Source organism: Marichromatium bheemlicum (assembly GCF_012276755.1).
GTDB classification, from domain to species: Bacteria; Pseudomonadota; Gammaproteobacteria; order Chromatiales; family Chromatiaceae; genus Marichromatium; species Marichromatium bheemlicum.
In genome coordinates this window covers 1-114496 of record NZ_JAAXKX010000008.1, presented here as the reverse complement: position 1 = coordinate 114496, position 114496 = coordinate 1, and the positions used below count along the sequence as shown (strand labels likewise).

Below are 114496 nucleotides of genomic sequence, written 5' to 3'. Positions count from 1 at the left end.
CAGCGGCGAACTCTATCTGCTCACCGCTGCGTTGGTGCTGACGGTAGCGGCGGTGACCGCCGTGGGCTTCTTCGCCAGTCGCATCGAGGCGGGGATGGCGCGTCAGGGCGGCGAGCTACTGGCCGCTGATCTGGTCCTCGAGGGGACGCGAGCACCGGTGCCGCAATGGCGTGATCATGCCGGATCCTTGGGGTTGGTCAGTGCCGCGACGGTCGAGTTCCGCTCGGTGGTGCTGGGGCCGGAGGGGCCGCAGCTGGTGCAGGCCAAGGCGGTCGAGCCGGGTTATCCGCTGCGCGGCCAGTTGCGGGTGCGCGCCGATTTCGCCGCCGCCGAGCAGCCGCGCGAGCAGGGACCGCCAGCCGGCGAGCTGTGGGTCGAGTCGCGCCTGCTGCGCCTGCTCGAGCTGCAGGTCGGCGACCCTCTCACGCTTGGCGAGACGGACCTGCGCATCGGCGCCATCCTCGCCTATGAGCCGGATGCCGGCGGTCGGCTGTTCAATCTCGCCCCGCGGGTGCTGCTCAACGCCGCCGACCTGCCCGCCACCGGGCTGCTCGGCCCGGCCAGTCGCGCCACCCATCGGCTGTTGCTCGCTGGCCCCGAGGACGCGGTCGCCGACTATGCCGCCTGGGTCGGGGCACGGGCCGAGGCCGACGGCTTCGAGCTGCTCACCGCGAGTGCGGCGCGACCCGAGTTCGCCAATGCCGTCGAGCGTGCCTCGCGCTTCCTCCATCTCGCCAGCCTCAGCACCCTGTTGGTGGCCGGGGCGGCGATCGCCCTGGCCAGTCACCGCCTGGTCGGGCGCCAGATCGATGCGGTGGCGGTGATGCGCTGTCTCGGCGCGCGCCGACACCTGCTGATGCGGGTATTCGTGTTGCGGTTGGTGATGTTCGGGCTGGCCGCGAGCCTGCTCGGCAGCGCACTCGGCTGGATCGCCCAGGCCGGGCTGCTGGCGGTGTTCAGCGACTGGTTCGGCACCGCGCTGCCGGCCGCCTCCTGGTCGCCGCTGCTGGTGGGCCTGGGCACCGGGCTGGTGACCCTGCTCGGCTTCGCGCTGCCGCCGCTGCTGCAGCTCGCCCAGGTCTCGCCGCTGCGCGCGCTGCGCCGCGATCTCGGCGCGCCGCGCGGCTCGGTGGCGCTGGCCGTGGTGCTGGCGGCGCTGGCGCTGTCGGCCCTGGTGCTGTGGCAGGCCGGCGAGTTCGCGCTCGCCTGGAAGTTGCTCGCCGGGCTGGCCGCGGCGCTGGTCTGTCTGGTGGTCGCGGTGCTCGCGCTGGTGCGGCTGGCGGCGCTGCTCGCCGGGCGCAGCCGCGGGCTGTGGCGGCTCGGGCTGGCGGCGCTGACCCGCCGCCCCGGCGGTGCGGTGTTGCAGATCACCGGGTTCGGGGTCGGTATCCTCGCGCTGCTACTGCTCGCGGTGGTGCGGGTCGATCTGTTGCAGGGCTGGCGCGAGAGTCTGCCGCCGGGGGCACCGAACCAGTTCGCGATCAACATCCAGCCGCAGCAGGTCGAGCCGATGCGGGCGTTGCTCGCCGCGCAGGGCATCGAGGACGTCGCCTTCGACCCGATGATTCGGGGCCGGCTGGTGCGGATCAACGATCGCGCGGTGGCACCCTCGGACTATGCCGATCCGCGCGCCGAGCGGCTCGCCACGCGCGAGTTCAACCTCAGCTACGGTACCCGGCTGGGCGCGGACAATCGTATCGTCGCCGGTGCCTGGTGGCAGGGCGCGGAGGTGCCGCCGCAATTCTCGGTCGAGCGCGATCTGGCCGAGACCCTGGGCATTTCGCTCGGTGATGAGATCGCCTTCATGGTCGCGGGGCGCGAGGTCGCGGCCCCGGTGACCAGCCTGCGCGAGGTGCAGTGGGACAGCTTCAACGTCAACTTCTTCGTCATCGCCTCGCCGGCGTTGCTCGGTGACGAGCCGGCAAGCCATATCACCAGCTTCCACGTCCCGGCGAGCGACGAGTCGCTGCTCGTCGAGCTGGTGCGCCGCTTCCCCAACCTCACCCTGCTCGATGTCGACGCGCTGCTCCAACAGGTGCGTCAGGTGGTCGATCGCGGGGTGCTGGCGGTGGAGTACGTGTTCCTCTTCACCCTCGCCGCGGGGCTGCTGGTGATGTATGCGGGGATCCAGGCGAGCCTGGAGGACCGTCGTGTCGAGCACGCCATCCTGCGTACCCTTGGGGTGGGGCGGGCGCGGCTGCTCGGTGCGCTGGCGGTGGAGTTCGTCGGCGCCGGTCTGCTCGCCGGTCTGCTCGCCTCGGTGTTCGCCGAGGGCATCGGTTGGCTGCTCGCCGAGCAGCTCTTCGGCATCGCGTTCGTCTTCAACCCCTGGTTGTGGACGATCGGGGTGCTGGGCTCGGGGCTGCTGATCGGCGGGGCCGGGGTGGTGGCGACCTATCCGCTGCTGGTGCGCCCGCCACTGCACACCCTGCGTCATCACTGAGAGGTCCGGGGCGCGCTGGCGCCCCGGACCGGGGTCACTCCCTGACCCAGTTGGCGAAGTTCTCGGCGTTCTTCTCCTCGCCGTCGTCGTAGCCCGCGGCATAGGCCTCGGTCAGGCGCTGCTCCTCGCGCTTGGGGTTCTGCAGGAAGCCGCACTGCCAGCCCTGGATGTATTCGTCATCGACGCCGAGCTGTTCCATCTTGGTGACCGCGTCGTAGTAGAACTGATTCATGTCCGGGTCTCTCCGCGCTAGTTCGTGATGGCATCCGCTCGCGGGTCTGTACCCGAGCGGACGTGGTGCTGGCCGCCGCCGGTGAGCCCAGGTACGGCCTCGTCCTCTCTGTCAGAGACGTTGATCTCCGTGTCGTGGGGCAGGCCGATCGGATGGCGTCGCCTGCCTGCCTCCAGGGCGCCAGCGGTGCGCCGGGGTTCACGCTGCGTTGGCGTCTGGGTGGGTGGTTAAGAATACAGCGGTTTTCTAATAGTTGACAACGAGGTTGGGTCGGGCGTGAGGATGACGATCGATCGAGGCGTCGACATCCTCGTCGATGTCGGCGAGGATGTGGTGGCCACCTTACTGTCACCATCCAGGCCCGAATCGCTGGCGAGGTCATGATCCGATCCATGTGCCGACTGCAGGCCCTTCACCGCGCACTGCTCCCCCTCGTGCTGATCCCGGCGCTGTGCTGCCCGGGGGCGCCGCGCGCACAGTACTTCGAGCTGCCCGATCTCGCCAGCTCGGCTGACACGGTGATGACCCAGGGCGCAGAGGCCCGTCTGGGCAAGGCCTTCATGCAACAGGTGCGTGAGCGCCTGCCGGTACTCGATGACCCGCTGCTGACCGGCTATATCGAGTCGCTCGGGCGCTCACTGGTGGCCGCTGCCCCGGATGCCACCGGGCGGCGTTTCCGTTTTTTTCTGATCGACGAGCCGGTGGTCAACGCCTTCGCCGGGCCGGGCGGTTATATCGGTGTCTATGCCGGGTTGGTGCTCGCCGCTCAGACCGAGAGCGAGTTGGCGGCGGTGATCGCTCATGAGATCGCCCATGTCACTCAGCGTCACCTGATGCGTGGGTTCGAGGATCAGAGCCGGCTCAGTGTGCCGGCGACCGCGCTGTTGGTGGCAGCGGCCATCCTCGGCGCTCAGGTCTCGGGCGATGCGGGGATGGCCGCGATCGCCGGGATCCAGGCGGCGGCCATCCAACACCGTATCAATTTCACCCGTGAGAACGAGAAGGAGGCCGATCGCATTGGCATCTCCACCCTGGTGCGTGCCGAGCACGACCCCTTCGCCATGGCCGGCTTCTTCGAGCGGCTCTCGCGTGCCGGTCAGATCCACGACAGCGCCGCCCCCGAGTTTCTTCGCACCCACCCGGTGACGGCCAACCGCATCGCTGAGGCGCTCGAACGCGCCGAGAGCTATGGCGCCCGCCAGCGCCCCGACAGCCTGCGTTTCCACCTCACCCGCGCGCGTTTGCGCGAGCGTGGCTATGATCGCGCCGAGCAGGCGGTGGCGCACTTTCGTGCCACCTTGCGCGAGGGGCGCCATCGCAATGCCATCGCCGAGCGTTATGGCTATGCCCTGGCGCTCACCCGGGCGCGTGACTATCGTCGTGCCGAGGCCGAGCTGGGGGCGCTGCTCGCCGCCCGCCCCAGTCAGCCCGAGTTCATCGTCCTCGAGGCGGAGCTGGCGCAACGCCTGGGGCGCTCGGACGAGGCGCTGGGCGTGCTCAGCCAGACCCTCTCGCTCTCGCCCAATGACTGGGTGATCGGGACGGTGCGGGCTCGCCTGTTGCTCGAGCAGGGGCGGGCGGCGCAGGCGCTCGAGGCGCTCGAGGACCTGGTACGGTTGCGCCCCGATAGCGTGATGCTCTATGACCTACTGGAGCGGGCGGCGATCAAGTCTGGGGATCGTGCCGCGACCCATCGCTATCGTGCCGAGCGCTTGTATCTGCTCGGCGACCTGGAGCCGGCGATCCGCCAGCTTGAGATCGCCCTGCGACAACGCGATATCCCCTATCACGATGCCGCCCAGATCCAGGCACGGCTCGATATGCTGCGCGAGGAGGAACGCGAGCAGCGCGAGCGCGACGACCCGCTGGGCTGAGTGCGCCGCCGCGCCCGTCGGGGGCGGGCGCGAACGGCTGGGCCGGGGTGCGGCGCCTCGTACACGATCATGATGTGCCGTGGTGCCAGGTATGCTGGCGCCGTGCGGCGTCGGCGCGATCGCGGAGGCGGTCCGCGGCGGTCGCAGATCGGCAGACCATCCACCCATGCTCGACAGGAGAGAGTTGATGATCGATGCAAAACGCAGAATCCTGCTCAAGGGCTCGCTGAGCGCAGGTTCGATCGGGGTCGCGGTGAGCGCCGGGCTGTTGTCGCCACGGCTGGTGCTCGCCGACTGGAACGAGGCGGCCTTCAAGGCCAAGGAGATGCCCGAGGCGCTCTCGGCGCTGGTCGGCAGCGAGAGCGCCGAGCGTGACGGGCGCATCCACATCAAGGCCCCGGACATCGCCGAGAACGGTGCGGTGGTGCCGGTGACGGTCGAGGCCGAGATCGATGGGGTGACCTCGATCGCGATCTTCGCCGAGAAGAACCAGACCCCGCTGATCGCTGCCTTCGAGCTTGGTCCCAATGCCATGCCCTTTGCCTCCACGCGTATCAAGATGGCCGAGACGGCCGACGTGACCGCCGTGGTCAAGGCGGGTGATCAGGTCTTCAGGAACAGCCGGACGGTGAAGGTCACCATCGGTGGGTGCGGCGGGTGATGCGGGTCGGTGCCGCGAGCGCAACGGATAACGCGAGGTAGAAACCAATGTCTGACATCAAGATCCGCGCCAAGTCCAAGAACGGGGTGACGACGGTCAAGTGCCTGATGAGCCACCCGATGGAGACCGGGCTGCGTAAGGACAGCAAGAGCGGTGAACTGATCCCAGCGCACTTCATCCAGGAGGTGGTGTGCAAGGCCAAGGGGGAGGTGGTGATGACCGCCTCCTGGAGCGGGGGGGTGTCGAAGAACCCCTACCTGTCGTTCAAGTTCGCCGGGGGCGCCGAGGGCGACCCGGTCGAGATCACCTGGACCGACAACCGCGGCCAGACCCAGAGCGCGACCACCACCATCTCGTCGTGATCAGGCGCGCCCGGCGCTCGCCGCCGGGCGCAGTCTGCTTCAGTCCGTGTCGTTCGCTGCCTGCAGTGCCGCATGTTGCTGACGGAGTCGTGCCACCTGCTGCAGTGCCTCCTCGTCGGCGAGACCTCCGCTATAGATCTTCGGCCAACCCTCGGGGCGGCGTCTGAACCGCTTGTAGGGCCAGACGTACTGACTCGGGCAGAGGCGTATGCATTGCTCGATGCCCTGGTTGAGGGCGCGTGCGGCGACCCTGTCATCGGCGCTGTCGATGCCCTCCGGGGCGCGGATACAGTGGATGCGGAACCCGTCCTCACCGCTCAGGCGTTCGGCGAACATGAAGATCACCGGGACCCCGGTGCGCCTGGCCAGGCGGTTGACCAGTAGCATGGTGAAGGCGGGGATGCCGAACAGTGGCGCGAACACCGCCCCCTTGTCGGCCTTGGGCTCTTGGTCGGGGAGGATACCGACATAGTCGCCGCGTTCGAGCGCCTGGATCAGCACCCGAATACCCTTGCCGGTGATCGGGGCGAGGGTGGCGCCGCTGCGCGCACGGGCGCGGCGGATGAGGTCGTCGAGATACTTCTGTGGCTTGTAGAAGATCGCCGTCGGCCCCTGTTCGGCGAGATAGAGCCCGGCCAGCTCCCAGGCACCGATGTGTGGCGAGAGCACGATCAGCCCCTTGCCGTCGCGACGCTCGAGCAGCTCGGCACCGCGGACCTCGCGGATCAGGCCGAGCGCCTCTTCGGCCGGGCGCAGCCACAGCTGAGCGATCTCACAATAAGTCTTGCTGATCTCACGCAGGGTGTCGTTGCGCTGTGCCAGCAGCTGTTCGCGGTCGTGCTCGGGGAAACTGAGCGCGAGGTTGATCAGGGCGTTGCGACGCTGGCGGTTGGGCCAGTGCGCCAATAGCCAGCCGAGTCCGTTGCCGAGGCGGTGACTCTCGCGCAGTGGCAGTCGCGCCAGCAGCCGCATCAGTGCCTGTGCCAGGGCGTCCTTGAAACGAAGCTGCAATGGACGTTGCTGCGGATCTCGATGTGTTGCCAATACCGTCTCCCGATGCTTGCTTGCGCTGTGCGGTGATGCCCGAGGGCGCTAGGATAGCCGCACGCGTGTTCACGCGCGGCACGATAACGAGATCGATACCACCACAAGAGGAATCCCCGATGCATGACGATGTCCCGCAGAGTCTGACGCCGCAGGAAGCACAGGCGATGCTCGAGTCCCATCCCCAGGCGGTGCTGGTCGATATCCGTTCGTCGATGGAGTTTCTGTTCGTGGGTCATCCCAAGGGTGCGGTGCACGTGCCCTGGATCGACGAGCCCGACTGGACCGTCAACCCCAACTTCGAGACCGAGATCCGCAAGCTCCTGCTCGGTGGCGCGAGTTGCGACTCCGATACCGAGCGTTGTCCGCCGGTCATCCTCATCTGCCGTAGTGGCAAACGCTCGCACGAGGCCGGCAAGACCTTGATCCAGGCCGGGTTGCAGCGTGTCTATCATGTCGGCGAGGGGTTCGAGGGCGATCTCGACGAGCACCATCACCGCAGCAGCCTCGGTGGCTGGCGTTTCCACGGGTTGCCTTGGGAGCAATGTTGAGCCCGCGTCGCGGACTCAGTCCCAGCCCTGTCGTAGGCTGCGATGCTGCTCGGCGTCGCGGCGGCACAGGGCGATGAACTCGAGCTGGTGCACCAGGTCGTGCGCCAGCTCGAGGTTGTCGGCCGACGGGTCCTCGAACAGCGTGCGCAGCTCCTTGGCGAGCACCGCGCTCTGCTCGGCCAGCTCGGTGAGCACGCTGGAGACGGCGAGGGCGGTGCGGGTCGGGTTGCTGACCTGCTTGAGCTGTTCGCGTAGCTCGATCTGTTCGACCAACAGTGCGGCGTTACCACGCCCACGTCCCAGCTCGCGGCCATAGAGACGCAGCAGATAGCGCGCCCGCGTCAGTGGATCGAGCAGTGTGCGATAGGCCTCGTCGAGTTGTGGCGGCGAGGGGATGGCGAGGGCGGTGTCGGCGCGGGCCTGGGCACTCAGCGCGCGATAGCGCTCCGCCAGGCGGTTGGTGTCGACCGCGAAGCTCGTCGGTAACCCGAAGAGCTCGAAGTGGTTCTTGGCAGCGTCCAACACGGCGAAGACAGTTGGTGAATTCGGGCGCGTGTCGCTGCCCGGCATGTCCGGACAGCTGTTCACACCCTCGATCCTAGGCCCTTGAGGTAGGCGCTGGCAAGACGTTTGCCACCGCGCTCAGGTGTTGGCCGCGACGCGCGAGACGTCGAGCTTGACGTCGACGGTGGTACAGGTGGTCGGCGGATGTGGTTGGGTGGCCTCGCGCTTGTCGACGAGCTGCTGCAGCGTAATGGCGTTGAGATACTCGAAGATGTGGTCGCTGAGGTCGTTCCACAGGTCGTGGGTCAGGCAGGGGCCGTTGTTCTGACAGTTGTGGGCGCCACCACAGCGGGTGGTGTCGACGTTCTCGTCGACCGCAGAGATCACCTCGGCGACACGGATCTCGGCGGCGGTGCGGGCGAGGTTGTAACCGCCACCAGGACCACGCACGCTGGTCACCAGCGCGCACTTGCGCAGCTTGGCGAAGAGCTGTTCCAGGTAGGAGAGCGAGATGCCCTGGCGCTGGGCGATGTCGGCCAACGCGATCGGGCCCCGGCCTTGATGGATGGCCAGGTCGAGCATCGCGGTGACCGCGTAGCGGCCTTTGGTAGTCAGTCTCACGTTGCACCCAAGGAAAATACATCGAACAAGTGTAGGGTTATACTACGTTACCCGACCGTTACGATCAATTAATCCATCCCCGCCACGCCAGGGGCCCGCGCTCAGCGTTGGTCGTGCTCCTCGGGCAGCGGTTGGCGCGTGGTGGCCCCATCCTGCTGCTGTGGTTCGTCATCGTGTTGGCCGTCGGTGGCCGGGGGGATGCTCACCGTGTCGAGATCACACTCGTGCTCGAAGTGACGCATGATCCCGTGACTCTCGAGTGCCTGTGACATCAGCTCCATGCGGCCGTCCATCTGGTGGATGTGGTCGAGCATGCGGTTGATGGCGTTGGCCACCGGGTCGGGCACGTCACGGGTGGCGCCATAGGCATCGAAGCCGATGCGCCGCGCGGTGTCGACACGGCGCTTGGTCGCCGCATCGCGTGCCGGCTCGATGATCCGCCCCGGCACCCCGACAGCGGTCGCCTCGGCCGGTACCGACTTCACCACCACGGCGTTGGAGCCGATGCGCGCACCGTCGCCGATATGGATCGGGCCGAGGACCTTGGCCCCGGCGCCGACCACCACGTCGTGCCCTAGGGTGGGATGACGCTTGCCCTTCTCCCAGGTCGTGCCGCCGAGCGTCACCCCGTGATAGAGGGTGCAGTCGTCGCCGATCACCGCCGTCTCGCCGATCACCACGCCCATGCCGTGGTCGATGAAGAAGCGCCGGCCGATCACCGCGCCGGGGTGGATCTCGATCCCGGTGAACAGGCGTGCGATGTTCGAGAGCAGGCGCGCGGCCCACTTGAACTCGCGTCGCCACAGCGCGTGGGCGAGGCGATGGATGATCACCGCGTGGATGCCGGGGTAGGTGGTGAGGACCTCGAAGGTGGTGCGCGCTGCGGGGTCGCGATCGAAGACGCAGGCGATGTCCTCTCTCAGTCGTTTGAACATGTCGTGTCCTTGGCGGTGGATGCGGCCGCTGCCGGGGAGGCATCGTTGTCGCCCCCTGGGCGTTTGCGGCCCTGGGCGGCACTGAGCAGACCGCGCAGGATGTTGATCTCGGTGCGGTCGGGACGGGCGCGGTTGAACAGCCGGCGCAGCCGGATCTGCAGGCTGCGTGATTGCTCGATGTCACCGAAGCCGACCGCGCGCATGGTCGCGGCGAGATGACCGTGGAGGCCCTCGAGATCATTGGCGTCGGCCAGGTCGGGGCGCTCGTCGATGTGTTCGCTGACGCTGCCGGCGAGGGCGTGCCGGCGCAGCTCGTAGGCGAGCACCTGGACTGCGGCGGCGAGGTTGAGCGAACTGAACTCGGGGTTGGTGGGGATGTGCACCAGATAGTGACAGCGCGAGAGTTCGGCGTTGGTCAGTCCCGAGCTCTCGCGCCCGAACAACATCGCCACCTCGCCGTGAGCGGCCTCGGCAAGCAGTCGGCCGGTGGCCTCGGCGGGGTCGAGCACCGGCCACTCGATGCTGCGCAACCGGGCGCTGGCGCCGATCACCAGACGACAGCCGGCGAGCGCGCTGTCGAGGTCATCGTGGATCCCGGCGCGCTCGATCAGGTCGTCGGCACCGGCGGCGCGCGCCAGGCTCTCGGCGTCGGGGCGGCGGCGTGGTGCGACTAGCTCCAGGCGTGACAGGCCCATGGTCTTGAGCGCACGCGCGGCGGCGCCGATGTTGCCGGGGTGGCTGGTCTCGATCAGCACGGCGCGGATGCGCCCGAGGTTTTCTTCGCTGGTTTGGGTCATGGATGGGGCGTTCTCTCAAGACGCTGATAGGGTTCTCAATCTATGATACGCGGACCACATCCGTTATCTTTCATCCTTATGCACCCAAGCCTCAATATTGCCATCCGTGCCGCGCGCAGTGCCGGCAAGATCCTGCTGCGTTATCTCGACCATGTCGATCACCTCAAGGCCGAGACCAAGGGCCGCAACGATTTCGTCAGCGACGTCGATCGTCTCGCCGAGGCGACCATCATCAAGGAGCTGCAGGCGCGCTTCCCGGGTCACTCGATCCTCGCCGAGGAGAGCGGTCTCCACGGTCAGGGCGACTATCAGTGGATCATCGATCCGCTCGACGGCACCACCAACTATCTCCACGGCTTCCCGCAGTTCTCGGTGTCGATCGCGCTCAAGCACAAGGGCCAGCTCGAGTGCGGCGTGGTCTACGATCCCCTGCGTGAGGAGATGTTCACTGCCGCGCGCGGTGAGGGCGCCCAGCTCAATGATCGCAAGATCCGGGTCGCCAAGCGCCCTTCGCTCAACGGTGCGCTGATCGGTACCGGTTTCCCGTACCGCGATCAGCGCCATATCGATGCCTACATGGGCATGTTCAAGGCCATGACCCTGGCCACCGCCGGGGTGCGGCGCCCGGGCTCGGCCGCGCTCGATCTCGCCTATGTCGCCGCCGGGCGTACCGATGGCTTCTGGGAGCTCGGCCTGTCCGAGTGGGACTGCGCCGCCGGTGCCCTGCTGGTGCAGGAGGCGGGCGGTACGATCAGCGATCTCGGTGGCGGCAACCGCTTCCTCGAGACCGGGAACCTGGTCGCCGGTAACATCAAGATCCACAAGGCGATGCTCGAGACCCTCTCGCCCTTCCGCAGCGAGCAGCTCCAGGCCTGACTCCGACCGGCCCGCGTGGCGGGTCCGGTCGCCCTCCACTACGAACGCCCCTCGCCTGTGCCAGATTAACCGGGACGCCCGGCGTCGCGGCTATGATCGGCGCACGGGGGGGTGCCGTGGTGCCCCGACCCCGCGTCGCCTCCGAGTGCGGCGTCCCGGCCTGGGAGGGGTCCGCGATGGCGTGTGATCGCGATCCCCTCGCCCCCAAGGGCATGCTGACACACCCGGCGCAGGTGGTCGTGGCGCCCTCACCACCGTCCAGATCCTGCTCGCCGCGCTCGGTCGCGCCGGTGCTACTGGCTGCTGCCGTGCGCCGTCGGTGCGCAGCGGCGAGTCGGTCGCCACCCTCCGTTTCTCCCCGGCCCCGGTCGCCTGTATGACCGACCGGTTCGACCTGCTGTTCGGGCTCGACTGGGCCAATGTCGAGCGCCTTGTCGATGCACTCTCACTCGATGCCGGTCCAGGACACCGCCAGCGCGCTTGGCGACATCGAATCGGTGCTGCGGGTACGCGCGCGAGTCCGACCGCCTCTCTCGCGGTGCTGCTCGACCACACGCTCGAGCGCGAGCACGCCAGCCGCGAGCGCGATACCGAACGAGCTTGCCGCCGGTATGGCGTTGCATCACAACCAGCCGGCGGACACGGCGTTCCACCGTTTGGTCGAGTCGAGTGGTCGTGGTCTGGTGTGGGTGGAGATGTGATTGCGAGGCGTGAATCTGCCACGCCTCGTCCCTGGGGCGTTGGCCTGGTGTGCCGGGGGTGGAGCGGCGCCTGATGGCGGAGTAGAGGGTATCGATTATCTGAAGGGGGCGGCCGAGGTGCTGGACCTGGGAGTGGGCGATGCCCGTTGCCGTCTCGCCTTCTACTCCAGGTCGATCGAGCGGGCCTCGGTGCCGGTGGTACGCGAACTCGCCATGGCGCTTGTCGCCGCGAGCTGCTCGCAACTCGAGCCGCTCGCGGCGTGGTAGGCGGTGGGCGCCTCGGGCAGTCGTCCCGACGACTGGGAACCGGCCAATCTGCCCGAGTCGGCCTCAGTCATCCCCGCTCGTGCGCTGGGGTGCGAAGGCGTCGAGCAGTCGGCTCATGTGCGAGCGCAAGTCGTCCTGCTGCTGCTTCTCGGCGCTGACGAAACGCTCGTCCTGCTCGACCAGGCCCTGCATCAGCTCGGCGCCGCTGGCGCGGGCGTCCTCGAGGAAGCCGAGCGCCGGCTGCGAGAAGCGCTCCTGCATCTGATCCATCAGCTGGCCGATGCGGCGACCGGGTCGCTCGCTCTGCGACTCGTTGCCGAGCTGCTGGGTCTCCTGATAGCGCTGGGCCTGGGCGGCCGAGTAGCTGGTGCTCGAACTCATGTTCAGCTCCATGCGCGAGAGCTGACTGGCATCGAACGAGAGACTGCCGGCCTGGGAGAAGGCCGCCTGCACATCGCCCTGGAAGAAGCTGTTGGCCAGCTCGCTGGTGTCTTGTACCAGGTTGCGGATGGCGTCGAGTTCGTCGGCGTCGAGATCGCCCTTGACGCTGAAGCTGTAGTTGCTGGAGGCGGTGCGCGAGACGTCGAATTGCGCCACCTGGTTGCCCTCGCTGTCGCGGGCGAGCGCGGCGCTGGCGCTGTAGTCGAGCTGCTGGCCGAAGTCGATACGCACGCTGTCGCCGTCGCGGGTGCGCACCTCGAGCGAGAAGGACTCGGCGTGCTGGAAGCGCTCGGCGACGCCGATGGCGGTGGTGGCGCTGCTCGCCGTGCCCTGGCCTCCGGGGGCCAGGCCGTCGAGCGCGGCGAAGGTCAGTTGCTCGGTCTCGTCGAGTTGATCGGCGACCTTGCCCTGGAGCGCGTCGAGGTTGGAGAGGATCTCGCGCGCCTCCTTGAAGCCCTGACGTGCCCCCTCGACGGCCTGCTGATAGAGCTGTTCGATCTCGGCCTCGGAGCGGCCACGGGCGCGGGCGCTCTCGAGCCCGGTGGCCACCGCGTCGGCGATACGGTTGGCGACCTTGTCTGGGGTGAATTCTTCGGCATCGAGCTTGCGCACGGCATTGGCGTCCATGCCCGGGATGTGCGCGGCGAGTCGCTCGAGCACCTGCTGCTGCGGTGCTGCTGCGGTGGCGTCACGGGTCGCTGTCGTCGGCGAGCCGGATGCGCCAGCACCCGAGCGCAGGGTCGAGAGGGACTGGAGCTGCGAGACGGATGAATGAAGCGAGATCATCGCTGGGCCTCCGAGGCGAGTCTGTTCCGTCCCTGAGTAACGGCCGCAGCGGGTGGTTCTTGAATCCGGATACCTGGATTTTGAACCGCCAAGATACCGTCTTGCCCGTCAATCGCCGATCATGCACACCAGCCTCGCCGACTGGAGGCTGGAAGCTGGTTTGAACCGCGAAGACACGAAGCGCGCAAAGGAGAGAAGTGCCCCCAGCGGTCAGCCGCCAGCCACCAGTGGTGGCCTCCCCTCAAACACAGCCGCCAGACACCTGCGCAACGGCGGACGGCTGGAGAGGCTGGAGGCTGAGCGCTGATCTCGTAGGTTGGGTTAACCGTCCGCCCACCATGCCATCGACGAAGCTGCGGCGTTCGTCGACGGTTAACCCAACACCGGGACGCGAGCGCCGAGCTTCGAGGCATGAACCGCCAAGATACCGTCTTGCCCGTCAATCGCCGATCCTGCACACCAGCCTCGCCGACTGGAGGCTGGAAGCTGATCGCTGGAAGCTGATTCGAACCGCAAAGACACCAAGGGCGCAAAGGAGAGAAGTGCCCCCAGCGGTCAGCCGCCAGCCACCAGTGGTGGCCTCCCCTCAAACACAGCCGCCAGACACCTGCGCAACGGCGGACGGCTGGAGGCTGAGCGCTGATCTCGTAGGTTGGGTTAACCGTCCGCCCACCATGCCATCGACGAAGCTGCGGCGTTCGTCGACGGTTAACCCAACACCGGGACGCGAGCGCCGAGCTTCGAGGCATGAACCGCAAAGATACCGTCTTGTCCGTCAATCGCCGATCATGCACACCAGCCTCGCCGACTGGAGGCTGGATGCTGATCGCTGGAAGCTGATTCGAACCGCCAAGACACCAAGGACACAAAGGGGACTAAGCCGCCAGGCCAGCCGCCAGTGGGTGCGGACCCGCGCCGTCTGTAGCCTCGCGCCGACAGCACACATCATTCACTTCGCGTGCTTCGCGGCTTTGCGGTTCAATCTGGGCGGCTGGCGGCTGGCGGCTGGCGGCTGGCGGCTGGCGGCTGGCGGCTGGCGGCTTAGATACGGAAACGCCCGAGCAGGGTCTGGAGTTCGAGGGCGAGCGCGGCCAGGGCCTCGCTGGCATGGGCGATCTGGCCGGAGGTGGTGGCGGCGTGCGCGGTGCCGTCGTTGATGTTGGTGACGCTGCGGTTGACCTCCTCGGCGACCGCAGACTGCTCCTCGGCGGCGCTGGCGATCTGGGCGTTCATGTCGGTGATGGTGCCGATCGACTGGGTGATGGTCTGGAAGGACTCGGCGGCGTGCGTGGTCTGGGTCACGCCCTCGCCGGCCTTGGCACGACCCCGCTCCATCGCCTCGACCGCGCCGAGGGCGCCGCCCTGCAGCCGCTCGATCATCTCCTGTACCTCGGTGGTCGAGGCCTGGGTGCGACTGGCCAGGTTGCGCACCTCGTCGGCGACCACCGCGAAGCCGCGGCCATGTTCACCGGCGCGGGCTGCCTCGATCGCGGCGTTGAGCGCGAGCAGGTTGGTCTGGTCGGCGATGGCGCGGATCACGTCGAGCACCTTGCCGATCTCCTCGCTGTCGGCGGCCAGTCGCGAGATTGCCTTGGCCGCGTCCTCGACCTCGAGGGCCAGCGCATCGATGGTGGTGTTGGCCTCGCCGACCACGGTGCTGCCGGCCTCGGCCTCGTTGTCGGTGTTCTGAGCCGCCTGCGCGGCCTCGGCGGCGTTGCGTGCGACCTCGGCCACGGTCGAGGCCATCTCGTGCATCGCGGTGGCGACCTGCTCGACCTCGCGCTGTTGCTGGGCGACGTGCTCACGACTCTCGGCGCTGGTCCCGGAGAGCTGTTCGGCGGCGGCCGAGAGTTGCGAGGCGGCACCGGCGACCTGACTGACCAGCCCGTGGATTCGCTCGATGAAGGCGTTGAAGGCGCGCGAGAGTTCGGTGATCTCGTCGTTACCCTGGACCTCAAGGCGTTGGGTCAGGTCGCCTTCGCCCTCGGCGATGTCACGCAGTCGCTCGGTGGTGGCACGCACCGGTTTGACCACCAGGCGGGTGAGCAGTACCCCGAGCAGGGTGGCCAGTGCCAGGGCGATGGCGCCGGCGATGAGCATGCTCCAGCGTGCCAGTTGGCTGGTCTCGGTGGAGATGGCGATGCTCTGCTGCTGCTGGGCCTGGAGCGATTCCTCGAGTACCCCGAACAGGTGACGCAGGGTCTGCAGGTAGGCGAGCGTTTCGTTGCGATAGATGCGCAGTGCCTGGTCGTGATCGCCGCGCTGTAGTGCGGCGTTGATCCGCTTGGCCGACTCGTGGACGGCGCGATGCGGGACTGCGATGGTGTCGAAGGCGGCGCGGAACTCCTCGGGGTAGTGCGCATAACTCGGGTCGTTGCGCAGGCTGTCGTACCACTCGCCGAAGTCACATCGGTGCGGGTCGAGTTCGCCGGTGAAGGGCTGTTCGAGCAGCAGGCTGAGACCGAGGTCGTTGACCCAGACGAGGTGGTCGATCTCCTTGGCGAGCTGGAAGTTCGACTGCTCGAAGCTGTGGATGAGGTCGTCCTGGACCTTGCCCATGCGTTGTAGTCCGTTCCAGCCGATCACGGCGATCAGCAGCATGAAGACGAGAATAACGGCGAAGGCCAGGCCGATCTTGCGGCCGAGGCTGAGGTGGATGCGGGGCATGTTGGCTCGGATGCTCTTGGCTGTGCGTGCGGACCTGGGTGGTCCGGGGTCATGGTCTTGCCGAGCTGCTTGCGTGCGGGGCCTGACGTGGGGCCGTTGGAGGTGTTGTTGTCGGGGCCACGTCACGGCCGGGCGTGGTCCATGCGCTCGGGCGATCGGATCCTTGGCGAGCGATCCTTGCTGCGCGAGCGGGGCCGGTACCGTACCGGCCCAACATTCATAAAATTGTAACCTTTCCGCCTCGGAGGTGTCCGTGGCTTGGATCACGGAACCCCGTTGTCAGGGGCGGTGAACACGCCCCTCCGACGCTCGGTGGCTTGCTGATCCGGGGCCGGGGCGAGAGGTCAGGGACGGGCGTGTGCGATCCCGCTCGATTCCGGATCGGGTTCGCCGATCAGTGCCCAGAACAGCACCCCGGCCCAGCCGACGAGGGTCCAGCCGAAGAACACATTGATGACGGTGATGCGCAGGCGTTTGGTCAGGCCGCGGTCATAGGCGATCAGCCCGGGCAGCACATAGAGGGTGAGGAAGACGGCGGACAGAAAGAGACCGCTGACGTCGATCGGGTAGAGCGCGTTGATCCCGACCAGCAGTACCAGCCAGCCGAGCAGCAGTGCGGTGACGCTGAGACGCAGTCCGAGCGTCTGGGCGAGCCGCATCGGCGCGGACGAGACGACGCGGTCGATGGGCGCGCGCCAGCCGGTGCGGGTCTCCGGGGTCGGGTGTTCCTTGGCCATGGTCGATGTCTCCGAAGTGCGAGAAGGGGGCAGCATAGTCCAGAACCCGTGTGGGCCGGAAGCGGCGAGCCGGCTCAACCCGGCGGAGGTGGCGTGGTGTGCGCCCGGTAGCGGCTGGGGGCGACCCCATAGCGTGCCTGGAAGCGGCGCGAGAAGTGGCTCGGGCTCTGGAAGCCGACCTCGTAGGCGACGCGGGTGACGGCCATGCCCCGGTCGAGCAGCGCGGCGGCGCGGCGCAGCCGACGCTCGAGCAGATAGGCGTTGGGGGTGCAGCCGAGCAGGGCGGCGAAGCGGGCATAGAATCGGGTGCGCGACATGCAGCTCAGTCGGCACAGCCGCTCGATGTCGAGCGGCTGTGCGAGATGACGTTCGATGTGGTCGAGCACCGCGCTGAAGGAGTCGTGATCGGGCTCGACGGCGGCGCAGGCGAGCAGGAACTCGCGCCCCTGTTGGCGCAGCAGCCGGCCCAGCAGCTCGTCGACGCCGTGGTGGAGCACCAGATCGTTGTCGGTGTCGGCCTGGAGGAAGCTCCCGGCGATGCGTTCGAGCAGGCGCTGGGTGGCCACCGAGTGATGGCCGTGCCAGCTGTGCCGAGGCACCGTCTGCCAGCTCCCGAGCCCGCGCGGCAGCGGCGCGTGGCGATCGAGCCGGTCGCGCAGTCGGCGCAGTCGCTCGCGCTCGACGGCGATGGTCAGGCAGCGCGTCGGTCGTTGCAGCGTCGCCTCGGGGAAGTCGATCAGCACCTGCTCGCCGGGGGCAAGCACATAGGACTGGTGCGGCAGGAAGTCGTGCGCCGGGTGTGGACCGTGCATCCGCTTGCGGCCCTGGGTCATCGCGCAGTAGAGCAGCTCATCGGCGCGCAGCGGCACGTCGCGGGCCGGGGCGAAGGTGTCGTAGATCGACAGCTCGGCCGCGTGACGCGCGAACAGTGTGCGGTTCTCGATCAGGTCCACCGGCTGCTGCGATGGCAAGGCTGTGCTCAACGACATCGGTACGCTTGGCGGCATGCTGTTCCCTCCGTGGTCCCGGGCCTGGACTGTCAGGCCAGTCTTGGGGACTGCGGGGCAAGTATTCGACGGGTATGCCCCGGTAACGTCCTGTTGCCGCCTCGCCGACGCGGGTCGGCTCAAGCGATGCAGACAACAGGAGGACCGTAGCCATGATCTATGCCAACCCTGGTGATCCCGGCGCCGTGGTGCGCTTCGCCGAGCGCTATGAGAACTTCATCGGTGGCGAGTGGGTCGCCCCGGTCAATGGCCGTTACCTGGACAACGTCAGCCCGGTCAACGGCCAGGTGTTCTGTCAGGTGGCCCGCTCCGATGCCGCCGACATTGCCCTGGCGCTCGACGCCGCCCACGCCGCCGCACCGGCCTGGGGGCGGACCTCGGTGACCGAGCGCTCCAACCTGCTGCTCAAGGTCGCCGATCGGATCGAGGCCAACCTGGAGATGCTGGCCGTGGCCGAGAGCTGGGACAACGGCAAGGCGGTGCGCGAGACCCTGGCCGCCGACATCCCGCTGGCCGCCGATCACTTCCGCTATTTCGCCGGCTGTATCCGCGCCCAGGAAGGCTCGATGGCCGAGATCGACGAGCACACCGTCGCCTATCACGTCCACGAGCCTCTGGGCGTGGTCGGGCAGATCATCCCCTGGAACTTCCCGCTGCTGATGGCCGCCTGGAAGCTCGCCCCGGCGCTGGCCGCGGGCAACTGCTCGGTGCTCAAGCCCGCCGAGCAGACCCCGGCCTCGATCATGCTCTTCATGGAGCTGATCGCCGACCTGCTGCCGCCCGGCGTGATCAACGTCGTCAACGGTCTCGGCGAGGAGGCCGGGCAGGCGCTGGCCACCAGCGAGCGCATCGCCAAGATCGCCTTCACCGGCTCGACCCCGGTCGGCCAGCACATCCTGCGCTGTGCCGCCGACAAGTTGATCCCCTCGACCGTCGAACTCGGCGGCAAGTCGCCCAACATCTATTTCGGCGACATCCTCCGTCACGAGGACGACTATCTCGACAAGTGCGTCGAGGGGCTGGTGCTGGCCTTCTTCAACCAGGGCGAGGTCTGCACCTGTCCGTCGCGGGCGCTGATCCAGGAGGACATCTACGAGGACTTCATCGGCCGGGTGATCGAGCGCGCGGCGCGTATCAAACGCGGCAACCCGCTCGACACCGACACCCAGGTCGGCGCCCAGGCCTCGCAGGAGCAGTTCGAACGCATCATGTCCTATATCGACATCGGTCGCGAGGAGGGTGCCGAGGTGCTGATCGGCGGCGGCGCCGAGTGCCTCGATGGCTGTCTGAGCACCGGCTACTACGTGCAGCCGACCCTGCTCAAGGGGCGCAACGACATGAAGGTCTTCCAGGAGGAGATCTTCGGCCCGGTGGTCGGCGTGACCACCTTCCGCGACGAGGCCGAGGCCATCGCCATCGCCAACGACACCGAGTTCGGGCTCGGCGCCGGGGTCTGGACCCGCGACACCAACCGCGCCTATCGCGCCAGCCGCGCGATCCAGGCCGGGCGCGTCTGGGTCAACTGCTACCACGCCTATCCCGCGCACTCGGCCTTCGGCGGCTACAAGAAGTCGGGCATCGGGCGCGAGACCCACAAGAAGGCGCTCGACCACTACCAGCAGACCAAGAACATGCTGGTGAGCTACAGCACCAGCCCGCTGGGCTTCTTCTGATCGCGCGGTGCCCCGGGGTCGCGGCCCCGGGGCGGTCCGTCGGACGACTAATTGAACACCTGGCAGGCGATGCTGCACGCGCTCCTGGTGAGGACGGTGCCCGGCGGGCAGGGCATGCGTTGCGGAACGTCCTCGGGCACGCAGACCGTCGTCTGGTGCGGCTCGAAGCTGCCGACCGAGGTCGTCCACCCGGGCGGGCACTGATAGCGGATCTCGAGCGGCGGGCGGGCGACGTGCAGGTCATCCGGGTCCGGGTGTTGCTGGACCTCGATCTCCCTCGGATCGGGCTTGGTGAACTGATCCCTGGGTTCGGCCTGGGTGGTCGGCGCCAGCCCGGTGAGCAGGGCCAGGGAGAGGCCGAGTGCGGTCACGGTAGGTCTCATGCGCGGATACCTCGCTAGTCCATTGATCGAGACGATGTCCTTGCGCGCGCTCCTGGCGCCGAGTCACCAAACCGCGTGTCATTGGAGCCGGGTCCTGTCGCCTCGGGTCAGCGTCTCAGCTGTTTCTTCGCCGACTTGAGGTCTTTGCCGCGGTCGCGGTCCTTCTTGCGCCGCTCGCATGGGAGCGCTGGTGGAAGACGGATTCCTCCCGGAACTTCAGATAGCCGTCGAGCTGTGCCCGACCGATCGTCCCGACCTCCACCGCCTGCAAGATAGCGCATCCCGGCTCGTCGGTATGAGTGCAGTCGCGGTAGCGGCAGTGCTGTGCGAGCGCGGTGATCTCGCCATGGCCGGCGTCGAGACCGTCCTCGGCGCCGAGGACGCCGAACTCGCGCATCCCGGGGTTGTCGATGACCAGCGCGCCGCCGGCGAGCCGGATCAGCTCGCGCCGTACCGTGGTGTGACGTCCCTCGCCGGTGCCGCTGACGCCGCCGGTCTCCCGACGTGCCTGATCGGTCAGCAGGTTGATCAGGGTGCTCTTGCCGACGCCGGACGAGCCGACGAAGCAATAGGTCCTGCCGGGGGTGAGCAGCCGCTCGAGCGTCTCCAGCCCCTCCCGCGTCACGCTGCTCAGTGTCAGCTCCGGGTTGGGTTCGAGTCGAGCCACTCGGATAGGCGTCAAGCGTCTTCCATTCGGTCTGCATCGCAAACCAGGCGCGTCAGTTCGGTGATTCCCCTTAACAGGCGCATTTTCTGCGCGACTCTGCGGTACCCTCCTGCGAACGCAACCCATCATCGCCGCCATAGGGGGACGCGATGTCTCGTTCAGGACACCCGGTGCTCGCTGCCCGCGAGAACACCCATGCGCATCTCGGCATCCCGGCCTTGGCGCCCGTGGCCGTGCTCTTCGTCGCCCTCGCCGTGCTGCTCCTGCCGGCGACGACGCTCGCCCAATCGGCGCCAGAGGTTGTGTCTCCGGGCCAGGAGACGGCATCGGGCGCGATGATCGAGGCGCAGCCAATCGACCGCATGGAGGACTGGCGGCTCACCGGCGTTCCTGCCGAGCTGCAGGTATGGGTCCCGTGGGCGCTGCGAGACCAGGCCGCCGCGCTCGGCTGCACCCCCGCGCTGGCCGCCGGCGCCGCCCTCGATCCCGTGTGTGCCTGGCCGGGGCCGCTCGTCCTGTCGATCGGGCGCGAGGCCATGAGCTTCCGACAACCCTGGACCTTGCTCGAGCGGGGCTGGCTGCCGCTCCCCGGTCAACGCGGGGCCTGGCCGACCGAGGTGACGCTCGACGGCGCGCCCGCGACCGTGGTCGATCGCGACGGGAAGCCGTTCCTGTTCCTGGACGGTCCCCACGCCTCCGCCCGCGTCGAGGGCGAGATCGCGTGGCTTCGGCGTCCGACGCAGCTGTCCATCCCCGAGCAGGTCGGGGTGGTGCTGGCGGCCGACGGCACGCCGCTCCGGCTCGACGACAACGGCGATCTCTGGCTCCAGCGCCCTCGCGAGGCGACGCCGGCGGCGCCCCAGGACTCGCTGTCGATCAAGGTCTTCCGGCGCTTCACCGATGGCAACCCGATGATCGTCGTCACCCGGCTGCTGATCTCCGTGACCGGGCGCGAACGGTCCCTGACGTTCGCGGACTTCCTGCCCGAGGGCTTCGTCCCCCATCAGGTCGAGAGCGCGCTCCCGGTGGGCATCGATCAGGCGGGGCGGCTCGAGATCCAGGTCGGGCAGGGCTCGCACTCGGTCGACGTCCTGGCGCACGCCACCGGCGACATCCTCAGCATCCCGGTCCCCGATGTCACCGGCGAGGGCTGGCCCGGCAGGGAGCTGTGGTCGTTCCAGGTGGTGCCGGAGCTTCGCTCTCTCGGCTTCACCGGGCTGGATCAGATCGACCCCAGCCAGACCGAGATCCCCGAGCCGTGGCGCGGCGATCGCGCCTTCCTGGCCGAGGCCGGCAAGGCCGGATCACTCGATGTGCAGTTGCTCGCCGATATCGGCTCGGGTGTCGGGCGTGTGGACCTGCGCCGCGAGGCGTGGCTCGACTTCTCCGGTCGCGGGCTGACGTTCCGCGACAGCATCACCGGCGAGCTGTTCGCGCCGGGCCGCTTCTCGTCGCCCCTGGACATCGGCCGTCTCGAGTTGAATGGCACACCGTGGGTGCTCTCGGAGATCGCCGCGGACGACGCGGCGGCGTCGCTGGACGGGATCGAGGTACCGGCGGGGCGACTCGCGCTCACCGCGGAGGGGCGTCTGGAGACCGATCCCGAGCAGTCCGGAACCTTCCCCCTGCGGCTCGCGAGCAATGGCTGGGTGGCCGAGAGCGCGGTGTTCGACTCGGTCAACACCACCATCAACCTGCCGGCGGGGTGGCTCGCCGTCGCCGCCTTCGGCACCGACAACCTCCCGCGGACCTGGCTCACCAAGTGGAACCTGCTCGATCTGTTCCTGCTCATCCTGGTCGCCGCGCTCTTCGTCAAGGCCCTGGGCCTCTGGGCCGGCGTGCTGTGGGTGATCGTCGGGGCGCTGACCTGGCAGTTGCCCTTCGGCGGCGGGTCGCTGTGGATCGCCGTCATCCTCCTCGGCATCCTGACGCGGGCGTGCTATCAGCGCGACATCCCGCGTCTCGGCAACCTCGTCGGGGGGATCGCCGCGGTGCTGTTCGTCGCGCTAGCCGTGTTCGTCGCCTCATTCACGGTCTACGCGGTCAAGACGTCGCTGTTTCCGCAGCTTGATCGCAACTTCGCCAACCGCTACGACGCGGCGTTGTCCAGCCCGAACCGCGCGATGGGGCTCGCCGAGCCCGAGATGGCGATGCCGTCATCCGCGCCCATGCGAGGGAAGGCCGCCGCGCCTTCTGACTATCTGGGCCTCGATCAGGACGGTGGTCGCCTGCAGGTGATCGTCGATGCCGAGGCCAAGATCGGCACCGGGCCGGGACTGCCCACCTGGCGCGGCAACCAGACCACCCTTGCCTGGCAGGTCCCGAACGTCCCGGATGCCTTCGAGTCCGCCTCGCTCTATCTGCTCACGCCGATGGTGTTCGGCGCCGCGAAGCTGATCGGCGCCGGCGGTCTCATCGTGTTGCTGGTGGCATTGGCCTTCCGCGGCTACCGGACCTATCGCGACCGGCCCGTGGCATCGGACGAGGAGGCGATGACGCTCGATGTCGGCGCCGCGCGGCCCTCGTCGCCCGCCGTTGCGCTGATCGCCGTGGCGATGCTGTCGAGCCCCGCGCTCTTCGTCAGCGACGAGGCGCTCGCCCAGCCCGCCGGCTATCCGTCGGACACGTTGATCGAAGAGCTGCGTTCGCACCTGCTCCGCTCCCCCGAGTGCGCGCCCAACTGTGCGTCCTCGGGCGACATGCGGGTGATGATCTCCCGCGCCGAGGACCAGCAGGGGTGGGCGCTGCGGCTGCTCCTGGACGTCTCCGCCCTGCACGAGACCGCCTATCCGCTCCCCGCGCGCCGCTCCGAGTGGCAGCCACGGGCGGTCCTGCTCGACGGCGAGACGACACCGGTGCGCGCGGATGGCGCATCGCGGATCAGGTACGTCCGCGTGCCCGCCGGGCGACACAGCCTCGAGCTGTCCGGCGCCATCCCGCCCGGCGGGCTGACCCTGACGCTCAACGCCGCGCCGCAGCGAATCCGGGTCGAGGCCCCGGACGCCTGGCGCGTCGATGGCGTCTCCGCGCTCGGGCTGTCCAACGGCAGTCTCAGCATCGCGCCCCGGCAGCGGGCTGAGGCCGGGGACGCGAGCGCGCCCGATACCGCGGGACTCGAACCCTTCACCCGGGTGCTCAGGACCATCTCCTTCGGACCCAAGTGGACGGTCTCGACGCGGGTGCAGCGCCTGTCGAGCAGCAGCGACAGCGCCGTCGTGCTGGTGCCCCTGCTCGAGGGCGAGCGCGTCGTCTCCTCGGGTCTGTCCGTTCGGGACGGCCGCATCGAGATCCCGTTCCGCGCCGGCCAGACCGAGCGTCGCTGGACCAGCGAGCTGGAGTTCGCCGATCGCATTCGTCTGGAGAGCCCGGGCGGGGGCGCGTTCAGCGAGACCTGGGCGATCGCGGAATCCCCCTTGTGGCGCGTCGAGGCGGTCGAGGACGAGGGCGTCGCGGCACTCCAGCAGGGGGCGCTGCGGACCTGGAGACCCTGGCCGGGACAGCGCATCGAACTCAACGTGACCCGACCCAAGCCGGTGCCGGCCGCAACCATGACGGTGCGCGCCTCGACCCTGACCGTCATGCCGCGGGCCAAGGGCTCCCGCTACACACTGGAGGTCAGCATCCAGTCCAGTCAGGGGGATGTGCTGCCGATCAGGCTGGCCGCCGGGTCGCGCTTCGAGGCGCTCGCGGTGGATGGCTCCAGACGGCACGTCCGAGAGACCGCGCTGGAGGATGGTCGGGTGGAGCTTCAGGTCCCGATCGATCCCGGTCTCCATCGGGTCCTGGTGAGCTGGGACTCGGCGGCGGCGATCGCGACACGCTACCGGGTCGCGCCGGTCGAGCTTGGCGTGACCGCCGCGACGAACCTCAGCGTCAAGGTGATGCCCGCCGAGGATCGCTGGGTGGTCTGGACCACCGGCCCCTCCATGGGGCCTGCCGTGACCTTCTGGGCGCTGCTGATCGCCGTTGTCGTCGCGGCCCTGGTGTTCGGGGCGATTCGCGGGATCCCGCTCAAGCGTCTCGATTGGTTCGTGCTCCTCGTCGGACTGACGCAATCGCTCCTTGCCGCGGTGGTCGTGGTGGTCTGGGTGCTCGCCTTCCATGCGCGCGGTTGGTTGTCACCGAAGGCCTCGGCGTGGCGGCACAACCTCGTGCAACTGGTGCTGGCGCTGCTGACCGTCGCGGCCTTCGCCACGCTGCTCGACTCGATCCCGTCGAGCCTGCTCGGCCAACCCGAGATGCATATCGCCGGCAACGGATCGAGCGCCGATGCGCTGCAGTGGTATCAGGACCGGGTCGAGGGCGAGGCGTGGGTGGCACTGCCGCAGCCCGAGCTGATCTCCGCTTGGGTGATCGTCTACCGGGCGTTGATGCTGCTGTGGGCGCTGCTGGTCGTGCGTCTGGTCGTCCGGCTGGCAAGCTGGGCCTGGGCGCGGTTCGTCGCCCCCGTGGCGTTCAAGCCGATCGGGGGAGGGGCGCGGCGCGCGCAGCCGAAGGCATAGCGTGCAGGGGCTGGCGCGGCCAGGGACAGGCCATGCGCACCGCACTATCGGCCAGGGACGGGCGAGGGCGATGCGGTCGCTGCCGGACGATCCGTCGGCGTGGTCGGGCCGAAGAGGGCCATGGCGCGGCGCACGCCGCGTAGATAACGACACTCTCGCCGTGCCGCGAGCGCCGTCATCCGCTCCGGCGCACCGATCGCCGCGCCGAACCCCTTGAGCAGGAAACCGGCGTGCTCGACGAAGCGCTCCGGCGCGATACCGAGTCGGGACAGGATGTCGGGCAGCTCCGCCGGGATCGACCCGCGCTTGCGTGGGTGCAGGGCGCGGCCGAGCGAGTCGACCAGGGTCAGATAGTCGCCGAAGGTGAAGGGGATTGCTGCAGGGACCTCGGCGGGGTTGCCGAAGGGTAATAGTGGGGCAGGGGGCAGGCGATCGAGGACGGTCTCCCAGAGGTGAGTGCTGCGGGCATCTGGTGAGCTGTCGGCGTGGTCGGTCTCGGGCGCTGCGGCGGTGCACGCCGTTGGCGGGGCGTCGACAACCTCAGGTGTCGATCGCTCTATGACAGCGAACGATCGTCCTGCCGTGTCACCTTCGTCCGCGCGCAAGTCGGCGATCCGCGCCGCAATCCCGGTATGCGCACTCTCCTCCGGCGTCTCCGCGATCCCCGCCCGGATCGGGTTGAGATCGACATAGGCCATCACCGCCAACAGTGCCGTCTCGTCGAGGATCGCCTGCGAACGGAACCGTCCTTCCCAGAATCGTCCGCGGACCCCGTCCTCCCGATTCGCCGCCCGCGCGATCGACTCGTTCAACACCCGCATGAACCACGAGAGATCCGCCAGCCGCGCCCGGTAAGTCTCGACCAAGCCCGCGACCCCATCCAGCTCCGCCTCGGTCATCTCTGCCCGCGTTGCAGGCGACAGAAACCGCTCCACCACCACCGGTCCCCGGAACAGACACCGCCAGCGCCGCAACACCTCGGTATCCGACCACCCCGCCGCTCGATCCGCATCCACCCGCACCACCAGATGCACGTGATTGCTCATCACCGCATAGGCCGCGACATCGATCGCGAACACCCCCGCGAGTTGCCGTAGCCGCAACTCCACCCACCCGCGCCGATGCTCGAAGCTCCGCCCCGTCAGCCGATCGAAGCCGCAGAGATACGCCCGGCGCACGCAGCGCGTGACGACGTGGTACCAAGGCGTATCGGACAAGGAGACGAGCGAGGCGCGGGGACGAGTCATGGGGCATCTCCGCTGGGGGTGTTGGGATAAGCGTAGGAGAGCGTTTCGCGAGCGTCAACGGTAAGTGGGTGTCCTTTACTCTGCGCGTGACGACGTGATACCAGGGCGTATCGGACAAGGAGACGAGCGAGGCGCGGGGACGGGTCATGGGGCATCTCCGCTGGAGGTGTTGGAGGAAGCGTAGGAGAGCGCCTTGGGAGCGTCAACGGTAAGTGGGTGTCCTTTTGTTCGCTGGGTGTCTCTTGTCCTATCGGTTCAGCAGTTTTGCGTACCGATCGGAAACATCTTCTTCGACCTCTTCGCCTGGCTCGAAGCCTTCCGCAACATTACTGAAATGCAACAAGGAAATGGTGAAGTCGTACTGATCCGAGTACAGGACGAGTTCTTCGCACTCTTCGGAAAACCAAACGCCGGGAGGATGCTGCGTGGAACCACGGCCGCCTACCAGTTCGTGCTGGCGGCATGCCAAGGCTGACAGTGGCACCGGAACAGGGGGAAGCCCCGCTGTCTTGATGTATAAGCCCGTTCGAAACGCACGTTTGCTTGATCGAGCCCAAAGAACGAAATCATCCCGCGAGAGGACCAGGCAGGCGCGCCGCCCTGTGTATTCGACCCAACGCAGAGCGGCCGCGATCAAGGAAACTTCGTATCGGTTGGCGCACTCCCCAAGATCGTCCAGACATGGCCTGTCCTGGCCTCCAATGTTCCGACGAAAGTCATCGAGCGGCATCAGCAGGTTGGCTGCGAAGACGTTCGCCTGGTGCTCGATCTGCCCGTATTCCGATTCCCAGCGAGCGATGCCCTCCTTTTCGCACTCGATTCCGTTCGGGTGGTTGAGGCGATGAAGCAGGTAGTGCCCGAACTCGTGCGCCAACGTGAAGTTGATCCGGCCGGGCGAGGAAACATCCGAATTGAAGAAGATGCCCCACCCCTTCTTGCCCAGAGGCGCCTTATAGAGCGCCCCGTCGAATCCGGGCAAAGAGCGGCCCTTGACCAAGCTCACGGGATCGTTCGGGTAGAGCTGCTTGGAAATCTCCTTGGCAACCGCCTTGACATCCACCGGAAATCGGTCATCAACACAAGCAGCATTCAGGATGTGGGTCAGCCTGAACGCCCAATGCTCGGGACTTAGGTTCTCGTCAGTCATCGTCGTCCCAGATATCGACCAGGCTGCGCAGCTTCGCCTTCGTGCTGGGGTCCATGCGCCGATACTTGCGGTAAAAGGCGGCATCCGCCGCATCCTCTTCGGTGACGGTGCCCTCCGCGTCCAGCAGGTACTCGATCGTCACGCCCAGTTCGTCGGCGATCCTGGAAAGCTTCTCCGCCGACGGTCTCGGTGGCGTCTTGTTCTCCAGCTCCCAAATGTAGCTCTTGCTCGACCCGGTCAGCTCCGCGAGCTTGTCCAGTGTCAGCCTCCGTTCCTTGCGGAGCCCTCGAATCTTGTCCCCCAAGGCGGTAGCCATTCAGCGACCCTCTAACGGCAAAAATGGAAGGTTGTTCAGTAGTCCGAACAATAGACACTTGACTTCCGAAAAACAAATGCTAACTTTATCGCAAGTTCGGTACTCTGAACTTTTCATGGCAACATGCTGAACTGGAGAAATAGACATGCCACGCGGACCCAAGACCCACCATATCGTGCCCAATCCCAACGGAGGCTGGGACGTGAAACGCGGTGGCGGCAGCCGCGCAAGCAGCCACCACGACACCAAGCATGAAGCAGTCGACGCAGGCCGGCAGACGAGCCGCAACCAAGGGACGGAGTTGCGCATCCACAACAGGAACGGGCGGATCAGCGGCAGCGATAGCCATGGAAATGATCCCTATCCACCTAAGGGCTAGCTAGGAAGGCTACACTTTTGACAACAAGACGCTACATGTTGTTGTGATCATCTGAGATTAATACCATATGTTGTTAAATTGGGGCGTATTTATGTTGAGAGGCAACGCGATATGGTTTCGGTGACGTACTTTTCGGTCGACAATGGAGACATGGCGCTGATCGAGCTGGACAGCGGCAGAAAGATCCTGGTCGACGTCAACATCAGAGAAGCTGCAGACGATCCGGAGGATGACACGCCTGACGTCGCACGAATGCTGCGCGAGCGGCTGGACAAGGACTCAAAGACTGGCCACTATTACGTGGACGCGTTCCTACTGAGTCACCCGGACCAGGACCACTGCCGGGGTCTGGAGCGACACTTTCACCTCGGTCCTCCAGAGTCGCATCCCGGAGACGACAAAATCCTCATCCGCGAGATGTGGTCTTCTCCGATGGTGTTCCGCCGGGCCTCAAAGAATCACACCCTTTGCGCAGATGCGAAAGCCTGGAAAAAAGAGGCCAAGCGGCGGGTTCAACATTTCCGCGACGACAAGCCCATGGAGAGCGGCAACAGAATCTTGATCCTCGGTGAGGACGAGAACGGCAAGACCGACGATTTGGGACCGATTCTCGTCATGACGGACCAAGAATTCCGCAGTATCGATGGCCTGCGGGACAGCAGCTTCTCGGCTCGCCTGCTGGCGCCGATGCCGACATCGGACGATGAAGACGAGGAGGAACTGCTCAGCAAGAACAACTCCAGCGTCGTCCTTCGTTTCAAGCTCTCGGCCGAAGGAAACGAAGATGCCTGCCGCTATCTGACCGGTGGAGATGCAGAAGTCGCGATATGGGAGCGACTCTGGGCACGACACGAGAACCGCCCTCACTGGCTCGACTACGACCTTCTCCTCACACCGCACCATTGCTCCTGGCACTCCCTCTCGCGCGATAGCTGGAGCAAACTCGGCGAGGAAGCGGAAGTATCTCCAGACGCCAGGAGCGCGCTATCTCAGGCACGGGGAGGCGCATATCTTGTTTCCAGCTCCAAGGAGATCCTGGACGACACCAACGATCCGCCGTGCATTCGTGCCAAGCGCGAGTACCAGACGATCGCGAAGGAAGCCGGAGGTCGATTCGAGCGGGTTGCTGGCCCGCAACCTTCGAAGTACACGATCTCCCGCGACGGTCCTCGGCTCAAGAGCGCGGCAGCGGCCATCGGTGCCTCTGTGAGTTCAGGTGCAATCGGACGCCAACCGCTACCCCATGGCTAGCGTCCTGCCTTCCGCAGTCGCTCGGGCTGTCGCAACGATTCGCGAGCACCCCGCGGTGGAGAACCTCTCGCTCTCGACAGGGAATGAGACAACGGCGGTCGTTGCCAGTTTTCGGGTAAGCATGCCCTCAAGGTGGCTGGCTGAGGGCCATTCACCGAGCGGCGTCCGCCCAGTGGAGCCAGTAACACTGCGCTTCCCCGCCAACTACCCTTTGTGCGCCCCATCCCTGGAGTTGCGCAACGACTTCAGTCGATCCCACCCTCACATCAATCCAGGACCGGAAGATGATCCTCCTGTCCCTTGCGTGGTCGAAGGCTCGCTGACCGAGTTGCTACATGCGAGCGGGCTGGAAAGCGTGCTCAATCAGATCTCGGCATGGCTAGACAATGCCGCAAACGGGACGCTGATCGATCCGAAGCAAGGCTGGGAGCCTGTGCGTCGCGACACGCTAACGCACGTCATCTGTGCAGACGCTGGGGTCTTATACGGAAGGACAGACGGTCAGGAGCGCCCCTGGTTTGTCGGATGCAACTACTGGTACGAGCGCGATAAACCCCCGGGGATACTGATCGCTCTGGGATCAGAGTCTTTCCCACTCGCCCGCGACACTCTCGGTCGTCTCATGCGCCATGGGGACAGCCCAAACGGAATAGCCCTTGGACAATCACTCGGACTGGTCGCCGGCCCTGCCAAGGGCCCGGATGGCAGCTTACCGGTCTGCTGCGACTACTTGCCGGAATCCGTAGCAACCCTTGCAGACCTGCGTCAGCGGGCAGCTGCATATGGCTGCGCCGCAGCCCTCAACACCGGGCTGAAACTCCTGCGCGACCGTCTCTTGGAGGCGAGCACGACAGCTCGGAAAGATTATCCGCTTGTTTTGCCGATCGTCTTGTTGGCTAAGCGCCCGTTCCCGCTCATAGGGACAGAGAGCCCGATCGAGTTGATCCCTTACGTCGTCAGTACGCCAATCAGCGATTTCTGCGCCAACGGCGATGCCGTGCCGGTCGAACCAGCGAGCCACGTGCATACCTTGAGCCGCAACCTGTTGCGCCGCCTGTCTGGAGTCGAAGACATGAAGACTCCGAAGCCCTGGACACTGTTGGGCGCGGGGAGCCTGGGCTCCAACGTCGCTATCAGCCTCGGTCGTATGGGCGACGGACCGTCTGTAACGGTCGACAACGACTACTTCTCACCGCACAACGCCGCTCGGCATGCCCTGCTTCCTGACAACGCCTCCGGGATGGGTTTGCTCGGCAACAAGGCGTTCGCGCTACAGCAGGCTCTACTTTGCCTCGCTCAGAATACGGAAGCCTTGAGCGCGCATGTCCTTGACGTCCTCGCAGACCCGAAACTGCTGAAGAAGGCGGTTCCGAGAAACGCCTGGGCCGTGGTGAATGCGACCGCTTCGCTCGCAGTACGTGACGCCCTTATGGAAGCGGCGCCGAAACTCCACGCGCCCGTCATCGAGGCGGCGATCTGGGGCCGCGGAGCAGCAGCAACCCTGCTGGTCGAGAGCACCGATGGCAACCCCAACGTCGGAGACATGGTCGCCGCTCTATACGAGCGCGCTCGTAGTGATTCAGCGCTCAGTAATGCGCTTCTGCCAGGAGGCGCGAGCCATGCACTTATCGAGACAGGTCAAGGCTGCCGTTCTTCGACCATGGCGATGCCGGACGCGGTGGTGTCCCAGTTCGCATCGGCCATGAGTCTGGCCATCGCCGACCTACGTCGTGACGGACTACCGATGGCAACTGGACACACCTGGATTGGCTTGCGACAAGGCATCCAGGTCCAATGGCAGCAAATCGTGGTCCAGCCCTCCGAGCGAATCAAGGTCGAGGCCAGCCCCTGGACAATCCGTATCGGCGCCGATGCGCATCAAGCCATTTCGGAAGATATCAATCGTTTCCCAGGCGTTGAGACTGGCGGCGTACTCATGGGAAGGATCTCGGAAGCGACACACACCTTTTATGTCACTGGCATCGTACCGGCTCCTGAAAGTAGCGTACGCCGAGCCGACTGTTTCATCCTGGAAACTAAGGGGCTCAAGAGAGCGGTGGAACGGTATTCAGAGGAAACCGCTGGAGCCCTCTACTGCCTCGGAACATGGCACAGTCATCTCACCCCATCCGGGCCTTCCGCGCTCGATCGCCAGACGGCAGAGGTACTGAAAGAATGGCGGGTCGCACCCTCGGTGATGCTGATCCGCCATCCATCGGGATACCAAGCCAGCATTACGGAGGGCATCTGGCAATGACCTACAAATCTCTATTCGACGAGTACGGTAGAAAAGCGCAAGTATTGCCAGCACTGCTGGTAGTCCTCCCGCTCCTGCTAACCTCCCTGGCCGTGTTGCCCGGAACGGTGTCCCCCAAAGAGACAGTGATCACCATGTCCTTCGGACTCGGCGTACTGTTCTGGCTGGCCAATATCGCACGCCAAGCGGGGAAACGGGCGGAGACCACACTGTTTCCAGGCGGTCTGCCGGGAAAGGAATGGCTACGGCATCAAGATTTCACATTGGAAATGCCGACCAAGCGCCGCTACAAGCGGTTTCTGTCAGAGCGCATTCCCGATATCGCGTTTCCTTCGCCAGAGGATGAGATCGCCAATCCAGAGCGTGCCGATGAAACCTACGCATCTGCCGTACGCTGGCTAGTCGAAAATACACGTGACAACGCCCGGGTCCGTCAGGAGCTGATCGCTTACGGCTTTCGGCGTAATCTCTATGGCCTGCGATGGTGGGGCATTGGAGCCTCCTTGTTAACAGCCATCGTCGCAGCCGCCATTTTGTGGTGGCGACACGGTCCTTCTACGCTTACAGAAGCTTCGGATGCACTTGTGCCGGTAGCTATCTCCGGATGCATTCTTCCAGCACTATGGTTGAGTACCGTGACGCCAGCATGGGTCCGCTCTGCGGCAACCTGCTATGCAAAGGCGCTATTTGGGTTCTGCGATCTCGTTGCAAACCCAAACGGCGCATGCACAGAGGATTCGGTTGCGAACTGATTGATTTTCTCTGTTTCTCCCCCCCCCCTCCAAGGGCTTTCTCTCATGCGATCATCTAGTCGCAGTAAGGTTCCCCCTCACCCCGTCAACACCCCAAACACCCCAGGCAACCGTTCCGGCAACCGCTCCACCTGATCGACGATCGAGTACCCGTTCTCGCCGAAGATCCGCGCGACGTAGCGGTCGGCCTCGGGGTCGAGGGTGAGGCAGTGGGTGTGGATGCCGCGGGTGCGCAGGTCCTCGACCGCCTTCTTGGCGTCGTGGCGGAGGTATTGCGGGTCGCGCTCGTCGATGTCGGCGGGTTCGCCGTCGGTGATGAGCAGCACCAGACGCTTCTGCGCCGGTTGTTGTTCGAGGTGGTGGCCGGCGTGGCGCAGCGCCGCGCCCATGCGGGTGGAGAGCCCGCCGCGCATCCCGGCCATGCGTGACTTGGCCGCGTCGCCGTAGTCCTGGTCGAAGTCCTTGAAGCGGTAGTAGCGGACGTCGTGACGACCGTCGGAGGCGAAGCCGTGGACGGCGAAGGCGTCGCCGATGGCGTCGATCGCCCAGGCGAGCAGGCCGGTGGCCTCGCGGGTGAGGTCGAGGATGCTGGGGGCCTCGTCGTAGCCGGGCTCGCCCTCGTTGACGCCGACCTTCTCGTTGGTCGACTCGGAGAGGTCCATCAGCACGACGATGGCGAGATCGCGGACGTGGCGGGTGATGCGGATGTTGATGCGCGGGTCGGGCATGACGCCGCGGCGGATGTCGACCATGGCGCGCACCGCGGCTTCGAGGTCGAGTTCCTCGCCCTCCTCGTAGCCGCGCCGGCGCACCACGCCCTGGGGCTGGAGAGCGTCGATGAGGTGGCGGATGCGCGAGGCGATGGGGCGATGGCGGGTGAGGATCTCGTCCATCAGCGCCGGGTCGCCGCGCTCCTGGCGGCGCTCGATCACGCTCGTCCAGTCGGGGCGGTAGAGCTGGACGTGGTAGTCCCACTCGGGATAGTGGAAGGGCTCGGAGATCGGCTCGCGGCCCTCCAGCTCGTTGATGGTGCAGTCCTCCTGGTCGAGCCAGAAGGGGGTGGCGAGGTTCCACACCTCCTGGGCGTCGTCGCCGGCAAGCTCGCAGTCGAGTTCGTTGACCATCTCCATCACGCTGACCTGACGGCGCACCTGTCGCGCGCGCTCGGGCAGGTAGTCGAGCCCCTGGGTGATGAACAGGTTCTCGTCGAAGGCCCAGCAGTAGCGGTTGTCGTCGCGATAGGGCAGGGGCATGTCCTCGAGCACGCGCAGGCTCGGCAGCGCCACCAGTTCGAGCGCGCGGTCGTGGAAGGCGAGCCCGGCCTCGCGGCTGATGGCGTTGTCGGTGCCGCGGGTGGCGCAGTGCTCATGGAAGCACGCGGCGCTCTCGGCGATCGCCGGTTCCGGGTCCTTGTACTCGGGGTCGAGCAGGGCGCGCGCCAGCCGGGTGAGCAACGATTGCATCGGGTGGGCGTTGGCCGCGAGGGGGATGGCGTGGGCGTGGATGGCGCCCCAGAGCTTGCGCAGGCCGGGGAACTCGGCGACCGCCAGGGCCTCGACGCGGGCGTCCTCGAACAGGGTGACGACGAAGCGCTGCGCCGGGCTCAGGCCGGCGCCGTCGAGCGGCGCGGTGGTGTAGACCAGATGGGCGGCGCAGTGGGCGGCGGCGGCGCGGTAGAGGTCGACGCCGGGGATGCCCTGCCAGTCGTCGAAGGCATCGGGGAGATGGATCTGGAACTCTTCGATGAAGGGGCGCAGTCCCTCGCGCGACTCATAGTCGCCCGAGGTCGGACGCATGAAGAAGGCGCGCGCCCAGAGCGCGCGCAGATAGAAGTTGAGACGGCGCTGGTTGTCGACGAACAGGGTGCCGCGCCGCTCCTGCTGGAGCACCGCACGCGAGGCCTCGCTGGCCAGGCCGAAGTAGGCGAGCTGGCCGTCGAGGTCGCGGGCGTGGGCCTGGGCGCCCCACAGCGCCCAGCGGCGCAGTCCGCCGAGGGTGAGCTTGGCGAACAGCTCGTCGCTGTGTTCGAGCATCGGGCGCAGGCCGCGCGGGGCCTTGCCGGCGAGCTGGTGGAGCAGGCCGAGATAGCCGCGCATCAGCTCGGCGTCGCCGAGCCGGGTGGCGGCCAGCCCGAGCGAGCCGAGCAGCAGGGTGAGCACGGTGCCGGAGGTGTGCGAGGCGAGCTTCATCAGCGCGCCGACGATGTCGGGGATGATGTCCTCGCCGAGCTCGCGGGCGACCCCGGGCATCTCCTGCACATAGGTCATCACCAGATCGTCGCCCTTGTTGAGCGTGCACATCGCGCGGATGCCGGTGACATAGTGCTCCAGCCCTCGCGGCGAGAGCAGGCGCGCGGCCTCGTGATGGCTCGCCTCGAGCGCCTGGGCGTGCTCGGCGCCGGACTTGAGGCAGGAGAGTGCATCTTGCATATCAGGAGTCATGGGCATCTTGAACCGCAAAGGCGCCAAGGGCGCGAAGGGAATCGAGTGGTGGGCGGGCGCGGGCGCTCTCGGTGTCGGTGGCTCGACCCGGGGCGGGAGCGCGGCGACGCGAGGGCGTGGAAGTGGGCGTGCTCAGCGCGAGCGGATGACGCGCTGGATGCCCTGACGCAGCACCGGGACCTTGAAGTTGATGAGCAGGCCGAGCGGTTGGTCGAGCGCCTTGAGATACGAGAGCAACTGGGCCTTGTGGATGGGGAGCAGTGTGTCGACGGTCTTGAGCTCGACGATCAGGCGCTCCCCGACCAGCAGGTCGAGTCGCGCCTGTCCGACCCGCGTGCCCTTGTAGTCGATGCCGACCTCGACCTGGCGCTGGTGGACGATGCCACGGCTGGCGAGTTCCAGCGCCAGGGCCGTCTCGTAGACCGCCTCGAGGAATCCCGGCCCGAGCTGGCGGTGCACCTCGATGGCTGCACCGATGGTGGCATGGGCCAGTCGTTCGAGCATCTCGTCGGGTTGCACCCCGTGGCCTCCTCATGGCTCCAGCCTCCCGCGCTCAGTGCATCTTCGTGTCCTTCGCGTCTTCGCGGTTCACCGACTCAGAAGTAGGTATCCACCGCCGCGTCGAGGGTGTCGCGCATGTCGGGGTCGTCGGTGAGGGGGCGGACCAGGGCCATCTGGGCGGCGGCGCGGGGTTCGATGCCCTTGGCCATGAGCTGGGCGGCGTAGACCAGCAGGCGGGTGGACATGCCCTCGTCGAGGCCGTGGCCCTTGAGGTTGCGGCTGCGCTGGGCGACCTGCACCAGCCTGTCGGCCTGATCGCGCTCGATGCCGCCCTCGTGGGCGACGATCTCGGCCTCGATCGCAGCGCTGGGGTAGCTGAAGTCGAGCGCGCCGAAGCGCTGCTTGGTCGACTGCTTGAGGTCCTTCATCAGGCTCTGGTAGCCGGGGTTGTAGGAGATGACGATCTGGAAGTCGGGGTGGGCCTCGACCAGCTCGCCCTTCTTCTCCAGCGGCAGGCAGCGACGGTGGTCGGTGAGCGGGTGGATCACCACGGTGGTGTCCTGGCGCGCCTCGACCACCTCGTCGAGATAGCAGATGGCGCCGATGCGCGCGGCGACGGTGAGCGGGCCGTCCTGCCAGCGGGTGCCGTCGGCGTCGAGCAGGAAGCGCCCGACCAGATCCGAGGCGGTCATGTCCTCGTTGCAGGCGACGGTGATCAGCGGGCGTTCGAGCCGCCAGGCCATGTACTCGACGAAGCGCGATTTGCCGCAGCCGGTCGGCCCCTTGAGCATCACCGGCATGCGCGCGGCGTAGGCGGCCTCGTAGAGCCGTACCTCGTCCTCGACCGTGCGGTAGTAGGGCTCCTCTCGGATCAGGTATTGGTCGCGATGGGTCTCGCTCATGGGGGCAGTCCTTGAACGCTGGGCGGGCGGGGGACGGACGCGACCGGCGCGGGTCGCGTCCGTGACGTCACAAGCGATGGCGGGGCCGTGGTCAGACCGGGGTGCCGCGGTAGATGACCATGGCCGCGCCCTGCGACTGGGCGTAGTTGTCGTAGCCGATCAGGCGCACGTGGTTGTCGGGGTGGGCCTGGTGACAGGCCTCGGCCTCGGCGAGGATGGTGTCGACGTCGGTCTCGCCGAACATCGGCAGCTTCCACATGTACCAGTAGTGGTCGAAGGCGTTCTCCGGCTCGGTGTGCTCGATCGCCGGATTCCAACCCTTGGAGACGATGAACTCGACCTGTTGGCGGATGCGCTCCGGGCTCATCGCCGGCAGGTAGGAGAAGGTCTCGAACTTGCGGCTGCTCGCGTCCTCGAGGCTCGATTGGTAGTCCTGCATTTCGCTCATGGTGACACTCTCTATGGTTGGAACCGCACAGGCGCCGAGGGCGCGACGAGTGATCTTGTTGGTTCGGGTCGCCGCCGCCATCGCTGGCGGCACCGCCCGTGGGACTTGGTGCCCCTTATGGTGATGCGTGCGCCTCGCGGCGCCGCGCTGCTCCCCGGCGTTGCCGGGCCCGTCCGCGGACGGGGTCCTCCTCGTCTCTACGATCGGCGAGCCTGCGGTCGGTCGGCTCGGTTGACTCTGGGTGGCCGGTGCCGGGCCCGTCCGGACCCGGGCTCCGGGGTCACTTGTGGGCGACGTCGAGCTTGTCGACGGTGTCGAACTCGAACTTGATCTCCTTCCAGGTCTCCATCGCGGCCTTCAGCTCGGGGCTGTTGGCTGCGGCGGCGGTGAGCACCTCCTTGCCCTCCTTCTCGATCGCGCGACCCTGGTTGCGGGCCTCGACGCAGGCCTCGAGCGCGACCCGGTTGGCCGCCGCGCCGGCGGCGTTGCCCCAGGGGTGGCCGAGGGTGCCGCCACCGAACTGGAACACCGCATCGTCACCGAAGATGGCGAGCAGCGCCGGCATGTGCCAGACGTGGATGCCGCCGGAGGCGACGGCGAAGACGCCCGGCATCGCGCCCCAGTCCTGATCGAAGAAGATGCCGCGTGAGCGGTCCTCCTCGATATAGGACTCGCGCAGCAGGTCGATCCAGCCGAGGGTGGCGGCGCGATCGCCCTCGAGCTTGCCGACCACGGTGCCGGTGTGGAGGTGGTCGCCGCCGGAAAGACGCAGCAGCTTGGCGAGCACGCGGAAGTGGATGCCGTGGTGCGGGTGGCGGTCGATCACCGCGTGCATCGCGCGGTGGATGTGCAGCAGCACGCCGTTGTCGCGACACCACTGGGCCAGTCCGGTGTTGGCGCACCAGCCGCCGGTGATGTAGTCGTGCATGATGATCGGGGCGCCGATCTCCTTGGCGTACTCGGCGCGCTTGAACATCTCGTCCGGGGTCGGGGCGGTGACGTTGAGATAGTGCCCCTTGCGCTCGCCGGTCTCGCGCTCGGCCTTGTCGATCGCCTCCATGACGAAGTCGAAGCGTTGACGCCAGCGCATGAACGGCTGCGAGTTGACGTTCTCGTCGTCCTTGGTGAAGTCGAGACCGCCGCGCAGGCACTCGTAGACGGCGCGACCGTAGTTCTTCGCCGAGAGCCCGAGCTTGGGCTTGATGGTGCAGCCGAGCAGCGGTCGGCCGTACTTGTTCATCACGTCGCGCTCGACCTGGATGCCGTGCGGCGGACCGTTGCAGGTCATTACATAGGCGATGGGGAAGCGCACGTCCTCGAGACGCAGGGTGCGCACGGCCTTGAAGCCGAACACGTTACCGACCAGCGAGGTGAAGACGTTGACCACCGAGCCCTCTTCGAACAAGTCGATGGGGTAGGCGATGAAGGCGTAGAAGCGCTCGTCGTCGCCGGGCACGTCCTCGATGGCGTAGGCGCGGCCCTTGTAGTGGTCGAGGTCGGTGAGCAGATCGGTCCACACCGTGGTCCAGGTGCCGGTGGAGGACTCGGCCGCGACCGCCGCCGCGGCCTCCTCGCGCGCCACCCCCGGCTGCGGGGTGATCTTGAAGCACGCCAGGAGGTCGGTGTCCTTCGGCGTATAGTCGGGCATCCAATAGGTCTCGCGGTATTCTTTGACGCCCGCGTTATAGGTCTTGGCCATGCTCGGTCCTCCGCATAGAGCTCGGTGTGTTGCTGCTGTGCCGGTATTCTCGGGCCGGACCCGGTCGTGGTAGACCGGGGGCGGAACCTGGGGATCGATTATATGGAACAACCCTATAATTACTACTAAATATTGCTTATGTTTAATATAAGCTATAGATTATGATCTATCCCTTCTCCTTCTATTAATTGGCCCCGTCATGCACGTCTCATTGCGACAGTTGCGCGTATTCGAGGCGGTGGCGCGCCACCTGAGCTATACCCGCGCCGCTGAGGAGCTGCACCTGAGCCAGCCGGCGGTGTCGATGCAGGTGCGCCAGCTCGAGGAGACGGCGGGGTTGGCGCTGTTCGAGCGCCTGGGCAAGCGCATCGAGCTGACCGAGGCCGGGCGCGAGGTCTTTGATTACAGTCGCGCGATCAACCGCTCGTTGCAGGAGATGGAAGAGGTGCTGGAGTCGCTCAAGGGCGTCAACCGGGGCCGTCTGCACCTGGCCGCGGCGAGCACCGTCAACTACTTCGCCCCGCGCCTGCTGGCGGTGTTCCAGCGTCGCTATCCGGGGATCGGGCTGCAGCTCGATATCACCAATCGTGAGTCACTGGTGCAGATGCTCGAGGCCAATGCCGTGGACCTGGTGTTGATGGGCCAGCCGCCCTCGCGCGTCGAGGTCGAGTCCGAGCCCTTCATGGACAACCCGCTGGTGGTGATCGCCCCGCCCGAGCACCCGCTGGCCGGGGTCGCCGACATCCCGCTGGCGCGGCTGGCCGAGGAGTCCTTCGTGATGCGCGAGCCCGGCTCGGGTACGCGTCAGGCGATGGAGCGGATCTTCGCCGAGCAGGGGCTGGCGATCCGTCACGGCCTGCAGATGACCCGCAACGAGGCGGTCAAGCAGGCGGTGCGTTCGGGGCTGGGGCTGAGCGTGGTGTCGCTGCATACCATCGAGCTGGAACTCGAGACACGGCGCTTGGTGGTGCTCGATGTCGAGGGCTTCCCGCAGCGGCGTCACTGGTTCCTGGTCTATCGTCAGGGCAAGCGGCTGTCGCCGGCGGCGCGCGCCTTTCGCGACTTCGTCATCGCCGAGGCCAGCGGGATTGCCGCGCCGGTGGCGCTGGGGGGCTGAGTCGGCAGCGTCCGATGCGCTTTCGCATTGGGCAGCGCCGAATCGATTCGTCTAAACTAGTCGACCTGCCAAAAAAACAGCCAGTCAGATCATGCCCGACCGCACTCAGAGTGATACCGGCGCCGCTGTGCAGCGGCATCCGCTTCTCGCCTCGATCGACTCCCCGGCCGACCTGCGCGCCCTGCCCGAGAGCCAGCTCCCGGATGTCGCGCGCGAGTTGCGTTCGTTCCTCGTCGATACCGTCTCGCGCACCGGTGGTCATCTGGCGGCCGGGCTCGGGGTGGTGGAGCTGACCCTCGGCCTGCACTACGTCTTCAACACCCCCGAGGACCGGGTGGTGTGGGACGTCGGTCATCAGGCCTATCCGCACAAGATCCTCACCGGACGGCGCGCGCGCATGCACAGCCTGCGTCAGAAGGGTGGGCTGTCGGGCTTCCCTAAGCGTGGCGAGAGTGAGTACGACACCTTCGGCGTGGGCCACTCCAGCACCTCGATCAGCGCCGCGCTGGGCATGGCGATCGCCGCCAAGCAGCGCGGCGAGCGGCGCAATGTCATCGCCGTGATCGGCGACGGGGCGCTGAGCGCGGGCATGGCCTTCGAGGCGCTCAATCACGCAGGCTCGATGGACATCGACCTGACGGTGATCCTCAACGACAACGAGATGTCGATCTCGCCCCCGGTCGGGGCCATCAGCAATCACCTGGCGCGACTGCTCTCGGGCAAGCTCTACACCAGCATGCGCGAGGGCAGCAAGAGTGCGCTGCGCGGCATGCCGCAGCTGCGTGAGCTGGTCGGGCGCTGGGAAGAGCACATGAAGGGCATGGTGATGCCGAGCACCCTGTTTGAGGAGATCGGCTTCAACTACATTGGCCCGATCGACGGCCATGACCTCGAGTCGGTGATCAAGACCCTGCGCAACGTCAAGGGCATGCCGGGGCAGCGGTTGCTGCACGTGGTTACCCACAAGGGGCACGGCTACGAGCCGGCCGAGGGTCAGCCGGTGACCTTCCACGGTGTTACCCCCTTCGACCGTCAGACCGGCGAGTTTCGCAAGTCCAAGGCCAAGGGCCCGACCTATACCAAGGTGTTCGGTTCCTGGCTGTGTGACACCGCCGCGCGCGACCCGCGCCTGGTGGCGATCACCCCGGCGATGTGCGAGGGCTCGGGGATGGGCGAGTTCGCCAAGCGCTTCCCGCAGCGCTTCCACGATGTCGGCATCGCCGAGCAGCATGCGGTAACGCTCGCCGCAGGCATGGCCTGCGAGGGCGTCAAGCCGGTGGTGGCGATCTATTCGAGCTTCTTGCAGCGCGCCTTCGACCAGCTCGTCCACGACGTCTGTCTGCAACAGCTCGACGTCACCCTGGCGGTCGATCGCGGTGGTCTGGTCGGGGCCGACGGTGCCACCCACGCCGGCTGCTTCGATCTCAGCTTCTCGCGTCCGCTGCCCGACCTGGTGATCATGGCCCCGGCCGACGAGAACGAGTGTCGGCAGATGCTCAAGACCGGCTACGAGTTCGAGGGGCCGGCGCTGGTGCGCTATCCGCGCGGCGTCGGTCCCGGTGTCGCCGTCGACCCTGAGGCCCCGGCGCTGCCGATCGGGCGCGGCCTGCGGGTGCGCGAGGGGCGTCGGGTGGCGATGCTCGCCTTCGGCACCATGGTCGCGCCGGCACTGGAGGTCGCCGAGGAGCTGGACGCGACGGTTGCCAACATGCGCTTCGTCAAGCCGCTCGATCGCGAGTTGGTCCTCGCGCTGGCGCGCGAGCACGCGTTGCTGGTCACCCTGGAGGAGAACACCATCGCCGGTGGCGCCGGTAGCGCGGTCACCGAGCTGCTCAGTGCCGAGGGCGTGGTGGTGCCGGTGCTCCAGCTCGGGCTGCCCGATCGCAACATCGACCATGCCACCCAGGCCGAGCAGCTCGCCGAGTGTGGGCTCGATGTCGCGGGTATCCGCGACTCGGTGAGCCAGGCGCTCGCCGCGCTCGAGGCCACCGCGCCGCGCCGCGAGCAGACGCTCGCCGGCTAGCCGCAGCCGTGCCGGGCGTCATGCGCCCGGCCGTCTCCCCCCCATCGCCGTCCCCGCCGTTGCCCGAGGAGTCGTCGATCATGCTCGAACCCATCGCCATCCCCGCCTTCGAGGACAACTACATCTGGTTGCTGCGCGCCCCTGACGGGGCGGTTGCGACCGTCGTCGACCCGGGTGAGGCCGCCCCGGTGCTGGCCTATCTCCATGACGCCGGATTGACGCTCGGGGCGGTGCTGATCACCCACCATCATCGCGACCACCTCGGTGGCGTCGAGACCCTGCGCGCCGCCTTCCCCGAGGCCGAGGTGTATGCCCCGGAGGACGCGCGTATCGCCTGCGCCGAGCATCGGGTCGGCGAGGGCGACCGCATCCGACCCGCCGGGCTCGATGTCGAATTCCAGGTGCTGGAGGTGCCGGGGCACACCGCCACCCATGTCGCCTATCTCGGTGAGGGGCGGCTGTTCTGCGGCGATACCCTGTTTGCCGGCGGCTGTGGCCGGGTGTTCGACGGCACCGCCGAGGAGCTGGCGCGCTCGCTGGCGCGGATTGCACGGCTGGCGCCGGAGACGCGGTGTCATTGCGCCCACGAGTACACCGAGGCCAACCTCGGCTTCGCCCGCTGGGTCGAGCCGCAGAGCGCGGCGTTGATGGCGCGCATCGCCGAGGTCCGGGCGGCGCGTGCGGCGGGTCGGGAGACGGTGCCAAGCACGCTCGCCGAGGAGCTGGCGACCAACCCCTTCCTGCGTGTCGCGGTGCCCGAGGTGCGCGCGGCCGCCGAGCGTTTCGCCGGCGCGGCGCTGGAGGAGCCGGCGGCGGTGTTCGCGGCGCTGCGACGCTGGAAGGACGAGCGCTACGACTGAGGCGCCGGCGTGTCTGAGACACGCCGGCGCGGCGGGCTCAGGCGCCGCCGGGTAGCCCCAGGTCGCGCCACAGACGCAGCGTCGGGCCGGACTGGTTCATGGTGTAGAAGTGCAACCCGGGGGCGCCGCCCTCGAGCAGGCGCCGGCACAGCTGCAGCACCACCTGGTGACCGAACTCGCGGGTGCTGGCGAGATCGTCGCCGAAGCCCTCGAGCCGACGCCGGATCCAGCGCGGGATCTCGGCGCCACAGGCGTCGGAGAAGCGGGCGAGCTGGCTGTGGTTGGTGATCGGCATGATACCGGGGACGATGGGGATGTCGATGCCCAGCGCCTGGCAGCGCTCGACGAGGGCGAAGTAGGCGTCGGCGTTGTAGAAGTACTGGGTGATGGCGGCGTCGGCGCCGGCCTCGACCTTGCGCTTGAAGTTGGCCAGGTCGCGGTCCGGGGTGCCGGACTGGGGGTGGTACTCGGGGTAGGCCGCGACCTCGATACGGAAGTGATCGCCGGTGCGCTCGCGGATGAACGCGACGAGTTCGTTGGCATAGCGGAAGTCACCGCCGATGCCGCCACCCATGCCCGAGGGCAGGTCACCGCGCAGGGCGACCAGGCGATCGATGCCCTGTTCACGATAATGCTCCAGCAGCTCCAGGACCTCGCCCTGGGTCGAGCCGATGCAGGCGAGATGGGGGGCGGTGTCGATACCCTGGCGGCGCAGCCAGGAGACGGTCTCGAAGGTGCCCTTGCGGGTCGAGCCGCCGGCGCCGTAGGTGACCGAGAAGTAACGCGGTGCGACGGTGTTGAGGGTGGCGATCTCGCCCTTGAGGCGCTCCATGCGCTCGGCAGTCTTGGGCGGGAACAGCTCGAGGCTGTAGGTCGGGGTGGGGTCTTGTGGCGACATGCTCTGGCACTCCGGCCACCGCCGCGCACGGGTGCGGACGCGCCTGCGGCGCGGCGGTCGCGTGATGGTTGATGCGAGGTCCGTCATCGCCACGATGGCCGTGGCTCGGGGCCGCGGCCATCGCGTGCGATTAGCTTAGTAGCGGTAGTGATCCGGCTTGTACGGACCCTTCACGTCGACACCGATATAGGCGGCCTGATCCTCGCTGAGGGTGGTCAGGTGGGCGCCGATTTTGCCTAGGTGCAGCCGCGCGACCTCCTCGTCGAGGTGCTTGGGCAGGATGTAGACCCCGATCGGGTACGCGTCTTCCTTGGTGAAGAGCTCGATCTGCGCCAGCACCTGGTTGGTGAAGCTGTTGGACATCACGAAGCTCGGGTGGCCGGTGGCGCAGCCGAGGTTCACCAGACGTCCCTGGGCGAGCATGATGATGCGTTTGCCATCGGGGAAGATGATGTGGTCGACCTGCGGCTTGATCTCCTCCCACTGGTACTGACTGACGCTGGCGATATCGATCTCGTTGTCGAAGTGACCGATGTTGCAGACGATCGCCTGATCCTTCATCGCCACCATGTGCTCGTGGCGGATGATGTCCTTGTTGCCGGTGGTGGTGACGAAGATGTCGGCGATCGGTGCCGCCTCCTCCATGGTCACCACGCGGAAGCCCTCCATTGCCGCCTGCAGGGCGCAGATCGGGTCGATCTCCGAGACCCACACGGTGGCGCCGAGTCCGCGCAGCGACTGGGCGCAGCCCTTGCCGACATCGCCATAGCCACAGACCATGCCGATCTTGCCGGCGATCATCACGTCGGTGGCGCGCTTGATGCCGTCGACGAGCGATTCACGACACCCGTAGAGGTTGTCGAACTTGGATTTGGTCACCGAGTCGTTGACATTGATCGCGGGGAATAGCAGCGAGCCGTTCTTGGCCATCTCGTAGAGGCGGTGGACACCGGTGGTGGTCTCCTCGGTGACGCCCTTGATGCCCTCGGCGATCTTGTGCCAGTGCTGGTGGTCACGCTCGAAGGTGCGCCCGAGCACGCCGAGCACCGCGGTCCACTCCTCGTTGTCCTCGGCGGTGGGGGCGGGGACCGCGCCGGCCTTCTCGTACTCGACGCCCTTGTGCACCAGCAGGGTGGCGTCGCCGCCGTCGTCGAGGATCATGTTCGGGCCCTGGCCGTCGGGCCAGTTGAGCACCTGCTCGGTGCACCACCAGTACTCCTCCAGGGTCTCGCCCTTCCAGGCATAGACCGGGATGCCACCAGCGGCGATCGCGGCGGCGGCATGATCCTGGGTGGAGAAGATGTTGCACGAGCACCAACGCACCTCGGCGCCGAGCGCGACCAGGGTCTCGATCAGCACGGCGGTCTGGATGGTCATGTGCAGGCTGCCGGTGATGCGGGCGCCGGCGAGGGGCTTGGAGGGGCCGTACTTCTCGCGCAGGGCCATCAGGCCCGGCATCTCGGTCTCGGCGATGGCGATCTCGCGGCGACCGAAGTCGGCGAGGGTGATGTCAGCGACCTTGTAATCGGTGAACTCACTCATGGTTGATCAGCTCCTGATGAATCGTGAGTGAGCGCCGTTCGAATTGTATGCCCCGTCTCCGAGCCTGGCCCCGACTGCGATGGTCGTGGGTTGCAGCGCTCCTCGGTGGCGGGGGGCTGGGGCGAGTTAGAGCCCGGCGGCGGCGCGCAGCGCCTCGGCCTTGTCGGTCCGCTCCCAGGTGAAACCGGCCTCGGGACGACCGAAGTGGCCGTAGGCGGCGGTATCGCGATACTTGATCAGTTCGCGGTTGGTCAGGTCAAGCATATTGATGATGCCATAGGGGCGCAGGTCGAAGTGCTCGCGCACCAGCTCGACGATGCGCTCCTCGCTCACATGCGCGGTGCCGAAGGTCTCGATCGAGACCGAGGTCGGCTCGGCGACACCGATGGCGTAGGAGACCTGGATCTCGCACTTGTCGGCGAGTCCGGCGGCGACGATGTTCTTGGCGACATAGCGACCGGCGTAGGCGGCCGAGCGGTCGACCTTGGACGGGTCCTTGCCGGAGAAGGCACCGCCGCCGTGGCGGGCCATGCCGCCGTAGGTGTCGACGATGATCTTGCGCCCGGTCAGGCCGCAGTCGCCGACGGGGCCGCCGATGACGAACTTGCCGGTGGGGTTGATGTGGAACTTGGTCTCGGCGTTGAGCCAGCCGGTGGGATCGAGTACCGGCTTGATGATCTCCTCCATCACCGCCTCCTGCAGCACGCTCTCGCTGACGTCCTCGGCGTGCTGGGTGGAGAGCACTACGGCGTCGACACCGACCGGCTTGCCGTCACGATAGCGCATGGTGATCTGTGACTTGGCGTCGGGACGCAGCCAGGGCAGGGCGCCGTTTTTGCGCACCTCGGCCTGACGCTTCACCAGGCGGTGGGCATAGTCGATCGGGGCCGGCATCAGCATGTCGGTCTCGTTGGTGGCATAGCCGAACATCAGCCCCTGGTCACCGGCACCCTGGGCCTCTTCGCTCTCGCGATCGACACCCTGGTTGATGTCCTTGGACTGCTCGCCGAGGGCGATCAGCACGCCACAGGTGTTGCCGTCGAAGCCGACCTCGGAGTTGTCGTAGCCGATATCCTTGATGACCTGGCGCGCCACGCGCTCGTAGTCGATCTTGAGATCGGCATCGGTCACCGTGATCTCGCCGGCGAGCATCACGAAGCCGGTCTTGACCAGGGTCTCGCAGGCCACGCGGGCCTTAGCGTGGTTGGGGTCGCGGCGATAGATCTCGTCGAGGACGGCGTCCGAGATCTGGTCGGCCATCTTGTCCGGGTGGCCTTCCGAAACGGATTCGGAGGTGAAGATGTAGTCCTTGCTCATGCGAGTCGAGCCCTTTTCATGGCGCCGGTTCGGCGCGTTGATGAGGTCGCTCATAATAGCGGCTTGCGTGACGTTCGCGAACCCCGCGCCCAGGCGGCGTGGCGCTGGCGAACGCGGGGGCGGGGGCGAGATTTGGATTCCCCTGCTGTTCCGGTAACATGCGTCGGCGACGGGGCGAAACGGCGGGCGGTGGACACATGTCCGGGCCCCGAATGGGGGCGGTCTCGGCGTGCAGTCGATGGCGCGAGTGTGGCATGTTGGCGCCGCCGGCGTGGTGTCGTCTCGTCATCCATCCCCTTCGCTCGAACCGCGGGGGGCGGCCCCGCGCCCTCGAACCGCCAACTCGGAGGATCCTGCCATGGTTTCACTCGAGACCCCTGTGTGTGACTTCGGTCGACCGGCCCCGGACTTTGTCCTGCCGGGTGTCGATGGCCGTACCTGGACGCGCGATGCCTGCAGCGGCGAGCGCGGGCTGCTGGTGATGTTCATCTGCAACCACTGCCCTTACGTCCAGGCGGTGCGCGAGCGCATCGTGCGCGACACCGCCGAGCTGGCCACGTTCGGCATCGGTAGCGTGGCGATCATGTCCAACGACGTCGCCGACTACCCCGAGGACTCGTTCGACAACATGCGCGAGGTCGCCGAGCGTTTCGCCTTTCCCTTCCCCTATCTCTACGACGCCGACCAGGCGGTGGCCAAGGCCTATGGCGCGGTCTGCACGCCCGACTTCTTCGGTTACAACGCCGCGCTCGAGCTGCAGTATCGCGGTCGGCTCGATGCCAGCCGCAAGCAGGCCGCCCCCGCTGATGTGCGTCGCGACCTGTTCGAGGCGATGCGCGAGGTCGCACTGAGCGGGCGTGGTCCGACCGAGCAGATCCCGAGCATGGGTTGCTCGATCAAATGGATGCAGGACTGAGCAGGGGACGGGCCGCGCCGGCGGGTTCGGCGCGGTGGTAAACTGATGTGCTATTTCCAGCGCCAATCCTGAATATTAGTAAATGTTAAAACAGTTTTTGGCGGCATAAGTTTGTTTTGATGTCCGACCCTGGACCTTTGGTTCACAATCAGGGGCCCTCTGTGGGGATTTCCGGTCGGTTGCCGTGTCTTCGCCGTTGGCGTGAGGCCGGGATCCGCCCCGCTCGATGCGGTCGTCAGCCCCGCACGCCATATTCATCGCATTCGCGGGTCGTTTTCGGGTGAGTCTGCGTAACCACGACGCCCCGACCCGCACAATCTTCGTCATCGTCAATTTCAGGAGGGGCTCATGTCCTCACGCAGAGAACTCGCCAACGCCGTCCGTGCGCTCGCCATGGACGCGGTGCAGAAGGCCAAGTCCGGGCACCCGGGCGCGCCGATGGGCATGGCCGACATCGCCGAGGTGTTGTGGAACGACTTCATGAACCACAACCCGGCCAACCCGGGGTGGGCCGATCGCGATCGCTTCGTGCTCTCCAACGGGCACGGCTCGATGCTGCTGTATTCTCTGCTGCACCTCACCGGCTACGACCTCGGTATCGAGGACCTCAAGCAGTTCCGCCAGCTCCACTCCAGGACCCCGGGCCACCCCGAGTACGGCTATGCCCCCGGTGTCGAGACCACCACCGGCCCGCTCGGCCAGGGCATTACCAACGCCGTCGGCATGGCGATCGCGGAGAAGGCGCTCGCCGCCCAGTTCAACCGTCCCGGTCACGCCATCGTCGATCACCACACCTATGCCTTCCTCGGCGACGGCTGCCTGATGGAGGGCATCTCGCACGAGGCCTGTTCGCTCGCCGGCGCACTTGGCCTGGGCAAGCTGATCGCCGTCTATGATGACAACAACATCTCCATCGACGGCGAGGTGCGCGGCGAGGGCGACACCCCCGGCTGGTTCCTCGACGACACCCCGAAGCGCTTCGAGGCCTACGGTTGGCACGTCATCCCCAAGGTCGACGGGCACGACCCCGACGCCATCAAGGTCGCCATCGAGGAGGCGCGTGAGGTCACCGATCGCCCGACGCTGATCTGCTGCCAGACCATCATCGGCTATGGCTCGCCCAACAAGCAGGGCACCGAGTCCTGTCACGGCGCTGCGCTCGGCGAGGAGGAGATCGCCCTCACCCGCGAGGCGCTGGGCTGGAGCCATCCGCCGTTCGAGATCCCCAAGGAGGTCTATGCCGGCTGGAACGCGCGCGAGCGCGGCGCCGCCGCCGAGGCCGAGTGGCGCGAGCGCTTCGCCGCCTATGCCAAGGCCTATCCCGCCGAGGCCGCCGAGTTCGAGCGGCGCATGGCCGGCGAGCTGCCGGCGAACTGGGCCGAGCAGGCCGATGCCTTTATTGCCGAGGTCGCCGCCAAGGGCGAGAGCATCGCCTCGCGTAAGGCCTCGCAGAACGCGCTCAACGGCTTCGGCCCGCTGCTCCCCGAGCTGCTCGGCGGCTCGGCCGATCTGGCCGGATCCAACCTGTCGCTGTGGAGCGATTGCAAGGGTCTCGGCAAGGGCGAGGCGCCGGGTAACTACGTCTACTACGGCGTGCGCGAGTTCGGCATGTCGGCGATCATCAACGGCATCGCCTTGCACGGCGGCTTCGTGCCCTATGGCGCGACCTTCCTGATGTTCTCCGAGTACGCCCGCAACGCGCTGCGCATGGCGGCGCTGATGAAGGTGCCCTCGATCTTCGTCTACACCCACGACTCCATCGGTCTCGGCGAGGACGGTCCCACCCACCAGCCGGTCGAGCAGATCCCGACCCTGCGCATGATCCCCAACATGAACGTGTGGCGGCCCTGCGACGCGGTCGAGTCGGCGGTCGCCTGGCGTCAGGCGATCGAGCGGCGCGACGGTCCCAGCGCGCTGATCTTCTCGCGTCAGGCGCTGCCACACGTCGAGCGTGACGCCGAGCAGCTGGCGGCGATCGCGCGCGGCGGCTACGTGGTGCGCGATTGCGCAGGTACCCCCGAGGTGATCATCATCGCCACCGGCTCCGAGGTCGCACTCGCCCTCGGTGCCGCCGATGCGCTCGAAGGGCGCGCGGTGCGTGTGGTGTCGATGCCCTCGACCGACGTCTTCGACGCCCAGGACGCGGCCTATCGCGAGTCGGTGCTGCCGCGCGCGGTCGAGGCGCGGGTGGCCGTCGAGGCGGCCGTCGGCGACGGTTGGTGGAAGTACGTCGGCTCGCGCGGCGCGGTGCTCGGCATCGATCGCTTCGGCGAGTCGGCCCCGGCCGGCGCGCTGTTCAAGGAGTTCGGCTTCACCGTCGACAACCTGGTCGCGGTCGTCGAGGGGGTACTGCAGGGTTGATGGGTCCGGCCCGCGGCCTGTTATGCCGCGGGTCGAACGCTCAATGACCGATAATCGCGTGGGGCGATGAGGCGGCGTCGCCGGCCCCTGGCGCCGCCCCCCTCACACGGTTCGATCTATTTCGCTCAACAAGTTAAGGAGCTTGAACGCATGACAATCAAAGTCGGTATCAACGGGTTCGGCCGTATCGGCCGGATGACCTTCCGGGCGATCTCCCAGTACTTCCCGGACATCGAGGTGGTGGCGATCAACGACCTGCTCGACCCCGAGTACCTGGCCTACATGCTCAAGTACGATTCGGTCCACGGTCGCTTCCCCGGCGAGGTCGCGGTCGATGGCTCGTCCATGATCGTCGACGGCAAGCGCATCCGTCTCACCGCCGAGCGCGACCCGGCCAACCTCAAGTGGAACGAGGCCGGGGTCGAGCTGGTGATCGAGAGCACCGGTTTCTTCCTCACCGCCGAGGCCTGCCAGAAGCACCTCGACGCCGGCGCCCGCAAGGTGGTGCAGAGCGCGCCCTCGAAGGACGCCACGCCGATGTTCGTGTTCGGCGTCAACCATCAGGAGTACGCCGGTCAGACGATCGTCTCGGCCGCCTCCTGCACCACCAACTGTCTGGCGCCGGTGGCCAAGGTGCTCAATGACAACTGGGGCGTGAAGCGTGGCCTGATGACCACGGTGCATGCCGCCACCGCCAGCCAGAAGACCGTCGACGGTCCGTCGATGAAGGACTGGCGCGGTGGTCGCGGTATCCTCGAGAACATCATCCCGTCCTCGACCGGCGCGGCCAAGGCCGTCGGCAAGGTGCTGCCGGCGCTCAACGGCAAGCTCACCGGCATGTCCTTCCGGGTGCCGACCTCGGACGTCTCGGTGGTCGACCTCACCGTCGAACTCGAGGCCCCGGCCGACTACGACGCCATCTGTGCGGCGATGCGCAAGGCCGCCGAGGGTGAGATGGCCGGTGTGCTCGCCTACACCGAGGACAAGGTGGTCTCGACCGACTTCCGCGGCTTCAACGCCCCCTCGATCTTCGACGCCACCGCCGGCATCGCGCTCGATCCGACCTTCATCAAGGTCGTCTCCTGGTACGACAACGAGTTCGGCTATACCTGCAACATGCTGCGGTTGGTCGAGTACGTGGCCAACAACTGAGGCCGCGCGCGGCGCCGCGAGGCGCCGTCGTCCAGACGACCGCCGTCTGGCGGTCGCCGTTGCGCCGTCGGCCGTTCCGGTCGGCGGCCCCGCCGAGGGCGATCAGGCAAGCCCGGGCTTGCGCCTGATCTCTTTCCCCATCCATCCAGAGGGTTTGTCATGTCCTTCATCAAGCTCACCGATCTCGACCTCGCGGGCAAGCGGGTGTTGATCCGTTCCGATCTCAATGTCCCGGTCAAGGACGGCCGGGTCAGCTCGGATGCGCGCATCCGCGCCTCGCTGGCGACCTACGAGCACTGTCTGCGCGCCGGCGCGCGGGTGCTGGTGATGTCGCACCTGGGCCGTCCCCAGGAGGGCGAGTACTCCGCCGAGAACTCGCTCGCCCCGGTCGCCGCCGATCTCGGCGCCAAGCTCGGACGCGAGGTGCGGCTGGTGGGTGACTATCTCGACACCCCGCCCGAGGTCGCCGAGGGCGAGCTGGTGCTGCTCGAGAACGTGCGCTTCAACGCCGGTGAGAAGAAGGACGACGAGGCGCTGGCGCGGCGCTACGCGGCGCTGTGCGACGTCTTCGTGATGGACGCCTTCGGCACCGCCCACCGCGCCCAGGCCTCGACCCACGGGGTCGGGCACTTCGCCCCCCAGGCCTGCGCCGGGCTGCTGCTCAGCGCCGAACTCGACGCCCTGCGTCAGGCGCTGGCCGAGCCGGCGCGCCCGATGGTGGCCATCGTCGGTGGCTCCAAGGTCTCGACCAAGCTCACCGTGCTCGAATCGCTGGCCGAGAAGGTCGACCAGCTGGTGGTCGGCGGCGGCATCGCCAACACCTTCCTCGCTGCCGCCGGGCTGCCGGTTGGCCAATCGCTGCACGAGGCCGACCTGGTACCGACTGCCAAGGCGTTGATGGAGACCATGGCCGCGCGTGGCGCCGGTATCCCGATCGCCACCGACGTGGTCTGTGGCAAGCGCTTCGACGAGCAGGAGCCGGCAGTGACCAAGGCCGCCACCGAGGTCGCCGAGGACGACATGATCTTCGACATCGGTCCGGACTCGGCGCGCGCCCTGGCCGAGGTTATCCAGGGGGCCGGCACCATCGTCTGGAACGGCCCGGTCGGGGTGTTCGAGTTCGACCAGTTCGGTGCGGGCACCCGGGTGGTTGCCGAGGCGATCGCCGCCGCCCCCGGCTTCAGTCTTGCCGGCGGTGGCGACACCATTGCCGCGATCCAGAAGTACGGCATCGAGGAGCGTGTCTCCTACATCTCCACCGCTGGTGGAGCCTTCCTCGAGTACCTGGAGGGTAAGACCCTGCCTGCGGTGGCCATGCTCGAGGCCCGGGCCAAGGATTGATCGACCCGGCTGGTCGATCCCGGCCGCGCCATCCGGCGCGGCCCCATTTGCACGCGGGAGGCAGTGACATCATGCCCAGACGTACCAAGATCGTCGCGACCCTGGGTCCGGCGACCGATGCGCCCGAGGTCATGGACGGGCTCATCGGTGCCGGACTCGACCTGGCTCGTCTCAATCTCTCCCACGACACCCATGCACGCCATCGCGAGCGGGTCGAGCGGCTGCGCGCGCGCGCCGCGGCCGCCGATACCGAGGTGGCGGTGCTGTTCGATCTGCAGGGGCCGAAGATCCGCATCGGTCGCTTCGCCGCCGGGCCGGTCCTGCTCGAGCGTGGTGCGGCCTTCGCCATCGACGCCGACTGCCCGCTCGATCGCGGTGACGCGAGCCGGGTCGGTACCACCTATCCGGCCTTGGTCGAGGACGTGCGTCCCGGCGACACCCTGCTGCTCGACGACGGCGCCATCGAGCTGTGGGTCGAGGCGGTCGAGGGCGGGCGGATGGCCTGCCGGGTGGTGATCGGTGGGCGGCTCTCCGACAACAAGGGGATCAACCGCAAGGGTGGCGGGCTCTCGGCCCCGGCGCTGACCGAGAAGGATCTGGCCGACATCCGCTTCGCCGCCGAACTCGGCGCCGACTATCTGGCCGTCTCCTTCGTGCGCAGTGCTGAGGACGTGCGTCAGGCACGCGCTCACTTCCAGGCCGCCGGCGGCCGCGGTGGGGTGGTGGCCAAGATCGAACGTGCCGAGGCGCTCGACGGCATCGACGCCATCATTAACGCCGCCGACGCCATCATGGTCGCACGCGGCGACCTCGGGGTGGAGATCGGCGATGCCGAGCTGCCGGCGGTGCAGAAGCACCTCATCAGCCGCGCCCGCGAACTCAACAGCGTGGTGATCACCGCCACCCAGATGATGCAGTCGATGATCGAGAGCCCGATCCCGACCCGCGCCGAGGTCTTCGACGTCGCCAATGCGGTGCTCGACGGCACCGATGCGGTGATGCTCTCAGCCGAGAGCTCGATCGGGCAGAATCCGGTCAAGGTGGTCGAGGCGCTCGACCGGATCTGTCGCGAGGCCGAGAAGAGCGTCACTCGCTCCGGACACCGGCTCGACTCGGTGTTCGGGCGTGTTGACGAGGCCATCGCCATGGCGGCGATGTACACCGCCAACCACCTCGGGGTGAAGGCCATCGCCGCGCTCACCGAGACCGGCTCGACGGTGAAGTGGATGTCGCGCATCAGCTCCGGCATCCCCATCCACGCCATGACCCGCTTCGACTCGACCCGGCGCAAGGTGTGTCTGTTCCGTGGCGTTTACCCGGTCGCCTTCGATGTCGCCAGTACCGACATCCACGAGGTCAACCGTGCGGTGATCGAGGAGCTACTGCGGCGCGGCACCGTGTGCGACGGCGACCTGGTGATCATCACCAAGGGCGATCGCAGCGGGGTCGAGGGCCAGACCAACATCATGAAGATCATGAGGGTCGGAGAACATCGAACCGCGAGCGAAGATTGACCCAGAGGCGTATCCTGAACACCGATTTCACCCCCGTCACTGACACGAGGAGAACACCATGGCACTGATATCCATGCGCCAGTTGCTGGATCACGCCGCCGAGTACGGCTATGGCGTGCCCGCCTTCAACGTCAACAACCTCGAACAGATGCGCGCCATCATGGAGGCGGCCGACGAGACCGACTCGCCGGTGATCGTCCAGGCCTCGGCCGGGGCGCGCAAGTACGCCGGCGCGCCCTTCCTGCGTCACCTGATCCTCGCCGCGGTCGAGGAGTGGCCGCACATCCCGGTGTGCATGCATCAGGACCATGGCACCTCGCCGGCGGTCTGTCAGCGTTCGATCCAGCTCGGCTTCTCCTCGGTGATGATGGACGGTTCGCTGGGCGAGGATGGCAAGACCCCGACCAGCTACGACTACAACGTCGACGTCACCCGGCGGGTGGTCGAGATCGCTCACGCCTGTGGCGTCTCGGTCGAGGGTGAGCTGGGTTGCCTGGGCTCGCTCGAGACCGGCACCGCGGGCGAGGAGGACGGCATCGGCGCCGAGGGCACGCTCGACCACAGCCAGCTGCTGACCGACCCCGAGGAGGCCGCCGACTTCGTCGCCAAGACCAAGGTCGATGCCCTGGCGATCGCCATCGGTACCTCTCACGGCGCCTACAAGTTCACCCGCCCGCCGACCGGTGACACCCTCGCCATCAGCCGTATCAAGGAGATCCACCAGCGTATCCCCAACACCCACCTGGTGATGCACGGTTCCTCCTCGGTGCCGCAGGAGTGGCTGGCGATCATCAACGAGTTCGGCGGCGACATGGGGGAGACCTATGGGGTGCCGGTCGAGGAGATCGTCGAGGGCATCAAGCATGGGGTGCGCAAGGTCAACATCGACACCGACCTGCGCATGGCCTCGACTGGTGCCATCCGCAAGCACCTTGCCGAGAACCGTGCCAACTTCGATCCGCGCAAGTACTACACCGCCGCCACCAAGGCGATGAAGGAGATCTGCCGGTCGCGCTACGAGGCCTTTGGCACCGCCGGGCACGCCAGCAAGATCACCGCCATCTCGCTGGAGCGGATGACGACCCGTTACGACAGCGGTGAACTCGACCCGCGCGTCAACTGAGGACGTGCGCGCGACCGGCGGAGACCTGTCCGCCGGTCACTCGACCGGGGCCCGGCGACGGGCCCCGTTCTCCTTGGGGTAGAATTGCCGCCGGCGACCATTCGGTCGGACTGGTTCTCGTGGAGTTGCTTCCCCATGCTTGGTTTCATTCGTAACGCGATCATCCTCTCGGCCATCGCCCTGGCGTTGTTGATGCTGACCCTCTCCTGGGCCCCGTACGGGCTCAAGCCCCGGCTCTGGCAACTCAACGAACTGCTCGAACAGACCCCGGCGGTCGCCGAGTACCCCTACGACTTCCGTGTCCTGACCTTCCTCAACGGGGTGGCCACGGTCACCAGTCCGCGCGCCTCGACGGTCGAGGAGACGCGTTATCTCGGCTGGATCGACCCGGCGCTGGCGCGCGGCGACGCGGCCGCTCAGGCGCAGTCGTTGCGCGCTGCGCGCGAGCAGCTGCAATACACCGAGATGTACGTGCTCCAGTTGCTGCTGTCGCAGTCCGATGTCGACTCGGTGGTGTGGGCGCTCGATCGCGCCTGGTTTAATCAGCACGGGGTGAAGCTCCCGCCCCAGGCCGAGCCCGGCCTGCCGCGCGGCTGAGCCCGTCCCGAGACCGGAGGGAGCATGGCCCATTTCTATCTGCTGCTCGGACTCACCGCACTGGTGCTGCTCGCCTTCGCGTTCAGCCTGTGGCGTGCGTTGTCGCCGCGTAACCGCCGCCCCTATGTGCTCTCCGGGGCGCTGCTCACGTCCACCCAGCGCGCCTTCGCCCATGCCCTGGAACAGTGTCTCGACGACCGCTACCGCCTCTATGCGCGAGTGCCGGCGACCGAGGTCTTGGCAGTGGCGCGGCGTACGCCGAAGCGCTGGCGCGAGCGCGCCGAGTGGCGCCTTGGCGAACGTTGTTTCGATTTCCTGATCTGCGATGCGGCGACTAGCAAGCCCTGCTGTGCCCTGGCGCTCTCCCCGGCGGGCTGGCTGCGTCGGCGCGAGCCACCGCGCGACCAGCTCGATACCATGTGTGCCACCGCCGGGCTGCCGTTGCTGCGCTTCCTCGAGTGTGAGCACTATGCCCCGGGCGATCTCGCCCCCCGATTGCGTACCGTGCTCGGCGCGACCGGTCGTGCCGCACCGCGCTCTCGCGCCCGCCCCTCCGACCCTCCTCAACCCAAGGTGGTGGTGCCGACCCTCGGTGGTGCGCGTGCCGAGCCAGTGCTCGGTGAGGTCGGTCCGGCCGACGTCACCGAGGGGCCGCGTTTTCGCATCGACGAGGACGTCGAGATCGGCGCCGACCGCCGCGAACCGGCACTAACCCCGCCTCGGGCGGAGTGAGGCACGTCGAGTCAGCAGTCGGCGACCAGCGATCAGGAGATTGAACCGCAAAGCCGCAAAGGACGCGAAGAGGTTCAAGTTGCCAGCGACCAGCTGACGGCCGCCAGCGAGAGGGGGCAGGCTTGTCTCGCACCTTCAAGGTTGACTGCAAACCGACACTGGAGGCTGGCAGCTGGAAGCCTTTCTTCATCTTCGCGCCCTTGGCGTCTTTGCGGTTCGAACCAGCTTCCAGCGGTCAGCTTCCAGCCTCCAGTCGGGGAGGCTGGTGTTGCATGGTCGGCGGTTGACGGGCAAGACGGTATCTTGGCGGTTCAATCTCTTCGACTGGCGCCCTCACATCGCCCGCCCGCGTCAGGTCGATCAGCGTCGTAGCGTCGTAGGTTGGGTTGCCCACCGCCGCGCTGCCCCAGTGCTGGAGCGGTGGCCGTTGATCGGTGGGCAACCCAACGACCGCGCGGATCTTTCTCAGGCGCAGATGTTGGGTTGCCGCTGCGCGGCAACCCAACCTACGGGGCTACCAGCTATCAGGAGATTGAACCGCAAAGCCGCAAAGGACGCGAAGAGGTTCAAGTTGCCAGCGACCAGCTGACAGCCGCCAGCGAGAGGGGGCAGGCTTGTCTCGCACCTTCAAGGTTGACTGCAAACCGACACTGGAGGCTGGCAGCTGGAAGCCTTTCTTCATCTTCGCGCCCTTCGCGGCTTTGCGGTTCAATCCTGGCGGCTGGCGTCCTCACTCGCCCGCCCGCGTCGGGTCGATCAGGATCTGGTCGTCGATGACCTCGACGTGGAAGGTGCGGATCGGGGTGTCGGCGGGCGCTTCGAGCGGCTGGCCGGTGCGCAGGCAGAAGCGGCTGCCGTGCAGCGAGCACTTGATGCGCGCGCCGTCGAGACAGCCGTAGGAGAGCGGATAGTCCTCGTGACTGCAGTTGTCCTCGACCGCATAGAGCCGGCCCTCGATCCGGGCGAGGATGCAGTCGATCCCCGCCACCCGGACGCGGATGAAGCCCCCCTCGGGGACCTCGTCGCTGCGCGCCGCCACGCGCGGCCCGGCCATCAGCACACCCGCCGCGCGGCGCGGCCGCTGTCGAGCACCGCGCGGGCACGGATTGCGCCCGCCTCCAGGCTGGGCACCCGACCCAGGTGCCAGAGGACCAGCGCCGCGCCCAGTACCAGGGCGTCATAGGCGGGGCCGCGCCCACCCTCGAGCGCGGCTAGCCCGGCGCGCGCGGCCGCGGCGGCGGTGGCCGGCAGGTCGACGGCGATGGCGATGTCGTCGCCGGCGCGGCTTGCCTGGGGCAGGGTCTCGGGCAGGGGAGGCGCGCGCAGCGCCTGTTCGATACCCAGGCTGGTGGGGTCGACCTCGAAGCCTTGCTCCTCGCCCATGCATTGATAGTTGAAGCACAGCCCACGCTGGCGCAACGAGGGGATGACGCCACCCTCGACCCCGCGGACCAGTAGCGCGGAGTCGAATCCGGCATGACGTGCGAGCAGGGCATAGATGCGCGGATAGGGTTTGTGCACATACCCGGTCAGCAGGTGGGTGTGGCGGCGTCCGTGCACCGGCCGCGCCAGCACCTCGACGGTGGTCAGCGCCTGGCGCTTGACGATGGTCTCGCGCAGTCCGAGCAGGTTGTGCAGCGACGCGCAATAGGCGCGCTGATCGACATAGCCCCAACCGAGGTCGGGATCGGAGAGGCGGGCGGCGACCTCGACCGGGGTGAGGTCGACGGCGACACCGGCGGCCTCGAGCACGTGCCTGTGGGTGACGCCGAACTTGGGGCCGACGGCGTGCGCGCCGTGGCTGATCGCCGCGACCCCGCACTCGGCCAGCAGCGGCATCAGGAAGGGCGAGACCGGAAGCGAGCGGTTGTAGCCGTCGTAGGGGTCGGCGATGTCGACCACCTCGTCGACCTCGGCGACGGCGTGACCGGTGGCCTCCTGGATGGCCTCAAGGATGCCGCGCAGCTCGTCGTCGGTCTCGCGCTTCATGCGTAGCGCGATGAGGAAGATGGCCGCCTGTATCGGGTTGGCGACACCGTCGAGGATGGCGCGCATCGCTCGTCGGGCCTCGGTCTGGGAGATGGCCTTGGAGAGTTCTGGGCCGGTGGCGACGCGCTGGATGATCGAGCGCATCAGCTCGGGGATGTCGGCGGCCGGGTTGGTGTCGCTGGGCATGGCTGTCCTCCGCTGGCGCGATGACTGCGGGGCGGCGGCGCCGCCCGGGCGCATCCTGCTCACGGTCGCACGATGACCGCACTGCCCTCCCTGAGGGCGTGCGGTGTCGATCTCAACCGCCTTGTTCAGTCGCGGTAGCGCCGCCCGAGTTCGGTGTAGGCGTCGATCCGCCGGTCACGGAGGAAGGGCCAGATACGGCGTACGTCTTCGCTGCGGGCGCGGTCGAGGGTGACGATCAGGGTCTCGGCCGTCTCCGCCCCAGCGCGCGCGAGCAGCTCGCCCTGCGGGCCGCAGACGAAGGAGTTGCCCCAGAAGTGCGCGCCGGCGCCACCCGGCGCCGGATCGGGCTCGAAGCCGACGCGGTTGCAGGCGGCCACCGGGAGGCCGTTGGCTACCGCGTGACCACGCTGCACCGTCATCCAGGCGTCGAGCTGGCGTGTCTGCTCCTCGCGCTCGTCGCGCGGGTCCCAGCCGATGGCGGTGGGATAGAGCAGCAGCTCGGCCCCGGCGAGCGCCATCAGCCGCGCCGCCTCCGGGTACCACTGATCCCAGCACACCAGCACCCCGAGCCGGCCGACACTGGTGTCGATCGGGGTGAAGCCGAGGTCGCCGGGGGTGAAGTAGAACTTCTCGTAGTAGCCCGGGTCGTCGGGGATGTGCATCTTGCGATAGCGCCCGGCGAGCCGACCGTCGCTGTCGAGCACCACGGCGGTGTTGTGGTAGAGCCCGGGGGCGCGCCGCTCGAACAACGAGCCGACGATCACCACCCCGAGTTCGGCGGCGATTGCGCCGAGAACGTCGGTGCTGGGGCCGGGGATGGGTTCGGCGAGATCGAACAGCGCCGGGTCTTCCTGCTGACAGAAATAGGGCCCGTTGTGCAGCTCCTGGAGCAGCACCAGCTGTGCGCCCTCGGCGGCGGCCGCGCGACAGGCCGTGGTGCAGGCGTCGAGATTGGCCTCGAGGCCGCCCTGATCGGCCTGCTGGACGAGCGCGATGGTCAGTGGGGATGCGGTCATGGACGAAACCTCTGCGAATCGGCGGGGGACGAGGCGCCGGATTATCCGGCACGGCGGGGTTCGTCGCCAGCGATCAACGTCGGGCCAAATAGGGATTGAACCGCATAAGACGCGAAGGGCACAAAGGAGGTGAAAGCTCTCAAGATTGTAGCCCGTAGGTTGGGTTGTCGCGCAGCGCCAACCCAACATCTGCGGTCCGAGGCGTTGGGTTGCCCGCCGATCAATCGCCACCGCCCCAGCACAGGAGGCGCGTGTCGGCGGGCAGCCCAACCTACGGCCTTACTCTCTCATTCTTCGCGCTCTTCGCGGGCGTTGGGTTGCCCGCCGATCAACGGCCACCGCCCCAGCACAGGAGGCGCGTGTCGGCGGGCAGCCCAGCCTACGGCCTTACTCTCTCATTCTTCGCGCTCTTCGCGGGCGTTGGGTTGCCCGCCGATCAACGGCCACCGCCCCAGCACAGGAGGCGCGTGTCGGCGGGCAGCCCAACCTACGGTCTTACTCTTCTCATTCTTCGCGCTCTTCGCGGGCGTTGGGTTGCCCGCCGATCAACGGCCACCGCCCCAGCACAGGAGGCGCGTGTCGGCGGGCAGCCCAGCCTACGGCCTTACTCTTTCATTCTTCGCGCTCTTCGCGGGCGTTGGGTTGCCCGCCGATCAACCGTCACCGCCTTAGCACAGGGGCCGCGTGTCGGCGGGCAGCCCAACCTACGGCCTTACTCTCTCATTCTTCGCGCTCTTCGCGGGCGTTGGGTTGCCCGCCGATCAACCGTCACCGCCCCAGCGCTGGGGCCGCGTGTCGGCGGGCAGCCCAACCTACGGCCTTACTCTCTCATTCTTCGCGCTCTTCGCGGGCGTTGGGTTGCCCGCCGATCAACCGTCACCGCCCCAGCACAGGGGGCGCGTGTCGGCGGGCAGCCCAACCTACGGCCTTACTCTCTCATTCTTCGCGCTCTTCGCGGCTTTGCGGTTCATCTCCCTGGCGGCTGGCGGCTGGCGGCTGGCGCGGTTAGAGTGCCCCGGATCCGTGGGCGCCGCTGGCGTCGCTCTCCGCAGTGCTTCGTTTCCGCATGGCCAACTTCCATACCCATATCAATGTCGGCATCTTCGTCAGTGGTGCCAGTGTGCTCGGTCTGCATGCCGCGGGGCTGGTTGAGCAGGGTCAGACGCTAACGTTATTTGCGCTTGGGGTCGGTGCCAGTCTGCTGCCCGATGTCGACTCTGACACCTCGCGCCCGGTGCGTGCCTTCTTCACCGTGCTCGGGGCCGGCTTGGCCTTCGCCATGACCCTGCCGCTGGTGGGGCAGCTGTTGCTGTTCGAGCTGGCGCTGGTGTGGGGCGGGGTGTTTCTTTGTGTGCGCTACGGTTTCTTCGAGCTGTTCACCCGCTTTACCGTGCACCGCGGGATCTGGCATTCCTGGTTGGCGGCGGCGGTCTGGTCGCTGGCGACGGTCAACGCCGCCCACTGGCTGCTCGAGCACTCGGCACGGGCGGCTTGGGTCGCCGGGTTGATGGTGGCGATCGGTTATTTCACTCATCTCTTGCTCGACGAACTCTACAGCGTCGACCTGCTCAACAGCCGGATCAAGCGTTCCTTCGGTACCGCACTCAAGCCGCTGAGCCTGAACGACCCGTTGAGCAGCCTGTCACTGCTCGCACTGGCCGTCTGGCTGGCCTGGATCGCGCCCGATCCGGGGGACTGGCCTGCCTTCGATCGGGCCATTACTGGCGTTCGGGGGCTGTGGTTCGATCTCGGTGAGGTGTTTCGTGACTGGGGGGCGTCGCTGGTAGGCCTGTTCGGTTAGCTCCTTTGGGGATCGGGTTCGGGCCTTCGGCCCGTAGCCTGCGGTGCGGTTGGGGCCTGTCGTCGATCGCGCGATGCGCATTGCAAGGGTGCTCTGCATGGCCGTCGCGTTACCCCGGTCTGCCGGCTTGCGGGGTGGTGGTGGTAACCGAATGCCTGCTCTTTCCCTTCTCCGCGCCCTGATTCATGGGGATTGGCGGCAGGTTCGTGTGTTTTTCCGGTCGCCGCCCAGAGATGCCCGGATTTGGCGACAGTTGGGCGCTGTTTCTTGAATCTTTCGTGATCGTCTACGGCTGGGTCGGCTAAGTGCGCGAAACCGCGAGGGTGATGGTTGGATGTGCTAGCGCACGCGGGCGCGATGACCGCGCGCGCGCAGGCTTAGCGGCGCTGTACTCACTGCGATCGCTGCGCTAGATTGGCAGGTTACTGTGGCCGCGGGCGAGCGCCCGTGCCGGGGTCGAGGCAGGACTGAGGCGACGACGACGGGTGTCTCGCGATGCCGTGCCGGGGTGTCGTTGCGATGGCGCCCGGAGCTCGACCGCTGCCTGATGACGGGGCGCCGAATGCGGAGTCATCCGTGGGCGATCCACGCGTAACTCTCAAGACGATGTAGTGGGGCTATGGATCTCAATTTCCTCGATTTCGAACAACCCATCGCAGAGCTCGAGGCGAAGATCGAAGAACTTCGCCTGGTCGGCCACGACAACGAACTCAATATCCAGGAGGAGATCGAGCGTCTCCAGTCCAAGTGTGTGGCGCTCACCGAGTCGATCTTCTCCTCGCTCACCCCGTGGCAGATCTCGCAGCTCTCGCGTCATCCACAGCGTCCCTATCTGCTCGACTATGTGCGCCGGATCTTCGATGAGTTCCACGAGTTGCACGGTGATCGGGCCTTCGCCGATGACACCGCCATCATCGGGGGACTGGCGCGGCTCGACGGTCAGCCGGTGATGGTGATCGGCCATCAGAAGGGGCGCGACACCAAGGAGAAGCTGCATCGTAACTTCGGCATGCCGCGCCCCGAGGGTTACCGCAAGGCGTTGCGGCTGATGGAGATGGCCGAGCGTTTCGCGTTGCCGGTGCTGACCTTCATCGACACCCCCGGGGCCTATCCGGGGGTTGGTGCCGAGGAGCGAGGCCAGAGCGAGGCGATCGCGCGCAATCTGCGCGAGATGTCGCGGCTGCGTACCCCCATCCTCTGCACCGTGATCGGCGAGGGCGGTTCGGGCGGGGCGCTGGCGATCGGTGTCGGCGACTGGCTGGGGATGCTGCAGTTCAGTACCTACTCGGTGATCTCGCCTGAGGGCTGTGCCTCGATCCTGTGGAAGAGTGCCGACAAGGCCCAGCTCGCCGCCGAGGCGATGGCGATTACCTCCGACAAGCTGCTCGAGCAGGCGCTGATCGACGAGGTGATCAAGGAGCCCTCCGGTGGTGCCCACCGCGATCCCGATGCGACCGCCGCCGCACTCAAGTCGGTGCTGTTGCAGCGTCTCGAGGCACTGCGCGAGGTCGATCTCGACACCTTGGTGGCCAAGCGCCATGAGCGGCTGATGGGCTACGGCCGCTTCAAGGAGTGAGGTGGACGCCCTCGATCCCGAGCGCCTCGCCGCCGACCTGGCTGCGCTCGGTGGCCGGGGGCGCTGCTGGGTCGCCTACAGCGGTGGGCTCGACTCCAGCGCCTTGCTGCATGCGCTGACTCTGGCCCCGCTGACGCGCCCGCTCGGCGCCATTCACATCGATCACGGGCTGCAGCCTGCGGCGCGGGCCTGGCGTGTGCACTGTCGTGAGCACTGTCGCGCCCTCGGGGTGCGTTTCGTCGCCCGCGCCCTGGCGCTCTCGCCGCCCCCCGGCGAGAGCCTCGAGGCCCATGCCCGCGCAGCGCGCTATCGCGCCTTCGGCCGGGTGCTCGGGCGCGACGAGCTGCTACTGACCGCCCACCATCTCGATGATCAGGCCGAGACCCTGCTGCTGGCGTTGCTGCGAGGCAGTGGGGTGCACGGGCTGGCGGCGATGCCGGGGTGTGCGCCGCTCGGTCGTGGCCGCTTGGTACGACCGCTGTTGGGGGTGTCGCGGTCGCAGCTGCTCGATTACGCCCGGCGCCACCGGCTCGATTGGATCGACGACCCGAGCAACGAGGTGCTCTGTCACGATCGCAACCTGTTGCGCCACCAGGTGCTGCCGCTGTTGCGCACCCGCTGGCCGGCGGCCCCCACCACCATCGCGCGCAGCGCGGCACATTGTGCCGAGGCCGCAGCGCTGATCGACCGCCAGGCCGGGCACGATCTCGCTGCGGTCGCCGGTGCCGTGCCCGGCAGCCTCTCGGTGGCTGCTCTGGCGGGGTTGGAGTGCGCGGCGCGGCGGGCGGTGGTGCGGTTGTGGCTACGTCGTCAGGGCTTCTCGGTACCGGGTCGAGCACGGCTCGAGCGCATCGTCACCGAGTTGTTGGCGGCGCGCGCCGACGCCTCGCCCGTGGTCGCGTGGCGTGACTGCGAGGTGCGTCGTTATCGTGATGGGCTGTATGCCCTGACTCCGCTGCCGATGATGCCGGACGAGGTCTTGCGCTGGTCGCCTGGGGCGGCACTGATCCTGCCGCAGGGGTTGGGTGAATTGCAGGTGACCGGGGTCGAGGTGGCGCTGGAGGTGCGCTTCGGGGTCGGTGGCCAGTGTCGACCGCGGCCGGGTGGATCGCGGCGTTCGCTCAAGAAGGTCTTCCAGGAGGCAGGGGTGGCGCCCTGGCTGCGCCCGCTGGTGCCGCTGCTGTTCGTCGCCGGGACCGATCGACTGGTCGCGATCGCTGGGGTCTGCGGTTGTCACCAGCGCGACGCCGGGGCGTCGGGCCGGTTGCGTTGGTCGGGCCACCCCTGGGGCGCGCTCGGGGTGTTTCGCGAGATCTGCGAGGTTGGGCGCGCCACCGGGGGGCTGGGGGCTCAGTAGAGCGCGTTCATCATCTTGGCGCGATAACGTGCGACCAGGTCGCCATCGCCGCCGAGCAGGTCGAACACCGCGAGCATGCCCTTGCGTCCGGCATCCTCGCCGTAGCCGCGGTCGCGCTTCATCAGTTCGAGCAGCAGTTCCAGCGCGGTGGCGTAATCGCCCTGGGTCACCGCCCAGGCGGCGAGCTGGTAGCGGGCCGTGCTGTCGGTCGGGTCGGTCTCGAGCCGGGCGCGCAACGTCGCCGCGTCGGCGGCCTCGACGAGCGCGGTGGCAAAGCGTAGGCGCCCGCGCAGGGCATTGACCTCGGGGTCGTTGGCCAGCTCGATCGGCAGTCGATCGATCGCCGCCTCGGCCTCGATGACTTGGCCGCGTGCGGCCGTCAATTCGACCTCGAGCAGGGCGATGCGGGTGTTTCCCGGGTCCTCGGTGCGGGCCTGTTCGAGCTGCGCGGCGGCCTGCTCGAGTGCGCCCTCGGTGATGCTGGCTCGGGCCTGCTCGAGCAGCGCGTTGGAGGCGCGCGGGATGTGGCGGTCGAGGAACTCGCAGATCTGTCCCTCGGGCAGCGCTCCCATGAACTCGTCGACCGCTTGGCCGTCCTTGTAGAGGCGCACCGTGGGTAGGCTGCGGATGCCGAATTGTGCGGCCAGCGCCTGCTCCTCTTCGGTGTTGACCTTGGCGAGCAGGAAACGTCCGGCATAGCGCTCGGCCAGCCCGCCGAGCAGCGGCATCAGCATCCGGCAGGGGGCGCACCAATCGGCCCAGAAGTCGACCAGCACCGGGCGCTCGTAGGAGCCCTCGATGACGACCGACTGAAAGTTTTGGGCCGTGACGGTCACGACATGGGGTGAATCTGTCATGGGTGATGACTCCTGATGATATGGATAGTCGCAAGGCCGGTGACCATAGCCAGCGGCCGGTGACGATTCAAGACGCCGAGGGCGCGAGACCGGGGCGGTCGGCACGATCGGGCACATCGACGATGTGCTGGCGCCCGGCCCTGTCATGCCCGGAGGCCAGGTTGTGAACGAGTGAGAGAGCGAAAGACATGTCCGATTCGATCCATGTGGTCTGTCCCGCCTGTGACGCGGTCAACCGGCTGGCGCCGACGCGACTCGGCGCGGGCGGGCGTTGCGGGCGCTGCCACGCGCCGCTGTTCGCTGGCGAGCCGGTGGCACTCGACGAGGCGCGTTTCGCGCATCATCTGGCGCGCAGTGACCTGCCGCTGTTGGTCGATTTCTGGGCGCCCTGGTGTGGTCCCTGTCGGATGATGGCGCCGGCCTTCGCCGCTGCCGCGCGCACCCTCGAACCCGAGCTGCGCCTGATCAAGGTCGACACCGAGCAGGCGCAGGGGTTGGCCGCGCGCCTCGGTATCCGCAGCATCCCGACCCTGGCGCTGTTTCGTGGCGGGGTCGAGCATGCCCGTCAGGCCGGCGCCATGGATGCGGCGGGGATCGCCGCCTGGGCGCGTCGGCAACTGGGTCATGGCTGAGCTGAAGCAGATGATCGGGTTGGCATTTCGCCGCCCGTGCCGACCGGTGCGCGTGGACAGTACGCCGGCGGTTCTTTAGAATTCAGGCCGGTCAGGGCGCTGCCATTGACCTATCCTGTGTGTCCAACGCCGTCACCCGACGTCCCGTCGCGGTCGTTGCGCATCCTCGCCCGGATTCGGAGATACCCTTGAGAAAACCCGCAGTTCTGGTTCTGGAAGACGGTTCGGTCTTCCGCGGAACATCGATTGGCGCCGATGGCTCGAGCGTCGGTGAGGTGGTGTTCAACACCGCCATGACCGGCTATCAGGAGATCCTCACCGATCCCTCCTATCTGCGTCAGCTCGTGACCCTGACATACCCCCACATCGGCAACGTGGGCGCCAACCCGGAGGACGAGGAGTCCGCCGGCATCCAGGCCGCCGGCCTGATCGTGCGCCACCTGCCGCAACGCGCAAGCAACTTCCGCCAGCGCGAGCGCCTCGACGACTATCTGCGTCGTCAGGGCGTGGTCGGCATCGCTGATATCGACACCCGTCGCCTGACCCGCATCCTGCGTGAGAAGGGTGCGCAGAACGGTTGTCTGCAGGCCGGCGATGCCATCGACGAGGCCGCGGCCCTGGCCGCCGCCCGTGACTTCCCCGGGCTCAAGGGCATGGACCTCGCCCAGCAGGCCACCACCGCCGAGCCCTATGCCTGGACCCAGGGCGAGTGGGCGCTCGAGGGCGGACTGCCCGCGCCGCTCGACCCCGCCGACGAGGCGCTGCCGTTCAAGGTCGTCGCCTACGACTTCGGCGTCAAGCGCAACATCCTGCGCATGCTGGTCTCGCGCGGCTGCAGCGTCACCGTGGTCCCGGCCCGCACCCCCGCCGCCGAGGTGTTGGCGATGAACCCCGACGGGGTGTTCCTCTCCAACGGTCCCGGTGATCCCGAGCCCTGCGACTACGCCATCACCGCGATCCGCGAGCTGCTTGAGCACCAGGTGCCGCTGTTCGGCATCTGTCTTGGCCACCAGCTGCTCGCGCTCGCCTCCGGCGCCCGCACCCTGAAGATGAAGTTCGGCCACCACGGCGCCAACCACCCGGTCCAGGACCTCGCCACCGGCGCGGTGATGATCAGTAGCCAGAACCACGGCTTCGCCGTCGACGAGGCGAGTCTGCCCGAGACGCTGCAGCCGACGCACCGCTCGCTGTTCGACGGCTCGCTGCAGGGCATTCGTCACCGTGAGTGTCCCGCCTTCAGTTTCCAGGGCCATCCCGAGGCCAGTCCCGGGCCCTGTGACGTGGCGCCGCTGTTCGATCAGTTCATCGACGCGATGCGCGCGCGCCGCTAGACGAGCCGCGCTGCGCGCGCCCTCGTCGGGCGCACGCACGGGCTCGACGGATCCGCCGGTGGCGGAGTCCAGGGTCGACCGGGTGTTGCGGAGCGGTGCGGGTGCGGACCCCTCACGGTCCGTCGCTCACGGCATTCGTCTTCCAGCATTTGCGTTCACGTACATCCATTCTCGGATCTCAAGAAACTAACAGAATGCCAAAGCGTACTGACATCCACAGCATCCTGATCATTGGCTCTGGCCCCATCGTCATCGGCCAGGCCTGCGAGTTCGACTACTCCGGCGCCCAGGCCTGCAAGGCGCTGCGGGAGGAGGGGTATCGGGTCATTCTGGTGAACTCGAACCCGGCCACCATCATGACCGACCCCGAGATGGCCGACGCCACCTATATCGAGCCGGTCACCTGGCGCGCGCTGGCGGCGATCATCGAGCGTGAGCGCCCGGATGCGCTGTTGCCAACCATGGGTGGCCAGACCGCGCTCAACTGCGCCCTCGACTTGGTGCGCGAGGGCGTGTTCGAGGAGTACGGCGTCGAGCTGATCGGTGCCTCGCGCGAGGCCATCGACAAGGCCGAGGACCGCGACCTGTTCCGTCAGGCGATGCGCAAGATCGGCCTCGACATGCCGCGTTCGGCGATCGCCCACAGCCTCGAGGAGGCCAATCAGGTCCAGGCCTCGATCGGCTTCCCGGCGATCATCCGGCCCTCCTTCACCATGGGCGGTAGCGGTGGTGGCATCGCCTACAACCAGGAGGAGTTCGAGGAGATCTGTCGCCGCGGGCTCGACCTCTCGCCGACCCGCGAGCTGCTGATCGAGGAGTCGGTGCTCGGTTGGAAGGAGTACGAGATGGAGGTGGTCCGCGACCGCGCGGACAACTGCATCATCATCTGCTCGATCGAGAACCTCGACCCGATGGGCGTGCACACCGGCGACTCGATCACCGTCGCCCCGGCGCAGACGCTCACCGACAAGGAATACCAGATCATGCGCGACGCCTCGCTGGCGGTGCTGCGCGAGATCGGTGTCGATACCGGTGGCTCCAACGTCCAGTTCGCGATCAACCCCGAGGACGGGCGGATGATCATCATCGAGATGAATCCGCGTGTCTCGCGTTCCTCGGCGCTGGCCTCCAAGGCCACCGGCTTCCCGATCGCCAAGGTCGCGGCCAAGCTCGCCGTCGGCTACACCCTCGACGAGCTGCGCAACGACATCACCGGCGGCGCCACCCCGGCCTCGTTCGAGCCGACCATCGACTACGTGGTCACCAAGATCCCGCGCTTCGCCTTCGAGAAGTTCGCCCAGGCCGATGCCCGCCTGACCACCCAGATGAAGTCGGTCGGCGAGGTGATGGCGATCGGTCGTACCTTCCAGGAGTCGCTGCAGAAGGCGCTGCGCGGGCTCGAGATCGATAAGTACGGGCTCGAGGAGATCGTCGACCCCGCCGACCCCGAGGCCATGGCCAAGCTGCGCCAGGAGCTGCGCCAGGCCGGTGTCGACCGGCTGTTCTATGTCGCCGACGCCTTCCGTATGGGGTTGTCGCTCGAGGACATCCACGCGCTGAGTAAGATCGAACCCTGGTTCCTCGCCGAGATCGAGGACCTGATCGCCAGCGAGCGCGCACTGGTTGCCGCCGGGCTCGACGGACTCGATGCCGAGCGGTTGCGTCAGCTCAAGCGTCAGGGCTTCTCCGATCGTCGCATCGCACGGCTGCTCGAGACCACCGAGGACGCCATCCGCGCCCGGCGTCACGCCCTCGGCGTGCGCCCGGTGTTCAAGCGCGTCGACACCTGCGCGGCCGAGTTCGCCGCCACCACCGCTTATCTCTACTCCACCTATGAGGAGGAGTGCGAGTCCGAGCCGAGCGATCGCAACAAGATCATGGTCCTCGGTGGCGGCCCCAACCGCATCGGTCAGGGCATCGAGTTCGACTACTGCTGCGTCCACGCCGCTTTCGCCATGCGCGAGGACGGCTACGAGACCATCATGGTCAACTGCAACCCGGAGACGGTCTCGACCGACTACGACACCTCCGACCGTCTCTACTTCGAGCCGCTCACCCTTGAGGATGTGCTCGAAGTGGTCGAGTGCGAGCGCCCGCGCGGGGTGATCGTGCAGTACGGCGGCCAGACCCCGCTCAAGCTCGCCCGCGCCCTCGAGGCCGCCGGGGTGCCGATCATCGGCACCACCCCGGACAGCATCGACCTGGCCGAGGATCGCGAGCGCTTCCAGCACATGATCCAGGACCTCAACCTGCTGCAGCCGCCGAATGCGACCGCGCGCAGCGAGGCCGAGGCGGTGGCGCTGGCCGCCGACATCGGCTACCCGCTGGTGGTGCGCCCCTCCTACGTGCTCGGCGGTCGGGCGATGGAGATCGTCTACGAGGAGGCCGACCTCGAGCGCTACATGCGCGAGGCGGTGCGTGTCTCCAACGAGTCGCCGGTGCTGCTCGATCGCTTCCTCGATGACGCCATCGAGGTCGACGTCGACGCCATCAGCGATGGTCAGGACGTGCTCATCGGCGGCATCATGGAGCACATCGAGCAGGCCGGCGTGCACTCCGGTGACTCGGCCTGTTCGCTGCCCCCCTATACGCTGCCGGCCTCGATCCAGGACCGGATGCGCGAGCAGATGGCGAAGATGGCGCGCGCGCTCAACGTCGTCGGTCTGATGAACGCCCAGTTCGCGGTCAAGGGTGAGGAGATCTATATCCTCGAGGTCAACCCGCGCGCCTCGCGTACCGTGCCCTTCGTCTCCAAGTCGATCGGCATCCCGCTGGCCAAGGTCGCCGCGCGCTGCATGGCCGGACGCTCGTTGGCCGAGCAGGGCTATGAGCGCGAACAGCGTCCCAAGCACTACTTCGTCAAGGAGGCGGTCTTCCCCTTCGTCAAGTTCCCCGGCGTCGATACCGTGTTGGGGCCGGAGATGAAGTCCACCGGCGAGGTGATGGGGGTCGGTGAGTCCTTCGGTGAGGCCTATGCCAAGGCCCAGGAAGGTGCGGGTTCGTTGCTGCCGAGTCGTGGCGGCAAGGCGCTGCTGAGTGTGCGTGACGCCGACAAGCCGCGCTTGATCCGGGTCGCGCGCGAGCTCATCGAGTTCGGCTTCAGCCTCTATGCCACTCACGGCACCGCCGCGGCAGTGCGCGAGGCCGGCATCGAGTGCGTTGGCGTCAACAAGGTTGCCGAGGGGCGTCCGCACCTGGTCGACATGATCAAGAACAACGAGGTCAGCCTGATCGTCAACACCACCGAGGGTGCCAAGGCGATCGCCGACTCCGCCGAGATCCGCCGCGCCGCGCTCCAGCACAAGGTGTGTTACACCACTACCATCGCCGGTGCCGAGGCGACCTGTCTGGCGCTCAAGCAACTGGACATCCGCACCGTCAATCGGTTACAAGATCTCCATTGATCAAGGCCAAACGGGCGTGCCAGGCGGCACGCCCGCGGTCTCTTTTTGTCTTCTTTGGGTCCGCAATGGACCTGACCGACCGCGTGCGGATCCGCCGCGGTCCATCCATATGAGGGAATCACCCATGACCCAGGTACCTCTGACCGCGAGAGGCGCTGAGAAATTGCGTGAAGAGTTGGACCGGCTCAAGCGGGTCGAGCGTCCGCGCGTGATCGAGGCGATCGCCGAGGCGCGCGAGCACGGCGATCTCAAGGAGAACGCCGAGTACCACGCCGCGCGTGAGCAGCAGGGCTTCATCGAGGGTCGCATCAAGGACATCGAGTCGAAGCTCTCCAACGCGCAGATCATCGATGTCACGACGTTGCCGAAGACGGGGCGGGTCGTGTTCGGTGCGACCGTGCACGTGCTCGAGATCGACAAGGATCAGGAACTCAAGTACCAGATCGTCGGTGAGGATGAGGCCGATCTCAAGCTCGGCATGATCTCGGTCTCCTCGCCGATCGCGCGCTGCCTGATCGGCAAGAGCGAGGGCGATGTCGCCTCGCTTGAGGCCCCGGGAGGGGTGCGCGAGTTCGAGATCCTCGAGGTCGAGTACATCTGACCCCGGTGCGTGTCGGCGCTGCGTTTAGCCGGCGCCGCCGCGCGAGACCCGTGTGAGCACCCAGTCGAGGGTCCGGGTCGGCAACAGCCGTCTCAGGCCGCCGAGCACATGGGTCGGTAAGGTGACATAATATCTGGGCCGTGGCCGCGGGCTCTCGATGGCGTGGACCAGTGCGCGCAACACCGCCTCGGGCGGTAGGGTGAAGGGCTGGGCCTTGCCGGGCTTGGTCAGTCGTTGCTCGGCGCGGACATAGGCGTCGCGATGGACGCTGTGTTCGACGTCGATGTTGTCGCGAAAGGCGCGATGGGCATTGTCGCGAAAGCGGCTGGTGATCGGGCCGGGTTCGATCAGCGAGACCGCGATGCCGCTGCCGCGCAGTTCCAGACGCAGGGTGTCGGTCAGGCCCTCGAGCGCATACTTGCTGGCGACGTAAGCGCCGCGGAAAGGCAGTGGGATGAGTCCGAGGATGGAGCTGTTCTGGACGATGCGTCCATAGCCCTGGCGTCGCATCACCGGGATCACCCGACAGGTCAACTCGTGCCAGCCGAGCAGGTTGGTCTCGAGCTGGGCGCGCAATGCCGCACGGCTGAGATCCTCGACCGCGCCGGGTTGGCCGTAGGCGCCGTTGTTGAACAGCGCATCGAGCCGGCCGCCGCTGAGCGCGAGGGCCTGTTCGAGCCCTGCGGCGATGCTCGCCGAGTCGTCGAGGTCGATCCGTACCGCGTCCAGACCGCTGGCGGCCAGACGCTCGACATCGTGCTCGGCGCGAGCCGCGGCGATCACCCGCCAGCCGCGCTGTGCCAGCCCGGTGGCGCAGTGGGCGCCGATACCGCTGGAGCAGCCGGTGATGAGGATCGAGCGCGGGGTGGGCGAGGGCATGGTGTCCTAAGGCATCAGCTGGTTTTCAAGGGGCTGCCATTAAGGCCAATCCGAGACCGATGCGCAACCCCTGATGGTATCGGCGCACGGCCGCTGGGTCGCGATCGCCGTTGTTTATCCGATGACGAGGTATGATCAATGCCGATCTATGAATATCGCTGCGAGGCGTGCGGACACGAGATGGAGGCGTTGCAGAAGATCAGTGACGCACCGCTGACCGACTGTCCCGCCTGCGGTAAGTCCGAGCTCAAGAAGCAGATCTCGGCGGCCGGTTTCCGACTCAAGGGCGGTGGCTGGTACGAGACCGACTTCAAGCAAGGCAAGAAGAAGAACCTGCACGAGAGTTCGAGCGGCGGTTCCGACAAGGCCGCCTGAGCGCGGCCGTCGGGGCTCCGTGCTTGCGCGCGCGCCTGCCGATTCAGTATCTTCTCGGCCCCGCGCGGGGGGATGATACCGAGGGGCGCTCACCTCGCTGGTGAGCCGGTGCGCCACCGGATCCTTGTTCGAGCAGCAAGCCGCGCTGGCATGTCCAGCGCGGTTTTTTGGTTTCTCATCCCCGGGCGCCGATGCCGTCCGGGGTCGGGGCATAGCGCCCCAGCCGTGTGCGCCCGCCGAGCGGTGCGGCGCCGCGAACGATCAACGACGAATTCAGCACAACGGGGCGATAGAACGATGCGCACGCATTACTGTGGGGACTTGAACAGCAGCCATGATGGGCAAGAGGTCGTGCTCTGCGGCTGGGTGCATCGACGCCGTGACCATGGCGGGGTGATCTTCATCGACCTGCGTGATCGTGATGGTCTGGTGCAGGTGGTGTTCGATCCCGATCGTGCCGAGATCTTCGCCCGCGCCGAGCAGGTGCGCAGCGAATTCGTACTGCGCGTCAAGGGCCGGGTGCGGCCACGCCCCGAGGGTACCATCAACCCCGATCTGCCCACCGGCGAGATCGAGGTGCTGGGCCTGGAGTTGGAGATCCTCAACGCCGCCGCCACCCCGCCGATCCAGCTCGAGACCCATGCCGCCGACGCCTCCGAGGAGGTGCGTCTGCGCTATCGCTATCTCGACCTGCGTCGCCCCGAGATGCAGGCGCGACTGCGCACCCGCAGCCAGGTCACCCGGGTGATGCGTCGTTTCCTCGATGAGCACGGCTTCCTCGACATCGAGACCCCGATCCTCACCAAGTCGACCCCCGAGGGCGCGCGCGACTATCTGGTGCCCAGCCGCACCCACCCCGGTGAGTTCTTCGCCCTGCCGCAGTCGCCGCAGCTGTTCAAGCAGCTGCTGATGATGTCGGGGATGGATCGCTACTACCAGGTCGCGCGCTGTTTCCGCGACGAGGACCTGCGTGCCGATCGTCAGCCCGAGTTTACCCAGCTCGACATCGAGGCCTCCTTCGTCGACGAGGAGACGCTGATGGGGCTGATGGAGTCGATGATCCGTACCCTCTTCGAGGAGGTCAACGGTGAGACCCTGCCCAACCCCTTCCCGCGTATGACCTATGCCGAGGCGATGCGTCGTTACGGCTCTGATCGCCCCGACCTGCGTGTGTCGCTGGAGCTGATCGATGTCGCCGATCTGATGGACGGGGTTGAGTTCAAGGTCTTTGCCGGTCCCGCCCAGGACCCCGAGGGTCGGGTGGTGGCGCTGCGCCTGCCCGGCGGCGGCTCGCTCACGCGCAAGGAGATCGACGGCTACACCCAGTTCGTCGGCATCTACGGCGCCAAGGGACTGGCCTACATCAAGGTCAACGATTGGGCCGCCAAGGGGCGCGAGGGGCTGCAGTCGCCGATCCTCAAGTTCCTGCCCGACGCCACCGTCGAGGGCATCATGGCGCGTACCGGTGCCGAGGACGGTGACCTGATCTTCTTCGGTGCCGACAAGGCGAACGTGGTCAATGAGTCGATCGGCGCGCTGCGCGTCAAGCTCGGCGAGGATCGTGGGTTGATGGCCGAGGGTTGGCACCCGTTGTGGGTGGTCGACTTCCCGATGTTCGAGTACGACCCCAACGCCGAGCGCTGGGTGGCGCTGCATCATCCCTTCACCGCGCCCAAGGAGGCGCAGCTCGACACCCTCGCCAGCGATCCGGGCAGTTGTCTGTCACGTGCCTACGACATGGTGCTCAACGGCACCGAGGTCGGTGGTGGGTCGATCCGTATCCACCGCGAGGCGGTGCAGCGCCAGGTCTTCGAGCTGCTCAAGATCAGCGACGAGCAGGCCGAGGAGCGCTTCGGCTTCCTCCTCCAGGCGCTCAAGTTCGGCTGCCCGCCGCATGGCGGTATCGCCTTCGGTCTCGACCGTCTGGTGATGCTGATGACCGGCGCACAGTCGATCCGCGACGTCATGGCCTTCCCCAAGACCCAGACCGCGGCCTGTCTGCTCACCGATGCCCCCTCGGCGGTCGACGACGCCCAGCTCAAGGAGCTGGCGCTACGGCTGCGTCAGCGCGGCTGAGTCCAGCCCCTGGCATGCCCGCGCCGCTGTCGTGGGCATCTTGCTAGCGTAGACGCGCCACCCCTTGCGGTGGCGCGTCTGCCTTTGCCTCTCCCTAACCGTCGGTCGCGATGTCCGACGCCGAACCAAGACAGGTAACGTTGATGGCCAATTGTGTGGACCCCGGGGTCCTGCGTCAGCTCAAGGTGAGCGAGGAAGAGGCGGAGGCGCTGAGTCGGCTGCCGCGCAAGCGTCCGCAGTCGGTGTTGGTGGTCATCTGTACCCGTGGCGGGGAGTTCCTGATGCTGCGTCGGGCGCGGCCGTTGGCCTTCTGGCAGTCGGTGACCGGTAGCCTCGATGCCGGCGAGAGCCCGCGTCAGGCCGCCGCGCGTGAGGTCTACGAGGAGACCGGGCTGCGCGCCGGCGGGCGGTTGATCGACCTGCACCACTCGACCCTGTTCCCGATCGTGCGTGCCTGGCGCCGGCGGTATGCGCCCAACGTCTGCTTCAACCGCGAGTATTGGTTTGCGCTGGTGCTCGAGACCCGCCGTTTCGTGCGGCTCAATGCGCGCGAGCACCTCGAATACCGCTGGCTGCCGGCGAGCGCTGCGGCGCGGCTCACCGCCTCCTGGACCAACCGCGACGCCATCCGTGCCCTGGCCGGTGCCTTGGGTTGATCCGGCAGTGACCGAATCGCGGCTTATACTTGCCCGATGCGCCGGCGCCTCGGGAGCCCCCGAGTGACGTCCGGTCGTGGCCGGGCGCGGCGAGGCCGTCGCGTACCCGAGCGAGATGAGTCGAGACGAGGAGGGGGATGATGCGCGTTCGTGCTGTGATGATCGCTGTTCTGGTGGCGATGTTGTGGGCAGGTTCGGCCTTGGCGCGAGACCTGGTGAGTGCGGCCGATCCCGAGGCCGTGTTAGAGGCGGCCAAGGGGTTTGGCAGCGCCGAGCTGGAACGCGACGAGGTGGGCGATCCGCGTATCCGTGGGCGGATGTTCGGGGTGCTCTATCTGGTGACCTTCTACGGTTGCGAGGCGGGCAAGGACTGTAAAGACCTGCTGTTTTATGCCGGCTGGGAGGACGCCGGGTTGACCCTCGAGGACGTCAACCGCTGGAACCGCGGCAAGCGCTTCGGCAAGGCCTATCTCGACGATGAGGGCGATGCGGTACTGGAGTTCGCCGTCAACCTCAACTACGGCGTCACCCCACGCAACCTCGACGACACCTTCGACTGGTGGGGGGTGGTGCTGCGCGAGTTCCGCGAGGAGATGCTCTAGCGCGGCGCCGTTGCCGAGCCCTCATGCAATGTCCCAAGTGCCGGGCCGAGCAGTCCGACCACGCCGCCATCTGCACGGCCTGCGGGCTGGTCTTCGCCAAGTACTACAAGTACCACCCGCCCGCTGGCGAGGTCGCGCCGGCGCGCCTCGTGCGCCGGGCGCCGCAGCGGACGTCGGGGCGCTTGGCCCGGCTGCTGCTCGGTGCGCCCCCGACCGGGGGCGCACCCGTGCTGGTGCTCCGCGCCCTGCTCTGGGGTGTGCTGCTGGCCTGGGGGCTGCGGCTGATGGCCGCGCCGGTGTCGGCCAACGTCGCCGGCGAGTCGCTGCTGCACCTGATCAATCTGCCCTTCCACGAGGCCGGGCACATCATCTTCGCCCCCTTCGGTGCCTTCATCGGCTCGCTCGGCGGCACCCTGGGGCAGCTGCTGATGCCGCTGACCTGTCTATTGGTGCTGCTGTTACGTACCCGTGATCCCTTCGGCGCCAGCGTCTGTCTGTGGTGGTTCGGGGAAAACCTCCTCGATATCGCGCCCTATGTCGCCGATGCCCGCGCCGGGGTGTTGCCGTTGCTCGGTGGCAACACCGGGCAGACCGCACCCTATGGATTTCACGACTGGGAGTACCTATTAACCGAGACCGGGCTGTTGCATCTCGACCGGGTGCTCGGTCAGGTCAGTCATCTGTTCGGCGCCCTGTTGATGCTCCTCGCGCTGGTCTGGGGAGCGCTGTTGTTGTTGCGCCAGTGGCGCGCGCTCGCGCACGGTTGAGCCCCGGTCCTCCGGTCGCTCTCGCTTCGTTGTCCGCTTTGCTGTAGGGAATCCCATGTCTCGTTCCTCCTCTGTCGCGCCCGATCGTCCGGGCACCCGCGATCTGCGCGCGCTGGCGCGTCTGCTGCGCTTCACCCTGCCTTATCGTTGGCGCCTGCTCGCTGCGCTCGCCGCGTTACTGTTTGCTGCCGGGTCGGTGTTGGCCTTCGGTCAGGTGATCCGGGTGGTGGTCGATCGCGGGCTGTCGAGTGGCTCGGCGGTGGCGCTCGACCGCTCGCTGCTGCTGTTTCTCACCGTGGTGGTGTTCACCGCCGGCGCGATGGTGGTGCGCAGCTATCTGCTCAACTGGATCGGTGAGCGGGTGATCGCCGATATCCGCAGCGCGGTCTTCGAGCGGGTGTTGGCCCTCGACGTCGGCTTCTTCGAGACCACCCGCACCGGCGAGGTGATCTCGCGCCTGACCAGCGATACCGCGCTGTTACAGGTGGTGGTCGGCTCGACCCTGGCGATGGCGCTGCGCACCTCGTTGATGGTGCTCGGTGGTATCAGCATGCTGGCGATCACCAGTCCGGGGCTGACCGCGCTGGTATTGCTTGGGGTGCCGTTGGTGATCGGTCCGGCCTGGCTGCTGGGGCATCGGGTGCGGCGGCTCTCGCGCGCCAGCCAGGATCGAGTGGCCGATGTCGCCGCCTATGTCGACGAGGTGATCCACGGCATCCGTACCGTGCAGGCCTGTGGTCACGAGCCGCTCGACCGGCGCCGCTACGGCGAGCAGGTGGAGTCGGCCTTCGAGGTTGCACGCCAGCGCTCGCTGACCAGCGCTTTGCTCGCCGGGATCGCCACCCTGCTGACCTTCGGCGCGATCGGCGTGGTGCTGTGGATCGGCGGTCATCGGGTGCTCGACGGGACCCTCAGTGGCGGCGAACTCTCGGCCTTCCTGTTCTACGCCATCTTGGTGGCCGGTTCGGTCGGCTCGCTCAGCGAACTGGTCGGTCAGCTGCTGCGCGGCGCCGGGGCCAGTGAGCGGTTGATGGAGCTGCTCGAGTCGCGCCCGGCGATCGCCGCGCCAGCCGTGCCGGTGGCGTTGCCGCAACCGGTGCGCGGCGAGGTCCGTTTCGACGCGGTGCGCTTTTGCTATCCCTCACGGCCCGACACCCCGGCGCTGGATGCGCTGTCGCTGGTGGTGCGCCCGGGCGAGCGGGTGGCGCTGGTGGGGCACTCGGGGGCGGGCAAGTCGACCCTGTTCCAGCTGCTGCTGCGCTTCTACGACCCGAATGCCGGCAGGGTGTGTTTCGATGATGTCGATCTGCGCGCACTCGATCCGCGCGAGCTGCGTGGGCGAATCGGGCTGGTGCCGCAGGACCCGGTGATCTTCGCCACCAGTGCCTGGGAGAACATCCGCTACGGTATGGAGTCGGTGACCGACGATGAGGTGCGCCGCGCCGCCGAGGCGGCGCACGCGGCCGAGTTCCTCGATCGCTTGCCGCAGGGGTTCGACACCGATCTCGGCGAGCGCGGGGTGCAGCTCTCCGGCGGCGAGCGCCAGCGGATCGCCATCGCTCGCACCATCCTGCGCGACCCGGCGCTATTGCTGCTCGACGAGGCGACCAGCGCGCTCGATGCCGAGAGCGAGCGGCTGGTGCAGGAGGCGCTTGAGGAGCTGATGCGCGGGCGTACCAGCATCGTCATCGCTCACCGACTGGCGACGGTGCGTAACGTCGACCGCATCCTGGTGATCGACGGTGGGCGGATCGTCGCCGCCGGTCGTCATGATGCGCTGATCGCCCAGGGCGGGCTCTATGCACGCCTCGCCGCGCTGCAGTTCCAGGAGCCGGCGCCGGCGCGTGCGGCGCCGGTCGCCTGAGCCGGGCTCAGTCGCGCGGGGCCAGGTCGCGGTCGAACAGCTCGCGATAGTGCTCGGCGTAGGGGGCGAGGGCGCGGTAGACGAAGCCCGGCACCACCTGCGACTCCTGACGCTCGAACTTGCTGCGCACGTGGTTGAGGTTGCGCAGCAGCTTCATCTCGATCACCGCGCGGGCGAACTCTAGCCCGCGCGGACCACGGTTGCGTTGCAGCCAGGCGACCAGCTTGCGGACGAGCAGCGGCGGGCGCCCGCCGCCGGGTGGCTGGTTGAGTCGCTCCATGAAGCGCGGCATGCCGCGGGTGCGGTCGCCGCCCTCGGTGAGGGTGCCGAACTCGAGCTCGGGGCGCAGCAGTTCGAACATCTGTTCGCCGCGCTCGGTGCGCGCCAGCACCCACTGCCAGCCGAGTTCGGCACCCATGTAGCCGATGGTCAGGTCGCTCAGGGCGTTGGGGTAGTCGAAGCAGGACAGGCAGGCCGAGGGGAAGATGCCGTGGAGCTTGTCCATCGGGAAATCGATGTAGTTGACCCGCTCGACCGCGCCGTCCTCGTGACGCAGCCAGAGGCTGAAGTCCTGCATGAACTCGTGATGGACCACGGTCGCGGGCGAGCGCGAGATCTGTTCGAGGAAATACTCGAGATCGGGATAGGAGACGTTGTCGCTGCAGGGGATGCCGATTACGTACAGCGCCTCGAGCCCGAGTTCGGCCTCGATCGCGCGCAGCGCGTGTACCTGGCAGCTGGTGCCGATGAACGCCAGGCGCTTGATGCCCTGCTCGCGCACCAGGTCGAGCAGTCCGAGGTTGGCCGACAGGCAGGGCTTGTTGCCGGCGGTGGCGAGCACCTCCTCGGGGGTGCGGGCGAGGATCGGCTGGGCCTTGAAGCGGGTGCCGGGGGCGGCGGCGGTGGTGATCACCGCCTCGACCTCGCCGCGCTCGAGCAGGCGCGCACCGAGGGTGGTGACCATGCCGCTCCATTGCGCGCCGGGGCGCGGGGCGCGCATGCGCGCGGCGTAGGTGGCGCGGTAGCAGCCGAACAACAACTCGTCGCCGTCGCCACGGCTGCGACCGAACAGCCGCTGCTCGATGGCGTCGGTCTGGTTGTTGACGAACATGCACGCCTGGGTCATGTGCGGTTTGAACGTGCTGTCACACAGCCCGCAGTCGCTGCACAGGCGGGGACGCCCCCGGAGGCGCTCGTCGTTGCTGAGCAGCGAGATCTGGCCCATGCCCTTGGATGGGCCCTCGGCGATGGCGGCGGCGGACTGGCTCATTGCTGCCCCTCGCGCGGCTGATGGCTGGCGACAGGGTGCTGGATCGGCATGCTGGCTCTCCTCGTGGACGAAGGGGCACGCCGCGCGCGTCTGTCTGCGCCGGGCGGTGCCCGGAGTGGGTTCGGAAGGCGGTCGGTTGGGGACCGTCGTGGGCGGCGAGCAGTCTGCCGCAAATGGTCGCGCGTCGTCCATCGGCCCGGGTCATGGAAACCATGACCCTTTTCAGGGATTCTCGCCAGTGATTGACCCCGTCGGCTTGACCACGGTCGAGCAGGGGCGCTAGGGTCGCGGACTTGATCGAATAAGGCTTGGGGCGGGCTGCGCGCCGCGTGACCGGCTCCATGGTTCATCGGGACAACGTCCAGCAAGCGTCTGAGTACGCGACGGTCTTGGGCGTGTCCGCTCAATCAGGCCGTTTGCGCCGAACAGACTAAGCAACAAGGTTTGCAGCGTTATGCCCATCCCGTTTCCGTTTTCTGCCGTTGTCGCCCAGGAGGAGATGAAACGCTCCTTATTGATCGCCGCCGTCGACCCCTCGATCGGCGGTGTGCTGGTGTTCGGCGACCGTGGCACCGGCAAGTCCACCGCGATCCGTGGACTGGCCGCCCTGCTGCCGAAGATGCGTGCCGTCGATTGCACCTATCAGTGCGACCCCGAGGCCAGCGATGACGCCCTGTGTGAGGACTGCCGCGCCAAGCGCGCCGCAGGCCGGACGCTGAAGAGCCGTCAGGTGCCGGTGCCGGTGGTCGACCTGCCGCTGGGCGCCACCGAGGACCGCGTGATCGGCGCCCTCGACCTCGAGCGGGCCCTGACCAAGGGTGAGAAGGCCTTCGAGCCGGGGCTGCTGGCACGCGCCCATCGCGGTTTCCTCTATATCGACGAGGTCAACCTGCTCGAGGATCACCTGGTCGACTCGCTGCTCGACGTCGCCGCCTCGGGCCAGAACCTGGTCGAACGCGAGGGCCTGAGCGTCCGTCACCCGGCGCGCTTCGTGCTCGTCGGCTCCGGTAACCCCGAGGAGGGTGAGCTGCGTCCGCAGCTGCAGGACCGCTTCGGTCTGTCCGTCGAGGTCAAGACCCCGCAGGACCTGCCCACGCGGATGAAGGTGGTGCGGCTGCGCGATGCCTTCGAGCGCGACCCCCAGGCCTTCGTCGAGAAGTGGAAGCGCCAGGACGGCAAGGTGCGTCGTCAGATCCAGAAGGCGCGCGAGCTGCTGCCCAACGTCGAGGTGCCGGATGCGACCCTGGAGCGCGCCGGCGAGCTGTGCATGAAGCTCGGCACCGACGGGCTGCGCGGCGAACTCACCCTGATCCGCGCCGCGCGTGGCCTGGCCGCGCTGCAGGGCGACAGCGAGGTCCTCGACAGCCACCTCAAGGAGGTCGCCACCTCGGCGCTGCGTCACCGTCTGCGCCGTGATCCGCTCGACGAGTCCGGTTCCACCAGCCGGGTCGAGCGCGCGGTGGCGGAACTGTTCGGGGAATGAACATGACCGCCGCGAATCCCGCCGCCGATCAAGGCGTCGAGGCAGGCCCGCCACCGGCGCGACCCGCCCTCTCTGCGTGGGATGATGCGGTGTTGGCTGCGGCCCTGATGAGCGTCGATCCGGTCGGGACCGGCGGCGTCGCGCTGCGGGCCCTCGCCGGCCCGGTGCGTGAGCAGTGGCTGAGCCTGATGCGCGATCTGCAGCCGCCCGAGGCGCCGCACCGTCGCATCCCGCTGCACGTCTCCGATGGCCGCCTGCTCGGTGGTCTCGATCTGGCCGCGACCCTCAACGCCGGGCGCCCGATCGCCGAACGTGGCCTGTTGGTGGAGGCCGATGGTGGTCTGGTGGAGTTGGCGATGGCCGAGCGCATCTCGGCCAACACCGCCGCCCGGTTGACCATGGCCTTCGATGCCGGCGAGGTCGTGCTCGAGCGCGACGGCCTGGCGATGCGCACCCCCTCGCGCTTTGCGGTGGTCGCGCTCGACGAGGGCGTGGGCGAGGACGAGGGGCTGCTCAACGCGCTGCTCGACCGGCTCGCCTTCCACGTCGATCTCACCCATATCCGCATCCACGAGGCGATCGCCTGCGATTACGACCGCGAGGACGTGGCGCAGGCGCGTGCCCGACTCGCCGGATTGAGCGTCGACGAGGAGCAGCTCGAGGCGCTGTGCGGTACCGCCTTGGCGCTCGGCATCCCCTCATTGCGGGCCTCGATCTTCGCCTGTCGGGTCGCCTGCGCCTCGGCCGCGCTCGAGGGTCGTGACCAGGTCGAGGCCGAGGACCTGGCCGTCGCCGCCCGGCTGGTGCTGGCGCCGCGCGCCACCCAGTTGCCGCCGAGTGAGGAACCGCCCGAGGAACCGCCGCCACCGCCGGAGGAGCCGGAGGACCAGGAGCAGAACCAGTCCGAGGAGCAGCAGCAAGAGCCGCAGGAACTCGAGGACTCCGTGCTCGATGCGGCCAAGGCGGCGATCCCCGCCGACCTGCTCTCGCAGCTCCAGCTCGGCACCCTGCGTCGCTCGCGCTCGCGCGCCACCGGTAAGGCCGGCGCGGTGCAGAACGCCCCGACCCGTGGTCGTCCTGCGGGGGTGCTGCGTGGCGAGCTGCGCTCCGGGCTCAAGCTCAACGTCGTCGAGACCCTGCGCGCCGCCGCACCCTGGCAGCGGTTGCGGCGCGAGGAGCGGGCGCGACGCGGGATCGAGTCCTCGCGCATCGAGGTGCGTCAGGACGACTTCCGTATCACCCGCTTCAAGCACCGCTCCGAGACCACGACCATCTTCATGGTCGATGCCTCGGGTTCCTCGGCGCTACACCGTCTGGCCGAGGCCAAGGGGGCGGTCGAGCTGCTGCTGGCCGACTGCTATGTGCGTCGTGACCAGGTGGCCCTGATCGCCTTCCGTGGCAAGGCCGCCGAGGTGCTGCTGCCGCCGACCCGTTCGCTGGTCCGCGCCAAGCGCACCCTCGCCGGGTTGCCCGGCGGTGGCGGGACCCCGCTGGCCTCGGGGATCGATCTGGGGATGATGATGGCCGACTCGATCCAGCGTCGAGGCGGCACCCCGATCCTGATCCTGATGACCGACGGTCGCGCCAACGTGGCGCGCGACGGTACCGGGGGGCGGGCACGTGCCTTCGACGAGGCCAAGGCCGCGGCGCGAGCGGTGCGGGCACAGGAGATGACCGCCCTGGTCATCGACACCTCGCCACGACCGCAGCAGCAGGGGCGTGAACTCGCCGCCGAGATGGGGGCGCGCTATCTGCCGTTGCCGCACGCCGATGCCAGTGCCTTGAACCAAGTGGTACGCGCGACCGCGGGCTGAGGTCGTGACCATCGCGACACCGTCGTGACCGCCCCGGTGGGCGGCGCGGCGGTGCCGTTCCTGATCACTCACACGGTCGAATGTCTTGCCGAACGAGGGGGGAGAGATGAGATTCACCCTGGCCAAACGGCTCGACTGGAGGCGTGACGGCGATCGCTGGCCGAACCGCGGCTGCAGCCGTTTCGTCACGGCCGGCGGGATCCGCTGGCACGTCCAATTGCTGGGACAGGGCCCGGTGTTGCTGCTGCTCCATGGCACCGGGGCGGCAACCCATTCCTGGCGCGATCTGGCGCCGTTGCTGGCCGAGCACTTCACCATCATCGCCCCAGATCTGCCGGGTCACGGCTTCACCGAGGCGCTGCCCTATGCGCAGATGTCGCTACCGGGGATGAGCGCCGCGCTCGGGGCGCTGCTCGAGCGTCTCGGGTTGGCCCCCGAGGCGGTGGTCGGGCACTCGGCGGGGGCGGCGATCATGGTTCGCGCCTGTCTCGATGCGCGACTCGCGCCGCGTGCCCTGATCGCCATCAACGGTGCGCTGCTGCCCTGGCGCGGGGTACCGGGGCAGGTGTTCTCACCGACCGCGAGGCTGTTTGCCGCGGTGCCGGTGATCTCGCGCTTCCTCTCCTGGCACGCGCTCGATCGCAAGGCGGTCGAGGGGCTGATGGCCAATACCGGGTCACAACTCGACGACACCGGAATCGAGCTTTACCGGCGCTTGATCGGTGACGCCGGGCATGTGCGCGCAACCCTGTCGATGATGGCCAATTGGGACCTGGAGCCGTTGGCGCAGGCGCTCCCGGCGCTCGAACCGCCGTTGCTGTTGATCGTCGGTGAGGCCGATGGCACGGTCTCGCCGCGTGAGGCCGAGCGGGTGCGCGCACGCCTGCCGGGGACCGAGATCCAGCGCCTCCCAGGGTTGGGGCATCTGGCCCACGAGGAGTGCCCTGAGATCGTCGCTGGATTGATCCGGGAGCGGCTCGCGCCACCCGGCCTGTCGTCCGCTCCGAGCTGATACCGATCAAGGTTCGACCGGTGCCCGTGGGTGGACGGGGCGGTCGGGCTGCTATAATGTCAAGCTATCTTGACACTAGATTGGGTACTAGAGACTTGACACTTGCGGCTCCTCAGGTTTCCAAAGGTATGACTGGCGCCAAGCCTCACGCAGTCGTCATCGGCACCGGGTTCGGCGGTCTGGCCGCCGCGATTCGTCTCGGCGCGCGCGGTTATCGGGTCACCATGCTCGAGCGCCTGGACGCCCCAGGTGGCCGGGCCTACGTGCATCACCGCGACGGCTTCTCCTTCGATGCCGGCCCCACCATCGTCACCGCGCCCTTCCTGCTCGAAGAGCTGTGGTCGTTGTGCGGACGCACGTTCTCCGACGACATCGACCTGCGGCTGATGGATCCCTTCTATCGGATCCGCTTCGACGACGGCAAGGTGTTCGACTACAGCGGCGATCCGGACGCGGTGAAGGCGCAGATCGCGCAGTACTCGCCGGACGACGTCGAGGGTTACGATCGCTTCATGCAGTACAGCGAAGGGGTGTTCAAGGTCGGCTTCGAGGAGCTGGCGCACATCCCCTTCACCTCTTGGACCGACATGGCCAAGATCGTACCGCAGATGGCGCTCAAACAGAGCTATCGCACCGTTTATGGGATGGTCTCGAAGTACATCAAGGACCCCTATATCCGCAAGGTGCTCTCCTTCCACCCGTTGTTGGTTGGTGGCAACCCCTTCAAGGTCACCTCGATCTATACCCTGATCTCCTTCCTCGAGCGCAAGTGGGGTGTGCACTCGGTGATGGGCGGCACCGGCGCGCTGGTCCGCGGCATGGTCGATCTGGTCGAGGGCCAGGGCAGCGAGATCCGCTACAAGGCCGAGGTCGAGCAGATCATGGTCGATGCGCGTCGTCGCGCCACCGGGGTGCGGTTGACCTCGGGCGAGGAGATCGCCGCCGATATCGTGGTCTCCAACGCCGATGCGGCCAACACCTATCGTCGGCTGCTGCCGGCGACGGTGCGACGTCACTGGACCGATCGTAAGGTCGAGGGTTCCAAGTTCTCCGCGGGCTTGTTCGTCTGGTACTTCGGCACCAAGCGCAAGTATTCCGACGTCAAACACCACACCATCCTGCTCGGCCCGCGCTATCGCGAGCTGATCGAGGACATCTTCCAGCACAAGCGTCTGGCCGAGGACTTCAGCCTCTATCTCTATCGACCGACGGCGACCGATCCGAGTCTCGCCCCCGAGGGGTGCGATACCTTCTATGCCCTGTCCCCGGTCCCGCACCTCGGGAGCGGCACCGACTGGGCTGCGGTGGCCGAGGACTACCGGGCCAAGATCGCCCGTTATCTCAGCGACACCGTGCTGCCCGGCCTGGAGGACCAGATCGCCACCTCGCTGGTGACCACGCCGCAGGACTTCCAGGACAGGCTCAATTCTTATCTCGGGGCCGGGTTCAGCTTCGAACCGACCCTCACCCAGAGTGCGTGGTTCCGCCCGCACAATGTCAGTGAGGATGTCAAAGGCCTCTATCTGGTCGGTGCGGGGACGCATCCGGGTGCAGGGATTCCCGGCGTCATCTCCTCGGCCCGTGTCCTCGATACGGTGGTTCCCGATGCTTCAACCTTCGCTTAGTGCCCTGAACCCGACGCCGGGTTACGCCTCGGCGGACGACCTGGCCGTCTGTCGAGAGCTGCTGCGGGGGGGGTCGCGTTCCTTCTACGCCTCCTCCTTCCTGCTGCCGCAGCGTATCCGCGAGCCGGCGATCGCGCTCTATGCCTTTTGCCGAATCGCCGACGACGCGATCGACTTCGTGCCCGATGCCGCAGGCAAGGCGCGTGCCCTGGTCGAGCTGCGTGCGCGGCTCGATCGTGTCTATGACGGCAACCCGATCGACGATCCGGCCGATCGTGCGCTGGCCGACGTGGTGGTCCAGTACGCCATGCCCAAAGTGTTGCTCGAGGCCCTGCTCGAGGGCTTCGAGTGGGATGCCGAGGAGCGACGCTTCGAGGACATCTCCGGGGTGTTCGCCTACTCGGCCCGCGTCGCGGCCACCGTGGGCGCGATGATGGCAACCCTGATGGGCGCGCGCGAGGCCGATCAGGTGGCGCGCGCCTGTGATCTCGGCGTCGCCATGCAGCTGACCAACATCTGTCGTGACGTCGGCGAGGATGCCCGGGCCGGGCGGCTCTATCTGCCCAAACAGTGGATGCGCGAGGCCGGCATCGATCCCGACGCCTGGCTCGCCGATCCGGTGTTCAACGATGCCCTGGCTGCGGTGATCCGGCGCATGCTGGATACCGCCGACGCCCTCTACCGGCGTGCCGACGTCGGCATCGCCGGGCTGCCGGTGGGCTGCCGCGCCGGGATCAACGCCGCGCGCTATCTCTATGCCGAGATCGGGCGTCAGCTCGAGCGCCAGGGGCTCGACTCGATCACGAGTCGCGCCGTGGTGCCGGCACCGCGCAAGATGCAGCTGCTCGGCCCGATCCTTGGTAGCACCATGCTGACGGCGCGTTATGTCGCCGCCCCGGCGTTGGATGAGACCCGGTTCCTGGTCGATGCCGTGGTCGAGGCTACCCCGGAGCACATGCGCAACCCGTGCAAGGGGGTTGGTGGTAAGGTGGTGCGGGTGCTCGAGTTGTTTGAAGAACTCGAGGCCCGTGAGCGGGCCGCCAGCGAGTCCGCCCGGCCGCGTCCGGGCGGATTGGTGATGTCCTCGGCGCGTAGCTGAGTCCATTCGCTCTGCCGTTGAACAACGCCGCGCCGGTTTCCCGGCGCGGCGTTGTCGTGTCTACACCTTGCTCAACGAGCTGCGTACCAGCCAGCGCCGGGGCTCAGCCCCAGCCCTTGCGTGGCATGCGGAAGGGCAGCAGCATCTGTACCCAATTGGCGGCAAAGCGGTCGAGGTCGAGGCTCTCGTGGACGGATTCGACCCGCTCACCGCAGAGCTGGGTCTCGACCACCGAACGCACATAGAAGGGGGTGTCTTCCAGCGTCTGTAGCACCCGCGCCTGGTGGCCGTGCTCGCACTGGGTGCCACGCTTGACCCGCCAGACGCTGGCCGTCGGTAGCGGTGCGCGTGGCGGCGGTTCGAGCTGCTCGACCCGGCCCTGGCGGTCGAAGTGCAGCGTCAGTTGACTGTTGCGGCCATTGCGTTCGGTGGCGTCGTAGAGGGTGGCGGCGCCGTCACTGAGTGCGGCGCGCGACCAGTCCCAGCGCTGGAAGCCGGCCTCGAGCGGTTCCGCGCCCTGATTGAAGTCGAGATAGCCGTCGCCGCTCCAGCGCAGTCCGGGGTTGTCGAAATCGAGTTCGACCCGCGCGACCGGGGCAATCGGACGCCAGCGGTGGCGTGCTTGGCTGTCGAGGGTGAAGTGCTGCGGGTTGATCGCCGCTGGGTGGAGACGAATGCGCCCGCGTAGTCGCGAGGGCAGGGGGACGGTGACCTCATCGACGTCGATGGTCAGCGTCTCGCCGTCCCAGTGTAGGCCGCTCGGCCCGATGCGCAGGCTGTCGCGCTCTTGTTGCAGCGCGCCACGACCGCGTTCGGTCATCGCCCAGCGCTTCTTGCCGTCGCGCCCGTAGAGCACCACGTTGAGTGCGCAGTGGTCGAAGGGGTCGAGTTCCGGGGCGGCGCGCCGCCGGCGCCAGGCGTAGTAGGGCGAGAAGACGTTGCCGAGCATCGCGATCACGGTCAGCCCGTGCTGACCGTCGTCGCTCAGCGCATCGACGTACCACCACAGATAGCCGCCGGGGGTGATGTTCAGGTCGAAGCGAGGTCCGCGAGCAGACTCTGGGTCGCCAGCTCCGCCGAGATCGCCGCCATCGGCACGCCCGCGCCCGGGTGCGTGCTCCCGCCCGCCAGATACAGTCGCGGGATCCGGGTCCGCGAGGCCGGTCGATTGAACGATGCCCGCCAACCGTGGATTGCCGGGCCGTAGAGCGCTCCCCCGGTCGCCGGGAACAGCGCCTCGAAGTCCCTCGGCGAGGTGATCTGGCTGTGTTCCGGGTGTCGCGTCACCCTCAGGCCACATCGTTCCAACAGGGAGAATACCCGCCGTTCGCATTGATCGATCTCCGAAGCGTCGAATGATTGGATGTCGCCCCGTGCCGGGGCGTTGAGCAACAACAACAAGCGCTCTGGACCCGTGGGAGGCCCACCCTCGCCACGGTCCTGGGCGCAGACATAGACGGTCCCCTCGCGCGGGACGCGTCCGTGATGAAAGATGTCTTCGAACTCGGCCTGGTAGTCGCGAGCGAAGAAGACGTTGTGGCGCTCGAGCGCCATACCCTCGGTGTGCGCCACCAGCCCCCAGGTGATCGCCGAGAGCGAGCGTCGCGCGACCGGTAGGCGGGGCAGGGCGGCGATCGCCGCGGCGCCGAGGCGTCCGCTGGAGAGTGCCGCGGGATCGGCGTTGCAGATCACCGCATCGGCGCCGATGCGTTCGCCGTCCTCCAGGATCACGCCACTGGCGCGCCCCTGCGTTACCTCGATCTCCGAGACCCCGCGGCCGAGGTGGAGTTCCACCCCCAGTCCCTCGGCGAGTGCGGCGAGCGTGCGCGCGACCCGGTGCATGCCGTCGCGCACCAGCCACACCCCCTGCTGCTCGACATGGGCGATGAGCATCAGCGTCGCCGGCGCGGCGAAGGGCGAGGAGCCGCAGTAGGTCGAATAGCGTCCGAACAGCTGGCGCAGCCTGGGGTCGGCGAAGTGCTCACCGAGCGCTTGCCACAAGGTGTCGTAGGGGCGCACCTGGCGCAGGTTGGCCATCCCGCTCATGCCGCAGCGGCTCATCAACCCCATCACGCTGGGGCGCGAGGCATGGATGAAGCTCTCGTCGAGGGTCTCATAAGCATTGCGCGCGCGCGCGCAAAAGGCGCGATAGCGCTTCGCCTCGGCGGCCCCGGCAAGTTCGCCGATGGCCGCAATCGAGCGCTCGGGGTCGGCATAGAGGTCGAGGTGCTCGTCGGCGCTCCAGGCGTGGCGTGCTATGATCTCGGCCGGCTGCAGTGTCAGGTGATCGTCGAGTCGGGCGCCGGCGACGGCGAAGAGGTCGTCGAAGACCCAGCGCATGGTGAAGACGGTGGGACCGGCGTCGATCGCCTGCCCGCCGACCTGTAACTGGCGCATCTTGCCACCAGGGCTGGCGGCGCGCTCGAACACCCGGACGTGCAGCCCGCGGGCTGCGAGACGAATGGCCGCCGCCAGGCCGCCGATCCCTGCCCCGATGACGATGACCGACTGCGTTGACATCGGATGGCGACCTCCTGTGATTCACGTTGACGCTTCGTACGTTGATGTCTATTGTACATGACACAATTTAGTGTCAACTAATCCTTACACTTTTTCAGACGAACACCAGTTGCCGGGGAAGCAGAGATGGATGCCACCGCAGCGAGAATCGAGCGGGCCTTGACCGAGGCCATTGAACATGTGGTCGTCTCCGGCTGTCCCCCGCGGCTGGCCGAGGCGGTGCGTCACGCAGTTTTCCCGGGCGGGGCGCGGGTGCGCCCACGGCTGTGCATCGCGGTGGCCGCTGCGTGTGGTAGCAAGGACGTGGTGGCCGCCGATGCTGCGGCGAGCGCCATCGAACTGCTGCACTGCGCCTCGCTGGTGCACGATGATCTGCCGTGTTTCGACGACTCGCCGCTGCGTCGCGGGGTGCCCTCGGTGCACCGTGCCTATGGCGAGCCGCTGGCGGTACTCGCCGGCGACGCGCTGATCATCCTCGCCTTCGAGCACCTCGCTCGCCAGCTCCCCGACAAGCCGGCGCTGCTCGCGCCGCTGCTGCTCACCGTCGGGCGCTCGGCGGGGATGCCGCACGGCATCACCGCCGGTCAGGCCTGGGAGTGTGAGCCCACGGTCTCGGTCGAGCACTATCATCGCGCCAAGACCGGTGCGCTGTTCGCCGCCGCGACCGCCGCCGGCGCCCAGGTCGCCGGTGCCGACGCCGATGCCTGGCGGGTGGTCGGCGACAAGATCGGCGAGGCCTATCAGGTCGCCGACGACCTGCGCGATGTCGCCGCCAGTGCCCAGGAGGTCGGTAAGCCGGTCGGGCGCGATGCCCTGCTCAATCGGCCCAGCGCCGCCGGTGAACTCGGTGTCGAGGGTGCCGTGGCTCGGCTCAAGGGGCTGGTGCAAGAGGCCATCGATGCCATCCCCGAGTGCCCCGGTCGTGAGCGCTTTGCCGAGGTGCTGAAGCACGAGGCACGCCACATCATGCCCAAGAGCCTCGCCCAGCAGGCTGCCTGATCCCGCCCGTCGCGCGCGCCCGTGCGGCGCGCGCCGGGTGCGCGCCGGAGGGTGCTCGTGCCGATTCGTGATGACTGGCTGAAACTGCGTAACCGTCTCCTCTCCAGCCCGCGCTTCCAGCGCTGGGCCGCCCGCTTCCCGCTGACCCGCCCGCTCGCTCGGCGCCATGCCCGCGAGCTGTTCGACATCGTCGCCGGCTTCGTCTATTCCCAGGTGCTTTATGCCTGCGTGCGCGTGCGCCTGTTTGAACGGCTCGCCGAGCGCGGCCCGAGCGATAGCGCCGCGCTCGCTCCGGCGCTGGGGCTGCCGGAGGAGGGCGCGCGGCGTCTGTTGCTCGCCGCGGCCAGCCTGCGCCTGGTCGAGCGCCGCGGCGCGGATCGCTTCGCCCTCGGCGAGCGTGGTGCCGTGGTGCTCGGCAATCGCGGCATTGCCGCCATGGTCGAGCACCATGCGATGCTCTATGCCGATCTCGAGGACCCGCTGGCGCTGCTGCGCGGCGAGCCGCCACAGCGCGCGCTGGCCGACTATTGGGCCTATGCCGGGTCGAGCGCGCCGGCACACAGCGATGCCGCAGCGGTGGACGGCTACTCGGCGCTGATGGCCGACTCCCAGACGATGATCGCCGAGGAGGTGCTCGGCGCCTACTCCTTCCGCGATCACCGCTGTCTGCTCGATATCGCCGGCGGTGATGGCACCTTCCTGGTCGAGGTGGCCAAGCGCTGGCCGCACCTGCAGGTGATCCTGTTCGATCTGCCGGCGGTGGCCGAGCGTGCCCAGGCGCGTTTCGTCCGTGAGGGGCTCGCCGATCGCGCGCGCGCCGTCGGCGGTGACGTGCTCAACGATGCCTTGCCCGAGGGGGCCGACGTGGTCTCGCTGGTGCGGGTGGTGCACGATCACGACGATGAGCGTGCCGCCGGCTTCATCGCTGCGGCCCACCGCGCACTCGCCCCTGGCGGCAGTGTCCTGGTGGCCGAGCCGATGGCCGGTACCCGCGGTGCCGAGCCGGTGGGGGATGCCTATTTCGGCTTCTATCTGCTGGCGATGGGCAGCGGACGGCCGCGGACGGCCGCCGAACTCGAAGCCATGCTCGGTGCCGCCGGTTTCGTCGCGACGCGTGAGTGTCCGACCCACCGCCCGATCCTGGCGCGCGTGCTGCAAGCGCGCCGGGCGCCGGCCTGAGTCCTCGTGCTCGATCGGGCGCCGTGGAGGCGCGACGGCTTTTGCCGATGCAGATCAATATCACTGGGCTCTCGCGGTGGACGGGTCGATCACATCCGTTAAACTGCGAGGCTCGTCCGTAACAACTCGAATACGTGCCGCACCGTGAACCTCGAAACCCTCGCCGTTGTCCTCGAACAGCCCGAACGTCTTTCGCTTCAACGATTGCAGCTTACCCCGCCCGAGGCGGGTGACGCCGTGGTCGAGATCGCCTGGAGCGGAATCAGTACCGGGACCGAACGTCTGCTGTGGTCCGGGCGCATGCCCCACTTCCCGGGTATGGGTTACCCGTTGGTGCCCGGTTATGAGTCCGTCGGTCGCGTGGTCGAGGCCGGCCCCGAGTCCGGGGTCAAGGTCGGTGACTTCGTCTTCGTCCCTGGTGCCCGCTGCTATGGCGAGGTCAACGGGTTGTTCGGCGGAGCCTCGGCGCGGGTGGTGGTGCCTGGTGCGCGGCTGCTGGTGGTCGACGAGGTCCTCGGCGAGCGCGCGGTGCTGCTGGCGCTGGCGGCGACCGCCCATCACGCCATCGCCAATCCCGGCAAGGCACCGCACGCCGAGTTGATCATCGGCCACGGCGTGCTCGGCCGGCTGCTGGCGCGGATCGCCGCGCTCGCCGAGGAGGGCAGCCGTCCGGTGGTCTGGGAGGTCAATCCCGAGCGCGCCAGCGGCGCCGAGGGCTTCGACTACGAGGTGATCGATCCGGCCAACGACGAGCGGCGCGACTATCGCAGCATCTGTGATGTCAGCGGCGATCCGCAGATCCTCGATCAGCTGATCGCGCGGCTGGCGCCGCAGGGTGAGATCGTGCTCGCCGGCTTCTACAGCCAGCCGTTGTCGTTCACCTTCCCGCCGGCGTTCATGCGCGAGGCGCGGCTGCGGGTGGCGGCGCAGTGGCATCCCACCGACCTGGCCGCGGTCAAGGAACTGGTCGAGTCCGGCCGGTTGTCCCTGGACGGGCTCATTACGCATCGGGAGCCGGCCACCGAGGCCGATCGTGCCTACCGCACCGCCTTCGGTGACCCGATGTGCCTGAAGATGATTCTGGATTGGAGAGCGATTTCGTGAGCGTATCCGTCAATACCCCCGCGCCGGTCTGCGCGGCATCCGCGGCCAAGGAGACGCAGATCATCGCCATCTACGGCAAGGGTGGCATCGGCAAGAGCTTCACGCTGGCCAACCTGTCGTACATGCTGGCACAGCAGGGCAAGAAGGTGCTGCTGATCGGCTGCGACCCCAAGAGCGATACCGCCACGCTGCTGTTTGGTGGGCGCTCCTGCCCGACCATCCTCGGTACCTCGGCGGCGAAGAAGCGCGCCGGCGAGGAGGTCGTGATCAGCGACGTCTGCTTCAAGCGCGACGGCGTGTTCGCGATGGAACTCGGCGGTCCTGAGGTCGGGCGTGGCTGTGGTGGGCGCGGCATCATCCACGGCTTCGAGCTGCTCGAGCGTCTCGGCTTCAATGACTGGGACTTCGACTACGTGCTGCTCGACTTCCTCGGTGACGTGGTCTGCGGCGGCTTCGGCCTGCCGATCGCGCGCGATCTCTGCCAGAAGGTGATCGTGGTCGGCTCCAACGACCTGCAGTCGCTCTATGTCGCCAACAACGTCTGTTCGGCGGTCGAGTATTTCGCTGGGCTCGGTGGCAGTGTCGGCGTCGCCGGCATGGTGATCAACAAGGATGACGGTACCGGCGAGGCCCAGGCCTTTGCCCAGGCCGCCGATATCCCAATCCTCGCCACCATCCCGGCGCACGAGGAGATCCGCCGCAAGAGCGCCAACTACGAGATCATCGGCCGCCCGGGTGAGCGCTGGGGGCCGTTGTTCGAGGAGCTGGCGACCAATGTCGCCGAGGCGCCGCCGCGTCGTCCCAAGCCGCTCGAGCACGAGTCGCTGCTCGGTCTGTTCAAGGGCGACGAGGTCGGGCGCAACGTCGTGCTCGAGCCGGCGCAGCCGACCGACATGTGCAGTACCGCCGCGATCGAGCGGCCCTCGCTCGAGGTGGTCTACGACGATGTCTGAGCAGCACCAGGACGGGCCCCGCAGCTCGCAGGCCGTCGCCGCCCCCGGGGATGGGGTGTGTCAGCACCGTGATGTGCTGCGCCGTGCCGCCGAGGCCGCTGGCGACAGCGCGCTGATCGCGCGGCTCGACGCCAACGCGGTGCCAGCGCCACATGACCAGCCGCAGACCATGTGTCCCTCGTTCGGCGCGCTGCGCGTCGGGTTGCGGATGCGTCGCACCGCGATGCTGATGGTCGGCTCCGGTTGCTGCGTCTACGGCCTGAGCTTCACCGCTCACTTCTATGGCGCGCGCCGTTCGATCGGCTATATCCCGTTCGACTCCGAGAGCCTGGTCTCCGGGCAACTCTACGAGGACGTGCGCGAGGCCGTCGACACGCTTGCCGACCCTGAGCGCTACGACACCATCGTGGTCATCAACCTGTGCGTGCCGACCGCCTCCGGGGTGCCGCTGCGGCTGCTGCCCAAGCAGATCAACGGGGTGCGCGTGCTCGGTATCGACATCCCCGGCTTCGGTGTGCCCACCCATGCCGAGGCCAAGGACGTGCTCGCCGGGGCGATGCTCAACTACGCCCGCCGCGAGGCCGAACAGGGACCGGTGCAGGCCCCGCGCGGTGGGCGCAGCGAGCGCCCCACGGTGACCCTGCTCGGTGAGATGTTCCCGGCCGATCCGGTCGGCATCGGCATGCTGCTCGAGCCGTTGGGGCTGGCCGCCGGTCCGGTGATTCCGACCCGCGAGTGGCGTGAACTCTATGCCGCGCTCGACTGCGCCGCCGCTGCGGCGATCCATCCCCACTATGCCGCCAGCGCGCGCGAGTTCGCTGCCGCCGGGCGTCCGGTGGTGGGCTCGGCCCCGGTCGGGGTCGAGGGCACTGCCGCCTGGCTCGATGCCATCGGCGCGGCCTGCGGGATTGCGCGCGATACCGTGGACGCGGCCAAGAACCGCTTCCTGCCGGCGATCAAGGGCGCGCTTGCCGGCGCGCCGATCAAGGGGCGGGTGCTGGTCTCGGGCTACGAGGGCTCGGAGCTGCTGGTCGCACGGCTGCTGATCGAGTCCGGTGCCGAGGTGCCCTATGTCGGTACCGCCTGTCCGCGTACCCCCTGGTCGGAGCCCGATCTGGCCTGGCTCGAGGAACGCGGTGTGCCGGTGCAGTTCCGCGCCTCGCTGGAGCAGGACCTCGCCGCGGTGAAGGCGCTCGAACCGGACCTGGCCATCGGTACCACGCCGGTGGTGCAGGCGGCCAAGGAGATGACCATCCCCGCGCTCTATTTCACCAATCTGATCTCGGCGCGCCCGCTGATGGGGCCCGCCGGGGCCGGCTCGCTGGCGCAGGTGATCAACGCCGCGCTGGGCAACCGTGCCCGCTTCGACACCATGAAGGCGTTTTTCGCCGGGGTCGGGGAGGGGGCGACGAGTGGGGTCTGGCCCGTCGCGCCCGGCACACGCCGCGCCAAGTCGACCCGAGCCGCGCACTGAGGACGCCTTACCGATGCTGATCAACGACCTCGACCGCGCTGGCGGTTACTGGGGCTCTGTCTACGTCTTCACCGCCGTCAAGGGCCTGCAGGTGATCATCGACGGCCCGGTGGGCTGCGAGAACCTGCCGGTGACGGCGGTGCTGCACTACACCGATGGTCTGCCGCCGCACGAGCTGCCGGTGGCGGTGACCGGGCTGGGCGAGGAGGAGCTGGGACAGGAGGGCACCGAGCAGGCGATGCGCCGGGCCTTCGAGAGCCTCGATCCGAAGCTGCCGACAGTGGTGGTGACCGGTTCGATCGCCGAGATGATCGGCGGCGGCGTGACCCCCGAAGGCACCAACATCCAGCGCTTCTTGCCGCGCACCATCGACGAGGACCAGTGGCAGAGCGCCAACCGCGCGATGTACTGGCTGTGGACCCAGTACGGGACGAAGAAGGGCAAGGCGGTCAAGCGCCGCGAGCGCGGCCCCGACGAGCGCCCGAAGGTGAACATCATCGGGCCGATGTACGGCACCTTCAACATGCCCTCGGATCTGGCCGAGATCCAGCGCCTGATCGAGGGTATCGGCGCCGAGGTCAACCTCACCTTCCCGCTCGGCTGCGAGCTCTCGGAGATCCCCAGGCTGGCCGATGCCGATGTCAACGTGTGCATGTACCGTGAGTGTGGGCGCGCGCTGTGTGAGGCGCTTGAACGGCCCTATCTGCAGGCGCCGATCGGGTTGCACAGCACCACCAAGTTCCTGCGCACCCTCGGCGAGCTGCTCGGGCTCGATCCCGAGCCCTTCATCGAGCGCGAGAAGCACACCACGATCAAGCCGGTCTGGGACCTGTGGCGCTCGGTCACCCAGGACTTCTTCACCACCGCGAGCTTCGGTGTCGCGGCCAGCGAGACCTACGCCCGCGGGCTGCGTCACTTCCTTGAGGATGAGCTGGGCTTTCCCTGTAATTTCGCCTTCTCGCGGCGCGCCGGGGTGAAGATCGACAACGACGCGATCCGCAGCGCGGTGCAGGAGAAGACCCCGCTGATCGTCTTCGGCAGCTATAACGAACGGATGTATCTCGCCGAGATCGGCGCCCGCGCGACCTATATCCCGGCCTCCTTCCCGGGGACCGTGATCCGGCGCCATACCGGCACGCCCTTCATGGGCTACGCCGGGGCGACCTATCTGGTCCAGGAGGTGTGCAACGCACTGTTCGATGCGCTGTTCAACATCCTGCCGCTGGGTACCGATCTCGATCGCGTCGATCCCACCCCGGCGCGGATGCACCGCGAGCTGCCCTGGGCGCCCGAGGCGCGCGCGCTGTTCGACCAGGTCGTCGAGGCGCAGCCGGTGTTGGTGCGGATCTCGGCGGCCAAGCGGCTGCGTGACGCCGCCGAGCGTGCCGCCCGGAGCGCGGGCCTCGAGCAGGTCGGTGTGGCCCAGGTGGAGCAGTCGCGCGGCGCTGTCTCCGGGGCCTGAGTCCCGGTCCATACCCGGCGCCGGGCCCTCCTGCGCCGGGTGATCATGGTCTGATCCCATCCCCGCGCGCCCGTCTCTCCAGATGGGTGCGATATCCCCCGTTTGTGTCCCGCTGCAATGGCCGTTCGGCCGCTCATCACCGCTCTTCCGTCCCCATGATGATCGAATCCTGATCCGGGGCATGGCAGGGCTGAAAACAGGTGTAAATGTAGATTGACATCTGTGCCAGTCAAGCTAGACTGACACCCAAAATCCAGCCAGCCCGTAGGGCCATCGTATTTCGGGCCCACGCAGTCGTGAATCCACGGGTGAATCACGCTGACGTTGCTAGCCTCGATCGATCTCCGCAGGTGGGGAAACCGAGGTCAGGGGACAAAGCGGTCTTAAGGGGTGGTGGATCGAATTGACGATCGTCCTGTCGCAGGACGATCGGCGCGATGGGACTTCGCCCGACTGGCATCGGGTGTCTTCTCAGCCGTGGCAAAAACAGTCTCACGGCACCCCTCGCCGCACGGGGCAAGTGCGGCGTAACTGAGGTTTAGCTCCAAATTCGGAGGATTTATCCAATGGCTGACAACACCAGCGTGACCGGTCTGACCGAGCAGGAAGCACAGGAGTTCCACGGCATCTTCGTGCAGAGCATGACTGCCTTCTTCGGCATCGTGGTCGTTGCGCACATCCTCGCTTGGCTGTGGCGCCCCTGGCTGTAATCCGAGCGTAGGTGCACAGGCACCCATCGGGCTGCCTGGGCAGCATTTGCTGCACGACCTTTACGATTTCTTTAGGAGAATTAGTTATGTTCCCGACCGAAGCCCTGTGGAAGATCTGGATGCTCATCGATCCGCGTCGCGTCCTGATCGCTCTCTTCGCCTTCCTGATCGTGCTGGGTCTCGCCATCCACATGATTCTGCTGAGCACCGCCGAGTTCAACTGGCTCGAAGACGGTGTTCCGGCCTCGTCGGTCCAGCAGGTGACGCCGGTTGTGCCGCAGCACCAATAACGTCCCTGATGGGGGCGGCAGGCGAGGCTCGGCCAAGCTGGTCGGCCCCTCCTACCGCCGACAGTGCTAAGAGGAGGCAGCCGCCTCGGGTGCCTCCCCAGCAGAGGATTTTACGATGGCCATGCTCAGTTTTGAGAGAAAATACCGCGTCCGTGGCGGGACGCTGATAGGGGGAGACCTATTCGACTTCTGGGTGGGGCCGTTCTATGTCGGCTTCTTCGGGGTGACGGGCTTCTTCTTCGCATTGTTGGGCGTGCTCCTGATCGTTTGGGGTGCGACCATCGGTCCTAACGCCGAACTCCAGACCTACAACATTTGGCAGATCAGCATCGCGCCGCCGGACCTGAGCTACGGTCTGGGCATGGCACCGCTGACCGAAGGCGGATTGTGGCAAATCATCACAATCTGTGCCATCGGCGCCTTTGTGTCGTGGGCCCTCCGAGAGGTCGAAATTTGCCGTAAGCTCGGCATCGGCTTCCACATCCCCTTCGCATTCGCCTTCGCGATCGGCGCCTACCTGACGCTGGTTGTCGTTCGTCCGGTGTTGATGGGCGCTTGGGGTCACGGTTTCCCCTACGGAATCCTGAGCCACCTCGACTGGGTCTCGAATGTGGGGTATCAGTTCCTGCATTTCCACTACAACCCGGCTCACATGCTCGGCATCACCTTCTTCTTCACCACCTGTTTGGCGCTGTCGATGCACGGCTCGCTGATCCTGTCGGTGACCAACCCGCAGAAGGGTGAGGAAGTCAAGACCGGCGAGCACGAGAACACCTTCTTCCGTGACCTCGTGGGCTACTCCATTGGTGCACTCGGCATCCACCGTCTGGGCTTGTTCCTGGCGCTGAGCGCAGTCTTCTGGAGCGCGGTGTGTATCGTTATCAGTGGACCCTTCTGGACCCGCGGTTGGCCGGAATGGTGGAACTGGTGGCTTGAGCTTCCGCTCTGGTAGGATCTAGGAGACTACAATGCCTGAATATCAGAACATTTTTACGAGCGTGCAAGTGCGCTGCCCGGCCTATCCGGGTGTGCCGCTGCCGAAAGGCAAGCTGCCACGTCTCGGAAAGCCTATTTTCTCCTACTGGCTCGGGAAGATCGGTGACGCTCAGTTCGGTCCCATCTATCTCGGCTTCACCGGTACCCTCTCGCTGATCTTCGGTTTCATCGCGATCCTGATCATCGGCCTCAACATGATGGCGACGGTCGATTGGAATCCGATCGAGTTCGTCAGGAACTTCTTCTGGCTCGCGCTCGAGCCGCCGGCACCGCAGTACGGACTCAGCATCCCGCCGCTGACCGAGGGTGGTTGGTGGCTGATGGCCGGCTTCTTCCTGACCGCCTCGATCCTGCTGTGGTGGGTGCGCACCTACAAGCGCGCGGCCGACCTCGGCATGAGCCAGTATCTTTCCTGGGCGTTCGCAGCGGCCATCTTCTTCTATCTGAGCCTGGGCTTCATCCGCCCGGTGATGATGGGGAGCTGGGCCGAGGCCGTGCCGTTCGGCATCTTCCCCCACCTCGACTGGACGGCCGCCTTCTCGATTCGCTACGGGAACCTGTACTACAACCCGTTCCACATGCTCTCGATCGCCTTCCTCTATGGTTCGGCGCTGCTCTTCGCCATGCATGGTGCAACCATCCTGGCCGTGAGCCGCTTCGGTGGCGACCGTGAGATCGATCAGGTGGTGGATCGTGGTACTGCTGCAGAGCGTGCGGCCCTGTTCTGGCGCTGGACCATGGGCTTCAACGCGACCATGGAGTCGATCCACCGCTGGGCCTGGTGGTGCGCGGTCCTGACCGTGATCACTGCTGGCATCGGCATCCTGCTGACCGGCACCGTCGTCGACAACTGGTACCTCTGGGCGGTCAAGCACGGCGTTGCGCCGAGCTATCCGATCGAAACCACCGTGCAAGACCCATTGATGCTGCAGGGGGTGTCGCAATGAATATTGGCAAGCATGCATCCATCCCAGCGGTAGCACTCGTCGCTTCGGTGGTGCTCCTCGGGTGTGAGCGTCCGCCACCAGAGGTTGAGCAGGGCGGCTATCGCGGCCTGGCGATGGAGCACGTCAAGAATCCCCGCCTGCTCGAGGCCAGCTTCAAGGAGAACATGCCTCCGGAGACGATCCCGGCGGCAGCGCCCGGTGGTCCGATGGCGACCGACCTCTATGAGAACGTCCAGGTCCTCGACGATCTCACCATGGCCGAGTTCACCCGTACCATGGTCGCCGTGACCATGTGGGTCTCGCCGGAAGAGGGCTGTAACTACTGCCACGTTCCCGGTGATTTCGCCTCCGACGACATCTACACCAAGGTGGTGTCGCGGCGGATGTTCGAGATGACCCGTCAGGCCAACGGTGCGTGGAAGGATCACGTGGCCGATACCGGCGTGACCTGCTACACCTGCCACCGTGGCAACCCGGTGCCGGAGTATGTCTGGACCACCGATCCGGGTCCGGATCATCCGTCCGGTGTGGTGCCGACCGGGCAGAACGCTGCTGGTATGGCGACTGCGGCCTACTCGTCGCTGCCGTTCGACCCGATGACGCCCTTCCTCGACAACGACAACGAGATCCGCGTCATTGGTAACACCGCGCTGCCCTCGGGTAACACCAACTCGATCAAGCAGGCCGAGTGGACCTATGGTCTGATGATGCACATCTCGGAAGCGCTGGGCGTGAACTGCACCTACTGTCACAACAGCCGGTCGTTCTTCGCTTGGGATCAGAGTACGCCGAAACGGACCACCGCCTGGTACGCCATCCGCCATGTGCGTGAGATGAACCAGGACTATCTGTGGCCGCTCAACGAAGTGCTGCCCGAGTCGCGTAAGGGGCCCTATGGCGACCCCTACCGCATCAACTGCAAGACCTGCCACCAGGGCGCCTACAAGCCGCTCTATGGTGCGAAGATGCTGAAGGACTATCCGGGCCTCATGGGTCGTCAGACCGAGGCTGTGGAAGCCGAGCAGGAAGCTGCTCCGGCCGAGGCGGATACTCAGCAGCTGTAACGGGCGAACTCGGACTTCGCTCGTGATCTGGGCAGGGACGCCCTAGACGGCGCCGGAGGCATTCGCCCCGGCGGCGCCCAAGCCGAGGGGACGTGCTGCGGCACACCCCCCGGGGACGCAACACCGGCGAAGTCGATCGCCTAAGGTGACGATCGAGAGGAAGGCATTCAATGGCTCAAGAAAACCACTCGATGTCTGGACTGACCGAAGACGAAGCCAGGGAATTTCACGGCATCTTCGTGTCCAGTTTCGTCGCGTTCACGGGGATCGTTGTCGTTGCACACATCCTCGTGTGGTTGTGGCGTCCCTGGCTGTAACGGCCAAGGGTCTTTTGGTCGATGACCGCTCGGGTGGCCGTCAGCTCGGTAACACCCATCCTGTATGACACTGGAGAGAACCATGCATAAGATTTGGCAGATCTTTGATCCGCGCAGAACCCTGGTTGCCCTGTTCGGGTTCCTGTTCGTGCTGGCACTGCTGATCCACTTCATCCTGCTCAGCAGCCCGGCCTTCAACTGGCTCGGCGGTGCTGCTTAAGTCCGACTCCCGGGCAACGGCTGCGTCCCCGGGTCTGGTTCCGGCCACCCCTGGACGCACCGAGTTATTCCCCGCCGCGGGGTAGATCGCGGTAACGGCCTATCGGCCTAACATGAAAAGTGAGGGTAATTCCATGGCTGATGAGAAAAGCATGACCGGGCTGACCGAGGAAGAGGCGAAGGAGTTCCACGGCATCTTCGTGCAGAGCATGACCACCTTCTTCGGTATCGTGGTTGTGGCTCACATCCTCGCGTGGCTGTGGCGTCCCTGGCTGTAATCAGCCAGACCTCCGCCGCACAGCGGATTTAACGGGAGGCTGGCAGCCCTCGTGTGCTGCCGCGTCCCGTGCCATGTATGTAGGAGACAACCAATGCACAAGATTTGGCAGACCTTTGATCCGCGCATGACCTTGGTCGCCGTGGGTGGGTCTCTGTTCGTGCTCGCCCTGCTGATCCATCTCGTCCTGCTCAGTTCCCCGGGCTATGGCTGGCTGGAAGGTTCGGAGGCTGCTCCGGCTGCTGTCGAAGGGATGTCGGCGATGCCGAAGCTCTAAGCGAAAGCGGCTGGTTGCGGGCGCGGGCAGGGGTGGCGCGATAGCGTCTCCCCGCCCGTGGCCGCTGAGATCGAAGTCATCTTGTTATGCATTTCCATCACGAACGCCTGCCGTTGAAGACGGCCACCCCCATCGAGATCATCGATATCACCGCCGATATCCGGCAGGTGTTCGAGACGCATTTGGTGCGCGAGGGGCAGGTCACCATCCACTCCCCGCACACCACCGCGTTCGTTGCCCTCAACGAGCGCGAGACCATGCTCCAGCAAGACATGCTGGCTTTCCTCTCGCGTCTCGCCCCGAAGGGCGCGGGCTATGGCCATGATCGAGCGCCGGTCGATGGTCGTGAGAACGCCCATGCTCACCTCATCGGGCTGTTCATGAACGCCTCCGAGACCATCCCCGTGCACCACGGCGAGCTGTTGCTCGGGCGCTGGCAGTCGATCTTCTTCGTCGAACTCGACGGACCGCGCGAATCGCGCACCCTCAACATCCAGATCTCCGGAGTCCGCTGACCCCATGACCCCTGCCGATTGCGAGGGCTTCTTCGCCACGCCCGACGAGCTGGCGGCCGACGACTACATCCTGCTCGACTACTATCTCGAATGCAGCGGCGATCCGCGCGAGGCGGTCGCGCACTTCTGCGCCGAGCAGTCCACCGCGCAATGGCACCGCGTCGGCAGCGACGAGGACCTGCGCCCGCGCTTCGGTGCGCGCGCGGTCGAACTCGAGGTGCTGGAGCGAGACCGCCCGGGCTTCAGCTATGGCGTCGAGCCCGAGGTCACCGCTGGCGTCTCCGCCTGCCGGGTGCGCATCGCCCACCCCCATCGCAACTTCGGTCCGCGCATCCCCAACCTGTTGAGCGCGGTGTGCGGCGAGGGCACCTTCTTCTCGCCCGGCGCGCCGGTAGTCAAGCTGCTCGACATTCACTTCCCGGCGGCCTACCTGGCCCAGTTCCCCGGTCCCAAGTTCGGCGTCCAGGGGCTGCGCGAGCAACTCCAGGCCCATGACCGACCGATCTTCTTCGGCGTCATCAAGCCCAATATCGGTCTGCCGCCCGAGGCCTTCAGTGAACTCGGCTACCAGGGCTGGCTCGGTGGGCTCGACATCGCCAAGGATGACGAAATGCTCGCCGACACCGACTGGTGTCCGCTCGAGCGTCGCGCCGAGTTGCTCGGTGCCGCGCGGCGTCGCGCCGAGGTCGAGACCGGCACCCCCAAGATCTATCTCGCCAACGTCACCGACGAGGTCGAGAACCTGATCGAGCTGCACGACCGCGCCGTCGCCCGTGGCGCCAACGCGCTGCTGGTTAACGCCATGCCGGTGGGCCTGAGCGCGGTGCGCATGCTCCGTGAGCACACCCAGGTGCCACTGGTTGCCCACTTCCCCTTCATCGCGCCCTTCAGCCGCATGGAGCGCTTCGGTATTCACTCGCGGGTGTTCACCAAGCTGCAGCGCCTGGCCGGGTTCGACGTCGTCATCATGCCCGGCTTCGGTGCACGCATGTTCACCTCCGACGACGAGGTGCGCGCCAACGCCGCCGCCTGTCTCGACCCCATGGGCGACTTGCTGCCCAGCCTGCCGGTCCCGGGTGGCAGCGACAACGCCCTCACCCTCGCCGGTGTCCACGACAAGCTCGGCACCGTCGACTTCGGTTTCGTGCCGGGGCGGGGGGTGTTTGGTCATCCGCACGGCCCGCGTGGTGGTGCGGCGAGCATCCGTCAGGCCTGGGAGGCGATCGCCCGGGGCGTTCCCCTGCTAGACTATGCCGCCGAGCATGTCGAGCTGCGCGCGGCCATCGACGCCTTCGGGACGCGCTGAGTCGTCGGCGCCCCGATCCGATCCCTGAACCCGAACGACGTCTCCCGCACCCGTCGCGCGCCTGGTGGGGCGGAGGCGCGCTAGAGGTGAGACCTTGACCGCCCAAATCCTTCCGCCCCTGAACGCCACCGAACTCGAGCAGGTCGCGCGGCGCGATGCCAGCGAGCAACTCATCGTCGTCGACCGTGAGGATCGTGAAATCGCCCCGGCTGGCAAGCTCGAGGTGCATGTCGATGGCCGACTCCATCGTGCCTTCTCGATCCTAGTCTTCAACACCCGTGGCGAGCTGCTGCTGCAGCGTCGCGCCGATGCCAAGTACCACTTCGCCAACCGCTGGACGAACACCTGCTGCGGTCATCCGCGTCCGGGTGAGACCACCGTCGCCGGTGCTGGACGACGGCTCAAGGAAGAATTCGGTTTCCGTGTCCCGCTCACCGAACGCAATGAGCTGATCTACTACGCCGAGGACCAGGCGTCGGGTCTGACCGAGCACGAATATCTGCATATCTATCACGGCCACTTCACCGAGGACCCGCAGCCCGATCCCGCCGAGGTCGGTGCCTGGCGGTGGATGTCGGTGGCGGCGATCCGTCGGGCGCTGCGCATGCACCCGGAGTGGTTTACCCCCTGGTTTGCGATCCTCGTCGACCGTCTGTTGTCGCAGGAGGATTGAGCCAGCGGAGGATTGATCGGTTGGGATGATCGTGATGTGTCCGCAAAGGGAGCGACACTCCTGATGCGCCGCGGTAGCGGCGCAGGCTTACGTTCCAATCCGCGCGCCCATCAAGGGCGCGACGGCCACAGACCCTTAGCTAAATTTAGTTAAGCCGTTTCAATCCACGCGCCCATAAAGGGCGCGACCGAGGAGGACCGCCAATGGCGTTGCCTAGAACGCTGTTTCAATCCACGCGCCCATAAAGGGCGCGACCCTCTATGCGGCTTATCTGCGTGCGCGCAAGGGGCGTTTCAATCCACGCGCCCATAAAGGGCGCGACGGGCGCGATTCATCCCCAAGCGTGGCCCCCGAGAGTTTCAATCCACGCGCCCATAAAGGGCGCGACCCCAACGACGTACGATCCGCCAGTAATCCCGCACTTGTTTCAATCCACGCGCCCATAAAGGGCGCGACGCGCACGGAGCGTTGGTTTCGAGGCGAGCTCGAAGTTTCAATCCACGCGCCCATAAAGGGCGCGACTTTGAGCTGACCGAAGAGCAAAAGCAAATGCTCTCTGTTTCAATCCACGCGCCCATAAAGGGCGCGACCGTTGAATTTGGCCCAGGCATCAAGCAGTTGGTAGCGTTTCAATCCACGCGCCCATAAAGGGCGCGACCCTATAGATCTGCTCGAGATCCCCGCCAGCCTCCCGGTTTCAATCCACGCGCCCATAAAGGGCGCGACCGTGTTGATGCCCGGCTGGTTGCGCTCCTGAAAGGTGTTTCAATCCACGCGCCCATAAAGGGCGCGACGCCCCTGCAGCCCGCCGTCATGCACAGGGCTATCGCATCAAGGATCTCTAATATTATAAGATGCCAATATCTTTTGATATCAGTCTATTGTCGCCATCGTGCATCGAAACTCCGTCCTTATTCCCACGAAAGATCTCGGACTGTGCAAGACAAGATCCGCAACTGGAGCGAGGCTTCGTCTTGATCATGGCGCCAAGAAGCGAGCCCTCGGCGAAACCTCGTCTTAAGCAACGAGTGCAGAACCCCCTATCGCTTTGAATTATATCTAATATTAGCGTAATCGAATATTAGGGGTGCTTGATGCGATAGCCCTGCCGTCATGCAAGAGCACTGGAGCGTTTCAATCCACGCGCCCATAAAGGGCGCGACCATTGGCATTGGCATTGGCATTGGCAATGACCGGGGTTTCAATCCACGCGCCCATAAAGGGCGCGACAATGCCGCCTAAACGCCCCCGTCGACTCCTGGATTGTTTCAATCCACGCGCCCATAAAGGGCGCGACATCCTGCCGGGGAGGATCACCCGCACCAGCAGCGGTTTCAATCCACGCGCCCATAAAGGGCGCGACGTAAAGCTTCGGGGTGACCGGCCCCCACTGCCAAGCGTTTCAATCCACGCGCCCATAAAGGGCGCGACGTTGGCAAGGGGCTGCCGGGTGGCGGTCTCACGGTACGTTTCAATCCACGCGCCCATAAAGGGCGCGACGGACCCATCATAACGCCTTGATCGGTAAAGGTCCTGACGTCGGTTTGCGCGAACCCATGGGATTTCCCTGGTAACGCATTTCTCAGGGGGCGCTGCGCTGATGGATTGTGCTTCGTGTTCAAGTGGTTATGTGATGCGCGAACCTCCCGGAGATTGGGCGGTCACTTGAGGTTCGCGCACGGCGGATCGAGATCAGGGGTGGACGGGGCAGGGTGTTCTGGCTTGTCTCCGCGTCTCGCCTCCCCGATGATGATGCGGATATCGTCAACCGCAACAACCTCGCGTGATCACGAGGTCGGGAATTCAACGTATGTCTGATCAGGATTCGCTGCGCGCGCCCTCGCGCGCGACCCCGGAGACCCACCAGCGCGGCCGCGACAAGCTCGCCCGCATCCCGGTCAAGGTCGCGACCGATGCCCCGGTGTTGCGCAAGCCCGCTTGGATCCGCGCGCGCGCACCGCTCGGCCCGGAGGTGCGGCGTATCAAGGCGCTGATGCGCGAACACAAGCTCGCTACCGTGTGCGAGGAGGCGATGTGTCCGAACCTCGGTGAATGCTTCAACCATGGCACCGCCACTTTCATGATCCTCGGCGACGTCTGTACCCGCCGTTGTCCCTTCTGCGACGTCGCCCACGGTCGTCCCGAGCCGCCGGACCCCGCCGAGCCCGAGCACCTCGCCAGCTCGATTGCGGCGATGGGGCTGCGCTACGTGGTCATCACCTCGGTCGATCGCGATGATCTGCGCGATGGCGGCGCGGCTCACTTCGCCGCCTGCGTGCGCGCGGTGCGTGCCCAGGAGGCTGGGATCCGCGTCGAGGTGCTGGTGCCGGACTTCCGCGGTCGCGAGTCGGTTGCGCTCGAGTGCTTCGTCGACGACGCCGTCCCCGATGTCTTCAACCACAACCTCGAGACCGTACCCCGGCTCTATCGCGAGGCCCGTCCCGGCGCCGATTATGTCGGTTCGCTGCGTTTGCTCGAGGCGTTCAAGGCGCGTCATCCCGATGTACTCACCAAGTCGGGGTTGATGCTCGGGCTCGGTGAGACCCGCGATGAGGTGTTGGAGGTGATGCGCGCGCTGCGCGATCACGGCTGCGACATGCTCACCCTCGGGCAGTACCTACAGCCCTCGCGCGAGCACCTGCCGGTGCGTCGTTACTGGACCCCGGAGGAGTTCGATAGCCTGCGCGAGGCGGGCGAGGCGATGGGGTTTTGCAATGTCGCCAGCGGTGCCATGGTGCGCTCGTCCTATCACGCCGATCTGCAGGCACCGCTGTGAGGCGTGACGGTCGCGCATGAACGACCTCTATGTGGTGTTCAAAAGCCTGCTGATGCCGCCCGGTATCCTGGTGTCGGGGTTGCTGCTGGCCGTGTTGCTGGTGCCCGGCGGGGTGGGACGGGCGGTGCTGCTGGCTGCGACCCTAGCGTTTACGGCGATGACCCTACCTGCGATCGGGGCCTGGATGATGGCGCCGTTGGAGCAGCATGCGCCACTCGCCACTGCAGCGCACCCGATCCCGGCCGATGCCGAGGCGATCCTGGTGCTCAGCGCCGGGCGGGCGAGCGCGGCTCCAGAGTACGGGGGGGAGAGCGTCGACAATGCCACTCTGCGTCGTCTGCGCTACGGTGCGCGTCTGCAGCGCGCCACCGGGCTGCCGCTCTATGTCAGCGGCGGCAGCCCGCCCCCGGAGACCCCGCCGGTGGCGCAACTGATGGCCGAGGTGCTGCGTGATGAGTACGGTATCAGGGTCGCCGGGGTCGAGGCGCAGAGCCTCAATACCTGGGAGAACGCGACTTATTCGGCCGCGATGCTAGCTCGTGCCGGTCATACTCGCATCCTGCTGGTCTCCGATGCCTGGCATCTGCGCCGTGCCCTGGCGGTGTTCAAGGAGGTCGGTCTGACGCCGATCGCCGCGTCCACCGGCTTCCTCCACGATCCCGACCCCAAGGATTGGAGCTATCGCGACTGGCTGCCCTCGGCGCATGGTTTCGTGGTCAGCTATTACGCCCTCCACGAGCACATCGGCTGGTTGTGGTATCGGCTGCGCCGTCTGGTCGTCGGTGCGCCGCGTCCGGTCTCGAATTGAGGCTCAGCCGTGTTGTTCACGCGGCGGCTGGCGGCGGACCATCAGATAACAAAGACAGTCCTGGCGGATCACCACCTCGTTGCGGGTGAGCATCGAGGGCATGGCCGGCCGGCGTAGCCGCAGCTCGTCGTCGCTGATCTCGAAGAAGGTGCTGCTGAGGTCGCGTCCGGCGCTGTCGCGCACCTCGATGCAGAGTCCTTGACCGGGTCGAACTTGGCCAAAGGCCATGCCCTCGGGAAGCTCGCAGAAGTTGAGGTATTCGAGTGCCGGGTCGAGCACCAGATCGGCTTGCTCGGGGGGGAAACCGAAGTGCACCGTGGCGGGGATACGTGCCTGGGCGACGGTCTCGAACAGGTCGTACTCGCGCGCCGTCGGCGCCCTTGTCGGCAGCTCGGCGAGCTGCAGTAAGGCCTCGACGAAGCGGCGTGCGTGCGCGATCCCGCCCGGTTCACCGACCTTGCCGCACTCGAGGGTCACCGCTGGGCAGATGCCGGTGAAGGCCTGTGACTGCACCCCGGTGGGGCTGGTGAAGTAGACCAGGGTGCGGGCGAACAGGTGTGCCAGCTGCAGCGTTCGCGCGTCGAGGACGTTGAGACAGGCGTAGTGCGGGTTGCAGCCGGTGTTGTTGTGCAGGTCGACGCTGGCAAAGGGCGCGCGCTCGCGCATCAGCTCGACGACCTTGGCCATCATCAATTGCTCGGGGCTGTGATCTGGCGTGGTCCCGGGCCAGACCCGATTGTAATCGGGCTGTCCGGGCAGGCGTCTTACCCCATGGGTGGCGGCGGCGACATTGCCGATGAACAGGCTCAGTGCGCGCGGCAGGCGCAGCTCGCCATCTCGGGCGAGACGTGCGGCGAGCAGGGCACGCAGCGCCTCCCAACCGACGGTCTCGTTGCCATGGAGCAGCACCGAGACGAACAGTGGTGCCGGGCGCTGCCCCGGCAGGTGGATCAGGGTCGGGCCGCCGAGCAGGGCCTCGAGTCCCGCAGCCGGGGTCTCGAGTAGGTCGTCGGGCAGGTGATCGAGCTGTTGCAACATGGCGATGGTCTCTGCGTCCTCGGAGTGGGCGCGCGGCCCGTGTCAGTCGATGGTCCATCGGTGCACCGGTTGCCCGGCGCGCTGGCGAGTCAGATAGGCGGCGGTCAGGCCACTCATGTCGTGGCCGTGGCGTGCCACCCAGGCACGTTGCCAGGCCGCCCCGGTGCGCCGTTGGGCGAGGCGCTGGGCGATGATCCCGAGCCAGTGATCGCGTTCGCTCGCGCATATCCCCAGCGCTGCCAGGCCGTGATGAGCGCGTGGCAGCAGGTCGTCGCGGAGAATGGTGGCGACGCGGTGTTCGCGTCCGTCGAGCCAGCGGATGCGTGCGGCCAGACCGGCACGAGCACACTCGTAGAAGCCGGCCATGGCGTGAGGAAAGGGTAGTCGTGTCTCGGCGGGCCGTGGGTCCTGGCTGAGCGCCTGTACTGCGCCGAGATAGAGTGCGGTGTTGGCGATGGAATCGGCAACCGTGGGGCCGGCCGGGACCACCCGGTGTTCGATGCGCAGGTGGGGCCGACCAGCGTCGTCGAAGCCGATCAGTGGCCGGTTCCAGCGCCAGATGGTGCCGTTGTGCAGCCGCAGATGGGCGAGCGCCTCAGGGGGGGCGTCGCTGCACTGCGGCAGCAGGATTGGGTAGCGTGTGAGGTTGGCCTCGAAGGTCTCGATGAGCGAGTGCGCGGCATAGCGCTGGCCAAAATTGACTCGCTCCTGGAGGATGGCGCCGCCGACCGAGACGGCCTGTTCGAACAGCGCGATCCGCGTCTCTTCCCACAGCGCATGACCGAACAGGAACGGTGAGTTGGCGCTGATCGCGACCATCGGGCCGCTGAGGATCTTGGAGGCGTTGTAGACCCGCGTCGCGTGCTCGGGATCGACCTGCAGATGGATCTGGAAGGAGGTGCCGGCGGCCTCGAGCATGACGTCGCGCCAGTGCAGCTCCAGTGGTTCGGCGCCGTCGATGATCAGCGACAGCGCTCGTCCCTGGCGCAGCGCGAAGATCCGGGCGTTGAGCGCGCGATAGCGGGCCAGCGGCGACATCGCGCCGACATCGAGCTGTTCGGCGGTGAGGGTCGGCAGGGTGCCGATGGTGGCGACGGCCAGGCCGAGTCTGGCGCCGCTGGCCTGAGCGCGTTCGAGTGGTCCGGCCAGTGCCTCGGCCAGTCGCGAGAGCGGGGTGGTCTCGAGCGCGACGGGTTCGCCGTTGATCTCGATGTTGAACACTGACAGCTCGGGGACGACCTGCGGGTCGGCCAGGGCGGCGAGCAGCGCTGGGGCGCGTGGCGCCGGGCGCATTGCTTCGTCGACCAGCCACCCCTCGAGTTCGAAACCGAGCATCGCGCCGCTGCGCTCGAGCCGCCCCTCGGCGAACCAGGTTGCAAGCAGTGCGGTCTCCTCGCGCAAGCGTGCCGCGAAGGTGGCGAAATCAGCCTCACTGAAGCGCTCGCTGGCGATCTCCTGGCCCATTTGCGTCCCCCGCCGGTGACCGTTGCAGATCCACGTTGACGCCGCCGCGTTCGCTATACAGTCTATGCGCCCAGACAATCGTCGACCAACCAGCGTGTTGGCGACCAATCAAGATGGAGTATCAACCGCCACGGTAGGCGGACGAGAGGTGGATTGAATCATGGCACCCTGGTCGAAGGGTTTGTGCTGGAACTCGGCTGGCGTCACCGATGTCGGGCGGGTACGGCGAGACAATCAGGACGCCTATCTGGACCGGCCGGATCTGGGCCTGTGGGCGGTGGCCGATGGGATGGGTGGGCATCGCGATGGCGCCGAGGCGAGTCGGCTGATCGTCAGCCGTCTGGGGCGGCTGGAACGTGCGTACGAATTGGAGACGGGGCTGACGGCGGTGGAGCTGGCGCTGCATGCGGTCAATCGTGAGCTGGTGGCGAGCGCCGAGGGGGTGCTCGAGGCGCTCTGTGGCAGCACGGTCGCGGCGCTGCTCGCCGTCGGTGATCGCGCTGCCTTGTGCTGGGCCGGTGACAGTCGGATCTATCGGCTGCGCGCGGGCGTGCTCGAACAGCTCAGCTGTGACCATACCCAGGTTCAGGCGCTGGTCGAGATGGGACTGCTCTCGCCCGAGGAGGCCGAGCTGCACCCACTCTCGAGCGTGCTGGTGCGCGCCGTCGGCGCCGATGCCCATCTCGAGTTCGAGCGGCGAGTCGAGCCGTTGCGTGCCGGGGATCGCTATCTGCTGTGTAGTGACGGGTTGAATCGCGATCTCGTCGGTGAGGAGATCGCTCGCATCCTCACCCAGATCCATGCCGCCGAGGACGCCGCTCAGGCGCTGGTGTATACCGCTTGCGAGGCCGGCGGTAACGACAACGTCACCGCCGTAGTGGTCGACTTCAGCGCTTGAGCGCCTCGCGCGCCGCGCGCGAGGCCTGGCGTCGGGCGCGAAAGAAGTCGCGCAGCAGGTCGCCACAGGGCTCGGCGAGCACTCCACCCCGGCACTCGGTACGGTGGTTGAAGCGGGCATCGGAGGGCAACAGGTCGAAGACGCTGCCACAGGCCCCGGCCTTGGGGTCGGTGGCACCGTAGACCACCGCGCCGACACGGGCGTGGACGATGGCCCCGGCGCACATCACGCAGGGCTCCAGGGTGACATAGAGCGTGGTCTCGGGCAGGCGATAGTTGGTAAGCCTGGTGCCGGCGTCGCGCAGCGCTTGGATCTCGGCGTGGGCGCTGGGATCGTGAGCGGCGATCGGGCGGTTCCAGCCCTCGCCGACGCACTGCCCGGCACGCACCAGGACCGCACCGACCGGGACTTCACCGGCGTCCGCCGCGCGTTCGGCCAGCCGTAGCGCATGACGCATCCAGTGGTGATCAGGGGTGTCGGTGGTGGGGTCCACGCAGTCTCTCCTCTCGCGTCCGGTATGGCGTCGCGGAAAAGGGGCTGATGCTAGTCGCCGCGCGGGCCGGGGGCAAGGCGCCGAGCCATGGAGGACAGGGATGGGACGACGACTCACCGAGCACGACAACTTCGGCTATCTCACCGTCGCCCTGGTGGTGCTGCTGTTCGGTACCGCGTTGGCCGATGAGTTCGGGCTGCGGCTCGGACAACTGCTGGTGCAACTGGCGATCGTCGCCGCGTTGGCCATCGGCGTCTGGGGGATGAATCGGCGCGCGCACTGGTTTCGCACCCGGTTGGGACTGATCCTCGCCAGTCTGCTGGTGATCCTGCTCGGACGTTGGCTGGAGACCGTGGTGCTGTGGTTGCTGCTGTTGCTCGGCTATCTGTGTCTGACCAGCTGGCTGGCGATGGAGCAGGTGTTGCGTGGCGGTTCGGTCGACTGGAACAAGATCGTCGGTGCCGTCTGCGTCTATCTGCTGATGGGGTTGATCTGGGCAACGCTCTATATGCTGATCGCGCTGCTCGAGCCGAGCGCCTTTGCTGGGCTGCGCCCCGGTCCCTGGTATCAGGGCTTTCCCGAGCTGGTCTATTTCAGCTTCATTACCCTCACCACCGTCGGTTATGGCGATATCGTGCCGGTGTCCTCGCTGGCGCGCTTCTGTGCCTTCATCGAGGCGGTGGTGGGGCAGTTCTATCTCGCCATCCTGGTGGCCAGCCTGGTCGGTATCCGACTCGCCGAGTGGCGCGGCAATGGGGACTGAGTGCGCTCTGCTCAGGGGGTGGGCTCACCCGGGATCGGTCCCGTAGTCGTGGCCGAGTGCGCCCGCATCTGCGCCGGTGAGAGACGGAAGTGACGCTTGAACTCGCGGCTAAACTGCGAGGCGCTCTGGTAACCGACCCGGGTGGCAGCGACGCTTGCGCGCAGACCCTGACCGGCAATCAACGCCCGAGCGCGATCGAGCCGGATGCGCTTGAGATAACGCAACGGGGTCTCGCCGGTGACCTGCTTGAAGGCGCGATGGAAGGTCGAGGCCCCCATGTGCGCCTCGGCGGCCAGCGCCTCGATGCTCAGCGCGCTGGCATAGTCGCGATGGATGCGCGCCAGGGCGCGGGCGATGCGTGCGTCGGCATCCTGGTGCTGAGTGAGTGCGCACAGCGCCGGACCATGGGGGCCGAGTAGGGCACGATAGTGTAGCTCGCGTACCAGCGCTCGCCCCAGCACGCGCGAGTCCTGCGCCGAGCCGAGCACATGCAACAACCGGGCGGTGGTGGCGATCATCTCCGTATCGAGCGCCACCGGCGCGAGCCCGCGTGGCAGTCCCGCTGCTGCGGTGCGGACTCGGGCGAGTCCGCCGCAGACTTGCGCGACGAGTTCGTGGAGCAACGTCCAGTCGATAGCGACGAACAGACCCAGGAGCGGGGTGGCGGGGCTGGCGTGGGTCTCGCACTCGAGCGGCAGTGGCACGGTGACGATCAGGTAATGATTGGGGTCATAGCTAAAACGGGTACGACCGAGATAGCCGGTCTTGTGACCGCCGGCGATGATCACGATCCCGGGTTCGTAGATCAACGGGGTCCGTGCAACCGGTGTGTCCGTCCAGAACAACCGTACCCCGGCGATGTCGGTATCGAAGGTCCCGTTGCGCCTGCTTGCCGGATGGGCGGCGCGCAGCTGCGCGAGTTGTTGGTGGAGTCCTGGGGGCATTGCTCGGCGTTTTGCGTCTGGCGCTGTTTTTTGGAGGCTTGAGCAGGATCTTATCGTCTATTCACCATAATATGTGGTGATTTAGCTCGATACGGCAGGATCAGGCAAGCGATTGACAGGATCCTCGGTTCAGCGAGGAGCGCCGGCGGGGTAGGCTGGAAAGGTCACGGGCGACACCCGCCCCTTGTCCCGAATCAACAGGAGTCGCGATGGACAACTTCGTCTACGAGAACCCAACCCGTATCCACTTCGGCAGCGGCCAGATCGCCGCGCTCGCCGAGGCCGTACCCGCCGGCGCGCGGGTGCTGATGCTCTACGGCGGTGGCTCGATCAAGTCCAACGGCGTCTACGACCAGGTGGCCGCTGCGCTCGCCGGTTTCGACTGGGAACCCTTCGGCGGTATCGAACCCAATCCACGCTATGACACACTGATGCGCGCAGTCGAGCGGGTGCGCACCGGTGGTTTCGACTATCTGCTCGCCGTCGGCGGGGGCTCGGTGATCGACGGCACCAAGTTCGTTGCCGCCGCCGCGCGCTATCCGGGCGAGGATCCCTGGGAGATCCTCGCCGATCATGCGCCGGTGCCGGAGGCGTTGCCGCTGGGCTGCGTACTGACCCTGCCGGCGACCGGCTCGGAGACCAACATCAACGCGGTGGTGACCCGCGGGACCAGTAAGCTCGCTTTCTACAGCCCGTTGGTGCGGCCGCGTTTCGCCATCCTCGACCCCTCGACGACACTCAGTCTGGCGCCACGTCAGATCGCCAACGGGGTGGTCGACGCCTTCGTCCACGTCATCGAGCAGTACCTCACCTACCCCGCCGATGCCCGGGTGCAGGACCGTTTCGCTGAAGGGCTGCTGTTGACCCTGATCGAGACCGGCCCCAAGGCGCTCGACGACCCCAATGATCTGGCCGTGCGCGCCGATATCATGTGGGCCGCTTCGCTTGCCCTCAATGGTCTGATCAGCTGTGGTGTACCGCAGGACTGGGCCACTCACCGCATTGGTCACGAGTTGACCGCGCACTTTGGTATCGATCACGGGCGCAGCCTGACCATCGTACTGCCGGCGCTGATGCAGGTCCGCCGCGAGGCCAAGCGCGACAAGTTGCTGCAGTACGCCGAACGGGTGTTCGGGATCGACCAGGGCGACCCGGAGGCGCGTATCGATCAGGCGATCGCTCGCACCCGGGCATTCTTCCAGCGCATGGGCGTCGAGACCTCGCTTGCCGACGCCGGGCTCGACGCTACGGTGATCGACACCTTGGTCGCCGGCCTGGAGGACAACCACCTGCTGCCGCTCGGCGAGCGTGGTGACATCAATACTGCCGAGGTGCGGGCGATCCTCGAGGGTGCGCTGCACTGAGCGTTGGCGGTGTACTCGTCCGGCAAGGATGCCGGCGCAATCTCCATGCCGATGGCCGAGAACAACACCCAGGTAGGCCGTTGCGCTTTGCAGATAACGGCGCTCGCACCGTGCGCGAACGCGGTCATCCACTCCGGCGCACCGATTGCCGCATCGAGTTCCTTGTGAGCAAAAAGCCTGGGTGTTCGGCCTGGATGTTCGATGCAGGGCCATCGCATCAACGTATCAGCAAATGCTATTGGATAAAGACCGCATCGGTCAGCGACACTCAGGCCTCCTGATTCCTGCAGCCTCCACCGTGAGGTCCTCGATGTCTGGCTTTTCAACACCCTCGAGGAGGTCGCCAACAGACCGACGACTGGCTCGACGAACCGACCGTACGAGTCGCTCGGCGATTTTTCACCGATCGAGTTTCTCAACCGTCGCGGACATGCCGCAGTGTCTATTTGTGAATAGAGGGGGTTGACACCCCGTCGAGTGATGCCAATGCCTTGAGCGGAAGAAGATCCTCCGCAGCATTTCCGTGAAACGCTGGTGTGATCTTCCTTCAGACGGTTGAGAACAACAGCCGAGCGCGCCGTAATCCGCGTAGATAACGACACTCCCGGCGTGCGGCGAGCGCGGTCAGTTGCTCTGGTGCGCCGATCGCCGCACCGAACCCCTTGAGCAGGAAACCCGCGTGCTCGACGAAGCGCTCCGGCGCGATGCCGAGTCGGGACAGGATGTCGGGCAGCTCCGCCGGGATCGCCCCGCGCTTGCGTGGATGCAGGGCGCGGCCGAGCGAGTCGACGAGGGTCAGATAGCCGTCGAAGGTGAAGGGGATCGTTACC

The 114496-nt window shown here is 67.0% G+C and carries 100 protein-coding genes, 1 pseudogene, 2 CRISPR repeat arrays and 1 riboswitch (1 of these 104 cut by a window edge); of the genes and pseudogenes, 64 read left to right on the top strand and 37 right to left on the bottom strand.

The features are described 5' to 3' along the window. Positions 1 to 2443: the 3' portion of an ABC transporter permease gene (locus HF203_RS07825; RefSeq protein WP_168668376.1), read on the top strand. Its footprint begins 47 nt before the window's first position; the window shows 2443 of its 2490 coding nt (coding positions 48-2490); the start codon falls outside the window, past its left edge; it ends in the stop codon at positions 2441 to 2443. A gap of 34 nt (positions 2444 to 2477) precedes the next feature. On the opposite strand, the gene HF203_RS07820 is transcribed toward HF203_RS07825, so the two are convergent. Next, positions 2478 to 2675, bottom strand: a complete 198-nt coding sequence (locus HF203_RS07820; RefSeq protein WP_005221303.1) for an Alvin_2107 family globule sulfur oxidation protein — start codon at positions 2673 to 2675, stop codon at positions 2478 to 2480. A gap of 392 nt (positions 2676 to 3067) precedes the next feature. Here HF203_RS07820 and HF203_RS07815 point away from each other — a divergent pair, with 392 nt between their 5' ends. The 3 genes from HF203_RS07815 (at position 3068) to soxZ (ending at position 5572) form a co-directional block, all read left to right on the top strand. Beyond that, positions 3068 to 4549: a M48 family metalloprotease gene (locus HF203_RS07815; protein WP_168668374.1), complete on the top strand. Its 1482-nt coding sequence runs from the start codon at positions 3068 to 3070 to the stop codon at positions 4547 to 4549. Between the two features lie 187 nt (positions 4550 to 4736). After that, positions 4737 to 5210, top strand: a complete 474-nt coding sequence (gene soxY / locus HF203_RS07810; protein ID WP_168668372.1) for a thiosulfate oxidation carrier protein SoxY — start codon at positions 4737 to 4739, stop codon at positions 5208 to 5210. A 47-nt stretch (positions 5211 to 5257) separates the two neighbouring features. Continuing rightward, positions 5258 to 5572 (top strand): thiosulfate oxidation carrier complex protein SoxZ, encoded by a 315-nt coding sequence (gene soxZ, locus HF203_RS07805; RefSeq protein ID WP_168668370.1) that lies wholly within the window; start codon positions 5258 to 5260, stop codon positions 5570 to 5572. A 39-nt stretch (positions 5573 to 5611) separates the two neighbouring features. Here the strand turns inward: soxZ and HF203_RS07800 are convergent, their stop codons facing one another. Then, positions 5612 to 6616 (bottom strand): lysophospholipid acyltransferase family protein, encoded by a 1005-nt coding sequence (locus tag HF203_RS07800; RefSeq protein ID WP_343043896.1) that lies wholly within the window; start codon positions 6614 to 6616, stop codon positions 5612 to 5614. 119 nt (positions 6617 to 6735) lie between these two features. Here HF203_RS07800 and HF203_RS07795 point away from each other — a divergent pair, with 119 nt between their 5' ends. Then, positions 6736 to 7167 carry a rhodanese-like domain-containing protein gene (locus tag HF203_RS07795; RefSeq protein WP_168668368.1) on the top strand — a complete coding sequence of 144 codons (432 nt, stop codon included), beginning with the start codon at positions 6736 to 6738 and terminating at the stop codon, positions 7165 to 7167. Positions 7168 to 7182: 15 nt separating this feature from the next. On the opposite strand, the gene HF203_RS07790 is transcribed toward HF203_RS07795, so the two are convergent. From HF203_RS07790 to HF203_RS07775, 4 genes are all read right to left on the bottom strand, one after another. Beyond that, complete coding sequence (locus HF203_RS07790) at positions 7183 to 7755, bottom strand: iron-sulfur cluster co-chaperone HscB C-terminal domain-containing protein (RefSeq protein WP_343043895.1); 573 nt, start codon at positions 7753 to 7755, stop codon at positions 7183 to 7185. Positions 7756 to 7809: 54 nt separating this feature from the next. Continuing rightward, entirely contained in the window at positions 7810 to 8292 is a 483-nt protein-coding gene (gene iscR, locus HF203_RS07785; RefSeq protein WP_168668366.1) for a Fe-S cluster assembly transcriptional regulator IscR, read from the bottom strand. Between the two features lie 101 nt (positions 8293 to 8393). Next, the gene (gene cysE, locus HF203_RS07780; RefSeq protein WP_246221696.1) at positions 8394 to 9227 is read right to left on the bottom strand and encodes a serine O-acetyltransferase; all 834 of its coding nucleotides are present in this window, start codon (positions 9225 to 9227) and stop codon (positions 8394 to 8396) included. Then, the gene (locus HF203_RS07775; protein WP_168668364.1) at positions 9212 to 10024 is read right to left on the bottom strand and encodes an RNA methyltransferase; all 813 of its coding nucleotides are present in this window, start codon (positions 10022 to 10024) and stop codon (positions 9212 to 9214) included. Before HF203_RS07775 ends, cysE begins: the two co-directional genes overlap by 16 nt. 78 nt (positions 10025 to 10102) lie before the next feature. Between HF203_RS07775 and HF203_RS07770 the strand changes: the two genes are divergently transcribed. After that, on the top strand, positions 10103 to 10900 hold the full coding sequence (locus HF203_RS07770) for an inositol monophosphatase family protein (protein WP_168668362.1): 798 nt from the start codon (positions 10103 to 10105) through the stop codon (positions 10898 to 10900). Between the two features lie 862 nt (positions 10901 to 11762). Here the strand turns inward: HF203_RS07770 and HF203_RS07765 are convergent. From HF203_RS07765 to HF203_RS07745, 5 genes are all read right to left on the bottom strand, one after another. Beyond that, entirely contained in the window at positions 11763 to 11939 is a 177-nt protein-coding gene (locus HF203_RS07765) for a hypothetical protein (protein ID WP_168668360.1), read from the bottom strand. Next, entirely contained in the window at positions 11932 to 13095 is a 1164-nt protein-coding gene (locus HF203_RS07760; protein WP_168668358.1) for a DUF5610 domain-containing protein, read from the bottom strand. Before HF203_RS07760 ends, HF203_RS07765 begins: the two co-directional genes overlap by 8 nt. 1041 nt (positions 13096 to 14136) lie before the next feature. Beyond that, positions 14137 to 15762 carry a methyl-accepting chemotaxis protein gene (locus HF203_RS07755; RefSeq protein WP_168668356.1) on the bottom strand — a complete coding sequence of 542 codons (1626 nt, stop codon included), beginning with the start codon at positions 15760 to 15762 and terminating at the stop codon, positions 14137 to 14139. Between the two features lie 344 nt (positions 15763 to 16106). Beyond that, positions 16107 to 16499 (bottom strand): superinfection immunity protein, encoded by a 393-nt coding sequence (locus HF203_RS07750; protein ID WP_168668354.1) that lies wholly within the window; start codon positions 16497 to 16499, stop codon positions 16107 to 16109. 74 nt (positions 16500 to 16573) lie between these two features. Next, the gene (locus HF203_RS07745; protein ID WP_168668352.1) at positions 16574 to 17506 is read right to left on the bottom strand and encodes an AraC family transcriptional regulator; all 933 of its coding nucleotides are present in this window, start codon (positions 17504 to 17506) and stop codon (positions 16574 to 16576) included. A gap of 152 nt (positions 17507 to 17658) precedes the next feature. On the opposite strand from HF203_RS07745, the gene exaC reads away from it, so the two are divergent. After that, complete coding sequence (gene exaC, locus HF203_RS07740) at positions 17659 to 19179, top strand: acetaldehyde dehydrogenase ExaC (RefSeq protein WP_168668350.1); 1521 nt, start codon at positions 17659 to 17661, stop codon at positions 19177 to 19179. Between the two features lie 47 nt (positions 19180 to 19226). On the opposite strand, the gene HF203_RS07735 is transcribed toward exaC, so the two are convergent. Together HF203_RS07735 and rsgA are read right to left on the bottom strand one after the other, a co-directional pair. Continuing rightward, entirely contained in the window at positions 19227 to 19562 is a 336-nt protein-coding gene (locus tag HF203_RS07735) for a hypothetical protein (RefSeq protein ID WP_168668348.1), read from the bottom strand. A 115-nt stretch (positions 19563 to 19677) separates the two neighbouring features. Then, positions 19678 to 20244: a ribosome small subunit-dependent GTPase A gene (rsgA, locus tag HF203_RS07730; RefSeq protein ID WP_246221695.1), complete on the bottom strand. Its 567-nt coding sequence runs from the start codon at positions 20242 to 20244 to the stop codon at positions 19678 to 19680. 155 nt (positions 20245 to 20399) lie between these two features. On the opposite strand from rsgA, the gene HF203_RS07725 reads away from it, so the two are divergent. Further along, complete coding sequence (locus HF203_RS07725) at positions 20400 to 24731, top strand: hypothetical protein (RefSeq protein WP_168668346.1); 4332 nt, start codon at positions 20400 to 20402, stop codon at positions 24729 to 24731. Between the two features lie 44 nt (positions 24732 to 24775). Here the strand turns inward: HF203_RS07725 and HF203_RS07720 are convergent, their stop codons facing one another. From HF203_RS07720 to HF203_RS07710, 3 genes are all read right to left on the bottom strand, one after another. Then, positions 24776 to 25978, bottom strand: a complete 1203-nt coding sequence (locus tag HF203_RS07720) for a transposase (RefSeq protein ID WP_168668344.1) — start codon at positions 25976 to 25978, stop codon at positions 24776 to 24778. A gap of 247 nt (positions 25979 to 26225) precedes the next feature. Further along, positions 26226 to 27125: an ImmA/IrrE family metallo-endopeptidase gene (locus HF203_RS07715; RefSeq protein ID WP_168668342.1), complete on the bottom strand. Its 900-nt coding sequence runs from the start codon at positions 27123 to 27125 to the stop codon at positions 26226 to 26228. Next, positions 27118 to 27441, bottom strand: coding sequence for a helix-turn-helix domain-containing protein (locus HF203_RS07710; protein WP_168668340.1), 324 nt, complete (start codon positions 27439 to 27441; stop codon positions 27118 to 27120). Before HF203_RS07710 ends, HF203_RS07715 begins: the two co-directional genes overlap by 8 nt. Before the next feature lie 145 nt (positions 27442 to 27586). Here HF203_RS07710 and HF203_RS07705 point away from each other — a divergent pair, with 145 nt between their 5' ends. The 4 genes from HF203_RS07705 to HF203_RS07690 all read left to right on the top strand — a co-directional run bounded on the left by HF203_RS07705 (position 27587) and on the right by HF203_RS07690 (position 32080). Continuing rightward, entirely contained in the window at positions 27587 to 27820 is a 234-nt protein-coding gene (locus HF203_RS07705) for a DUF2188 domain-containing protein (RefSeq protein ID WP_168668338.1), read from the top strand. Between the two features lie 111 nt (positions 27821 to 27931). After that, positions 27932 to 29071, top strand: a complete 1140-nt coding sequence (gene mblB / locus HF203_RS07700) for an anti-phage 6A-MBL system MBL-fold protein (RefSeq protein WP_168668336.1) — start codon at positions 27932 to 27934, stop codon at positions 29069 to 29071. After that, a complete protein-coding gene (cap2-3, locus tag HF203_RS07695) occupies positions 29064 to 31328 on the top strand; it encodes an anti-phage 6A-MBL system cap2_3 protein (protein WP_281349801.1) in 2265 nt (754 codons plus the stop codon). Before mblB ends, cap2-3 begins: the two co-directional genes overlap by 8 nt. Further along, positions 31325 to 32080, top strand: a complete 756-nt coding sequence (locus tag HF203_RS07690) for a hypothetical protein (protein WP_168668332.1) — start codon at positions 31325 to 31327, stop codon at positions 32078 to 32080. The genes cap2-3 and HF203_RS07690 overlap by 4 nt, the downstream gene beginning before the upstream one ends. A 77-nt stretch (positions 32081 to 32157) precedes the next feature. Here the strand turns inward: HF203_RS07690 and HF203_RS07685 are convergent, their stop codons facing one another. The 5 genes from HF203_RS07685 to HF203_RS07665 form a co-directional block, all read right to left on the bottom strand. Beyond that, a complete protein-coding gene (locus HF203_RS07685; RefSeq protein WP_168668330.1) occupies positions 32158 to 34521 on the bottom strand; it encodes a nitric oxide reductase activation protein NorD in 2364 nt (787 codons plus the stop codon). A 132-nt stretch (positions 34522 to 34653) separates the two neighbouring features. After that, positions 34654 to 35040, bottom strand: a complete 387-nt coding sequence (locus HF203_RS07680) for a GxxExxY protein (protein WP_343043894.1) — start codon at positions 35038 to 35040, stop codon at positions 34654 to 34656. A gap of 77 nt (positions 35041 to 35117) precedes the next feature. Further along, positions 35118 to 35924, bottom strand: a complete 807-nt coding sequence (locus HF203_RS07675; protein ID WP_062272487.1) for a CbbQ/NirQ/NorQ/GpvN family protein — start codon at positions 35922 to 35924, stop codon at positions 35118 to 35120. 91 nt (positions 35925 to 36015) lie between these two features. After that, a complete protein-coding gene (locus HF203_RS07670; protein WP_168668328.1) occupies positions 36016 to 36372 on the bottom strand; it encodes a ribulose bisphosphate carboxylase small subunit in 357 nt (118 codons plus the stop codon). Between the two features lie 280 nt (positions 36373 to 36652). After that, positions 36653 to 38071 (bottom strand): form I ribulose bisphosphate carboxylase large subunit, encoded by a 1419-nt coding sequence (locus HF203_RS07665; protein ID WP_168668326.1) that lies wholly within the window; start codon positions 38069 to 38071, stop codon positions 36653 to 36655. A gap of 199 nt (positions 38072 to 38270) precedes the next feature. On the opposite strand from HF203_RS07665, the gene HF203_RS07660 reads away from it, so the two are divergent. From HF203_RS07660 to gloB, 3 genes are all read left to right on the top strand, one after another. Then, positions 38271 to 39188 (top strand): LysR family transcriptional regulator, encoded by a 918-nt coding sequence (locus HF203_RS07660; protein ID WP_168668324.1) that lies wholly within the window; start codon positions 38271 to 38273, stop codon positions 39186 to 39188. A gap of 91 nt (positions 39189 to 39279) precedes the next feature. Then, positions 39280 to 41211, top strand: coding sequence for a 1-deoxy-D-xylulose-5-phosphate synthase (gene dxs / locus HF203_RS07655; RefSeq protein WP_168668322.1), 1932 nt, complete (start codon positions 39280 to 39282; stop codon positions 41209 to 41211). An 80-nt stretch (positions 41212 to 41291) separates the two neighbouring features. Then, positions 41292 to 42071 carry a hydroxyacylglutathione hydrolase gene (gene gloB / locus HF203_RS07650; protein WP_168668320.1) on the top strand — a complete coding sequence of 260 codons (780 nt, stop codon included), beginning with the start codon at positions 41292 to 41294 and terminating at the stop codon, positions 42069 to 42071. A gap of 37 nt (positions 42072 to 42108) precedes the next feature. On the opposite strand, the gene metF is transcribed toward gloB, so the two are convergent. From metF to metK, 3 genes are all read right to left on the bottom strand, one after another. Then, positions 42109 to 42969 (bottom strand): methylenetetrahydrofolate reductase [NAD(P)H], encoded by an 861-nt coding sequence (gene metF, locus HF203_RS07645; RefSeq protein WP_168668318.1) that lies wholly within the window; start codon positions 42967 to 42969, stop codon positions 42109 to 42111. 135 nt (positions 42970 to 43104) lie between these two features. Then, positions 43105 to 44511, bottom strand: coding sequence for an adenosylhomocysteinase (gene ahcY / locus HF203_RS07640; RefSeq protein ID WP_168668316.1), 1407 nt, complete (start codon positions 44509 to 44511; stop codon positions 43105 to 43107). Between the two features lie 22 nt (positions 44512 to 44533). After that, a riboswitch (S-adenosyl-L-homocysteine riboswitch) is annotated at positions 44534 to 44621 on the bottom strand. A gap of 16 nt (positions 44622 to 44637) precedes the next feature. Beyond that, on the bottom strand, positions 44638 to 45828 hold the full coding sequence (metK, locus tag HF203_RS07635) for a methionine adenosyltransferase (RefSeq protein ID WP_168668314.1): 1191 nt from the start codon (positions 45826 to 45828) through the stop codon (positions 44638 to 44640). A 358-nt stretch (positions 45829 to 46186) separates the two neighbouring features. Here metK and HF203_RS07630 point away from each other — a divergent pair, with 358 nt between their 5' ends. The 8 genes from HF203_RS07630 to HF203_RS07595 all read left to right on the top strand — a co-directional run bounded on the left by HF203_RS07630 (position 46187) and on the right by HF203_RS07595 (position 55564). Further along, complete coding sequence (locus HF203_RS07630; protein WP_168668312.1) at positions 46187 to 46744, top strand: thioredoxin family protein; 558 nt, start codon at positions 46187 to 46189, stop codon at positions 46742 to 46744. A 348-nt stretch (positions 46745 to 47092) separates the two neighbouring features. Further along, the gene (gene tkt, locus HF203_RS07625; RefSeq protein WP_168668310.1) at positions 47093 to 49105 is read left to right on the top strand and encodes a transketolase; all 2013 of its coding nucleotides are present in this window, start codon (positions 47093 to 47095) and stop codon (positions 49103 to 49105) included. Positions 49106 to 49255: 150 nt separating this feature from the next. After that, positions 49256 to 50257: a type I glyceraldehyde-3-phosphate dehydrogenase gene (gene gap, locus HF203_RS07620; protein WP_168668308.1), complete on the top strand. Its 1002-nt coding sequence runs from the start codon at positions 49256 to 49258 to the stop codon at positions 50255 to 50257. A 159-nt stretch (positions 50258 to 50416) separates the two neighbouring features. Further along, positions 50417 to 51598, top strand: coding sequence for a phosphoglycerate kinase (locus HF203_RS07615; protein ID WP_168668298.1), 1182 nt, complete (start codon positions 50417 to 50419; stop codon positions 51596 to 51598). Positions 51599 to 51669: 71 nt separating this feature from the next. Beyond that, the gene (gene pyk / locus HF203_RS07610; RefSeq protein ID WP_168668296.1) at positions 51670 to 53112 is read left to right on the top strand and encodes a pyruvate kinase; all 1443 of its coding nucleotides are present in this window, start codon (positions 51670 to 51672) and stop codon (positions 53110 to 53112) included. Between the two features lie 58 nt (positions 53113 to 53170). Beyond that, the gene (gene fba, locus HF203_RS07605) at positions 53171 to 54235 is read left to right on the top strand and encodes a class II fructose-bisphosphate aldolase (RefSeq protein WP_168668294.1); all 1065 of its coding nucleotides are present in this window, start codon (positions 53171 to 53173) and stop codon (positions 54233 to 54235) included. 135 nt (positions 54236 to 54370) lie between these two features. After that, positions 54371 to 54832 (top strand): hypothetical protein, encoded by a 462-nt coding sequence (locus HF203_RS07600; RefSeq protein ID WP_168668286.1) that lies wholly within the window; start codon positions 54371 to 54373, stop codon positions 54830 to 54832. 24 nt (positions 54833 to 54856) lie between these two features. Next, complete coding sequence (locus HF203_RS07595) at positions 54857 to 55564, top strand: DUF2726 domain-containing protein (RefSeq protein WP_168668284.1); 708 nt, start codon at positions 54857 to 54859, stop codon at positions 55562 to 55564. A 730-nt stretch (positions 55565 to 56294) separates the two neighbouring features. On the opposite strand, the gene HF203_RS07590 is transcribed toward HF203_RS07595, so the two are convergent. From HF203_RS07590 to HF203_RS07580, 3 genes are all read right to left on the bottom strand, one after another. Beyond that, the gene (locus HF203_RS07590) at positions 56295 to 56618 is read right to left on the bottom strand and encodes a Rieske (2Fe-2S) protein (RefSeq protein WP_168668282.1); all 324 of its coding nucleotides are present in this window, start codon (positions 56616 to 56618) and stop codon (positions 56295 to 56297) included. Further along, positions 56618 to 57739: an anthranilate phosphoribosyltransferase gene (locus HF203_RS07585; protein WP_168668280.1), complete on the bottom strand. Its 1122-nt coding sequence runs from the start codon at positions 57737 to 57739 to the stop codon at positions 56618 to 56620. The genes HF203_RS07590 and HF203_RS07585 overlap by 1 nt, the downstream gene beginning before the upstream one ends. 125 nt (positions 57740 to 57864) lie before the next feature. After that, positions 57865 to 58755: a carbon-nitrogen hydrolase gene (locus HF203_RS07580; RefSeq protein WP_168668278.1), complete on the bottom strand. Its 891-nt coding sequence runs from the start codon at positions 58753 to 58755 to the stop codon at positions 57865 to 57867. A 1051-nt stretch (positions 58756 to 59806) separates the two neighbouring features. On the opposite strand from HF203_RS07580, the gene HF203_RS07575 reads away from it, so the two are divergent. From HF203_RS07575 to tilS, 3 genes are all read left to right on the top strand, one after another. Beyond that, positions 59807 to 60556, top strand: coding sequence for a metal-dependent hydrolase (locus HF203_RS07575; RefSeq protein ID WP_343043893.1), 750 nt, complete (start codon positions 59807 to 59809; stop codon positions 60554 to 60556). Positions 60557 to 61175: 619 nt separating this feature from the next. Beyond that, on the top strand, positions 61176 to 62132 hold the full coding sequence (locus HF203_RS07570; protein ID WP_168668276.1) for an acetyl-CoA carboxylase carboxyltransferase subunit alpha: 957 nt from the start codon (positions 61176 to 61178) through the stop codon (positions 62130 to 62132). Between the two features lies 1 nt (position 62133). After that, positions 62134 to 63489 (top strand): tRNA lysidine(34) synthetase TilS, encoded by a 1356-nt coding sequence (gene tilS / locus HF203_RS07565; protein ID WP_168668274.1) that lies wholly within the window; start codon positions 62134 to 62136, stop codon positions 63487 to 63489. On the opposite strand, the gene trxA is transcribed toward tilS, so the two are convergent. Further along, the gene (gene trxA, locus HF203_RS07560) at positions 63483 to 64346 is read right to left on the bottom strand and encodes a thioredoxin (protein ID WP_168668267.1); all 864 of its coding nucleotides are present in this window, start codon (positions 64344 to 64346) and stop codon (positions 63483 to 63485) included. The two genes, tilS and trxA, sit on opposite strands and share 7 nt — an antisense overlap. A gap of 188 nt (positions 64347 to 64534) precedes the next feature. Between trxA and trxC the strand changes: the two genes are divergently transcribed. From trxC to greA, 4 genes are all read left to right on the top strand, one after another. Continuing rightward, complete coding sequence (gene trxC, locus HF203_RS07555; RefSeq protein WP_168668265.1) at positions 64535 to 64978, top strand: thioredoxin TrxC; 444 nt, start codon at positions 64535 to 64537, stop codon at positions 64976 to 64978. A gap of 188 nt (positions 64979 to 65166) precedes the next feature. After that, complete coding sequence (gene carA / locus HF203_RS07550; protein WP_168668263.1) at positions 65167 to 66309, top strand: glutamine-hydrolyzing carbamoyl-phosphate synthase small subunit; 1143 nt, start codon at positions 65167 to 65169, stop codon at positions 66307 to 66309. A 194-nt stretch (positions 66310 to 66503) separates the two neighbouring features. Continuing rightward, positions 66504 to 69713: a carbamoyl-phosphate synthase large subunit gene (gene carB / locus HF203_RS07545; RefSeq protein ID WP_168668255.1), complete on the top strand. Its 3210-nt coding sequence runs from the start codon at positions 66504 to 66506 to the stop codon at positions 69711 to 69713. Between the two features lie 124 nt (positions 69714 to 69837). Further along, on the top strand, positions 69838 to 70314 hold the full coding sequence (greA, locus tag HF203_RS07540) for a transcription elongation factor GreA (RefSeq protein ID WP_168668248.1): 477 nt from the start codon (positions 69838 to 69840) through the stop codon (positions 70312 to 70314). 24 nt (positions 70315 to 70338) lie between these two features. On the opposite strand, the gene HF203_RS07535 is transcribed toward greA, so the two are convergent. Next, on the bottom strand, positions 70339 to 71193 hold the full coding sequence (locus HF203_RS07535) for an SDR family oxidoreductase (protein ID WP_168668246.1): 855 nt from the start codon (positions 71191 to 71193) through the stop codon (positions 70339 to 70341). A gap of 138 nt (positions 71194 to 71331) precedes the next feature. Here HF203_RS07535 and HF203_RS07530 point away from each other — a divergent pair, with 138 nt between their 5' ends. The 6 genes from HF203_RS07530 to HF203_RS07505 all read left to right on the top strand — a co-directional run bounded on the left by HF203_RS07530 (position 71332) and on the right by HF203_RS07505 (position 77533). Then, positions 71332 to 71568, top strand: coding sequence for an FmdB family zinc ribbon protein (locus tag HF203_RS07530; protein ID WP_168668245.1), 237 nt, complete (start codon positions 71332 to 71334; stop codon positions 71566 to 71568). A gap of 297 nt (positions 71569 to 71865) precedes the next feature. Next, a complete protein-coding gene (aspS, locus tag HF203_RS07525; RefSeq protein ID WP_168668244.1) occupies positions 71866 to 73644 on the top strand; it encodes an aspartate--tRNA ligase in 1779 nt (592 codons plus the stop codon). 143 nt (positions 73645 to 73787) lie between these two features. After that, positions 73788 to 74300 carry a dihydroneopterin triphosphate diphosphatase gene (gene nudB, locus HF203_RS07520; protein WP_168668243.1) on the top strand — a complete coding sequence of 171 codons (513 nt, stop codon included), beginning with the start codon at positions 73788 to 73790 and terminating at the stop codon, positions 74298 to 74300. A 140-nt stretch (positions 74301 to 74440) separates the two neighbouring features. After that, entirely contained in the window at positions 74441 to 74902 is a 462-nt protein-coding gene (locus HF203_RS07515) for a YbjN domain-containing protein (protein WP_246221693.1), read from the top strand. Positions 74903 to 74925: 23 nt separating this feature from the next. After that, positions 74926 to 75669, top strand: coding sequence for a zinc ribbon domain-containing protein (locus HF203_RS07510; protein WP_168668241.1), 744 nt, complete (start codon positions 74926 to 74928; stop codon positions 75667 to 75669). A 55-nt stretch (positions 75670 to 75724) separates the two neighbouring features. Further along, positions 75725 to 77533, top strand: coding sequence for an ABC transporter transmembrane domain-containing protein (locus HF203_RS07505; RefSeq protein WP_168668240.1), 1809 nt, complete (start codon positions 75725 to 75727; stop codon positions 77531 to 77533). 7 nt (positions 77534 to 77540) lie between these two features. Here HF203_RS07505 and HF203_RS07500 read toward each other — a convergent pair whose 3' ends face one another. Beyond that, on the bottom strand, positions 77541 to 78803 hold the full coding sequence (locus HF203_RS07500; RefSeq protein ID WP_168668232.1) for a Coenzyme F420 hydrogenase/dehydrogenase, beta subunit C-terminal domain: 1263 nt from the start codon (positions 78801 to 78803) through the stop codon (positions 77541 to 77543). 454 nt (positions 78804 to 79257) lie between these two features. On the opposite strand from HF203_RS07500, the gene bchI reads away from it, so the two are divergent. From bchI to HF203_RS07475, 5 genes are all read left to right on the top strand, one after another. Further along, positions 79258 to 80286, top strand: a complete 1029-nt coding sequence (gene bchI, locus HF203_RS07495; RefSeq protein ID WP_168668230.1) for a magnesium chelatase ATPase subunit I — start codon at positions 79258 to 79260, stop codon at positions 80284 to 80286. Beyond that, positions 80283 to 82100, top strand: coding sequence for a magnesium chelatase subunit D (locus HF203_RS07490; protein ID WP_168668228.1), 1818 nt, complete (start codon positions 80283 to 80285; stop codon positions 82098 to 82100). Before bchI ends, HF203_RS07490 begins: the two co-directional genes overlap by 4 nt. A gap of 106 nt (positions 82101 to 82206) precedes the next feature. Further along, a complete protein-coding gene (gene bchO, locus HF203_RS07485; RefSeq protein WP_168668226.1) occupies positions 82207 to 83112 on the top strand; it encodes an alpha/beta fold hydrolase BchO in 906 nt (301 codons plus the stop codon). Between the two features lie 128 nt (positions 83113 to 83240). Next, on the top strand, positions 83241 to 84737 hold the full coding sequence (locus HF203_RS07480; RefSeq protein WP_168668224.1) for a phytoene desaturase: 1497 nt from the start codon (positions 83241 to 83243) through the stop codon (positions 84735 to 84737). Beyond that, on the top strand, positions 84718 to 85836 hold the full coding sequence (locus HF203_RS07475) for a phytoene/squalene synthase family protein (RefSeq protein ID WP_168668222.1): 1119 nt from the start codon (positions 84718 to 84720) through the stop codon (positions 85834 to 85836). The genes HF203_RS07480 and HF203_RS07475 overlap by 20 nt, the downstream gene beginning before the upstream one ends. Before the next feature lie 103 nt (positions 85837 to 85939). Here the strand turns inward: HF203_RS07475 and HF203_RS07470 are convergent, their stop codons facing one another. Then, positions 85940 to 86785 (bottom strand): carotenoid 1,2-hydratase, encoded by an 846-nt coding sequence (locus HF203_RS07470; RefSeq protein WP_246221699.1) that lies wholly within the window; start codon positions 86783 to 86785, stop codon positions 85940 to 85942. An 80-nt stretch (positions 86786 to 86865) separates the two neighbouring features. Next, entirely contained in the window at positions 86866 to 88356 is a 1491-nt protein-coding gene (gene crtD / locus HF203_RS07465) for a 1-hydroxycarotenoid 3,4-desaturase CrtD (RefSeq protein WP_168668220.1), read from the bottom strand. Positions 88357 to 88482: 126 nt separating this feature from the next. Here crtD and HF203_RS07460 point away from each other — a divergent pair, with 126 nt between their 5' ends. The 20 genes from HF203_RS07460 to HF203_RS07365 all read left to right on the top strand — a co-directional run bounded on the left by HF203_RS07460 (position 88483) and on the right by HF203_RS07365 (position 106702). Beyond that, positions 88483 to 89355, top strand: a complete 873-nt coding sequence (locus HF203_RS07460; protein WP_168668218.1) for a polyprenyl synthetase family protein — start codon at positions 88483 to 88485, stop codon at positions 89353 to 89355. Positions 89356 to 89412: 57 nt separating this feature from the next. Continuing rightward, a complete protein-coding gene (locus HF203_RS07455; protein ID WP_168668216.1) occupies positions 89413 to 90534 on the top strand; it encodes a methyltransferase in 1122 nt (373 codons plus the stop codon). 144 nt (positions 90535 to 90678) lie between these two features. Beyond that, complete coding sequence (bchC, locus tag HF203_RS07450; RefSeq protein WP_168668214.1) at positions 90679 to 91638, top strand: chlorophyll synthesis pathway protein BchC; 960 nt, start codon at positions 90679 to 90681, stop codon at positions 91636 to 91638. After that, positions 91635 to 92591 carry a chlorophyllide a reductase iron protein subunit X gene (locus HF203_RS07445; RefSeq protein ID WP_168668212.1) on the top strand — a complete coding sequence of 319 codons (957 nt, stop codon included), beginning with the start codon at positions 91635 to 91637 and terminating at the stop codon, positions 92589 to 92591. The genes bchC and HF203_RS07445 overlap by 4 nt, the downstream gene beginning before the upstream one ends. Next, a complete protein-coding gene (gene bchY / locus HF203_RS07440) occupies positions 92584 to 94065 on the top strand; it encodes a chlorophyllide a reductase subunit Y (RefSeq protein WP_168668210.1) in 1482 nt (493 codons plus the stop codon). Before HF203_RS07445 ends, bchY begins: the two co-directional genes overlap by 8 nt. Positions 94066 to 94078: 13 nt before the next feature. Next, positions 94079 to 95527, top strand: coding sequence for a chlorophyllide a reductase subunit Z (gene bchZ / locus HF203_RS07435; protein WP_168668208.1), 1449 nt, complete (start codon positions 94079 to 94081; stop codon positions 95525 to 95527). A 566-nt stretch (positions 95528 to 96093) separates the two neighbouring features. Next, on the top strand, positions 96094 to 96237 hold the full coding sequence (gene pufB / locus HF203_RS07430; protein ID WP_062272574.1) for a light-harvesting antenna LH1, beta subunit: 144 nt from the start codon (positions 96094 to 96096) through the stop codon (positions 96235 to 96237). 86 nt (positions 96238 to 96323) lie between these two features. Further along, positions 96324 to 96527: a light-harvesting antenna LH1, alpha subunit gene (gene pufA, locus HF203_RS07425; RefSeq protein ID WP_168668206.1), complete on the top strand. Its 204-nt coding sequence runs from the start codon at positions 96324 to 96326 to the stop codon at positions 96525 to 96527. A 115-nt stretch (positions 96528 to 96642) separates the two neighbouring features. Next, a complete protein-coding gene (gene pufL / locus HF203_RS07420; protein WP_168668204.1) occupies positions 96643 to 97479 on the top strand; it encodes a photosynthetic reaction center subunit L in 837 nt (278 codons plus the stop codon). A 16-nt stretch (positions 97480 to 97495) separates the two neighbouring features. Further along, a complete protein-coding gene (gene pufM, locus HF203_RS07415; protein ID WP_168668202.1) occupies positions 97496 to 98470 on the top strand; it encodes a photosynthetic reaction center subunit M in 975 nt (324 codons plus the stop codon). Continuing rightward, entirely contained in the window at positions 98467 to 99534 is a 1068-nt protein-coding gene (gene pufC, locus HF203_RS07410; protein ID WP_246221692.1) for a photosynthetic reaction center cytochrome PufC, read from the top strand. The genes pufM and pufC overlap by 4 nt, the downstream gene beginning before the upstream one ends. 170 nt (positions 99535 to 99704) lie before the next feature. After that, entirely contained in the window at positions 99705 to 99851 is a 147-nt protein-coding gene (pufB, locus tag HF203_RS07405; protein WP_168668200.1) for a light-harvesting antenna LH1, beta subunit, read from the top strand. 82 nt (positions 99852 to 99933) lie between these two features. Then, complete coding sequence (gene pufA, locus HF203_RS07400; RefSeq protein WP_082805927.1) at positions 99934 to 100071, top strand: light-harvesting antenna LH1, alpha subunit; 138 nt, start codon at positions 99934 to 99936, stop codon at positions 100069 to 100071. A 133-nt stretch (positions 100072 to 100204) separates the two neighbouring features. Continuing rightward, a complete protein-coding gene (gene pufB, locus HF203_RS07395) occupies positions 100205 to 100348 on the top strand; it encodes a light-harvesting antenna LH1, beta subunit (protein ID WP_062272586.1) in 144 nt (47 codons plus the stop codon). 93 nt (positions 100349 to 100441) lie between these two features. After that, the gene (gene pufA / locus HF203_RS07390; protein ID WP_168668198.1) at positions 100442 to 100624 is read left to right on the top strand and encodes a light-harvesting antenna LH1, alpha subunit; all 183 of its coding nucleotides are present in this window, start codon (positions 100442 to 100444) and stop codon (positions 100622 to 100624) included. Positions 100625 to 100710: 86 nt separating this feature from the next. Next, the gene (locus HF203_RS07385) at positions 100711 to 101139 is read left to right on the top strand and encodes a secondary thiamine-phosphate synthase enzyme YjbQ (RefSeq protein WP_168668196.1); all 429 of its coding nucleotides are present in this window, start codon (positions 100711 to 100713) and stop codon (positions 101137 to 101139) included. 4 nt (positions 101140 to 101143) lie between these two features. Continuing rightward, on the top strand, positions 101144 to 102445 hold the full coding sequence (locus HF203_RS07380) for a RuBisCO large subunit C-terminal-like domain-containing protein (RefSeq protein WP_168668194.1): 1302 nt from the start codon (positions 101144 to 101146) through the stop codon (positions 102443 to 102445). 94 nt (positions 102446 to 102539) lie between these two features. Then, positions 102540 to 103118, top strand: a complete 579-nt coding sequence (gene idi / locus HF203_RS07375; RefSeq protein ID WP_168668192.1) for an isopentenyl-diphosphate Delta-isomerase — start codon at positions 102540 to 102542, stop codon at positions 103116 to 103118. Between the two features lie 91 nt (positions 103119 to 103209). Continuing rightward, positions 103210 to 103912: direct repeats of the CRISPR family, unit length 32 nt; unit sequence GTTTCAATCCACGCGCCCATAAAGGGCGCGAC. Positions 103913 to 104248: 336 nt separating this feature from the next. Then, positions 104249 to 104618: a CRISPR direct-repeat array (repeat unit 32 nt; unit sequence GTTTCAATCCACGCGCCCATAAAGGGCGCGAC). A 310-nt stretch (positions 104619 to 104928) separates the two neighbouring features. Further along, the gene (gene lipA, locus HF203_RS07370; RefSeq protein ID WP_168668190.1) at positions 104929 to 105894 is read left to right on the top strand and encodes a lipoyl synthase; all 966 of its coding nucleotides are present in this window, start codon (positions 104929 to 104931) and stop codon (positions 105892 to 105894) included. 16 nt (positions 105895 to 105910) lie between these two features. Then, positions 105911 to 106702, top strand: coding sequence for a YdcF family protein (locus HF203_RS07365; protein WP_168668189.1), 792 nt, complete (start codon positions 105911 to 105913; stop codon positions 106700 to 106702). Positions 106703 to 106705: 3 nt separating this feature from the next. Here the strand turns inward: HF203_RS07365 and HF203_RS07360 are convergent, their stop codons facing one another. Further along, positions 106706 to 107740, bottom strand: a complete 1035-nt coding sequence (locus tag HF203_RS07360; protein WP_168668187.1) for a M14 family metallopeptidase — start codon at positions 107738 to 107740, stop codon at positions 106706 to 106708. Positions 107741 to 107782: 42 nt separating this feature from the next. After that, positions 107783 to 109204: a glutamate-cysteine ligase family protein gene (locus tag HF203_RS07355; protein ID WP_168668185.1), complete on the bottom strand. Its 1422-nt coding sequence runs from the start codon at positions 109202 to 109204 to the stop codon at positions 107783 to 107785. Between the two features lie 160 nt (positions 109205 to 109364). Here HF203_RS07355 and HF203_RS07350 point away from each other — a divergent pair, with 160 nt between their 5' ends. Beyond that, positions 109365 to 110102, top strand: a complete 738-nt coding sequence (locus HF203_RS07350; RefSeq protein ID WP_168668183.1) for a PP2C family protein-serine/threonine phosphatase — start codon at positions 109365 to 109367, stop codon at positions 110100 to 110102. On the opposite strand, the gene tadA is transcribed toward HF203_RS07350, so the two are convergent. After that, on the bottom strand, positions 110092 to 110595 hold the full coding sequence (tadA, locus tag HF203_RS07345; protein ID WP_168668181.1) for a tRNA adenosine(34) deaminase TadA: 504 nt from the start codon (positions 110593 to 110595) through the stop codon (positions 110092 to 110094). The two genes, HF203_RS07350 and tadA, sit on opposite strands and share 11 nt — an antisense overlap. Before the next feature lie 100 nt (positions 110596 to 110695). On the opposite strand from tadA, the gene HF203_RS07340 reads away from it, so the two are divergent. Continuing rightward, positions 110696 to 111358 (top strand): potassium channel family protein, encoded by a 663-nt coding sequence (locus HF203_RS07340; protein ID WP_168668180.1) that lies wholly within the window; start codon positions 110696 to 110698, stop codon positions 111356 to 111358. Positions 111359 to 111369: 11 nt separating this feature from the next. Here the strand turns inward: HF203_RS07340 and HF203_RS07335 are convergent, their stop codons facing one another. Next, positions 111370 to 112302, bottom strand: a complete 933-nt coding sequence (locus HF203_RS07335; protein WP_168668179.1) for an AraC family transcriptional regulator — start codon at positions 112300 to 112302, stop codon at positions 111370 to 111372. Positions 112303 to 112511: 209 nt separating this feature from the next. Here HF203_RS07335 and HF203_RS07330 point away from each other — a divergent pair, with 209 nt between their 5' ends. Next, positions 112512 to 113666 (top strand): iron-containing alcohol dehydrogenase, encoded by a 1155-nt coding sequence (locus tag HF203_RS07330; protein ID WP_168668178.1) that lies wholly within the window; start codon positions 112512 to 112514, stop codon positions 113664 to 113666. Positions 113667 to 114213: 547 nt separating this feature from the next. Here HF203_RS07330 and HF203_RS07325 read toward each other — a convergent pair. After that, positions 114214 to 114496: pseudogene (locus tag HF203_RS07325) on the bottom strand (transposase); the annotation flags it as partial.

Coding starts and splice junctions, on each gene's coding strand:
- HF203_RS07820 (WP_005221303.1), bottom strand. CDS start 2,675: ATGAATCAGTTCTACTACGACGCGGTCACCAAGATGGAACAGCTCGGC.
- HF203_RS07815 (WP_168668374.1), top strand. CDS start 3,068: ATGTGCCGACTGCAGGCCCTTCACCGCGCACTGCTCCCCCTCGTGCTG.
- soxY (WP_168668372.1), top strand. CDS start 4,737: ATGATCGATGCAAAACGCAGAATCCTGCTCAAGGGCTCGCTGAGCGCA.
- soxZ (WP_168668370.1), top strand. CDS start 5,258: ATGTCTGACATCAAGATCCGCGCCAAGTCCAAGAACGGGGTGACGACG.
- HF203_RS07795 (WP_168668368.1), top strand. CDS start 6,736: ATGCATGACGATGTCCCGCAGAGTCTGACGCCGCAGGAAGCACAGGCG.
- cysE (WP_246221696.1), bottom strand. CDS start 9,227: ATGTTCAAACGACTGAGAGAGGACATCGCCTGCGTCTTCGATCGCGAC.
- HF203_RS07775 (WP_168668364.1), bottom strand. CDS start 10,024: ATGACCCAAACCAGCGAAGAAAACCTCGGGCGCATCCGCGCCGTGCTG.
- HF203_RS07770 (WP_168668362.1), top strand. CDS start 10,103: ATGCACCCAAGCCTCAATATTGCCATCCGTGCCGCGCGCAGTGCCGGC.
- HF203_RS07765 (WP_168668360.1), bottom strand. CDS start 11,939: ATGACTGAGGCCGACTCGGGCAGATTGGCCGGTTCCCAGTCGTCGGGA.
- HF203_RS07760 (WP_168668358.1), bottom strand. CDS start 13,095: ATGATCTCGCTTCATTCATCCGTCTCGCAGCTCCAGTCCCTCTCGACC.
- HF203_RS07755 (WP_168668356.1), bottom strand. CDS start 15,762: ATGCCCCGCATCCACCTCAGCCTCGGCCGCAAGATCGGCCTGGCCTTC.
- HF203_RS07750 (WP_168668354.1), bottom strand. CDS start 16,499: ATGGCCAAGGAACACCCGACCCCGGAGACCCGCACCGGCTGGCGCGCG.
- HF203_RS07745 (WP_168668352.1), bottom strand. CDS start 17,506: ATGCCGCCAAGCGTACCGATGTCGTTGAGCACAGCCTTGCCATCGCAG.
- exaC (WP_168668350.1), top strand. CDS start 17,659: ATGATCTATGCCAACCCTGGTGATCCCGGCGCCGTGGTGCGCTTCGCC.
- HF203_RS07735 (WP_168668348.1), bottom strand. CDS start 19,562: ATGAGACCTACCGTGACCGCACTCGGCCTCTCCCTGGCCCTGCTCACC.
- HF203_RS07720 (WP_168668344.1), bottom strand. CDS start 25,978: ATGACTCGTCCCCGCGCCTCGCTCGTCTCCTTGTCCGATACGCCTTGG.
- HF203_RS07715 (WP_168668342.1), bottom strand. CDS start 27,125: ATGACTGACGAGAACCTAAGTCCCGAGCATTGGGCGTTCAGGCTGACC.
- HF203_RS07710 (WP_168668340.1), bottom strand. CDS start 27,441: ATGGCTACCGCCTTGGGGGACAAGATTCGAGGGCTCCGCAAGGAACGG.
- HF203_RS07705 (WP_168668338.1), top strand. CDS start 27,587: ATGCCACGCGGACCCAAGACCCACCATATCGTGCCCAATCCCAACGGA.
- mblB (WP_168668336.1), top strand. CDS start 27,932: ATGGTTTCGGTGACGTACTTTTCGGTCGACAATGGAGACATGGCGCTG.
- cap2-3 (WP_281349801.1), top strand. CDS start 29,064: ATGGCTAGCGTCCTGCCTTCCGCAGTCGCTCGGGCTGTCGCAACGATT.
- HF203_RS07690 (WP_168668332.1), top strand. CDS start 31,325: ATGACCTACAAATCTCTATTCGACGAGTACGGTAGAAAAGCGCAAGTA.
- HF203_RS07685 (WP_168668330.1), bottom strand. CDS start 34,521: ATGACTCCTGATATGCAAGATGCACTCTCCTGCCTCAAGTCCGGCGCC.
- HF203_RS07675 (WP_062272487.1), bottom strand. CDS start 35,924: ATGAGCGAGACCCATCGCGACCAATACCTGATCCGAGAGGAGCCCTAC.
- HF203_RS07670 (WP_168668328.1), bottom strand. CDS start 36,372: ATGAGCGAAATGCAGGACTACCAATCGAGCCTCGAGGACGCGAGCAGC.
- HF203_RS07665 (WP_168668326.1), bottom strand. CDS start 38,071: ATGGCCAAGACCTATAACGCGGGCGTCAAAGAATACCGCGAGACCTAT.
- HF203_RS07660 (WP_168668324.1), top strand. CDS start 38,271: ATGCACGTCTCATTGCGACAGTTGCGCGTATTCGAGGCGGTGGCGCGC.
- dxs (WP_168668322.1), top strand. CDS start 39,280: ATGCCCGACCGCACTCAGAGTGATACCGGCGCCGCTGTGCAGCGGCAT.
- gloB (WP_168668320.1), top strand. CDS start 41,292: ATGCTCGAACCCATCGCCATCCCCGCCTTCGAGGACAACTACATCTGG.
- metF (WP_168668318.1), bottom strand. CDS start 42,969: ATGTCGCCACAAGACCCCACCCCGACCTACAGCCTCGAGCTGTTCCCG.
- ahcY (WP_168668316.1), bottom strand. CDS start 44,511: ATGAGTGAGTTCACCGATTACAAGGTCGCTGACATCACCCTCGCCGAC.
- metK (WP_168668314.1), bottom strand. CDS start 45,828: ATGAGCAAGGACTACATCTTCACCTCCGAATCCGTTTCGGAAGGCCAC.
- HF203_RS07630 (WP_168668312.1), top strand. CDS start 46,187: ATGGTTTCACTCGAGACCCCTGTGTGTGACTTCGGTCGACCGGCCCCG.
- tkt (WP_168668310.1), top strand. CDS start 47,093: ATGTCCTCACGCAGAGAACTCGCCAACGCCGTCCGTGCGCTCGCCATG.
- gap (WP_168668308.1), top strand. CDS start 49,256: ATGACAATCAAAGTCGGTATCAACGGGTTCGGCCGTATCGGCCGGATG.
- HF203_RS07615 (WP_168668298.1), top strand. CDS start 50,417: ATGTCCTTCATCAAGCTCACCGATCTCGACCTCGCGGGCAAGCGGGTG.
- pyk (WP_168668296.1), top strand. CDS start 51,670: ATGCCCAGACGTACCAAGATCGTCGCGACCCTGGGTCCGGCGACCGAT.
- fba (WP_168668294.1), top strand. CDS start 53,171: ATGGCACTGATATCCATGCGCCAGTTGCTGGATCACGCCGCCGAGTAC.
- HF203_RS07600 (WP_168668286.1), top strand. CDS start 54,371: ATGCTTGGTTTCATTCGTAACGCGATCATCCTCTCGGCCATCGCCCTG.
- HF203_RS07595 (WP_168668284.1), top strand. CDS start 54,857: ATGGCCCATTTCTATCTGCTGCTCGGACTCACCGCACTGGTGCTGCTC.
- HF203_RS07590 (WP_168668282.1), bottom strand. CDS start 56,618: ATGGCCGGGCCGCGCGTGGCGGCGCGCAGCGACGAGGTCCCCGAGGGG.
- HF203_RS07585 (WP_168668280.1), bottom strand. CDS start 57,739: ATGCCCAGCGACACCAACCCGGCCGCCGACATCCCCGAGCTGATGCGC.
- HF203_RS07580 (WP_168668278.1), bottom strand. CDS start 58,755: ATGACCGCATCCCCACTGACCATCGCGCTCGTCCAGCAGGCCGATCAG.
- HF203_RS07570 (WP_168668276.1), top strand. CDS start 61,176: ATGGATCTCAATTTCCTCGATTTCGAACAACCCATCGCAGAGCTCGAG.
- trxA (WP_168668267.1), bottom strand. CDS start 64,346: ATGACAGATTCACCCCATGTCGTGACCGTCACGGCCCAAAACTTTCAG.
- trxC (WP_168668265.1), top strand. CDS start 64,535: ATGTCCGATTCGATCCATGTGGTCTGTCCCGCCTGTGACGCGGTCAAC.
- carB (WP_168668255.1), top strand. CDS start 66,504: ATGCCAAAGCGTACTGACATCCACAGCATCCTGATCATTGGCTCTGGC.
- greA (WP_168668248.1), top strand. CDS start 69,838: ATGACCCAGGTACCTCTGACCGCGAGAGGCGCTGAGAAATTGCGTGAA.
- HF203_RS07535 (WP_168668246.1), bottom strand. CDS start 71,193: ATGCCCTCGCCCACCCCGCGCTCGATCCTCATCACCGGCTGCTCCAGC.
- HF203_RS07530 (WP_168668245.1), top strand. CDS start 71,332: ATGCCGATCTATGAATATCGCTGCGAGGCGTGCGGACACGAGATGGAG.
- aspS (WP_168668244.1), top strand. CDS start 71,866: ATGCGCACGCATTACTGTGGGGACTTGAACAGCAGCCATGATGGGCAA.
- nudB (WP_168668243.1), top strand. CDS start 73,788: ATGGCCAATTGTGTGGACCCCGGGGTCCTGCGTCAGCTCAAGGTGAGC.
- HF203_RS07515 (WP_246221693.1), top strand. CDS start 74,441: ATGCGCGTTCGTGCTGTGATGATCGCTGTTCTGGTGGCGATGTTGTGG.
- HF203_RS07510 (WP_168668241.1), top strand. CDS start 74,926: ATGCAATGTCCCAAGTGCCGGGCCGAGCAGTCCGACCACGCCGCCATC.
- HF203_RS07505 (WP_168668240.1), top strand. CDS start 75,725: ATGTCTCGTTCCTCCTCTGTCGCGCCCGATCGTCCGGGCACCCGCGAT.
- HF203_RS07500 (WP_168668232.1), bottom strand. CDS start 78,803: ATGAGCCAGTCCGCCGCCGCCATCGCCGAGGGCCCATCCAAGGGCATG.
- bchI (WP_168668230.1), top strand. CDS start 79,258: ATGCCCATCCCGTTTCCGTTTTCTGCCGTTGTCGCCCAGGAGGAGATG.
- HF203_RS07490 (WP_168668228.1), top strand. CDS start 80,283: ATGAACATGACCGCCGCGAATCCCGCCGCCGATCAAGGCGTCGAGGCA.
- bchO (WP_168668226.1), top strand. CDS start 82,207: ATGAGATTCACCCTGGCCAAACGGCTCGACTGGAGGCGTGACGGCGAT.
- HF203_RS07480 (WP_168668224.1), top strand. CDS start 83,241: ATGACTGGCGCCAAGCCTCACGCAGTCGTCATCGGCACCGGGTTCGGC.
- HF203_RS07475 (WP_168668222.1), top strand. CDS start 84,718: ATGCTTCAACCTTCGCTTAGTGCCCTGAACCCGACGCCGGGTTACGCC.
- HF203_RS07470 (WP_246221699.1), bottom strand. CDS start 86,785: ATGCTCGGCAACGTCTTCTCGCCCTACTACGCCTGGCGCCGGCGGCGC.
- crtD (WP_168668220.1), bottom strand. CDS start 88,356: ATGTCAACGCAGTCGGTCATCGTCATCGGGGCAGGGATCGGCGGCCTG.
- HF203_RS07460 (WP_168668218.1), top strand. CDS start 88,483: ATGGATGCCACCGCAGCGAGAATCGAGCGGGCCTTGACCGAGGCCATT.
- bchY (WP_168668210.1), top strand. CDS start 92,584: ATGTCTGAGCAGCACCAGGACGGGCCCCGCAGCTCGCAGGCCGTCGCC.
- bchZ (WP_168668208.1), top strand. CDS start 94,079: ATGCTGATCAACGACCTCGACCGCGCTGGCGGTTACTGGGGCTCTGTC.
- pufB (WP_062272574.1), top strand. CDS start 96,094: ATGGCTGACAACACCAGCGTGACCGGTCTGACCGAGCAGGAAGCACAG.
- pufA (WP_168668206.1), top strand. CDS start 96,324: ATGTTCCCGACCGAAGCCCTGTGGAAGATCTGGATGCTCATCGATCCG.
- pufL (WP_168668204.1), top strand. CDS start 96,643: ATGGCCATGCTCAGTTTTGAGAGAAAATACCGCGTCCGTGGCGGGACG.
- pufM (WP_168668202.1), top strand. CDS start 97,496: ATGCCTGAATATCAGAACATTTTTACGAGCGTGCAAGTGCGCTGCCCG.
- pufC (WP_246221692.1), top strand. CDS start 98,467: ATGAATATTGGCAAGCATGCATCCATCCCAGCGGTAGCACTCGTCGCT.
- pufB (WP_168668200.1), top strand. CDS start 99,705: ATGGCTCAAGAAAACCACTCGATGTCTGGACTGACCGAAGACGAAGCC.
- pufA (WP_082805927.1), top strand. CDS start 99,934: ATGCATAAGATTTGGCAGATCTTTGATCCGCGCAGAACCCTGGTTGCC.
- pufB (WP_062272586.1), top strand. CDS start 100,205: ATGGCTGATGAGAAAAGCATGACCGGGCTGACCGAGGAAGAGGCGAAG.
- pufA (WP_168668198.1), top strand. CDS start 100,442: ATGCACAAGATTTGGCAGACCTTTGATCCGCGCATGACCTTGGTCGCC.
- HF203_RS07385 (WP_168668196.1), top strand. CDS start 100,711: ATGCATTTCCATCACGAACGCCTGCCGTTGAAGACGGCCACCCCCATC.
- HF203_RS07380 (WP_168668194.1), top strand. CDS start 101,144: ATGACCCCTGCCGATTGCGAGGGCTTCTTCGCCACGCCCGACGAGCTG.
- lipA (WP_168668190.1), top strand. CDS start 104,929: ATGTCTGATCAGGATTCGCTGCGCGCGCCCTCGCGCGCGACCCCGGAG.
- HF203_RS07365 (WP_168668189.1), top strand. CDS start 105,911: ATGAACGACCTCTATGTGGTGTTCAAAAGCCTGCTGATGCCGCCCGGT.
- HF203_RS07360 (WP_168668187.1), bottom strand. CDS start 107,740: ATGTTGCAACAGCTCGATCACCTGCCCGACGACCTACTCGAGACCCCG.
- HF203_RS07355 (WP_168668185.1), bottom strand. CDS start 109,204: ATGGGCCAGGAGATCGCCAGCGAGCGCTTCAGTGAGGCTGATTTCGCC.
- HF203_RS07350 (WP_168668183.1), top strand. CDS start 109,365: ATGGCACCCTGGTCGAAGGGTTTGTGCTGGAACTCGGCTGGCGTCACC.
- HF203_RS07340 (WP_168668180.1), top strand. CDS start 110,696: ATGGGACGACGACTCACCGAGCACGACAACTTCGGCTATCTCACCGTC.
- HF203_RS07335 (WP_168668179.1), bottom strand. CDS start 112,302: ATGCCCCCAGGACTCCACCAACAACTCGCGCAGCTGCGCGCCGCCCAT.
- HF203_RS07330 (WP_168668178.1), top strand. CDS start 112,512: ATGGACAACTTCGTCTACGAGAACCCAACCCGTATCCACTTCGGCAGC.